The following is a 94,364-nucleotide window of genomic DNA, read 5'->3' on the forward strand; positions in this document are numbered from 1 at the left end:
CCCGGCAGCCAGGGCGTAACATCCGCCCGGTGCTCCAGCGGCGAACGCGGGTGGCGCCGCGGCCCAGTTCCCCGGACCGACCCGGGAACTGGGCGGCGGCGCCGTTTCGTTGTCCGCCCGGGCGGTCGCCGGCGCGCGGCCGGCGGTACGGATTCCGAATCCGTACCGACCCCACCGTTCCACTGCCCTGTGAGGTGTGGCACGATGCTGGCCACCCCCACGCCACGGCCGATGTCCCCGTTGTCCACGGCGTCGCCGCACCACAGGAACCACAGGAGACATCCCGCGTGCAGACCTCCGAACTCCCGGACCTCGCGCACACCGACACCAGGCCGATGCAGTGGCTCGTCACCGCCACCGCCATGGCCGCCGTCGTCGCGGGGGCCGGTCTGCTCCAGCCCGACGCGGCCACCGCCTCGGCCTCGACCGCCCACCGCGTCACCACGCAGCACGGCACCGCACCCGTGGCCGCCCCCGACCCGGCCGGTGTGAGCTTTCCGCTGGAGTGCGGGTCGGCGGGCAGCACCGTCGCCAAGCAGGTACCCGGCGACCTCGACGGCGACGGCCGGCCGGAGACCGTGGCCGTGGTCCACTGCGCGGCCGGATCCGGTACCCCGCCCAGCGGCGTCTACGTGCTCACACACGGAAGCGGGGCCGCACCCCGGATCGTCGCGACCCTGGTGGACCCCGCCCAGAAGATGAGCGTCGGCGCATTCACGGTGCGTGAGGGGACCATCTCCGCCACGCTCCTCGGCTACTCCTCGCCCGGCATCCCGCGCTGCTGCCCCGACCAGCAGGAAAGCGTGACCTGGCAGTGGCGGAACGGCGCCTTCGTCCGTGCCGCGCGGGGCGACGCGAACAGCGTCTGACCGGTCGCTCCCCGTGCCCGGCGGGCCGCCGGGCGGATCACCGCGTGGGTCAGGCGGCCTCGGGGCCGTAGACCTCGACCCTGTCCGAAACGCGCCGTACATGAATACAGTCGCCCGGGCACTCCTTCGCCGAGTCGACCACGTCCTGAAGCAGCGGCAGCGGCACGGGTGTCGTGGCGCCCTTGTCCTGGAGCAGTTCGTCCTCGCCGCTCTTCACATACGCCAGGCCGTCGATGTCCAGCTCGAAGACCTCGGGCGCGTACTGCACGCAGATGCCGTCCCCCGTGCAGAGGTCCTGGTCGATCCAGACCTCCAGATCCTGCGCGTCGCTGCCGGTCGGAGCGTCCTGCTGCACGGTCATTTCTCCTGCCGTTCCTGCGTATCAGTATCAAAAATAGCCAGCCCTGACGGGTGTTGACCGGTTCGACGATACAACCGGCCGCTTTCCGATGTTGAAGGGTGGGTATTCCCCTGGCGTGAGGGAGAGCGCAAGGGTGAAGATCGGACACACCCCACAGTCTTTGTGATCTAGGGGTTTCAATCATCACCCACCCAGGTAGGGTCAGGAAGCGTCCAGCTCCCCTTGGAGGAGGTGAGGACCGTGGCAGCCCACGACGACGACATCACCCGCGGCATCCGGCCCGGGCGGGGGTCCGATGACCCAGCCGGCCAGGTCGCCTATCTTGAGCAGGAAATCGCCGTCCTGCGACGTAAGCTCGCCGACTCTCCGCGCCATACGAGGATTCTCGAAGAGCGGATCGTCGAGTTGCAGACGAACCTCGCAGGCGTGTCCGCCCAGAACGAGCGGCTCGCCAACACCCTGCGCGAGGCCCGCGACCAGATCGTGGCCCTCAAGGAGGAGGTCGACCGGCTCGCACAGCCGCCGGCCGGCTTCGGAGTCTTCCTGCAGGGCAACGAGGACGGCACCTGCGACATCTTCACCGGGGGCCGCAAGCTCCGGGTGAACGTCAGCCCCAGTGTCGAGCTCGACGACCTCCGGCGCGGCCAGGAGGTCATGCTCAACGAAGCGCTCAACGTGGTCGACGCCATGGAATTCGAGCGGGCCGGGGACATCGTCACCCTCAAGGAGATCCTTGAGGACGGCGAGCGGGCCCTGGTCATCGGGCACACCGACGAGGAACGGGTGGTGCGGCTCGCCGAGCCGCTGTTCGACATCACCATCCGCCCCGGCGACGCCCTCCTGCTCGAACCCAGGTCCGGCTACGTCTACGAAGTGGTGCCCAAGAGCGAGGTCGAGGAACTCGTCCTCGAAGAGGTTCCTGACATCGACTACGACAAGATCGGCGGTCTGGGCGACCAGATCGAACTGATCCGGGACGCGGTCGAGCTCCCCTACCTCCACCCCGATCTCTTCAAGGAGCACGAGCTGCGGCCTCCGAAGGGCATCCTGCTCTACGGTCCGCCCGGCTGCGGCAAGACGCTCATCGCCAAGGCCGTCGCCAACTCCCTGGCGAAGAAGGTCGCGGAAGTCACCGGGCAGCCCACGGGGAAGAGCTACTTCCTCAACATCAAGGGCCCCGAACTCCTCAACAAGTACGTGGGTGAGACCGAGCGGCACATCCGCCTGGTCTTCCAGCGGGCCCGTGAGAAGGCCAGCGAGGGAACCCCCGTCATCGTCTTCTTCGACGAGATGGAATCCCTCTTCCGCACCCGTGGATCGGGCGTCAGCTCGGACGTGGAGAACACCATCGTCCCGCAGCTGCTCGCCGAGATCGACGGTGTGGAGGGCCTGGAGAACGTCATCGTCATCGGCGCCTCCAACCGCGAGGACATGATCGACCCCGCGATCCTGCGGCCCGGCCGTCTCGATGTGAAGATCAAGATCGAGCGTCCGGACGCGGAGGCCGCGAAGGACATCTTCGCGAAGTACCTCACGCCCTCCCTGCCGCTGCACTCGGACGATCTCGCCGAGCACACCGGCTCGAAGGAAGCCGCGGCCCACGCCATGATCCAGTCCGTCGTCGAGCGGATGTACACCGAGTCCGAGGAGAACCGCTTCCTCGAAGTCACGTACGCCAACGGCGACAAGGAAGTCCTGTACTTCAAGGACTTCAACTCCGGCGCGATGATTCAGAACATCGTCGACCGGGCCAAGAAGATGGCCATCAAGGCCTTCCTCGACCAGGGCCAGAAGGGCCTTCGCGTCTCCCATCTCCTCCAGGCGTGTGTGGACGAGTTCAAGGAGAACGAGGACCTTCCCAACACCACCAACCCGGACGACTGGGCCAGGATCTCCGGCAAGAAGGGCGAGCGGATCGTCTTCATCCGCACCCTCGTCACCGGAAAACAGGGCGCGGACACCGGCCGGTCCATCGACACGGTGGCGAACACCGGACAGTACCTGTAGAACTCGGACCGGCTGCGGATGCCCGGCCGGGCATCCGCAGCCGGTTGTTTTCCGGACAGCTCCCGCGACACCGGAGCAATGACGTAATTGATCTCCCCACCAGCGCAGAGGCGCTCTAGGCTCTTCCGTACCGCCCGGTCGCGCAGTGCGGGGGCGGGCACCGCACACGCACCGGACAAGCAGCGGTACTTGAGCGCCGATCCCGGAAGGGAACGCCGCCGGGCAAGGAGGGCCGCATGACCGTACGGCGAGTAATGGGCATCGAGACGGAGTACGGCATCTCCGTGCCCGGACATCCCAACGCCAATGCCATGCTCACCTCGTCCCAGATCGTCAACGCGTACGCGGCGGCGATGCACCGGGCGCGACGCGCCCGCTGGGACTTCGAGGAGGAGAACCCGCTGCGTGACGCGCGAGGCTTCGACCTCGCCCGCGAAACCGCCGACTCCAGCCAGCTCACGGATGAGGACATCGGCCTCGCCAATGTCATCCTCACCAACGGTGCCCGGCTGTACGTGGACCACGCGCACCCCGAGTACAGCTCGCCGGAGATCACCAACCCGCGGGACGCGGTCCTGTGGGACAAGGCCGGCGAACGCATCATGGCCGAGGCCGCCGAACGCGCGGCCCAGCTCCCCGGCGCCCAGCCGATCCACCTCTACAAGAACAACACCGACAACAAGGGCGCCTCCTACGGCACGCACGAGAACTACCTGATGAAGCGGGAGACCCCGTTCTCGGACATCGTGCGCCACCTGACCCCGTTCTTCGTCTCCCGCCAGGTCGTCACCGGCGCCGGCCGCGTCGGAATCGGCCAGGACGGCCACGAGCACGGCTTCCAGATCAGTCAGCGGGCGGACTACTTCGAGGTCGAGGTGGGCCTCGAGACGACCCTCAAGCGCCCCATCATCAACACCCGGGACGAACCCCACTCCGACGCCGAGAAGTACCGCCGCCTGCATGTGATCATCGGCGACGCGAACCTGTCGGAGATCTCCACCTACCTCAAGCTCGGCACCACCGCCCTCATCCTGTCCATGATCGAAGACGGCTTCATCAACGTCGACCTCGCCGTCGACCAGCCGGTGCGCACCCTGCACCAGGTCTCGCACGACCCGAGCCTGCAGCACCTCATCACGCTCCGCAGTGGCCGGACACTCACCGCGGTGCAGCTCCAGATGGAGTACTTCGAGCTCGGCCGCAAGTACGTCGAGGAGCGGTACGGGGCGGACGCCGACGAACAGACCAAGGACATCCTGATCCGCTGGGAGGACACGCTCAACCGGCTGGAGAACGATCCGATGAGCCTCTCCGGCGAGCTCGACTGGATCGCCAAGCGGGAGCTCATGGAGGGTTACCGCCGCCGCGACAACCTGGACTGGGACGCGGCCCGGCTGCACCTGGTGGACCTCCAGTACGCGGACGTGCGGGCCGAGAAGGGCCTGTACAACCGTCTCGCGGCCCGCGGGAAGATGAAGCGCCTCCTGGACGAGAGCGAGGTCGAGGAGGCCCGTGCCAAGCCTCCGGAGGACACCAGGGCGTATTTCCGTGGCCGTTGCCTGGAACAGTACGCGGACGACGTCGCCGCGGCCTCCTGGGACTCGGTCATCTTCGACCTGCCGGGTCACGACTCGTTGCAGCGCGTGCCCACACTGGAACCGCTCCGGGGGACCCGTAACCACGTCAAGGAGCTCCTGGACCGCTGTCGTACGGCGGAAGAGCTGGTCCGGGTGCTCTCGGGCGGCTGAAATGGCCGTGATCCGGGAATCATCGAGATGACCCCGGGCGTATGGACAAGTACCGGGCCGATGTCGGACCTCCTAGGTAGGGTCTGACCAAGTGCTTCGAACCGAGCGGGGTGAGCTATATGGCGACCAAGGACACCGGCGGCGGACAGCAGAAGGCGACACGTTCCACCGAGGAGGTCGAGGAGCAGGCGCAGGAGGCGCAGGCGTCCGAGGACCTCAAGGAGCGGCAGGAGAAGCTGAGCGACGACGTCGACTCGGTTCTGGACGAGATCGACGACGTCCTGGAGGAGAACGCCGAGGACTTCGTCCGTTCCTTCGTTCAAAAGGGTGGACAGTAGTTCACTGATGTGAACGACGGGGGAGAGGTGCGGCGTGCGCGGTACGGGAGAGGCAATCCCGTACCGCGCGCGGGCACAGGTATCACGGCACCGGGCACAGCTGCCCCCGTCATGCATGTGGATCAACGCCACGGGGCGGGTAGGGTCCGTGGCGTAACCGCATCAACTGCAATCCGGCCATCGGCAAGTTGGGGGATGATCCTGACACCTTGCGCAGGGCCATCGCATACCTGGAGGGAAACGCGTGGAAGCCAACACTCGTAGCACCGGGCGTCTACCAGCTGCCTTCCTGACGCCGGGATCCTCTTCGTTCATGGACTTCCTGTCCGACCAGTCGCCCGAGATGCTCCCGGGCAACCGGCACCTGCCGCCCCTGCAGGGGGCCGTCGAGGCGCCGCACGGGACGACGATCGTCGCCGTGACGTTCCCCGGTGGCGTGGTGCTCGCCGGTGACCGTCGGGCCACCATGGGCAACATGATCGCGCAGCGCGACATCGAGAAGGTCTTCCCGGCCGACGAGTACTCGGCGGTGGGCATCGCCGGTACGGCCGGCCTCGCCGTGGAGATGGTCAAGCTCTTCCAGCTGGAGCTCGAGCACTTCGAGAAGGTCGAGGGTGCCCAGCTCTCCCTGGAGGGCAAGGCGAACCGGCTCTCCACGATGATCCGCAGCAACCTGGCCATGGCCATGCAGGGTCTCGCCGTGGTCCCGCTCTTCGCCGGCTACGACGTCGACCGCGAGAAGGGCCGGATCTTCTCGTACGACGTCACCGGCGGCCGCTCCGAGGAGAAGGGCTACGCGGCCACCGGCTCCGGCTCGATCTTCGCCCGCGGGTCGATGAAGAAGCTCTACCGCGAGGACCTGACGGAGCAGCAGGCGCTCACCCTGGTCGTACAGGCGCTGTACGACGCCGCGGACGACGACTCGGCGACCGGCGGCCCGGATGTGGCCCGGCGGATCTACCCGATCGTCACCGTCATCACCGACGAGGGCTTCCGGAGGCTCGCGGAGGCGGAATCCTCCGAGATCGCTCGGGCCATTCTGGAACGCCGGCTGGAACAGCCCGACGGCCCGCGCGCCGCGCTGCTCTGACCCGGTTTCCGGGGCCTCCTCGATGCACTCGTCACTGACAGAAAGGGACGGATAGCCGGTGTCGACGCCGTTCTATGTCTCACCTCAGCAGGCCATGGCCGACCGGGCGGAATACGCCCGGAAGGGCATCGCCCGTGGTCGCAGCCTGGTTGTGCTGCAGTACGCCGACGGCATTGTGTTCGTCGGCGAGAACCCGTCCCGTGCGCTGCACAAGTTCAGCGAGATCTATGACCGGATCGGTTTTGCCGCTGCCGGCAAGTACAACGAGTACGAGAATCTGCGCATCGGCGGAGTCCGATACGCAGATCTCCGCGGATACACCTACGACCGTGACGATGTGACGGCCCGTGGGCTCGCCAACGTCTACGCGCAGACGCTGGGCACCATTTTCTCCAGTGCGGCGGAGAAGCCGTACGAGGTGGAACTGGTGGTCGCCGAGGTCGGCGCCCAGCCCGATGGCGATCAGATCTATCGGCTGCCGCACGACGGATCGATCGTGGACGAGCACGGCTCGGTCGCGGTGGGCGGCAACGCGGAGCAGATCAGCACGTTCCTCGATCAGCGCCACCGTGACGGGATGACGCTGGCGGAGGCGCTCAAGCTGGCCGTGCAGGCGCTGTCCCGCGATCCCAACGGGAGCGAGCGGGAGATCCCCGCGGAGCGGCTGGAGGTGGCGGTCCTGGACCGTACGCGGCCTCAGCAGCGGAAGTTCAAGCGGATCGTCGGCCGGCAGCTGGCTCGGCTGCTGGAGGCCGACGGCGGGTCCACGCCGACGGACGCCCCGTCGGACCTGGAGGACGGCGAGGGGGGCGACGCCCCCACCGATGTCCCGAAGCCGTCGGTGTCCGGCGACTCCCCGGATTCGTCCGAGGAGTAGCCCCACGCTCCGACCCGTGCCCCGGTCCGCCGCTCCCGGCGTGCCGGGGCACCGTCATGAGCGGGGCGGCGGCGGGGGCGCGGAGGAGCCGCGGACGACCAGGTGCACGGGCAGGCTGCCGGGCTCCGCCGGCCGGCCGTCGAGGACGGCCAGCAGAGCGTTCATACCTCGCTCGCCGACCTGTTCGGCGGGGAGCTGCACGGTGGTGAGTTCGGGTTCGACGGCGGTCGCCAGGGCCAGGTCGTCGAAACCGGTGACGGAGACGTCGTCGGGGACCCGCAGACCGAGCCGGCGAGCGGCCTTGCAGGCGCCCGCGGCGAGGATGTCGTCGTCGCAGACGACGGCGGTCGGGCGGGGGCCGGGGGCCGCCAGCGCGTGTTCCGCGGCTTCGCGGCCCGCGCGGACGTCGAGCGCCGCCGGAACGGTGCGCACCTCGGTGCCGGGCACGGCCCGCACGGCGTCCCGCAGGGCCCGGGCGCGGACGGCGAAGGTCCAGGAGTCGATGGCCGACGCCAGGTGCAGGAAGCGGCGGTGGCCGAGGCCGAGCAGATGCTCCGTCACCTGGCGCATGCCGTCGGCGATGTCGAGGTTGACCCGGGCCGCGGCGCCGGGGTCGGCGGGGTCGCTGTCCAGCATGACCAGCGGCAGCCCGGTGCCGCGCAGGGCGTCGAGGGCATCGGCCGCCATGGAGGAGGCGATGACTCCGTCCAGGGCGGCGCGGGCGGAGGCGAAGGGGTCCCTGGCCGGGCCCGTGCCGTCCGGGGAGGGGTAGAGGACCACCCCGAAACCGTGCTCGGCCGCGACGGCGGCGGCGCCGGTGTAGACGCGCGCGAAGAACTCGTTGGTGAGCGCAGGGACGACCAGCAGGGCGGTCCTTGTGCGCCCCAGGCGCAGGCTGCGGGCGGCGAGGTTGGGGCGGTAGCCGAGGTCCTCGGTGGCGGCGCGGACCCGCTCGGCGGTGGCCGCGGAGACCCTGCCGCGCCACTTGTCGCCGAGGACGAGGGAGACGGTGGCCTGCGAGACGCCTGCGGCCCGGGCGACGTCGCGGCTGGTGGGCCTGGCCGGGGCGGGCTGGGATGCGCTGGTCACGGTGCCTCCGGGCGGGGCGGGAGCGGTGCTGGCGGGTGCGACGAGGTGGACTGCGGACTGGCCACATGGTACGTATGAAGCTCGACGTTATACGTAAAACCTCGGGTGTCCGGAAGGCGCCCGGGGGAGAGGGGCGGGACATGGCCGCGGGATATCTGGACATCCTCCGGGCGCGGCACGCCGCCCGGCTGCTGGCCGGCACGCTGGTGGGCCGGCTGCCCAACGGCACGGCGCACATCGCGATCGTCCTGTTCACCCGGGCCGAGGGCGGCAGCTACACGCTCGCCGGGGCGCTCGCGGCGGTGTACGGCCTCGCCACGGCGGTCGGGCAGCCGCTGCTGGGCCGCGCGGTGGACCTGTACGGCCAGCCGCGCGTCCAGCTCCCCGCGTCCGTGCTGTCCGCGCTGGGCATGGCCCTGCTGGCCCTGGCGGGCCTCGGATCGCTACCGCTGGCGTACGGGGCCGTGATCGTGGCGGGGGTCTTCACGCCGCCGCTGGAGGGCGGTCTGCGAGCGCTGTGGCCGACGGTCCTGGGGAGCGAGGACCGGGTGCACCGGGCCTACGCCATGGACGCGGTGGCCCAGGAGGTCATGTTCACCGTGGGGCCGCTGCTGGTGACGGTGCTGGTCGCGCTCCGGTCGCCCGCAGCGGCGCTGCTCGTCATCAACGGGCTCGGGGTGCTGGGCGCCCTCTCCGTGGTGCTGTCGGAGCCCTCCCGCACCTGGCGTTCGGCGCCACGTGAGGCCCACTGGCTCGGCGCGCTGCGTTCGCCGGGGCTGCTGGCCCTGCTCGGTTCGTTCTTCTTCGTCGGGCTGGCGCTGGGGTCGATCACGGTGGCGGGCGTCGCGTACGCCGACGACCACGGCCGGCAGGCGGTGTACGGCTGGCTGATGGCCGCTCTGGGGCTCGGCGCGCTGATCGGCGGATCGGTCTACGGGGCACGGCAGTGGGCCGGGGCACCGGAGCGCCGGCTGCGGGTTCTGGTCGCGCTGCTCGCCGTCGGCTACCTGCCGCTGATGCTGACGCCCGGGGTGGCCGCGATGACCGCACTGGCCGCGCTCGCCGGGGTGTTCCTGGCGCCGGCGATCGCCTGCTCGTTCATCGTGGTGGACCGGCACGCGCCGCGGGGCACGGTGACCGAGGCGTTCTCCTGGCTGGTGACCACGTTCGGAGTGGGCGCGGCGGCGGGAACGGCCGTGGCGGGCCCGGCCGTCGAACGGGGCGGCACGGCGTGGAGCTTCGCCGTGGCGGGGGCCGGCGGGGTGGCCGCGCTGCTGGTTCTGCTGGCCACGGGAAGGGTCCTCGCAGTTCCCGGGCGTACGGCTGTTTCCGCACAGAGTTCGGAAAATGATCGAAACGGTGCTGTCCAACCCGGTTTCAGCTCGGGCCATCAGGCGTAATGTTCAGTCATGGACCGCCGCATTTTCGGGCTGGAGAACGAGTACGGCGTCACGTGCACGTTCAGGGGACAGCGCCGACTGTCTCCTGACGAAGTGGCGCGCTACCTCTTCCGCCGTGTCGTGTCATGGGGCCGCAGCAGCAATGTCTTTCTGCGGAACGGCGCCCGCCTCTACCTCGACGTGGGATCGCATCCGGAATATGCAACCCCCGAGTGCGACAATCTGACCGAGCTGGTCACCCACGACAAGGCCGGCGAGCGCATTCTCGAAGGTCTGCTTGTCGACGCCGAACGCCGCCTGCACGAGGAGGGAATCGCGGGCGACGTCTATCTGTTCAAGAACAACACCGATTCGGCGGGAAACTCCTACGGGTGCCACGAGAACTACCTCGTGGCGCGGCACGGAGAATTCTCCCGGCTCGCGGACATCCTCATTCCCTTCCTCGTCACCAGGCAGCTGCTCTGCGGCGCGGGCAAGGTGCTGCAGACCCCGCGCGGCGCGGTCTACTGCGTCAGCCAGCGTGCCGAGCACATCTGGGAGGGCGTCAGCTCCGCGACGACGCGCTCCCGTCCGATCATCAACACGCGTGACGAGCCGCACGCCGACGCGGAGCGGTACCGCCGCCTCCACGTCATCGTCGGCGACTCCAACATGTCCGAGACGACGATGCTGCTCAAGGTCGGCGCGACGGACCTGGTGCTCCGCATGATCGAGGCCGGCACGGTGATGCGGGACCTGACGCTGGAGAACCCGATCCGGGCGATCCGTGAGGTCAGTCACGACATCACCGGACAGCGCAAGGTCCGCCTCGCCAGCGGCCGCGAGGCCTCCGCCATCGAGGTGCAGCGCGAGTACTACGAGAAGGCCGTGGACTTCGTCGACCGCCGCGGCATCCGCACCGGCACCGTCGCGCAGGTCCTGGAGCTGTGGGGCCGTACGCTCGACGCGATCGAGGCCGAGGACCTCGACCGGATCGGTACCGAGATCGACTGGGTGATGAAGTACAAGCTCATCGAGCGGTACCGGGCCAAGCACAACATGACGATGTCGCATCCGCGGGTCGCCCAGATAGACCTCGCCTACCACGACATCCACCGTCGGCGCGGGCTGTACTACCTGCTGGAGCGGAAGGGGCAGGCCGCCCGTATCTGCAACGACCTGAAGATCTTCGAGGGCAAGTCGGTGCCCCCGCAGACCACCCGGGCGCGGCTGCGCGGTGACTTCATCCGACGGGCCCAGGAACAGCGTCGGGACTTCACCGTCGACTGGGTCCACCTCAAGCTCAACGACCAGGCGCAGCGCACGGTGTTGTGCAAGGACCCGTTCCGTTCGGTGGACGATCGGGTGGAGAAGCTCATCGCGGGTATGTGAGGCGGCGTAGGACGCGCCTCGGCTCCTGTGCGACGCGGGCCCCGTACGTTCCTCGTACGGGGCCCTGTGCACGCCCTAGAGTGTCGGGGACTCAACCAACTGTGCCGTCTGAGATCTGAGGAACCAGTGCGTCGACTTGCCGGCCTTCTCGTTGTCCCCCTGCTGCTGTTGACAGCGGCGTGCGGCGGCAACGACAAGGGATCCGACTCCGCTTCAGCCTCCGCCTCGACGAATGGATTCCCCGCGATCACCGCGGGTGAGAAGTTCGGCGAGAAGCCCACCATTTCCAAGGGAGTGGGCGATCCGCCCAAGGAACTGAAGACGAAGGTCATCAGTGAGGGGGATGGCGCCACGCTGAAGAACGGCGACGCGATCCAGGTCAACTACCTCGGGCAGGCGTGGGACTCCACAAAGCCGTTCGACAACAGTTTCGACCGTAAGCAGCCGTTCGATCTCACCCTCGGCGCCGGCATGGTCATCAAGGGCTGGGACCAGGGGCTCGTCGGGAAGAAGGTCGGCAGCCGTGTCGAGCTGATCATCCCGCCGGACCTCGGTTACGGCGCCCAGGGCCAGGGCGACATCAAGCCGAACGCCACTCTCGTCTTCGTCGTCGACGTCCTGAAGGCGACGCAGATCCCGGCGTCCGCCAAGGGCACCGTCGTCCCCCAGAACGACGCCGACCTGCCGAAGGTGGGCACCAACACCGACGGCAAGGCCCCGAGTGTGAAGATCCCGAAGACCGACCCGCCGACGAAGCTGGTCTCCAACTACGTCCTGGAGTCCAAGGGCGAGGTCATCAAGGCGACCGACAGCGTCGTCGTGAACTACGTGGGCCAGCTGTGGAAGGACGGAAAGACGTTCGACAGCACCTACACCCAGGGCAAGACCCAGACGTTCCCGCTGGCCCAGGTCACCCTCAAGGGCCTGAAGAACGGCCTGGTCGGCAAGAAGATCGGCAGCCGTGTCCTGCTGGTCATCCCGCCGGACCAGGCATTCGGCGACAAGGCGCAGCAGACCATCCCCGCCAAGTCCACGCTGGTCTTCGCGGTGGACCTGCTGGCAAAGATGTAAGACTGTCCCGGTTGCCCAGTTCATCATTTAGAGGAGCAGTTCAGTGAGCATCGAGAAGCCCGAGATCGACTTCCCGGGTGGCGAGCCGCCGGTCGACCTGGAGATCAAGGACATCTGGGAGGGCGACGGCGAGGTCGCCAAGGCCGGCGACATGGTCAAGGTCCACTACGTGGGCGTGGCCTTCTCCACCGGCGAGGAGTTCGACGCTTCCTGGAACCGCGGCACCCCGCTGCAGTTCCAGCTCGGTGTCGGTCAGGTCATCTCCGGCTGGGACCAGGGCGTGCAGGGCATGAAGGTCGGCGGCCGTCGCCAGCTGACCATCCCCGCGCACCTCGCTTACGGTGACCGCGGCGCCGGCGGCCGTATCGCCCCCGGTGAGACGCTGATCTTCGTCTGCGACCTGGTCGCCGTCTGATCCGTCCCCGGACGCATGACGAGGGCCCGTGCCGCAGCGCACGGGCCCTCGTCGCGTAGGTCCTGCGCCCGGGAGGGTGCTGACGACCGTGGCCCGGCTCGTGGCCGAGGTCATCAGCACCCTCCTCGCTTTTGCCCGGACACCCCGGAGCGGTACGGTCGAGGGTCGTAGAGCACGTAGAGAGAGGGCGTCGATGGCGATTGCCAAGGCCGAGCGGCTGATGAACCTGGCGCTGTGCCTGCTGGGGACCCGCCGCCCGCTCAGCAAGCGTGAGCTGCGCGGGTCGATCGAGGCCTATCTGGAGGCGGGCTCCGACGACGCCTTCAACAGGATGTTCGAGCGCGACAAGGACGATCTGCGCGAGCTCGGTCTGGTCATCGAGACCGTGGAGAACCTGGACGGCGACATCGGCTATCTGGCCCGCCGGGACAGCAACCGGCTGCCGCCGATCACGCTGGACGCCGAGGAGGCCGCGGCGCTCGGGCTGGCCGCGAAGGTCTGGCAGCAGGCGCGGCTCGCGGGCGCGGCCAGCGGCGCGCTGCAGAAGCTGAGGGCCGCGGGGATGCCGGAGGCCGAGGACGCGTACGAGGTGCACAGCGCCCTCGAACCCCGTATTCCGGTCCATGAGGCGGCCTTCGAGCCGCTGATGCTGGCCTGCCGCGACCGCCGCCCGGTGACTTTCGACTACCGCAAGGGCAACGCCGCCCGGCCCGAGCAGCGCCAGGTCGAGCCCTGGACGCTGGAGTGCTGGCGCGGGCACTGGTACCTGGCCGGCTGGGACCGGGGCCGCGGTGCCGAGCGGGTGTTCCGCCTCTCCCGGATCACCGGCCGGGTCCGGTCACGGGCCGGGGCGTTCACCGCCGAGGTGCCCGACGTGGTGACCGTCCGGGAGACCGTCGAGAGCTGGGCCGGCGAGACGGCGACCCGGACCGCGCGGATCAGACTGCGTTCGGGTTCCGGATACCCGCTGCGGTCGCGTGCGATACAGGTACGGGAACTCGGCGACGGCTGGGACGAGTTGGAGATCCCGTACGGACACGGCCTGGACGCCTGGCTCGTGGAGTTCGGTCCGGACGTCGTCGTGGAGGAACCCGCGGACCTGCGGGCCGATGTGGTCGACCGGCTGCGTGCCGTGGCCAAGGACTGAGGGGCCCGTACTCATGGCGACGAACGCGATCGACCAGACGCGCCGGATGCTCTCCCTCGTGACGTATCTGCGGGAACGCCCCGGCGCCCATGTGCAGGACGTGGCGCGAGCCTTCGGGATCACCGAGGACGAGCTGATCTCGGACCTCGACGTCCTGCCGATGTGCGGGACGAGCTTCCGCGGCGGCGACCTCCTGGACATCGACACCGACGGCGACCGGATCTGGTGGCACAACCCGGACGACGTGGCGGAGCCGCTGCGGCTCGCGGCGGACGAGGCGACGGCGCTGCTGGTCGCCGCGCGCGCGGTGGCCACGCTGCCGGGGCTGCGGGAGAGTGACCGGCAGGCGCTGCTGCGGGCCACCGCCAAGCTGGAGACGGCGGCCGGCGAGGTCGGCGCGGCCAGCTCCCGGCTCTCGGTCACGTTCGAGTCCGAGGGCGGTGTCTTCGCCGACGTCGACCGGGCCATCTCCGAGCGGCGCCGGCTCTGGCTGCGGTACTACTCACCCGCGCGCGACGAGCTCACCGAACGCGAGGTGGACCCGATCCGGCTGTTCGCCGTGGGGCACACGTACATGGAGGCATGGTGCCGGTCCTCCGAGGACCGGCGTACCTTCCGGCTGGACCGGGTCGCCGAGATCAGGCTGCTGGACGAGCCGTCCGCCCCGCCGGAGCTGGAACTGCGGGACCTGTCCGAAGGGCTGGTGCAGCCGGCGGCCGAGGACCCCGAGGTCGTGATCGAGGTGGGTCCCGGCGGCCGTTGGGTCGCCGAGTACTACCCGCACGACAGCGCGGAGGAACTCGCCGACGGCGGACTGCGGATCACCCTGCGCACCCCCGACCCGGCGTCGCTGCGCAGACTCGCGCTCCGGCTCGGCGGCGAAGGGCGCATCGTCGCCCCGCCGGAGCTGGCGCGGAGTGCGCAGCAGGCGGCGCGGGCAGCGCTTGTCGCCTATGACGGCCAGGCCTGAGTGGACACCCGAGGGGATATGGGCAATATGTCTGTGATGTCGGGTATCTCGACTGTGGTGGTTCCGGAGTCCGTACGCTTCAAGGCCGCCTGCCCGGACTGCCGCGGGCGCTTCGAACTCGCGGCGGGAGCGCTGCGCCTGGCCATCGGCGCCAGCCGCCGCACCACGTTCTACTCGTTCACCTGCCCCGACTGCGGCGCCGCCGTCCGAAAGCCCGCCGGGGAGCGGATAGTGGAGCTGCTCACCGGCGGCGGAGTGCGGACGCTGCGCCTCCACACCACCCTGCAGAACTCCTGACATCCGGCCGACCGGACCCCACGACTAGACACATCGAGGCTCTGCGCATGTTCTGGCCCATGCTCGCCATCGCCCTGGGATTCCTCGGGATCGCCGTCCTCGGGGTGCTGGCCGTCACGGTGTTCGTCGAGGCCCAGCGTCTGGGCCGGCAGGTGACTCGCACCACTCGGCGCATCAACCGCGCGGCCGAGGACCTCGAACGGGCCGCCACCGATCTCGCCGCCACAGGCGAGTCGTTGCGCTGACCGGATCCGCGCCGACCGCCCGCCGGACGGGCCGATCGGGGCGGGTGGGGCCTCCTGTTTCGTGGCTTCGGAGGGTACGCTGCTGGTGACGGCCCTGTGAGCGAGGCGTGGGCCGTAACCACAAGGATGCATGGGTATTGCCCTGCGTTTACTCCTGCGGGATACGATCGCTGACAGTACGAAGATCGGACGTCTGTCCGACGCTCGATCAGCCCCACCCCTGCTGCCTCGGTGAGAAGGTACACGCATATGTTCGGAAGGCTCGGCGCTCCCGAGATCATCCTGATCCTCGTCGTCATTGTTCTGCTGTTCGGCGCGAAGAAGCTTCCTGACATGGCTCGCTCGCTCGGCAAGTCGGCCCGGATCCTCAAGAGCGAGGCCAAGGCCATGAAGTCCGAGGGTGCCCCGACGGCCACCCCCACGGACCCGCCGAACGACGCGGCCAAGGACCAGGCCGCCCCGCGCACCATCCAGGCCGCGCCCGGCGATGTGACGAGTTCGCGCCCGGTCGCGGAGCCGACCGATTCGACCAACCGCTGACAACCGGGCCGACGCAGGCGCCGTGATCGGTGACGGCCTGCTGCACGAGATGAGGACGTGGGTTGCTCAAGTCTGCCCGCAAACAGGAGACGGACCCAGAGGGCCGCATGCCCTTGGTGGAGCACCTGCGTGAGCTGCGCAACCGGCTGGCGAAGGCTCTGCTGGCGATCGTCGTCGTCACGATCGTCGCAGCTTTCTACTACAAGGGGATCATCGAGTTCTTCACCGACCCGGTACTGAAGGCGGTCGGCTGCCAGTCCAGCTTCGCTGAACTCGCCCGCAAGGAGGACGGCACCTGCGCGCGCATCGTGATGAACGGTCTGCTGACGCCGTTCACCCTCGCGCTCAAGGTCTCCCTGATGGCAGGAGTCGTCCTCTCCTCGCCGATCTGGCTCTACCAGTTGTGGGGATTCGTCGCCCCCGGTCTGCACAGGCACGAGAAGAAGTACTCGCTCGGCTTCGTGGGAGCGGGCTTCCCGCTCTTCCTCGCCGGTGGCTTCTTCGCATACAAGACGCTGCCCACGATGGCCAGGGTCCTGCTGGACTTCTCGCCGGCCAACCTGGACAACCAGCTGCCACTTGACGACCTGCTGGATCTCATCACGCGCATGGTGGTGGTCTTCGGGCTCTCCTTCGAGCTGCCGCTGCTGCTCGTCATGCTGAACCTCGGCGGGGTCATCACCGGCAAGCGGATGCTCGGCTGGTGGCGCGGCATGATCATGGGCATCACGCTCTTCGCCGCACTGGCCACGCCCAGTACGGACCCGCTCACCATGCTGGCGCTCGCCGGACCGATCTGGGTCCTGTACTTCGCCGCCACGGCGCTCTCGCTCCTCAACGACCGCCGCAAGGCACTCCGTGCGGCCGAGGGACCGGCCGACGACGAGGCCTCGGAGCTGGATCTCACCCCCGAGGACATCGGTGAGGTCGAACCGGCGTCGGCCGCCAGGTCGCTGCCCGCGCAAGCGGGGCCGGACCGTGACCGGGTGAACGGTTACGACGACATCACCTGATCTTGTAGGGTCCCCGGGTGACCAGCGAGATCACCCTCTTCGTCAATCCCACCGCGGGACGCGGCCGGGGCGCGCACGCCGCGCAGCCGGCCGCTTCCGCGTTCCGGGACGCCGGATACTCCGTGCGTACGGTGCTGGGCGAGGACGCCGACGACGCGCTGCGGCGGGCCCGTGAGGCCGTCGACGGCGGGACCGGCGCGCTGATCGCCGTGGGCGGGGACGGGATGATGTCCCTCGCCCTCCAGGCTGTCGCCGGAACCACGACACCGCTCGGCGTGATCGCCGTCGGCACCGGCAACGACTTCGCCCGCGCCCTCGGCCTGCCCGTACGGGACCCGGCCGCCGCCGGACGGCTCGCAGCCGAGGCGCTCAAGGGCGCCGCGGTCCGCGAGATCGACCTCGGCAGGGTCGGCGACCGGTGGTTCGGTTCGGTGCTCGCCTCCGGTTTCGATTCCCGGGTCAACGACCGGGGCAACCGCATGAGGTGGGTCGGCGGGCGGTTCAAGTACGACCTCGCGCTCCTCGCCGAACTGGCCGCGTTCAGACCGGTCCCGTACCGCGTCAGGCTGGACGGCGGTCCGGTCCAGGAGATCGAGGCGACCCTCGTCGCGGTGGGCAACGGGTCCAGTTACGGCGGCGGCATGCGGATCTGCGCGGACGCCGTCATGGACGACGGGCTCTTCGACGTGACCGTCGTCGGGGACTGCAGCCGCACCACCCTGCTCAAGGTCTTCCCGCGGGTCTACCGGGGAACGCACCTCGGCCACCCCGTCGTCACCGTGCACCGGGTCGCGTCGATCGAGCTGGCCGCGGCCGGTGTCACCGCCTACGCGGACGGTGAACCGCTCGGGGCGCTGCCGCTGACCGCGACCTGCGTGCCGGGCGCGGTCAGGGTTCTCGCACAGTGATGTGGACCGGCCGGCAACGGGAAGGCGGCGTCACGGGGTCCTGCTCCCACCCTCCTGTTGCCGGTCGGTCATAAAGATCGGGCTGACTGTCAGGGGTGGCGGGTAGGCTCGTGAGCAAGATGACAGAGGACCTCTCACCAGCTGAGCGATACCAGGCCTTCCGGATCCGCGCCGCCGAGCAGGCCACTGCGCTCGCGCCCTTCCGCGAGTTGTACGAGTTCGGCCTGGACCCATTCCAGATCGAGGCATGCAAGGCCCTGGAGGCGGGTAAGGGGGTGCTGGTCGCGGCCCCGACCGGGTCGGGCAAGACGATCGTCGGCGAATTCGCCGTCCATCTCGCCCTGCGCCAGGGCCGCAAATGCTTCTACACCACGCCCATCAAGGCTCTCTCCAACCAGAAGTTCACCGATCTGGTCAAACGCTACGGCGCCGACAAGGTCGGCCTGCTGACCGGCGACAACAGTGTCAACGCGGACGCGCCGGTGGTCGTCATGACCACCGAAGTGCTGCGGAACATGCTCTACGCGGGCTCGCAGGCGCTGCGAGGCCTCGGCTACGTGGTGATGGACGAGGTGCACTACCTCTCCGACCGCTTCCGCGGCGCGGTGTGGGAAGAAGTGATCATTCACCTTCCCGATTCGGTGACGCTGGTGTCGCTGTCGGCGACCGTGTCCAACGCCGAGGAATTCGGCGACTGGCTGGACACCGTCCGCGGTGACACCGAAGTGATCGTCTCCGAGCACCGGCCCGTGCCGCTCTGGCAGCACGTGCTGGCCGGCCGCCGGATGTACGACCTCTTCGAGGAGGAGACCGACCACGGCGGCCGCGGCGTGGGCCGCCGTGAGGTCAGCCCCGACCTCGTCCGGCTCGCCCGGATGGAGAACCAGCGCGGGTACAACCCGCGTGACCGCCGCCGCGGAAAGATGGTGCGCGAGGCGGACCGGGAGCGGGAAAGGCGCCAGCGCAGCCGGATCTGGACCCCGTCCCGGCCCGAGGTCATCGACCGGCTGGACGCCGAGGGACTGCTGCCCGCGATCACGTTCATCTTCAGCCGGGCCGGCTGCGAGGCCGCCGTACAGCAGTGTCTGCAGGCCGGACTGCGGCTGAACGACGAGGACAAGCGCCGACTGGTGCGGGAGATCGTCGAGGAGCGGACCGCTTCCATCCCGGCCGAGGACCTGCATGTCCTGGGCTACTACGAATGGCTCGAAGGCCTGGAGCGCGGCATCGCCGCCCACCACGCGGGCATGCTGCCCACCTTCAAGGAGGTCGTCGAGGAGCTCTTCGTACGCGGGCTGGTCAAGGCGGTCTTCGCGACGGAGACCCTCGCCCTCGGGATCAACATGCCCGCGCGGTCGGTGGTGTTGGAGAAGCTCGTCAAGTGGAACGGCGAGCAGCACGCCGACATCACGCCCGGCGAGTACACCCAGCTGACCGGCCGTGCCGGACGGCGCGGGATCGACGTCGAGGGCCACGCGGTGGTGCTGTGGCAGCGCGGCATGGATCCCGGGGCGCTGGCCGGACTCGCCGGCACGCGTACGTATCCGCTGCGGTCCAGTTTCCGGCCCTCGTACAACATGGCCGTCAACCTGGTCCAGCAGTTCGGCCGGCACCGGTCGCGCGAGCTGCTGGAGACCTCGTTCGCCCAGTTCCAGGCGGACCGGTCGGTCGTCGGGATCTCCCGGCAGGTGCAGAAGAACGAGGAGGGCCTGGAGGGTTACCGCGAGGGCATGACCTGCCACCTCGGTGACTTCGAGGAGTACGCGCGGCTGCGCCGCGAGCTCAAGGACCGGGAGACGGAGCTCGCCAAGCACGGCGCCTCGCAGCGGCGGGCCGCCGCGGCGGCGTCCCTGGAGAAGCTGAAGCCCGGAGACGTCATCCACGTGCCGGCCGGCAAGTTCGCCGGGCTGGCCCTGGTGCTGGACCCGGGACTGCCCGCCGGGCGGGTCAACGGGCATCGCGGACTCGAATACAACGACGGGCCGCGGCCGTTGGTGCTGACCTCCGAGCGGCAGGTCAAGCGGCTGGCCGCGATAGATTTCCCCGTTCCGGTCGAGGCACTGGAACGGATGCGCGTGCCGAAGTCGTTCAACCCGCGGTCTCCGCAGTCGAGGCGGGATCTGGCGTCGGCGCTGCGGACCAAGGCCGGCCACATCGTGCCGGAGCGGCACCGCAGGGGGCGGGCGGCGGCCGCCGACGACCAGGAGATCGCCCGCTACCGGGCCGAGTTGCGGGCCCATCCGTGCCACGGATGCAACGAGCGCGAGGACCATGCGCGGTGGGCGGAGCGCTACCACCGGCTGCAGCGGGACACCAAGCAGCTGGAGCGCCGGATCGAGGGGCGGACGAACACGATCGCCCGCACCTTCGACCGGATCGTGGCGCTCCTCACCGAGCTCGACTATCTGCGGGGCAGCGAAGTCACCGAGCACGGACGGCGGTTGGCCCGTCTCTACGGCGAGCTGGACCTGCTGGCGAGCGAGTGCCTGCGGGCAAGGGTGTGGGAGGGGCTGAACCCGGCGGAGCTCGCCGCGTGCGTCTCGGCGCTGGTGTACGAGGCGCGGCAGGCGGACGACGCGGTGGCGCCGAAGCTGCCGTCCGGGCCGGCGAAGGCCGCCATGGGCGAGATGGTCCGCATCTGGGGGCGGCTCGACGCCCTGGAGGAGGACTTCAAGATCAACCAGGCCGAGGGGGTCGGGCAGCGGGAACCCGATCTCGGGTTCGCCTGGGCGGTCTACATGTGGGCATCGGGCCGGACGCTGGACGAGGTGCTGCGCGAGGCGGGGATGCCGGCGGGGGACTTCGTGCGCTGGTGCAAGCAGGTCATCGACGTGCTGGGCCAGATCGCGGCCGCGGCGCCCGGCGACGGGGGGAGTTCGGTGACGCGCAACGCGCGCAAGGCCGTGGACGCGGTGCTGCGCGGAGTCGTGGCCTACAGCTCGGTGGGCTGACGGCCGGACACGGGGGTGGGGGCGAACGCCCCCGCGGCAGGTCGTGCCCTGCCGTCCGCCGCGTTCCGCAGCCGGCTCCCGGCCCGCCCGGCATCGGTTTCTCCGTGCCGGGCGTGCCGGCCGGGCCGGGCGGGCCGGAAGTACGGCCTCCGGAGGGCCGGGTGGGCCGGTGACCGGATGCCGCTCAGCCGCCTGGGCGGCGTGGGCCCGGCCGGGAAAGATATCGGCGCCAGCCGCCGTACTCCGTGATGTCCTCCGCCTCGGCCAGTGCGTAAGGCTCGCAGAGGAAGCCGGGGGCCGTGGTGCCGTCGGCCAGTTCGACCCTTCCCAGAGTCATGGGGGACGGGAGCTCCGAAGCGAGACGGCCGAGCCCCTCCGGAGGCAGCTGCCACACCTCCACCTCGATCGCCGCGCCGCCCTTGTCCACCCGCTCCAGGCCCGGCTTCGGTGGCGCCGTGCGCAGGGCGTGCAGCCGGTAGACGGGCGCTGTGACGGTCGTGTCGACCAGCCGGGCGCCCAGCTCCAGGAGTTGGGGGTTGAGAGGCTGGCCGGTCAGATGGGCGCCGGCGACCGCGACGCGGGCGGGCGGGGTGAGCAGCGCCGAGATGCGGGCCAGGCGTGCGTCCGTGTGGGCCGGGCCGATCAGCATCACACCGAAGGGCAGTCCGCCCACCTCGCCGGCGGGGGCGGCCACCGCGCACAGGTCGAACAGGTTGGTGGAGTTGGTGAACCGGCCCAGCCGCGCATTGGCGCCCAGCGGATCCGCGGCCACCTCCGCGAGCGTGGGATGACCCGGTGCGGTGGGCAGGAGGAGGGCGTCCGCGTCGGCGAGCGCATCCATGGCGGCATCGCGCAGCACCGCCATCCGGTCCCGGTCGGCGAACAGCCGGTGCGCCGGGATGTCCCTGGCCGCCGTGATGATCCGGGCGACCGTCGGGTCCAGGTCCGGCGCGGTGGGGGCACTGTCGATGAACGCGCCGACCGCGGTGTAGCGCTCGGCGACGAATGCTCCTTCGTACAGCATGGCTGCGGCCTCGGTGAACGGGGTCAGGTCGACCGGCTGGAGGCACGCGCCCGCCGTGCGCAGGCGGGCGGCCGCCGCCTCGTACGCCTGCGCCCAGCCGGGGTCCAGCTCACCCAGCTGGTCGGCGGCGGGGACCGCGATCCGCCAGGGGCCCGGCGCCCGGGCGGGCAGGGACCGCGGCGCGGCCGTGGCCATCAGGGCAAGTGCCTGCTCGGCCTCGGGGAGCGTACGGGCGAAGACGGTGACGCAGTCCAGGCTTGCGCAGGCCGGGACCACACCATCGGTCGGAACCAGTCCGCGGGTCGGCTTCAGTCCCACGATCCCGTTGAACGCGGCCGGGATCCGGCCGGATCCCGCGGTGTCCGTGCCGAGCGACAGGTCGGCGATACCGAGGGCGACGGCGACGGCGGAACCGGAGCTGGAACCGCCGCTGACACGGGACGGGTCGTGGGCGTGGCGGACCGCTCCGTACGGCGAGCGGGTGCCGACCAGCCCGGTGGCGAACTGGTCGAGGTTGGTCGTGCCGATCACCAGGGCTCCGGCGGCGCGGAGCCGGGCCACGGCGGGTGCGTCGGCGGCCGGCCGGTAGGCGTACGAGGGGCAGCCCGCCGTGGTGGGCAGGCCGGCCACATCGATGTTGCCCTTGACGGCCAGCAGACGGCCGGCCAGCGGGAGGTGTTCACCCGCGGACACCCGCGCGTCGAGCGCCGCGGCCTCGCTCTCCAGCTCCGGGAGCGGACGCAGGCCGATCCAGATCTCGGGGCGGTCGACGGCTTCGATCCGGGCGTGGGCGGCGCGGACTCGGGTCAGGGCGGACAGGGGCATGCGCGCTCCTCAGTTCGTGATCGACGGGGCCAGGACCACCAGCGCCGTGCCCGGTTCCACCTGGGCACCCGGCCGGGTGAGGATCTCCACGACGACGCCGTCCGCCGGGGCGTGGACCCGGGACTCCATCTTCATCGCCTCCAGGGCGAGAAGAGGCTGACCCGCCGTCACCGTGTCGCCCACGGCGACGTTCAGCTGCCAGACCGACGCGGCGAACTCCGCCTCCACCAGCCGGCCGCCCGAGGGCACGCTCACCTCGATGGCCGGCGGCGCCGGTTCCGTGGCGGCTTCCGCCCGCGCGAACTCGCCCGCCGTCTCCCAGGCGTCGCGCTCGGCGGAGAAGGCCGCGGCCTGCCGGCTGCGGAACTCGGCGATCGATCCCGCGTTGCCGGCGAGGAACTCCTCGTACCGGGCCAGTGAGAACGTGCCCTCCTCGATCCGCGGCACGAACCGGCCGGACGTGATGTCCGCGCGGAGCTCCATGAGTTCGTCCGCCGCCACCGGATACCACTTGATCCGGTCGAAGAACCTCAGCAGCCACGGGGCACCCGGCTCGAAGGCGCCGCGCTGCTGCCACCCCGACCACACCTGGGTGGTGCGCCCGACGAACTGGTAGCCGCCGGGGCCCTCCATTCCGTAGACGCACAGGTAGGCGCCGCCGATGCCGACCGAGTTCTCCGCCGTCCAGGTGCGGGCCGGGTTGTACTTGGTGGTGACCAGTCGGTGCCGGGGGTCGAGAGGAGTGGCGACCGGCGCGCCCAGATAGACATCGCCCAGGCCCAGCACCAGGTACTCGGCGTCGAAGACCGTGCGGTACACCTCCTCGACGGAGTCGAGGCCGTTGACCCGGCGGATGAACTCGATGTTCCACGGGCACCAGGGGGCGTCGTCCCGTACCCCCGCCATGTAGCGCGCGATGGCCTCCCGGGTCGCCGGATCGTCCCAGGACAGCGGGAGATGCACGGTGCGGGACGGCACGGTGAGGGCATCCGTGGGCGGGAGCGCCGACTCGGTGCGGTGGAGGAGCTCCAGCAGCCGGTGCTGGGGGAGGAGCTGCGGGTCCGTCTGGATCTGGAGCGAGCGGATGCCGGGGGTGAGCCCGGTGATGCCCGGTACCGCCGCGTCGGTCAGCGCCTCCATCAGCGCGTGCACCCGCATCCGCAGCGCCAGGTCCAGCTGCATCGGGCCGTACTCGACCAGCACGTTGTCGTCGCCGCTGCGGCGGTACGTGACGTCGTCGTCCCGGTACAGGATGCCGCCGTCGACGATGTCGGGGCGCGGATCGCCCGTGGTCGTCACCGGGGTGAAGCGGACCGTGTCGCCCGGGCGCAGCTGGCCCAGCTTCCAGCGTTCGCCCGTCACGACCGTCGCCGGGCAGACGAAACCGCCGAGCGAGGGGCCGTCCGGCCCCAGCAGCACCGGCATGTCGCCCGTGTAGTCGACAGCGCCCACGGAGTACGGGGTGTCGTGGATGTTGGAGGGGTGGAGTCCTGCCTCGCCGCCGTCCTTACGGGCCCAGCGCGGTTTGGGGCCGACCAGCCTGACACCGGTGCGGGCCGAGTTGAAGTGGACCTTCCAGTCGGCGGCGTAGAAGTCGTGGATGTCCTCCTCGGTGAAGAACTCCGGTGCGGCGTGCGGGCCTTCGGCCGCTCCGATGTGCCAGCTGCCGCCGATGTCCGGACGCTCGGCGGCCGGCACGGGGGTGCTCTGCACACGCACCGTGCCGCCGTGCAGGACGTCGCCGGTGCGCAGGGCCCGGCCGCCGTGTCCGCCGAAGCCGCCGAGGGTGAACGTCGCCGCGCTGCCCAGGAACTCCGGCACGTCCAGGCCGCCGGCGAACAGGACGTACGTCCGCAGACCCTTCCCGTCCGGCGAGCCGACCGAGAGCGTGGCGCCCGCCGGGACGGTGACGGGTTCCCACTGGGCGACCGGTGCCCCGTCGACCGTGACGGGGGCGGGCGCGCCGGTGACGCAGACCGTGACGGGGCGGGTGAACCGCAGGGCCGGGCCCTGGAGCGTGCATTCGAGGCCGGGGGCGCCCGGGTCGTTGCCGAGAGCCGTGTTGCCGAGCCGGAAGGACAGGTCGTCCATCGGGCCCGACGGCGGGACGCCGACCTGCCAGTACCCGGTGCGGCCCGGCCAGTCCTGCACGGTGGTGAGGGTGCCGCCGGAGACCACCTTGATGTGCGGGGTCGGGTCGGTGACGGTGGCGAGGGTGGCGGTGGAGTGGGCGGCGGTGCGGACCCGGTCGTCGGCGAGCGCGGCCCGTACCAGCCCGAGGTTGGTCTCGATGCCGTCGATCCGGGTGGCGGCGAGCGCCGTGTCCAGCCGGGTGAGGGCCTCGGCGCGGTCGGCGCCGTACGCGACGACCTTCGCCAGCATCGGGTCGTACGAGGTCGTCACCTCCGTCCCCGTCTCGACCCAGGTGTCGACCCGGACCCCTTCGGGGAACGCGACCCGGGTCAGCAGACCGGCCCCGGGGCGGTGGTCGCGGGTCGGGTCCTCGGCGTAGACCCGGGCCTCGACGGCGTGCCCGCGCGGCGTCCCCGGGTCACGCACGACAGCGGTGTCGCCCTGGGCGAGGCGCAGCATCCATTCGACGAGGTCGACGCCGTAGATCTCCTCGGTCACCGGGTGTTCGACCTGGAGCCGGGTGTTGACCTCCAGGAAGTACGCCTCGGCGCGCGCGGCGTCGTAGACGAATTCCACCGTGCCCGCAGAGCGGTAGCCGACCGTCGCGCACAGATCCTGTGCCGAGGTGGCCAGTTGCTTGCGGACGTGCGGCGGAAGTCCGGGTGCGGGCGCCTCCTCCAGGACCTTCTGGTTGCGGCGCTGCAGGGAGCAGTCGCGGTCGCCGAAGGTCACCACGCGGCCGTGACCGTCGCCGAAGACCTGCACCTCCACATGGCGGGCGTCCTCGACGAGACGTTCGAGGAAGACGCCGGCGGAGGAGAAGGAGGCGGCGGCGACCCGCTGCACCCGCTCCCAGGCGTCGGTCAGTTCGTCGACGGACCGGCAGGCCGACATGCCGATGCCGCCGCCGCCGCCGGTGGCCTTGAGCATGACGGGATAGCCGATGCGGTCGGCCGCGGCCAGCGCCGACGGCAGATCGGGGAGCAGCCCGGTGCCGGGCGCGAGCGGTACGCCCGCCGCCTCCGCGGCGGCGCGGGCGGTGTGTTTCGCGCCGAACAGCTCCAGCTGCTCGGCGGTCGGGCCGACGAAGACGATGCCGGCCTCCTCGCAGCGCCGGGCGAACCCGGCGTCCTCCGAGAGGAAGCCGTAGCCGGGGTGGATGGCACCGGCTCCGGTGTCCTTCGCGGCCTTGAGGACCAGATCGGCGTCGAGGTAGGACTCCTTGGCGGGGGCGGGGCCCAGCCGTACCGCCGTGTCGGCGAGGCGCACGTGCGGGGCGGACCGGTCGGGGTCGGAGAAGACCGCGACGGTACGCAGACCGAGGCGGCGGGCGGTACGGATGATCCGTACGGCGATCTCGCCCCGGTTGGCGACCAGGAGTGTGCCGAAGTGCGTCATGCGGTGGCCTCACCGATGGTGGCCTCGACCGCCGTCGGGTCGAAGCCGTTGCAGGGGTTGTTGATCTGGGGGCAGTTGGAGACCAGGACCAGGACGTCCCGTTCCGCGCGGAGGGTGACCCGCAGGCCGGGAGCGGAGATCCCGTCGACGATGCCGAGCGTGCCGTCCTTCTCGACCGGGACGTTCATGTACCAGTTGATGTTCGAGACCAGGTCCCGCTTGCCGAGCCCGTGCCGGGCGCCCTCGGCGAGGAAGTTGTCCACGCAGGCGTGCTGGGACCAGGTGTGGTGCCCGTAGCGCAGGGTGTTGGACTCCTTGGAGCAGGCGCCGCCGACGGTGTCGTGTCGGCCGCAGGTGTCCTCGGTGACGGTCATCAGCGGGGTGTGTTCATCGGACAGCAGCACGCTGCCGGTGGTCAGGAAGATGCTGCCCTGCGCGTGGACGGTGTCGGGCGCGCTGTAGCGGACGGAGGTGTCCTCGGCGTCGTAGACCAGGAAGTCCACGGCCTGGTTGCCGTGCAGATCGGTCAGCGTGAGCTGTTCGCCCGCGCGGACGACGGCGGACCAGGCGCCCCGGGCGGGGATCACGTCGGAACGGCGGACGGTGCCGGTGACGGTCATGCGAGCCCCCTGGCGGTGAGGAAGTCGAGGGTGTTGAGGAAGGCCCGGTGGCCCTCCGGGGTGGCGTCCCAGGCCGCGTCCCCGGGTGCTGTCGGGCGGGCGCGCCAGGCCAGCACCTCCAGCGGGGAGCAGACGTAGTCGGGGCGCGGGTCCAGCGGATGCGGGACATTGGCGATCAGTACGGTCAGGTCCTGCTCGGCGCGGAGCGTCACCGCTCCACCCGGTCCGGCGGATCCGGTGAACTCCAGGGCGCCGTCCTCGCGTACCTCCACGCCCTGGAAGAAGGAGAGCGACGGCGGCAGATCGCGCGGCCCGAGGCCGTTCTTCGCGGCGGCCAGTTTCAGCAGCTCACGGCCGGCCGGGGACGCGGACTGCGGGGAGCCGTCCCCGTACCGTTCGGCGTTGCGCCGATACGTCGAGGTGCCGCACAGGGCGTCGTGCCGGCCCGCACTGTCGGCGGTCACCGAGGCGAGGACCCGCCCCTGGTCGGAGAGGAGCAGTCGGCCTTCGCCGAGGTAGGCGTTCCACTGGACCTTGACCGTGTCCGCGGTGTTGAGCCGTTCCCAGGGCCGCCCGTCGACGAACAGCAGCAGATGGGCGCAGGCGTCGCCCGTGAGGTCGGTGAGGCGGAGTTCGGTGCCGCGGGCGAGCACCCGGTGCGTGTAGTTGCCCCCTGCGACGGTCTCCGCCCAGACGGGTGCGGAGGGGGCGGCCGCGGGCCAGTCGCTCGCGGGCACCACCGGCATCGCCTCGGTACGGGTGCCGTGCTGGGCGCGGGCATGGTCCCGGGCTCCGTGTGTAGTCGCTGTCGCCATGACGGGACCTCCGGCTCGCAGTGGGCAGCTCACGCCCCTGGCTTCGGTGTATTTCTGTCGCCCGACAGAAATTAGGGCGCGGGCGAGTCGGGTCCATTGCCCGCCCGTTGCACGGGAGTTACCGACTGCTCACCAAGATCGGGGCGGGCGGGGATGTGCGACGATCGGCCCATGTCCACCACCGGGAGAAAGGTCGGCCGGCCGCGCGCCCAGCAGCGGCCGGACAGCGGGCTCTCCGCGCGCGACGAACTGCTGGACGCCGCCGCCGAGCTGTTCACCACCCGCGGCTACGCGGCGACCACCACCCGGGCCGTCGCCGAACGGGCGGGCATGCGGCAGGCGACGATGTACCACTACGTCGCGGGCAAGGAGGACCTCCTCGCGGAGCTGCTCGAATCGACGGTCACGCCGTCGCTGGCCCTGGCCCGGACGCTGCTCGCCGACGCGCTGGTGGCGGCCGAGGACCGGCTGTGGCAGCTCTGCCGTTCCGACGTGGCGCTGCTCTGCGGGGGGCCGCACAACCTGGGCGCCCTGTACGTACTGCCCGAGGCGCAGGCCGAGCGGTTCGCCGGGTTCCACCGGGTGCGGGGTGAGCTGAAGGAGGCGTACCGGGCGTTGCTGGCGGCCACCCGGGCGGGCGCGGCTCTGGACGAGGCGGAGCTGGCGCTCCGTACCGATCTGGTCTTCGGGCTGATCGAGGGCGTGATCCTGGTCCGGCGCTCCGGGCCGCGGCGGCCGGTCGCGGTCTTCGCGGCGGCGACGGCGGACGCGGCGCTGCGGATCGTGGGCGGGGGGCGGGACCGGAACTCCCCCTCCTGAGGGCGGGGGCCGGCGGGCTGCCGTGCGGGCAGGATCCGGACGTGCCTCGGCCGGCCCGCTCGTGCGGGCCGGCCGACGGCTCGCGCTCCTCCCGTCGCTGTTCGCCGCCGCGGACCGCTGACGCCTTCCGTCCGGACCGGGCCGGATCAGGGAGCGGGGCCCGGTGTCGCCGGGGCTAGCGGGCCCCCGCGTGATCCGGACGAGAGGCTAGGCGCGGCTGCGGCCGCTCTTCGCCGCCGCACCGGCGCAGACCGCGCCCAGCAGGACGGCCAGGCCGCCGATGATGATGTTGTTGAGGATGACGCCCATGTCGGGGCTGCTGCCGACGATCCAGGGCGACACGATCATCCAGATGCCGATGGCGCAGATGGCCCAGCTCAGGCCGTACATCCTGGCCGGCATCACGGTGAATCCGAGTCCCAGCACCGCGATCGCGATTCCCATGATCAGGTTGTGCTGTACGAGGGTGGGCTGACTTGCGGTGAAGTGAAGGACCCATGGCGAGACAGCGCAGTACAGACCGACGAGGAACACCGGTCCGTCCACGAGCGCCACATCGCGGCCACCGAGTACGCGGTCGTAGCGTTCGCGCATTTCGGAGACATCCGGGTGGCTGGTGATGTCGGCGCGGGTGTGTGAGACGTTGGACATGAGAGTCGTCTCCTTCGATCCTCCGGGCCCGACCGCGTGGTGAGGTGAGCGGTAGGCGCCCCTTACTGTCATTCTGCGCTTATTCCGCCTTTATCGGTACATTTCGGGCCCAACGGATTCTGTGGGCCACGGGCGTCCAGGCGGCGGGCCAGGGCCGACAGCTCGGCCGTCCGCAGCACCCGGGGCCCGAACCCCGGCAGCGGGACGTGCAGCGGCTCCGTCCAGCGCGACGGGATCGCGTGCATCCCGTACACGGCCCCCGCCAGGATCCCGGTCACCGCGGCCACCGTGTCGGTGTCCCCGCCCGCATCGATCGCCGCGGCCAGCGCGGTCTCGAAGGTGCGTGTCGTGCGCAGCGCCCAGACCGCCGTCCCCAGACACGGCCACACCGCACCGTTGAACTCCGTCGCCAGACCGGGATGCCAGTCGGGCGCCAGGACCGTCGCCCAGCGTGTGCGCTCGCCCTCCCGCACTTCGGCCAGTGCTGCCGGGACAGCTGCGAGCGGATCCTCACCGCCCAGCGCCACCCGGGTCAGCTCGTGGAGGACGGCGGTGCCCTCCCACGCGGCGGGGTCGCCGTGGGTCAGCGCGGCGATCCGCCGGGCGGCGGTCATCGTCTCCGCCCGGGCCCGGGACTCGGCGTGCGCCCGGGACCCCGTGGTGTGCGCGCCGGCGGGTGGCTCCGGGGTCCGCGGCCGCGCGAACCGGACCGCCGACGTGCTCGCCCGCATCAGCGAACCGTTGCCCGCCGCACGGCCGTTGACCTGGTAGTGGAGTGCGGCGGCCAGGTCCCAGGGGTCGCCGCTGGTCAGGACGGACTCGGTCTGGAGACCGATGTCCTTCGGCTCGCCCGCCGCCCAGGTGCGGAACCGTTCGAAGATGTCGGCGAGGTCGAGGCCGCCGCGCTCCAGCAGCGACTCCCCGACCAGAACGGCCATCTGGGTGTCGTCCGTCGCCTCACCCGGATCCCAGCCGCCGCCCCCGCACATGGCGCCCCTGTGGACGCCGCCCGGCGGGAAACGGGCCGAGTACACGCCCGCGGGGCCGAACTCGAACGGTGCCCCGAGCGCGTCGCCGACCGCCGAGCCGACGACGGCGCCCACCACTCGGTCCTGCCTGCTTCCCCGGTCCATGAAGGTCACACTAGTGCTGTGACCGACCTCCTCCGGTACACGCGATATGCCACGCCGGCCAGCACCGTCGCGGTCAGGAACAGGACCGTGAACCACTGCAAGTACCAGTGCCCGCCGGCGGGGTCGTACACCGCGGCGCGCGGCCAGGCCAGGTTGACGGTCATGAAAAGCCCGTACAGCAGTGCGAGCGCATTGACCGGAACGCCCCAGCGGCCCAGCGAGAAGAGCGGCCTCCCCGTCTCGTCGACGGCGTCCGTACGGGCGGCGAACCCACCGCGCAGCCGGCGGACCAGCAGCGGGCCCGTCACCATCGAGTACGCGAGGTACAGCATCACGATGCAGGTCGTGCCGATCGCCAGGAACGCATCGGGCGAGGCGAAGCTGAGCAGCAGCAGGGCCGCCGAGAGCGCCCCCACGACCAGCGCCGGGAGGGTCGGCATACCGGTGCGCGGGTTGACCTTCGACAGCGGTCCGGAGCAGGGCAGTTGTCCGTCGCGGGCCATCGAGAACAGCATCCGGCAGGCCGCGGTCTGCACCGCGAGCGTCGCCACGGCGATCGCGACCACCACGTCCGCCAGCAGCACGCGGCCGACTCCGTCGCCGAGGCTGCTGGTCAGGACGTAACTCATGCCGTCGACCGCGAGCCGGCCGTCGGACAGGCTGGGCGCCGCCAGCAGCCCGCCCAGCACGAGCAGCCCGCCGAGGAGCCCGGCGGCCCCCAGGGCGGAGAGGACCGTGCGCGGGGCGGTGCGGCGCGGATCGCGGGTCTCCTCGCTCATCTCGCCCGCACTGTCGAAACCGATCATGACGTACGCGGCTGTGAACGATCCGACGAGCAGTGCGCCGAACGCCCCCGTCCCGGCGCCGCCGGTGTGGAAGGTGACGGACGGGGTGCGTGCGGAGTGGGTGAGCAGCAGGACCACGATCAGGACGGCGCCGATGATCTCGGCGGTGACGCCGACCCGGTTGACCACCGACATCACACGGTTGTCGACGATGTTCACCAGCGTGGTGAGGACCAGCAGAATCGCGCCCAGCAGGGCCGCGTTCGCGGCGCCCGTCGGGGAGAGCGGCGCGGGGTCGCCGCCGACCAGCTGGAAACCGGACCAGATCGGAGGCATCACCATCTGCAGCGCCAGCGCGGCCGCCGCCACCACCACGATCTGGCCGATGACCATGATCCAGCCCGCGAACCAGCCGAAGGCGGGGGTGGACAGCCGTGAGGACCACTGGTAGATCGCGCCGGATATCGGGTAGCGGGCGGCGAGTTCGGCGAAGCAGGCGGCGACCAGCAGCTGGCCGATCAGTACCGCGGGCCAGGCCCAGAAGAAGAGCGGGCCGCCGAAGGAGTACCCGACGGCGAAGAACTGGAAGACCGTCGTCAGGACCGAGATGAAGGAGAAGCCGGCGGCGAACGAGGCGTACCTGCCGAGGCTGCGGTGGAGCTCCTGACGGTAGCCGAACTCCTCCAGGGAGGAGCCGGGGGTGGCCGGGCCGGGCGGACCGGGGAGTACGTCGGTGGGGGCGGTGACGGACATGGCAGCACCTGCTCTCAGGGGCGGGGCGGGGAGGGGGGCGTTGACGGGCGGGGTGATCAGGGGCGGGCGGAGTGGCGCGCTTCCTGGCCGAACGAGGACAGCGGCAAGGCCCCGTCGGGCAGCGTGATCGCGCCGTCGGCCAGCCGCCGCCCGAGGTAGCGGAAGGTCTGGACGGTCTGCGCGTAGAGGTGGTCGCCCGCGACGACACCGGGTCGCGCGGGCCTGCCGGGGCCGGTGAATGCGGGCAGCGGGTCGACGCGGGTGTCGTGGTCGACCGTGCAGAAGAGCGGGAAGGAGTAGCGCTCCTCGGTGACCCTCCGGACCCGGTGGGAGGTGGCGGTGAACTCGCCGTTGGTCCAGAGCTCCAGCAGATCACCGGTGTTGACGACGAAGCAGTCGTCGAGCGGTGGCGCGTCTATCCACCGGCCCGCGCCGTTCATGACCTCCAGGCCGGGGGCGGTGGGGCGCAGCAGTGTGAAGCACTCGTAGTCGGTGTGGGCGCCGATGCCCGGCCGGTCCTCCGCCGTCGGATCGTACGGGTAGTGGATCAGTCGCAACTGGCTTGTGGGCCGGGTGAGATGCGGAGTGAACGCGTCCCGGGGCAGGCCGAGCGCCTCGGCGAAACCGCCGAAGAGGGTGCGGCCGAGCGCGAGGACGGCGTCGTACCAGGCGGTGACGGGGCCGCGGAACCCGGACAGCGCGGGCCACTGATTGGGTCCGAGCAACGGGCCGGTGACGTCGGGCAGTTCGAGGGAGAGGTCGAATGCCTCCTTGCGGTCGGCGCCCGCGCCCGCGAACACCTCCTCGCCCTCGGGGACGTAACCGCGGTGGTTGGGCGAGTTCCCGATCCAGCACGCCATCTTCTCCTCGACGGGCCGGGCGAAGAACGCCTTCGTAGCGGTGAGCAGCCGATCGAACAGCGCGGGGTCGATTCCGTGGCCGGACAGGTAGAGGAAACCGGTCTCGCGCGCGGCCCGGCCCAACTCGGCCACCGCGCTGGAGCGTTCCGCGGGACGTCCGGGGTGCCGCAGGGCCGTGATGTCCACGACCGGCAGTTCGGTGAACGGTGTCGCCGACATCAGCGCACCCCTTCCGGTACGGAGGCCGGTGCGATCCGGGTGTCGGTCCCGGTGGAGTGGAGCGCCGCCAGGAGTCCCTCGGCGGCGGTGATCTCGAATTCCCGGGTGTACGGAGTGCCGTCCGGCCGCGCGTCGCTCATCAGCAGCCCGGCGCAGCCGTCGAGCGCCGGAGCGAGCACGGCGCCCACCCGGTGCGGAAGGGTGGAGCGCTCGACGGTCCAGCGGCCGCGGTCGATCCGTCCGAGGGAGAGCTCGAAGTCGAGGAGGGCGCGGGCCCGGCCGAGGTCGGCGGCGCCGCGTACCAGTTCCTCCAGCGGGGTGCCGGCCGGCACGGGCTCGGCCCGGTCGCGTACCTGGGCGAACCAGTCGCCGGCCCTGATCAGCAGCCCCGCGCAGCCGGTCTCCCGGTCGAGGAGCTCGCAGGCGGCGGACGGCCCGGTGGTGCGCCCGGGCCTCCAGTGTTCGAGGTACGGGACGTGCACACCCGTCTCGACGAGTACGGCACCCTCGCGGCGGAGCCGTCCGGCGTCCGGGAGCGTGACGGGTCCGAAGTCGAGGCTGCGGGCCCAGTGGAACACGTCGGAGCGCCGCCGCAGTCTCCCCGCGAACGCCTCCTGGCGGGTGAGCGCGAGGAGCTCCTCGAAGCGGAGGCCGGACAGGGCGCCGCCGCCCAGGTGCCGGCGGCACTCCGCCGGCTGGCGCAGATCCGCGTACCGGGCCGGGCCCTGCACCCAGGTCACGACGGTGGTGGTGTCACGGTGGCCGTCGGCGTCGACGAGCAGCGAGCGGTGCCAGACGCCGGTCAGTTCGGGGACGGACGGGGGGACGGCGGACGGCTTCGCGGACATGGCTGCCCTTCGCGGTCGCGGCGGCCGGAGCCGCATTCCTGTCGGATGACAGAAATTAGGGAGAGCCTGTTTCCGCTGCATGACACGGCCGTGTCCGGGCGGCGCCGAAGTGCTCACCGCGGGCGGAGGCGGCACGGACCGGCCGGGGCGGTGGTGCCGCCCCGGCCGGTCCCGTGAGGTGAACCGCCCGCGGGCCTACTTCGGGGGCATCAGGACGGAGTCGACGATGTACACCGTCGCGTTGGCGGTCGGGACGTTGCCGCAGACGACCTTCGAGCCGTTGTTCACGGTGTACGCCATGTCGGAGCCGGAGGTCTTCAGGTCGCTCTTCTCCAACGTGGCGTAGGAGCCGCTCTCCAACTGCTTCGGCGTCAGCTTCCGGCCGACCGCGTGGTACGTCAGCACCTTGGTGAGCTCCGCCTTGTCCGCCAGCAGCTTGTCCAGGTCCGGCTTCGGGATCTTGGCGAAGGCGTCATCGGTCGGCGCGAACACCGTGATGTTCTGCGCGTTGTTCAGGGTGTCGACCAGGCCGGCCTTCTTCACCGCGGTGACGAGGGTGGAGAGCGCGGGGTTGTTGGAGGCGGCGGTGGCGACCGGATCCTTCGCCATCCCCGAGAAGCTTCCCGCGCCGTCCTTCGCCACGGACGAACACGCCGGTCCGAAGGGGTCGTTCATGTTCGCCGGCATGCTCGACGCGGCCGACGGGGACGACTTGGCCGAACTCGCGGCGGATCCCGAGGCGGAGTCCTTCGAATCGCTGGAGCAGGCCGTCAGGGCCAGCGGCAGAACCACCGCGACGGAGACGGCGGCCGCGGCGCGGCGAAGGTGCGGAGTACTCATGTCGTTCTCCTGAAACGTAGCGCGCGAGGTGCGCGGAAGGTGGAGCGGAATGAACGTCGAGGTGAGGCGGCGGCCCCGGCCCGCACGGACGACGCCGGACGCCGTCCCGGGAACCCCGCGCCTCCGCGGTCAGGGCACCGCGCCGGACGGAGGTGCCTTCCCGCCGCCCGCCCCTCTCCCCAGCCGCGGGAGAGGGACGGCGCGCCGGGGCGAGCCGTCCGGTCAGGAGATACCGCACTCCTGAGGCCGGTACGGCACCCGCCACCGGGGCGGTGCCGTCGGCGGGGCCGCCCTCCGGCCACCCCACCGCCGCCGCCCCGGCCACGCCGAAGACCGGGACGGCCGGGGCACGGGCACGGAACCCGGCGGTCGGACCGCTGAGCCCGGCGCAACCGGCGCGTGCCCGGCGGGACCGCCGGGACCCGGAGGCCCCGTGCTCCTGCGTCTCGTTCCGGTCTTCGCTCACAGCTGGGGTTCGTCGCCGGATGCCCGGCGGATTGGTCCATCACCCGATCGGAGGACATTCGGCGCTCGACCAATCCTTTGCGGCTCCGGCGACGAACCCCATGTGAGGAGTCCTGCCAGAGGGCTCCGGCCGGCGCGCACCAGGCCCCTCGTGAGGTCTGCCGGTCCCGAGACACCCGGAGGAACCGGCATGGCACGGAATCGGCGGCGCACAGCCGTGGTGGGCAGCGGGGTGGCGGGACTGACGGCCGCCCACGTGCTCCGCCAGGCGCACGAGGTGACGCTGTACGAGTCGGACGATCGGATCGGGGGCCACGCGCACACCCATGAACTCGTCGCGCCGGACGGCCGGATGCACCGGGTCGACTCCGGGTTCATCGTGCACAACCGGCGGACGTACCCGTATCTGCTGCGGCTCTTCGCCGAACTCGGGGTCGCCACTCAGGAGTCCGAGATGAGCATGTCCATACGGTGCGAGGGGTGCGGCATCGAGTACGCGGGCGGCCGCGGCCCCACCGGGCTCGTCGCCCGGCCGGGCACCGCGGTGCGTGCTCCCTACCTCCGGATGCTCGCCGAGGTGCCGCGCTTCCACCGCGCGGCCCGGCGGCACCTCGCCGCCGATGACGAGGACGGCGGTCTCACGCTGGGCGAGTTCGCCGCCCGCGGTCGTTTCTCCCGGTACTTCACCGCTCATTTCCTGACCCCGCTGGTCTCCGCCGTCTGGTCCTGCGACCCGGTGACCGCCATGCGCTACCCGGCCCGTTACCTGTTCCGGTTCCTCGACCACCACGGGATGCTCGCCGTCGGCGGTTCTCCGGTGTGGCGCACCGTGACCGGCGGCTCGCGGGAGTACGTCGACCGGGCGGTGAAACAGCTCGCCGCCGTACGGACTGCCACCCCGGTGCGGGCGGTACGCCGCCACGCGGACGGCGTCGACATCGTCACCGAGGACGGCGCCACCGAGGAGTACGACGCGGTGGTCGTCGCCACCCACCCCGACCAGGCACTGCGGCTGCTGGCCGACCCCACCGACGGGGAACGGCGCACCCTCGGCGCGTTCCGCTACTCCCGCAACCCCACCCTGCTGCACACCGACGCCTCGCTGCTCCCGCGCAGCCGCGCCGCCCGCGCCTCCTGGAACTACCTGATGCCGTCCTGCGAGGCGAGCGCCGACCGGGTCACCGTCAGCTACGACATGAACCGGCTCCAACGCCTCCGGGCCCCGGACACCTATGTCGTCACGCTGAACGGCGCCGACCGGGTCGCCGAGGACCGGATCCTCGCCCGCATGGTGTACGAACACCCCGTCTACACCCCGGAGTCGGTCGCGGCCCAGGCCCGGCTGCCCGCCCTGTCCGGACCGGTCACCGCCTACGCGGGGGCCTACCACGGCTGGGGCTTCCACGAGGACGGCTGCCGCTCGGGCGTGCGGGCCGCCGAGGCTCTGGGGGTGACGTGGTGAACGCCCCCGGCCCCGCGCCGAACGCCCTCTACCCCTGCACCATCACCCATGTCCGGACCGCACCCGGCCGGTACGCGCTCCGGCACCGCACCTATCTGTGGCTGATCGACCCCGACCGCCCGCCGCGCCTGCCGTTCGGCCTGCGCCCGCTCGCCCGCTTCGACCCCCGCGATCACTTCGGCGGTACGGCCCCGACGATCCGGGCCGGCCTCGAACGCTTCCTCGCCGCCCGGTCCATCGACCTCGCCGGCGGCAGCGTGCGGATGCTCACCCAGGCGCGGATCCTCGGCCATGTCTTCAACCCGCTCACCGTCTACTGGTGCCACCGGAGCGACGGCACCCCGCTCTGCACGGTCGCCGAGGTCCACAACACGTACGGGGAGCGGCACTGCTACCTGCTGCACCCGGACGGCGCCGGGCGGGCGAGTACCGGCAAGGAGTTCTACGTGTCGCCGTTCTTCCCCGTCGACGGCGGCTACCGGATGCGGCTGCCCGAACCGGGCCCCCGACTCGATCTGACGATCCATCTGGAACGGGACGGGAAACGCCCGTTCACCGCCACGGTGCGCGGCGTCCGGCGCCCCGCCTCACCCGCGGCCCTGCTCCGGGCGGCGGTCCGTCACCCCTGGGTCACCGTCGTCGTCTCGGCGGCGATCCGGTTCCACGGCATCCGGCTGTACCTGCGCAGGCTGCCCGTGCAGCCCCGCCCCCACCATCGAACCCAGGAAGGCATGCAGTGAAGGTGTCCGTCTCCCCGTCACCTCGGCGCCACGCCCCCGGCATCGACCCGGGACGCTGGCCCGACGTCGCCACCCTGCCTCCGGCCTCCCGCCTGCGCACCGCCGTCGCCGAACGGATCGTCCGTCATGCGCTGGCCCGGCTGCCGCTGCGCGCCCGGATCACCGGCGGTGCGGACCTCGGCCTCGGCGGGCCGCTGATGGAGATCCACGACCCCGCCGCGTTCTTCCGCCGCGTCGGCGCGGGCGGACTGATCGGGTTCGGCGAGTCCTACATGGCCGGCGAATGGGACGCGCCCGACCTGGTCGGTGCGGTGTCCGTCCTGGCGCGCCACGCCGCGAGTCTCGTACCCGGGCCGCTGCAACGGCTGCGCGGCACATGGGCTCCGCGGCAGCCCGCCGGGCAGCTCGGCACCCCGGAGTCGGCCCGCTCCAACATCAGCCACCACTACGACCTGTCCAACGAGCTCTTCGCCCTCTTCCTCGACGAGACCCTGACCTACTCGGCGGCCGTCTTCCGCGGCTTCCCGGCCGCCCCCGCCCAGCTGCCCGCCGCCCAGCACCGCAAGATCGACCGGCTGCTCGACCTCGCGGCCGTCGGGGCCGGGACGGAGCTCCTGGAGATCGGCACCGGCTGGGGCGAACTGGCCATCCGCGCCGCGGCGCGCGGCGCCCGGGTCGTCACCGTGACGCTCTCCCGGGAACAGCGGGCACTGGCCCGCGCCCGGATCCGCGCGGCGGGCTTCGCGGACCGCGTCGACGTGCGGCTCTGCGACTACCGGCAGATCACCGGCGTGTACGACGCGGTGGTCAGCGTCGAGATGATCGAGGCGGTCGGCGCGTCGTTCTGGCCGGTCTACTTCCGGACCCTGGAGGAGCGGCTGGCCCCCGGCGGCCGGATCGCGCTCCAGGCCATCACCATGCCGGACGACCGGATGCGCGCCAGCCGTGACACCTACACGTGGATCCAGAAGTACATCTTCCCCGGTGGGCTGCTGCCCTCGACCGAGGCGATCGAGCGGACCGTCGACGAGCACACCGCGCTCCGCATCGAGCACCGGATCTGCTTCGGGATGCACTACGCGGAGACGCTGAGGCTGTGGCGCGAACGGTTCGAGGAGCGCATCGACGAGACCGGGGCCCTCGGATTCGACGCCACCTTCCGCCGCATGTGGCGCCTGTATCTCGCGTACTCCGAGGCGGGCTTCCGTGCCGGCTACCTCGATGTGCAGCAACTCGTGCTGACCCGGCCGCGTGAGGAGGCGGCGCGATGATGTGGCAGGCGTTCGCCGAGGGGCTCGGTGCCACCGCAGGCGCCGCGCTCGCCGTCATGCTCGTCACGTTCGCCGTCGCGCTGCACCGGGGCGTGCACCGCGTCGTCGACGTGGCCTGGGGCGCCGCCTTCGCAGCCGTCGCCCTGGTCTCGTACATCCTGTCGGCCGGCGAGGGGGACGACGGGGTGCGGCTGCTGGTCACCGTGCTGACCGTCGCATGGGGCCTGCGGCTGGCGCTGCACATCGCCCGGCGCGGCCGCGGTCACGGGGAGGACCCGCGGTACGCAGCGATGCTGGCCAGGGCGCACGGCAACCCGGACCTGTACGCCCTGCGGAAGGTCTATCTGCTGCAGGGCGCACTGGTCTGGCTGATCTCGCTGCCCGTGCAGGCGGCCCAGTACCTGGCCGGGCCCGTGGGTGGGTGGGCCTGGGCCGGTACCGCCGTGTGGGCGGTCGGGCTCGGCTTCGAGGCGGTCGGAGACCTCCAGCTGGCCCGGTTCAAGGCCGATCCGGCACACCGCGGCCGGATCATGGACCGTGGCCTGTGGTCGTGGACCAGGCACCCCAACTACTTCGGCGACTTCTGCGTCTGGTGGGGGCTGTTCCTGATCGTCTACGCCGAGCCGGCCGCCGCCGCGGCCACCGTCGTCTCGCCGCTGGTGATGAGCTTCCTGCTGATCCGGGGCAGCGGCAAGGCGCTGCTGGAACGGCACATGGCGGGCCGCCCGGGCTATGCCGAGTACACCGCCCGTACCAGCGGGTTCCTCCCGCGTCCGCCGCGGAGTCCGGGCAGCCGGTGAGGCGCCGGCCGTCAGCCGGTACCGCGGGCCCGTTCGAAGCGGGCCCGCGCCTCACCGAGGTCCACCACCGGCTCCGGGTAGTCGAACCGGGCCCGCGCCCGGCCGGTCAGCTTCCAGGGTTCGTGGACCGCGGCGCCGTCCAGACCGGCCAGTTCCGGAACCCAGCGCCTCACGTACGCGCCGTGCGGATCGAACCGCTTGCCCTGGATCACCGGGTTGAGCACCCGGTTGGGACGGGTGTCCGTACCGGTGCCCGCCACCCACTGCCAGTTCAGCTGGTTGTTCGCCATGTCCCCGTCGACCAGCAGGTCCAGGAAGTGCCGGGCTCCGACCCGCCAGTCCACGTACAGCGTCTTGGTGAGGAAGCTCGCGACCAGCATCCGGCCGCGGTTGTGCATCCAGCCCTCGTGCGTCAGCTGCCGCATCGCCGCGTCCACCAGCGGGTAGCCGGTGAGCCCGGCGCGCCACGCCTCGATCTCGCCGGCGTCGGACCGCCACCGGTCGCCGCGCGGACGGTAGTCCGCCCATGAGGCGTCCGGCCGGGCGGCGAGCACCTGGTGGTGGAAGTCCCGCCAGGCCAGCTGCCGTACGAAGGCGTCGGCGCCGGCCCCGCCCTTCTTCCGGGCCCGGTGCACCGCCTCGGCCGCGGAGAGGCAGCCGAAGTGGAGATACGGGGACAGCCGGGACGTCGCGTCCCCGGCGAGGTCGTCGTGCCCGGTCACGTATCCGTCCATCGGGCCGTGCAGCCAGGAGGTCAGCAGTGTGCGCCCTGCCGTCTCGCCGCCCTCGGCGAGCCCGGGGGAGACGCCGGCCGTCCCGGTCCGCTCCGGCAGCGGAGCGGACTCCACGCCGTCCGGTACCCGTACCGTCCGCGGGGCGGCCAGGGTGCCCCGTACCCCGGCCGCCTCCCAGCGGCGGAAGTACGGGGTGAACACGGCGAAGTGGTCACGGCCGGCCGGAACGACCCGGCCCGGCGCGAGTGCGGTGACCACCGCGTCATGGACGTGCAGGGTGCATCCGGCCTCCGCCAGAGCCGCACGGAGCCGTTCCTCGCGCCGCACCGCGTATCCGCTCACCCCGGCCGCGACGTGCACGCTCTCCGCCCCGGTCTCCGCCACCACGGCGCACACGCCGGCCACCACGTCCGCCTCGCGGACGACCAGCCGGCCGCCCCTGCGCCGCAGCCCCGCGTCGAGATCGGCGAGACAGCCGGCGAGGAAGGCCCGCCGGTTCGGCGCGTCGAAGCCGGTCCGGTGGATGCCGTCGTCCCTGACGAAGAGAGGGACGACGGCATCCGCCCCGCGCACCGCCGCGTGCAGGACGGGGTTGTCGTGCAGCCGCAGATCGGAGGTGAACAGGGCCACCGAGACAGTCATGGACAGATGCTCCTCACGCGGTCGGGAACGTAAGCAGGGCCAGCGGCGCGGAGGTCGGCTGCGCGGAGCCGCCGGCCGGCTCGACGGTGATCCCCATCCCCGACGCCCCGTCGACGGGCCCGTCCAGCAGGACGGTGCTGTCCGTCGCGGCCCGGTTCATCAGTCCCGCGGAGCGCATGGAACCGTCGTCGTCGAACCACAGCTGGTACACCTTGCCGCTGGGCGGCGGCTGCATCCCCGAAGCCACGAACACGGCCCGGTTGCGGCTCTGTGAGACTACGACCGTGCCCTTCGCCCCGCCCGTCAGCACGCTCGACCTCGCCTTCGCGTCGGGCGCCGAGAGGACCTGGGCCAGTTGCTCGCTCTGCCGCTCGGCCCGGTCGGCCTGCTGCCGGGCGTCCTGCGCGACCTGGTGCTGCCACACCGCGACACCGCCGAACCCGGCCGCGGCGGCCAGACACGCGGCGAGCGCCAGCTTCGACCACCGGCCGGTCCGTCCCGCGGCGGCTCCGGAGCGGGTCGGCCGGCCGTTCGACGGAGCCACCTGCCGTACGGTCGTGATCTCGCGGAGCACCCGGTCGCGCAGCTCGCGCGACGGGGACACGGACACCGCGAGCCCGAGCCGGGTGGCGGTCTCGGACAGCTCCCGTACCTCCAGCGCGCAGGCTTCGCAGTCGCCGAGATGGCGTTCGAACTCGGTGCGCTCCGTGTCCGGCAGCGCGTACAGGGCGTATGCCCCGGTCAGCGTATGCAGTTCGGCATTGCTCATGCGTTCACCCCGAGGCAGTCGCGCAGCCGGATGAGCCCGTCGCGCAGTCGTGTCTTGATCGTGCCGAGCGGTACGGAGAGCAGTTCCGCCACCTCGCGGTAGGTCAGCCCACGGTAGTAGGCGAGCGTGACGGACTGCCGTTGCAGCTCGGAGAGGGCGCGCATGCAGCGGCGCACCTGCTCGCGCTCCAGCCGGCTCTCGACCTGCTCGGTGACCTCGTCGAACTCGGGTGTCCGGTCCAGCAGCGCCGCCCGGTGCTCACGGGCCGACGTGGCCTCGGCGGAGCGGACCCGGTCGACCGCACGGTGATGGGCCAGCGTCAGTACCCAGTTCATGGCGCTCCCGCGGGACGACTGGAAACGCGGGGCGGTCCGCCACACCTCGACCAGTACCTCCTGCGCCACTTCCTCCGACTGCGCGGGGTCGCGCAGCACGCTCCGCACGAGGCCCAGGACAGGTCCGCAGACGGCGTCGTACACCTTGGCGAACGCGTCGTGGTCACCTCGGGCCACCAGCCCCAGGAGCTCCGGAAGATCGGGCCCCGCCGACGGCGCTCCGCTGATGTGCACGGCTTCTTTCACGCGGGCTTCCTCCCAGATGCTCATCGGTCTCGTGGGGTGATTCGGAGCCGAGTGCGGTGCGGATTGGTCACTGTCCGGAATCCTTCCACGCCCCCGCGAATTCGCGATACATCGTGGTTGACGCGTAAGAGTGCTCGCGATATGTTCGTACACGAGTATTCGATGACGAAGTGATGAACCCGAGGGCGGTGGGAGTGGTGGCCAAGCGACGCAAGCTCAGCAACCCGCTGGCACTGACGGTGATGGTGCTGCTCGCCGAGCGGTCCATGCACCCGTACGAGATCGCCCAGACACTTCGCCGGCGCGGCAAGGAACACAGCGTCAAGATCAATTTCGGTTCGCTCTACACCGTCGTCCAGAACCTGGAGAAGCACGGGTACGTCGAAGTGACCGGTGTGCAGCGTCAGGGCAACCGCCCCGAGCGCACGCTCTACGGCATCACCGGGGCCGGGCGTCACGAGATGGTCGACTGGCTCTCCGACCTGCTCGCCGTGCCGGTCGCCGAGTACCCCGTGTTCGAAACGGCCCTCTCGCTGCTGCCCGTGCTGCCGCCCGAGGAAGTGGCGGAGCTGATGGAGACCCGGGAGGCGGCGCTGGCGGTCCAGTCCGCGGCGCTCCGGGGTGTCCTCGGCCAGCTCGGCGAACAGCTGCCCCGGATCTTCGTGGTGGAGACCGAGTACCAGCTCCACATGCTCGACGCGCAACTGGAGTGGATCAGGAACTTCCGCGCCGAGATCGACAACGCCACCATCAGCGGCATCGAGGAGTGGAAGTCGTTCCACGAGACCGGTGAAGTCCCGCAGGACTGGCAGGACCTGGACGAACAGGAGATCGTTCTCGACCCCGAGCGCTGAGGCGCGGCGCGGCCGGTCCCCGCGGAAGCGGTCCCGGAGACGCGGTGCCCCAGAAGAGGAAAAGACCCCGGCGGGAGCTGTTGGAGCAGCGCCTGCCAGGGTCTCGAACCCCGGACCGGCCATGCCGTGAGGGCGAGCCAGGCGATCGAGGTGCGGCACACCCAGGATAGCCCGGCTCTTCTCACGCGGACCGGCTCGGCACACCCGAGCAACCCGCCGACCACAGGAGAGCTCCGTCATGAGCACCCGTGCGCCCGCAGTAGAGGCGCGACAACTGATCAAGACCTATCCCGGCGACGTGACCGCGCTGAACGGCATGGACCTCACTGTCGACGCCGGCACCGTCTTCGGGCTCCTCGGCCCCAACGGAGCCGGCAAGTCCACCACCGTCAAGATCCTCACCACCCTCGCCCGCCCCGACTCCGGCACCGCGAGCGTCGCAGGGCACGACGTCCTGCGCCACCCCGACCGGGTCCGCCGCGCGATCGGCGTGGTGGCCCAGAAGTCCGGCGCCGACCCCGTCGCCACCGGCCGCGAGAACCTGCTGCTGCAGGGCAGGCTGTACGGCATGCGGGGCGCCGAGGTCCAGCGCCGCGCCGACGAGCTGCTGGCCCGCTTCGACCTCACCGACGCCGGGAAGCGTCAGGTCAAGGGGTACTCCGGCGGTATGCAGCGCCGCCTGGACGTGGCGCTCGGCCTGGTCCACCGGCCCGAGGTGCTCTTCCTCGACGAGCCCACCACCGGACTCGATCCCGAGGCCCGCACGGCCATGTGGGACGAGATTGCCCGGCTCGCCGGTGAAGAGGGTCTGACGATCGTGCTGACCACGCACTATCTGGAGGAGGCCGACCGGCTCGCCGAACGCATCGCGATCGTCGACCGCGGCCGGATCGTCGTCGAGGGCACCCCCGACGAACTCAAGGGTGAACTGAGGGGCGACGCCGTCCACATGGAGCTGCGCGCCGACGGCGACCGCACGGCGGTCACCGCCGCGCTCACCGTGGTGCCCGGGGTGTACGAGGTCATGGCCGACGGCCGCCGGGTGAGCGTACGGGCCGAGGACGGCGCCGCCGCCGTCCCCGTACTTCTCGCCGCCCTGGAGCGAGCGGGTGCCACGGTCGCCGCCGCCACCGTCGCCCGCCCCTCGCTCGACGACGTCTATCTGCGCTACGCCGGACGCCGTTTCTCCGAGGCCGAGTCCGCCGACGCCCAGCAGTCACCCTCCACGACCGTCGCAGGAGCCACCCGATGAGCAGTCAGGCCTTCGCCGACACCTGGTACATGACGCAGCGTCAGCTGATGGCGATCATCAGGCAGCCGATCTTCCTGGTGATCTCCCTGGTCCAGCCGGTGATCTGGCTGTTCCTCTTCGGCAACCTCTTCAAGAAGGTCGTCGAGCTCGGTGGCTTCGGCACCACGTCCTATCTCGACTACCTGATCCCCGGCATCGTCGTGATGAGCGCCCTCGGCTCGAGCATGTGGGCCGGGATGGGGACCCTGGAGGAGATCGAGCGCGGCACGCTCAACCGCTTCCTGACCACCCCGGTCAGCAGGAACGCGCTGATGAACGCCAATGTGGTGCAGAACGGCATCAGTACCGCCGTGCAGTCGGTGATCATCGTGCTGCTCGGCTGGGCCGCCGGTGCCGCCTACCCGGGCGGCGCGAGCGGTCTGCTGGTCCTCGTCGTCGCCTCGATCCTGCTCGGCACGGTCTTCGGTGCGCTCTCCAACGCCCTGGGGATGCTGGTCCGCGAGCGTGAGTCGATCATCGGGATCAACACGTTCCTGCTGCTGCCGCTGACCTTCCTCTCGTCGTCGTTCATGGCGCCGAGTCAGATGCCGTCCTGGATGCGGCACATCGCCGACTTCAACCCGGTCAACTGGGCGATGGTGGCGGGCCGTTCGGCGCTGACCGCCGACCCCGACCGGTGGCTGGTGCTCAGCCGCGGGGGAGCGCTGCTCGTCCTCGCGGTGGCGGCGGTCTGGCTGTCCACCCGCACCTTCCACGCGTACCAGAAGTCCGTCTGACGGACGTGCGGCCGACGGCTCCGGCCGGCGGCGCAGCAGCGCGGGAGCGGCCGTGACACGGAACCGGTCCGGGACCCGTCCCGGGCCGGTTCCCCGGCTTTCGGGGGCACGAGGACGCCCCGGTCGCCGTCCGGGCGGACGGGTGGCCGGGGCGTGGGTGCCGGGAGGGAGGTTCCGGGCGCCGCGGTGTTACGCGGCGTTCTCCTGCTCCCGCTCCACCTGCTCGTTCCACGCGCGCTTCACCGAGCGCCACGCGTCGTCGTTCTGCCCGAGGCGCCAGTAGCCGGAGATCGACAGCTGCGCCGGCGGGATCTTCCGGTCGAGCCGCAGGTGGCGGCGGATCTCCTTCACGAAACCCGCCTCGCCGTGCACGAACGCCTGCACCTCTCCCGCCGGGAAGTCCAGCGACGTCACCGCCGCGGTCAGGGCCTCGCCGACCGGGCGGTCGCCGCGGTGCAGCCAGGTCAGTTCGACACCGTCGCAGGTCGCGATCTTCTGTTCCTCGGAGGCGTCGGCCACCTCGATGAACGCATGGGCCACCGCGCCCGCGGGCATCTGCTCCAGCGCCGCCGCGATCGCCGGCAGGGCGCTCTCGTCGCCGGCCAGCAGATGCCAGTCCGCCGACGCCTCCGGCCCGTAACCACCGCCGGGGCCCAGGAACGTCACCGGGTCACCGGCGGCCGCCCGCAGTGCCCACGGGCCCGCCAGGCCCTCGTCGCCGTGGACCACGAAGTCGATCGCCAGCTCGCGGGCGACCGGGTCCCAGGAGCGCACCGTGTAGGTGCGGGTGGTGGGCCACAGCTCGCGCGGGTACTCCTCGCGGATGCGGGCGATATCGAAGGGGTGCGTGTAGTCGGCGCCCTCGGGGGCGAAGCAGAGCTTGACGTAGTGATCGGTGAACCCGGACAGCTCGAAGCCGGCAAGGCCGTCACCGCCGAGGACCACGCGCACCATGTGCGGCGTGATGCGCTCGGTGCGCAGGACCTCTGCACCCTGCGCCCTGGGTGCCTGGCGTGCCGGTCGTTCTGCCACGGAGTTCTCCCTGCTATGAAGGCTTAGGCTTGCCTAACCTAGCACTTCAGCTGCGGAGTGTGGAGAGCAGCCGCTGCAGGGCGCCGCCCAGTCCCCACCGCGCGGCCAGTGCTTCGAGGGCGACGGGATCGCGCGGTTCGGTGGGCAGCGCCGGGTCGAACGGGGGCAGCGGTACGTCGCCGGCGACCCGGACCACCGTCGGCGCGACGGCCACGTAGTCCCGCGCCCCGTCGAGGCGCTTGCGCTGCGAAGGCGTCAGTCCAGCCGTCGGATCGTCCACCGCGGCCATGATCCCGGCGAGGTCGCCGAAGGCGTCCAGCAGTTTCGCCGCCGTCTTCTCGCCGATGCCCGGGACCCCCGGCAGTCCGTCGCTCGGGTCGCCGCGCAGCAGTGCCAGATCGGCGTACCCGGAGCCGTCGACCCCGTACTTCTCCCGCAGCCACGCCTCGTCCGTCAGCTGCAGCGAGCCGACGCCCTTCAGCGGGTAGAGGACCCGGACCCCGCGGACGTCGTCGACCAGCTGGTAGAGGTCCCGGTCGCCGGTGACGATGTCCACCGGGCCGGTGGCGAGGCCGGTGAGCGTGCCGATGACGTCGTCCGCCTCGTACTCCGGGACGCCGACCCGGGCGATGCCCAGCGCGTCGAGCACCTCCTCGATCACCGGGACCTGCGGGGCCAGCGTGTCGGGCGTCGCCTCCTCGTCGGGCAGCCCCTCGGCGGTCTCCACCGCCACCCGGTGCGCCTTGTACGAGGGGATCAGTTCGACCCGCCAGTGCGGCCGCCAGTCCGCGTCCATGCAGGCGACCAGGTCGTCCGGCCGGTGGTCCTGGACGAGCCGCCCGATGAAGTCGAGGAGACCGCGCACGGCGTTGACCGGGGTGCCGTCCGGCGCGCGCACCGAATCGGGGACTCCGAAGTAGGCGCGGTAGTAGAGGGAAGCGGTGTCGAGGAGCATCAGGCGTCGCGTCACACCCCGATGATGCCGCACCCCACCGACACCGGCCGCCGCGGCGCCTGCCGACGACGGCCCGTCGTCCGGGGTGAGCTGGCTCACTGTCGTGTTTGGTCCGTGTAAGCGAGGGCAGGCGCGCAGCCGGAGCGGATCACGTTGCTGTTTCAACCGATGCACGTGTCATGCGGACCGAATCCGCACTGCTCCACGGTCTGCCGGAGGGGGTGGCAGACCGTTCTCGGTTCAACGCGTGAGGTGTATGTGTCAAGGCTGCAAGCCGACCACCTGTACAAGGTGTTCGGCAGACGACCCGATCAAGCCGTGCAGAAGCTCGAAAGCGGCTCCGACCGCGACGAGCTGCGCGCCGACGGAACTACCGCAGCGGTGATCGATGCCTCGTTCACCGTCGAACCGGGCCAGATATTCGTCGTGATGGGTCTCTCCGGATCCGGTAAGTCCACGCTGCTGCGGATGCTCAACGGTCTGTCCGACCCCACCGCCGGACGCGTGCTGTTCGACGGGCAGGACCTGACCGCCCTGAGCCCCCGCGAACTCCGTGCCGTCCGCTCCTCGAAGATCAGCATGGTCTTCCAGCACTTCGCTCTCTTCCCGCACCGCAGCGTGCTGGAGAACGCCGCGTACGGCCTCGAGGTGCAGGGTGTGCCGCGTGCCGAGCGTGAGAAGCGCGCCGCCGAGGCACTGGAGCTGACCGGGCTGGCCGGCTGGGAGAAGTCCTGGCCCGACGAGCTGTCCGGCGGTATGCAGCAGCGGGTCGGCCTGGCCCGTGCCCTCGCCACCGACGCGGACCTGCTGCTGATGGACGAGTCGTTCAGCGCGCTCGACCCCCTGATCCGCCGCGACATGCAGGACCAGCTGCTGGAACTGCAGAAGCGGCTGAAGAAGACCATCGTCTTCATCACCCACGACCTCAACGAGGCCATGCGCCTCGGCGACCGGATCGCCGTGATGAGGGACGGCAGGATCGTCCAGCTCGGCACCGCCGAGGACATCCTCGTCACCCCCGCCAACGACTACGTCGCGTCCTTCACCCAGGACGTCGACCGCTCCCGGGTCCTGACCGCGGGCGCCATCATGGCCGAGCCGCACACCGTCATGGGCAACGAGGACGACGACGGCAGGGAGCTCCGCACCCCCGAGGACGTCCTCAGGTCCGCGCCGGCCACGGTCTCCGAGTCCACGCCGATCATCGAACTGTTCACCCCCTGCTCGCGCAGCGGCGTCGCGGTCGCCGTGACCGACGCCGCGGGCGAGCTCGTCGGGGTCGTGCCGCGGTCCCGGCTGCTCGCCGTCCTCGGCGAGCCGATGCCCCCCGCAGAGCTCCCGCAGACCACCACGACCGCGGTGAAGAAGGTGGCCGCCGATGTTTAGGCTCCCGCTCGGCACCTGGGTCGACAGCGCGGTCGACTGGCTCCAGACCCACCTGGTCTGGCTGTTCGACGCGATCAGCTCCGTCGTCAACGGCATGTTCGACGGCATCGCCGCCGTGCTCTCCGCCCCCGCCCCGCTGCTCTTCGCGGGCATCGTCGCCGTCATCGCCTGGTGGCTGCGCGGTCTCCTCGCGGGCGTCCTCGCCTTCGTGGGCTTCGCGCTCATCGACTCCATCGAGTTGTGGGACGAAGCGATGGACACGCTCACGCTGGTGCTCGTCGCCACCATCGTGACGCTGGTCCTCGCCGTACCGCTCGGCATCTGGGCAGCGCGTTCCAAGACCGTCTCCGCGGTGACCAGGCCGGTCCTCGACTTCATGCAGACCATGCCCGCCATGGTCTACCTGATCCCCGGCGTCATCTTCTTCGGCGTCGGTGTCGTGCCCGGCATCATCGCCACGATCATCTTCGCGCTGCCCCCCGGCGTCCGGATGACCGAGCTCGGCATCCGGCAGGTGGACGGCGAGCTCGTCGAGGCCGCCGAGGCCTTCGGCACCACCTCGCGCAACACCCTGCTGCGGGTACAGCTGCCGCTCGCCCTGCCCACGATCATGGCGGGCATCAACCAGGTGATCATGCTCGGCCTGTCGATGGTGGTCATCGCCGGCATGGTCGGCGGCGGCGGCCTCGGTGGCTCCGTCTACCGCGCCATCGGCAACGTCGACGTCGGCCTCGGTTTCGAGGCGGGCGTCTCCATCGTGATCCTCGCGATGTATCTGGACCGGATGACCGGCGCGCTCGGCCGCGAGGTCTCCCCGCTGGCCCGCCGCGCCCTCGCGAAGGCCCAGGCGGCGGCCGGCGGACTGAAGATGTGGAACTACCGTCCGCAGCCCGTCGTCGCGGTCGTCGGCGTCGTCGTCCTCGCGCTCGTCGCCGGGGGCATGGGCGTCTTCGGCTCCTCCAAGGCGGACACCGGTGCCGCCACCGGCGCCTCGGACGTCGGCAAGGGTCAGAAGATCAGCATGGGTTACATCCCGTGGGACGAGGGCATCGCCTCCACCTTCCTGTGGAAGGAGCTGCTGGAGCAGCGGGGCTTCGAGGTCGACGCCAAGCAGTACGAGGCCGGCGCGCTCTACACCGGCATGGCCAACGGCCAGATCGACTTCGAGACCGACTCCTGGCTCCCGGTCACGCACGCCACGTACTGGAAGAAGTACAAGGACCACCTGGACGACATGGGCTCCTGGTACGGCCCCACCTCCCTCGAGCTGGCCGTCCCCTCGTACGTGAAGGGCGTCGACTCGCTCGACGACCTCAAGGGCAAGGCGTCCGAATTCAACGGCCGCGTCGTCGGCATCGAGCCGAGCGCCGGCGAGATGGGCCTCCTCAAGGACAAGGTCCTGCCGGGGTACGGGCTCGACAAGGAGTACAAGGTCGTCGACGGTTCGACGCCCTCGATGCTCGCCGAGCTGAAGCGCGCGTACGCCAAGAAGGAACCGATCGTCGTCCCGCTCTGGTCGCCGCACTGGGCCTACAACCAGTACGACCTGACCAAGCTCAAGGACCCCAAGAACATCTGGGGCAAGGGTGACGGCATCCACACCCTGACCCGCAAGGGCTTCTCGGGCGACAACCCGCAGGTCGGCAGTTGGCTCAAGAACTTCAAGATGACCGAGGACCAGCTCACCGGCCTCGAGGCGAAGATCCAGACGACCGGCAAGGGCAAGGAGCAGGAGGCCGTCCGCGCCTGGCTGAAGGAGAACCCCGGCGTCGCGGCCAAGTGGACCCCGGTCGCCAAGGCGGCGAAGGGCGCTGGCGGCAAGGACGAGCGTGACCGCACCGTCCAGATGGCCTGGTTCCCGTGGGAGGAGGACATCGCCGCCACGTACCTGTGGAAGGCCGTCCTGGAGGACCGCGGCTACAAGATCGACCTGAAGCAGTTCGAGGTCGGTCCGATGTACACCGCGATGTCCCGCGGCCAGCTCGACGTGCAGTTCGACGGCTGGCTGCCGTACACCCAGAAGAACTACTGGAAGCAGTACGGCTCCCGCCTCACCGACCTCGGGTCGTGGTACGGCCCGACCTCGCTGGAGGTCGCCGTCCCCTCGTACGTCAAGGGCGTCAAGACCTACAAGGACCTCAAGGGGCGCGGGGACGAGTTCAAGAACCGCATCGTCGGCATCGAGCCCGGCACCGCCACCATGGCCAACCTGAAGAACAAGGTGCTGCCCACCTACGGGCTCGACAAGGAGTACAAGGTCGTCGACAGTTCGACGCCCTCGATGCTCGCCGAGCTGAAGCGCGCGTACGCCAAGAAGGAACCGATCGCGGTCCTGCTCTGGACGCCGCACTGGGCGTACAGCGAGTACAAGCTCACCAAGCTGACGGACCCCGAGAAGGCCTTCGGCAACGGTGACACCATTCGTACGATCGCGAACAAGGACTTCCCGAAGAACTACCCGCAGCTCACCAAGTGGTTCAAGGACTTCAAGCTCAGCGAGCAGCAGCTGGCGGGCCTGGAGAACGAGATCAAGAAGCGCGGCACGGGACACGAGGAAGAAGCCGTGAAGGCCTGGATGGACAAGAACCCGGGCATCGCGGACAAGATGGCCCCCCAGTAGGGTCTGAACCACTGCGAAGGGGTGGCACCGCCGACCGGCGGGGCCACCCCTTCCGGCTTTCCGGCATCCACTTACCGGCCGTCCTTGCCCAACCGTGTGCGTAAGGTGCTGGCAGCCGGAAGGATGACGAGTCGGGAGGGAGCCGGACATGGACGACAAGGACACGCCCCGCGTGGGTGCCGCGGTCCGCCGACGACGCAGATCCCTGGGGCTCACACTGGCCGCGGTCGCCGGCCGCAGCGGCCTGTCCGTGCCGTTCCTCAGCCAGATCGAGAACGAGCGGGCCCGCCCCAGCGCCCGGTCGCTCGACCGGGTGGCCGAAGCGCTGGAGACCACCACGGCGCGGCTGCGGGCCGCCGCGGACTCGGCGCGCAGCGTCGACGTGGTGCGTGCGGGTGAGGGGGGAGGCGACGGGGTACGCAGGGTCGTGCGCGGACGGCATCAACTCAGTGCGCTGGAGTTCACCGGCGAACCGGACCTGGGGCGGGAGTTCCAGCACCGCAACGACGAGGTGATGTACGTCGCGGACGGCGCGGCCGAGGTGGAGGCGGAGGGGCAGGCCTACCGGCTGGAGCGCGGCGACACGCTGTTCCTGTCGGGCGGCGTCCGGCACCGCTGGCGGGCCACCGTGCCCGGGACCCGGCTGCTGTTCGTCGCGGTCGCCGAGCACATCGACGCCACGAACGACCCGAGGCGCTGAGCCGCCGGTGGCCGTGGAACGTGTCGTCTCGCTCGTCCCGTCGCTCACCGAGGCCGTCGCCGCCACCGCGCCCGGCCTGCTCGTCGGCGTCACCGACTGGTGCTCCCATCCGGCAGGTCTGGCCGCCACCCGCATCGGCGGCACCAAGAATCCCGACACTGCCGCGGTCCTCGCGCTCCGCCCCGACCTCGTCCTCGCCAACGAGGAGGAGAACCGCGCACCCGACCTCGCCGTGCTCCACGAGGCCGGGATCGAGGTCCTGGTCACCGGGATCCGCACCCTCGACCAGGCCTTCGCCGAGCTGCACCGGGTGCTGGTGACCGGTTGCGGGCTGGCCCGGCCCCGCTGGCTCGACGAGGCCGAGGCCGCCTGGGCGGCGCTCCCGCCGCCCAGGCGGGAACCCCGCCGGGCGATCGTGCCGATCTGGCGCAGGCCGTGGATGGTGCTCGGGCGCGACACCTTCGCCGGTGATCTACTGGCCCGGCTCGGCATCCGGAACGTGTACGCGGACCACGCCGACCGCTACCCGCGCATCCCGCTCGACGAGCTGAACGCGGCGGGCGCAGACCTGGTCGTGCTGCCCGACGAGCCGTACCGCTTCACCGCGGCCGACGGGCCGGAGGCGTTCCCCGGGCTGCCGGCCGCGCTCGTCGACGGGCGGTATCTCACGTGGTACGGACCGTCCCTGGCCGCGGCGCCCGCGGCGCTGCGAGCAGCGCTCCGCTGAACACGCCGCGCAACGTCCGCAGCCCGGCCACCGCCCAGGCCGTCACCAGCAGCGCGTACAGCGCGACGGCCAGCCAGGTGAACGCGGTGAGCCCCGTGTGCCGGGCCAGTCCCGCGGCGCCTGTGACACAGGTGCCGACCGGGAAGGTGAACCCCCACCAGGTCATGCCGAACGTCATGCCGCCGCGTGCGGCCCGCACCACCATCAGGGCGGCCAGCACGAGCCACAGCAGCGCGAAGCCCATCACCGGCACCCCGTACAGCACGGCGAACGCTCCGAACGCGGAGGCGTAGGGCGCCCCGATCGCGCCCGGCGCCACATCGGCGAGCTGATTGACCGCCGTCGTCGACTGTCCCAGCGGACCGAGGACCAGGAACAGCGTCGGGGTCAGGGCGAGTGGCAGCGGGCCCCGGTGGACCAGCCGCGAGAAGATCAGCGGCAGCATCACCAGGGTCGCCAGCAGGCTCAGCCCGAACATCGCGTAGCAGGCGAGGAGCAGGGCCTCACGCCACTGACCGGCGGGCAGCTCCGGCACCAGCAGCGGCCCGAGCGCGGCGGAGACCATCGGCGCCACCACCGGCAGCAGCCAGACCGGCGACGCGGTTCCGGGCTCCGGGCGGTGGCGTACGACCATCAGGTAGGGGATCGCGACCGCGGCGGCCAGCCCGGTCAGGGTGCCCGCGGTGAACAGCACCACGTCCACCGAGAGCGCCGCCCGGTGCCCGAGGACATCACGTCCCACCACCATCGTGGAACCGCCGACGGCGAGCAGAGCCATCGGCAGGCACCCGTAGAACGGGGCGACGGCCGGGTCGAGGAGGTGCGCGCGGGCCTGGTCGCGGTGGGCGGCCCAGTGCCCGGCCCGCGCGGCGAGGACCACGACGAGCAGTACCGCCGCGAGCGCCCACACCGCCGTGCACGCGGCCCGCAGCCCGGGAAGGTGAACGGGCAGCGCGGCGCCCGCGGAGGCGACCACGGCGGTACCCATGACCGTCGCGTACCAGTTGGGTCCGATGAACCGCAGAGCGGGGAATCGCGGCCGGAGGAGTCGCGGCGCGGCGGGGCCCGGGGCGCCGGTCAGCGCGCGGGTCTGCGGAAGGATGGCCATGCCATGATTTTTGTCGTAGGGCGGTTGCCCCACCAGGGAGCCCGTCTCTATGAGGTCATAAGCTGACTTTATGTCCAGCGATGTGCCTGCCCTCCTGTCCCACCGGGTCCCCGACCTGGGAGCGCTGGAGCTGCTGCTCGCCGTAGCCCGGCACGGCAGCCTGGGACGGGCGGCACGGGACGTCGGCATCACCCAGCCCGCCGCCAGCAGCCGCATCCGGTCGATGGAGCGACTGCTGGGCGTCGCCCTCCTCGACCGGTCGCCGCGCGGCTCCCGGCTCACCGACGCGGGCGCGCTCGTCACCGACTGGGCACGCCGGATCGTCGAGGCCGCCGAGGCGTTCGACGCGGGCGCCCAGGCCCTGCGCGACCGGCGGGACTCCCGGCTGCGCGTCGCCGCCTCCATGACCATCGCCGAATACCTGCTGCCGGGCTGGCTGATCGCGCTGCGCGCCGGCCGGCCGGACACCGCGGTCACCCTGCTCGCGGGCAACTCGGCGGCGGTCGCGCAACGTCTGCTCTCCGGCGAGGCCGACCTCGGGTTCGTGGAGGGGCTGTCCATCCCGGAAGGCCTCGACGGCACGGTCATCGCGCACGACCGCCTCGTCGTCGTGGTCGCCCCGGCCCACGCGTGGGCCGGCCGCCGAACCCCGCTGACCCCGCAGGAACTGGCCGCGACACCGCTGATCCTGCGTGAGCGCGGCTCCGGCACCAGGCAGGTCCTGGACGCCGCGCTCGCCGTGCACGGCGGCCTGGCCCAGCCACTGCTCGAACTCTCCTCGACCACGGCCGTGAAGGGCGCGGCGGAGAGCGGCGCGGGGCCCTGCGTCCTGAGCGAACTGGCGCTGGGGGAGGAGCTGTCCTCGCGACGGCTGGTGAAGATCCCGGTGGCCGGGGTGCGGCTGCGGCGGCAGCTGCGGGCCGTGTGGCCCTCGGGACACCGGCCCACGGGCCCGGCGCGCGATCTGCTGGGGCTGACCGGGAGCGACGCGTAGGGCGGGTGCCGCCGGGCGGCGTCCGGCGGCCGTATCCGCAGGCGGGCCGGCGCGTCCCGCGCGCAGGACCGCACGACGCGGCGATATCCGGTTGGCTCGGCCCCGCCCCCGCGACCAGGATGCGCATATGAATGTGACCGCACCTCCCGCAACCGGCGTCCGGCACCACTGGGCCGACCTCCCGGCCTCCGTACGCGGCGCCGTCGAGGACATCCTCGGCGCGCGCGTCCTGCGCGCGCAGAGCCAGAGCGGGGGATTCTCACCGGGAGTCGCCGCCCGGCTCGGCCTCGCCGACGGCCGGCGTGCCTTCGTCAAGGTGGTCAGCGCCGAGGTGAACCCGGGCAGCCCCGACCTGCACCGCGCCGAGGCCCGCAACACCGCCGCTCTTCCACCCGGCGCCCCCGTGCCCCGGCTGCTGGGCTCGTACGACGACGGAACCAGGGTCGCGCTCGTGCTCCAGGACATCGACGGCCGCCACCCCCGCATCCCCTGGGTCCCCGCGGAACTGGACCGGGTTCTCGCGGCGGTGGGCGAGCTGAACCGGACCCTGACCCCGGCCCCGATCGAGGTGCCGGCGGTCGCCGACCACGAGGCCGAGGCGTTCAGCGGCTGGCGCACCCTGCTCGCCGACCGCGACACCGAAGGGCTGCTGCCGGAGCGGCTCGACCCGTGGGCGGCGCGCCGGCTCGACGTACTCGCGGAGCTGGAGTCCGGATGGGCCGGGCCCGCCACCGGCGACAGCCTCGCCCACGGGGACCTGCGGGCCGACAACATCCTGCTCACCGACGAGCGGGTGGTCTTCGTCGACTGGCCGCACGCGCTACGGGCCGCGCCCTGGTTCGATCTGCTGACGATGCTGCCGTGCGTGGCCGCCCAGGGCGGTCCCGATCCGGACACCGTGTTCACCACCCACCCGCTGGGGCGCGCCGCCGACCCGGACGGGGTGAACGCCGTACTCGCCGCGCTCACCGGCTACTTCGTCGCGCACTCACTGAGGCCGGACCCGCCGGGGCTGCCCACCGTCCGGGCGTTCCAGGCGGCGCAGGGGGCGGCGGCGCTCGCATGGCTGCGCGGCAGGCTCGGCGGGCGCGCGCGGTGACGTCCGCGGCCTGCGTCAGCCGTGCGCCGACGCCGCCACCAGGGCCCGCATCACTCGCGTGTCGTCCCCCATCTCCGGATGCCACTGCACCCCCAGCACCCATGATCCGCCCGGCAGTTCAACCGCTTCCACCGTGCCGTCCGCCGCGTGGGCGGACGCCACCAGCGGCGCGGCGAGCACGTCCACGGCCTGGTGGTGGTAGGAGGGCACGGAGGACTTCTCGGGCACGATCGACGCGTAGAGCGTCCCGGGTACCGGGGTCACCGGATGCTCACCGAAGACGCCGGGCGCGGAGAGCGCGTTGGTGTGCCCGTCCAGGTGCTGTGCGAGGGTGCCGCCGAGCGCCACGTTGAGCAGCTGCATGCCACGGCAGATGCCGAGCACCGGTGTGCCGGACTCCAGGGCGGCACGGAGCAGCCCCAGTTCCCACGCGTCGCGTTCCCGGGCCGGCGGACCGGTCCTGGCGTCGCGCTCCGCGCCGTACCGCACGGGCTCGACATCGGCGCCGCCCGCGATGACGAGACCGTCCAGACGGGCGACGGCGTCCGCCGCGCGCGCCGGATCGTCGGGTGACAGCAGGGCGGCCAGGCCGCCAGAGCGCTGGACCAGCCGGGGGTAGGCGGACGGGAGCAGGGCGGCGGGCAGTTCCCAGACACCCCAGCGGGCGGCGGGCTCCAGATAGGTGGTGACACCGATGAGCGGTACGGACATGGCGGGGCCCTCCGGTCGGCCGCCCGCGGGCGGACCCGGTCCAACGCTGCCGGGAAACGGTGCTGAGAAGCGGTGCGGGGAATCGTGTGGGGAAAGGGCGTGGAAAGCGGTGCGGGAATGGTGCCGTGACATACCTTTGCGTGCCGGTGGGCGGCCGCGCAAGCCGTCAGGCCAGGAACCCGCGCAGCAGTGCCGCCGTGCCCGCGCAGTGCTCGCGCATCGCCGCACGCGACGCTTCGGGATCCCCGTCGAGCACCGCCTCGACGAGCGCGGTGTGCTGGTGCTGCGAGTGCTCCAGGTTCCGTACGAGCAGCGGTATGCAGTCCAGCAGGTCGTTGACCGTGGCCCGGACGGCCGCGTACTGCGCGGCCAGTGAGGGGGATCCGGACAGTTCCGCCAGCGCCAGATGGAGAAGGGTGTCACGCCTGCGGTAGTCGGGCAGAGGTGCTTCGTGTGTCGCAGCCAGAGCCGTACGCAGCCGTTCCGCACCCTCGTCCGTCAGGCCGTGCGTGGCGCACAGTCCGGCCGCCCCGGTCTCCAGCACCTCACGGAGCCGCAGGACGTCCTCGAGGTCGACGGCTGCCAGCCGGCGGCGCAGCTCGGCCTCGCCGGGACTGTCGGTGCGGGTGAGCACGAACGTACCGCCGTACCGGCCGCGCCGGCTCTCGACCAGCCCCTGCTCCTGGAGCACCTTCAGGACGTCGCGCAGGGTCACGCGGCTGATTCCGAGCAGCTCGGCCAGTTCCCGCTCGGCGGGCAGTCGCCCGCCGTCCGGCACCAGGCCGAGCCTGACCACCTGGAGGATCTGTTCGAGCGCCTCCTCGAACCCGTTGCCCGCCCGCACGGGCCGCAGCGACGGCCGCAGCCGATCGACGGATCCGCTTTCCTTCGCCACGTCCCGTCTTCCCTTCCCAACAATGGTTCTCACCCATACCTTAAGACCGACCGGCTGACCGAAGGAGGATCTTCCCGTGGCAGACCGAACACCCCCGCTCGCGGTCGAGGAGCTGCGGCTCCTCGTCGGAAGCGGCGAGATCGACACCGTCGTCCTGGCCTTTCCGGACATGCAGGGACGACTGCAGGGCAAACGGTTCGCCGCCGCCTTCTTCCTCGACGAGGTCCTGGAGCACGGCACCGAGGGCTGTAACTACCTGCTCGCCGTCGACACCGAGATGAACACCGTCGACGGCTTCGCGATGTCCTCCTGGGAGGGCGGATACGGCGACTTCGCGATGCACGCCGATCCGGCGACCCTGCGCCGGGTGCCCTGGAACGAAGGCACCGCGATGGTCATCGCCGACCTCGCCTGGGACGACGGCTCGCCCGTCGCCGCCGCCCCCCGCCAGGTCCTCCGCCGCCAGCTGCAGCGGCTCGCCGGGCACGGCCTCACCGCCCACGTCGGCACCGAGCTCGAATTCATCGTGTTCCAGGACACCTACGAACAGGCCTGGGACCGCGACTACCGCGATCTGACCCCGGCCAACCGGTACAACGTCGACTACTCGGTCCTCGGCACCGGCCGCGTAGAGCCGCTGCTGCGCCGCATCCGTAACGAGATGGCGGCCGCGGGGCTGACCGTCGAGTCCGCCAAGGGCGAGTGCAACCCCGGGCAGCACGAGATCGTCTTCCGCTACGACGAGGCCCTGGTCACCTGCGACCAGCACGCCGTCTACAAGACCGGCGCCAAGGAGATCGCCGCCCAGGAAGGTGTCGCGCTCACCTTCATGGCCAAGTTCAACGAGCGCGAGGGCAACTCCTGCCACATCCACCTCTCGCTCCAGGACGCCGACGGGCGCAACGTCATGGCGGGCGAGGAAGGCGGCATGTCCCCGCTGATGCGGCACTTCCTCGCCGGACAGCTCGCCGCCCTGCGCGAGTTCTCCCTCCTCTACGCCCCCAACATCAACTCGTACAAACGCTTCCGGCCCGGCTCCTTCGCCCCGACCGCGGTCGCCTGGGGACACGACAACCGCACCTGCTCCCTCCGAGTCGTCGGCCACGGCCGCGCGATGCGGTTCGAGAACCGGCTGCCCGGCGGCGACGTCAACCCCCACCTCGCCGTCGCCGGGCTCGTCGCCGCCGGTCTCCACGGCATCGAGCAGAAGCTCGAACTCCCTGAACCGTGCACGGGAAACGCCTACACCGCCGGGTACGACCACGTCCCCACCACGCTCCGTGAAGCGGCCGGTCTCTGGGAGCACAGCGAGGTGGCGAAGGCGGCCTTCGGCGAGGAGGTCGTCGCGCACTACCTCAACATGGCGCGCGTCGAACTCGATGCCTTCGACACCGCGGTGACCGACTGGGAGATCCGCCGCTCCTTCGAACGGCTGTGAGGCAGGACATGACCGAGACCGACGAGCCCACCGAGCACCGGGTGCTCAACCCGGCGACCGAAGAAGTCGTGGCGACCGTCCCGTCCACCGGCGCCGCCGAGGTCGGCACGGCCGTCGCCCGGGGGGCCGCCGCGCAGCGCACCTGGGCCGCGGCGGCCCCCGCGGACCGCGCCCGGCTGCTGCGCCGCTTCGCCGTCGTGGTCGACGAACACCGCGACGAACTGGCCGGGCTGGAGGTCCGCGAGGCCGGCCACACGCTCGCCAACGCCCGCTGGGAGGCGGGCAACGTCCGCGACCTGCTCGACTTCTCCGCCGGGGGAGTCGAGCGGCTGAGCGGCCGGCAGATCCCGGTACCGGGCGGCATCGACCTCACCCTGCTCGAACCCCTCGGCGTCGTCGGTGTGATCGCCCCGTGGAACTTCCCCATGCCGATCGCCGCCTGGGGCGCCGCCCCGGCCCTCGCCGCGGGCAACGCCGTCATCCTCAAGCCTGCCGAGACCACCCCGCTCACCGCGCTGCGGCTCGCACAGCTGGCACGGGAAGCGGGCCTCCCTGAACATCTCTTCCAGGTGCTGCCCGGCGCGGGCGACGTGACGGGCAACGCCCTCGTCGAGCATCCCGGCGTCGCCAAGATCGTCTTTACCGGCTCCACCCGCGTCGGCAGACAGATCATGGCGACCTGCGCCGAGCGTGTGAAGCGGCTGACCCTCGAACTCGGCGGCAAGAGCCCCAACATCGTGTTCGCCGACGCCGACATCGAGGCGGCAGCGGCCGCCGCGCCCATGGCGTTCCTCGACAACGCCGGCCAGGACTGCTGCGCCCGTACCCGCATCCTCGTGCAGCGCTCCGTCCACGACCGCTTCCTCGAACTCCTCGCCCCGGCCGTCGAGTCGGTCGCCGTCGGCGACCCTTCCGACGAGAAGACCCTGATGGGCCCGCTGATCTCACGGGTCCAGCTGGAGCGCGTACGCGGATACGTCCCCGAGGGGGCGGTCGCGATCCGGGGCAGCGCCCCCGAGGGACCCGGCTTCTGGTTCCCGCCCACGGTGCTCACCGATGTCGACCCGCGCTCCCCGGTGGCGACCGAGGAGGTCTTCGGACCGGTCGCGGTCGTCCTGCCCTTCGAGGACGAGGAGGACGCCGTACGGCTCGCGAACGCCACCGACTACGGCCTCGCCGGCTCCGTATGGACCCGGGACGTCGGCCGGGCACTGCGCGTCTCCCGGGCGGTCCGGGCCGGGAACCTGTCCGTCAACTCCCACTCCAGCGTCCGCTACTGGACCCCCTTCGGCGGCTACAAGCAGTCCGGTCTGGGCCGGGAACTGGGGCCCGACGCCCTGACCGCCTTCACCGAAACCAAGAACGTCTTCATCAGTACGGAGGCCTGAACCGGCATGACCACGGACACCGGGAACATCTGCCGCCGCCTGGCCGGCCGCACCGCCGTCATCACCGGCGCCGGCAGCGGCATCGGCCTGGCCACCGCCCGCCGACTGGCGTCCGAGGGCGCCCACGTCGTCTGCGCGGACATCGACGAGAACGCGGGCAAGGCCGCGGCCGACGAGGTGGGCGGTCTCTTCGTACGCACCGACGTCACCGACCCCGAACAGGTCGAGGCGCTCTTCAAGGCCGCCCACGACACCTACGGCTCCGTCGACATCGCCTTCAACAACGCGGGCATCTCGCCCCCCGACGACGACTCCATCCTCACCACCGGGCTGGAGGCATGGAAGCGCGTCCAGGACGTCAACCTCACCTCCGTCTACCTCTGCTGCAAGGCCGCACTGCCGTACATGCGGCGGCAGGGCCGCGGCTCGATCATCAACACGGCGTCCTTCGTGGCCGTCATGGGGGCGGCCACCAGCCAGATCTCCTACACCGCCTCCAAGGGCGGTGTCCTCGCCATGTCGCGCGAGCTCGGTGTGCAGTTCGCCCGCGAGGGCATCCGGGTCAACGCGCTCTGCCCCGGACCGGTCAACACCCCGCTGCTCCAGGAGCTGTTCGCCAAGGACCCGGAGCGCGCGGCCCGCAGGCTGGTGCACATCCCGGTCGGCCGGTTCGCCGAGGCGACGGAAATCGCCGCCGCCGTCGCGTTCCTCGCCAGCGACGACTCGTCGTTCGTCAACGCCACCGACTTCCTCGTCGACGGCGGCATCTCCGGCGCGTACGTCACACCGGTCTGACCGCCGCCGTCGCCGGATCAGGGGGCCGGGCGAACACCCCGGCCCCGTAACCCCGTTGGAGGCCGCAGCCTAGAGTGGAGGGATGAGCGACGCGACACCGCCCGGCTGGTACCCGGACACCGCCGCACCGGGCGCCGACCGGTGGTGGGACGGCACGGCATGGACCGCTCACACCCGCCCGGCCGCGGCCGTGCCCCAGCCGTCGCCCCCGACCGCGCGGACGACCGGCGGCGCGAGCGGCGGCGGTGCCCGCGTCGCCGTGATCGCGCTGGCCGGGCTGCTCGTCGTCGGCGCGGCCGTCACCGGGGCCGTCCTGCTGGGCAGGGACGACAGCGGTACGGAGCCGGGGTCCGCACCCGGCGTGACGGCGACGGCCGTCACCACGACCCCCACCGCCCCCGGCGACAGCCCGTCCCCGGACCCCGGGCTGCTCGTCGATCAGCTCAACGGCATCACGCTGCCGATCCCCGACGGCTGGGAGAAGCCGCAGACCACCGTCGAGCGGGTGCTGACCATGCGCACCGCCGGGTCCTACCCCTGCCCGGGCGACTCCTCCGACTTCTGCTATCACGCCACGGTGACCAGCCGCACCGCGAGCGGGACGGAAAGCACCTCACCGGAGGCCCTCGCCAGGAAGGACATCACCACCGCCGCTCGCCTGGCGTACGGCGAGAACGTCGTGGGCGACCGGATCCACGGCGGCATCGTCGCCCACGAGCAGCTCCGCGCCGCATCGGTGAGCGTGGCGGGCCGCACGGGCTACGAGGTGCGCTGGCGGGTCACCACGGGCAAGGGGCCCGGCGGCTACGTGCAGTCGCTCGTCTTCCCCTCGTCGGCCGGCGGCGAGGCACCGGTCATCGTGCGCTACGCCTTCGACGCCGGCCCTGACGGACCGCAGCCCGCCCTGATGGACACCATCACCCGGGCCATCCGGCCGATCGGCGACAGCGCGACGAGCGGGGGCGTCGGCAGCTCCGTGGTCCCCTGACCCCGGCCGTGGTCCGGCGGCCGCCCCGGCCCGGCCGGAGGCATCAGGTCAGAGGAAGGTCCGCCCCTCGCCGCGGTACGTCGGCACCGTCGCCGTCACGCGGTCGCCCTCGATCAGCTGCAGCTCGTCGAACCGCTCGCACAGCTCCCCGGCCTTCGCGTGCCGGAACCACACCTTGTCGCCGATCAGCAGATCGTCGGCAGGGGCGCCGAGCAGGGGTGTCTGGACCTCGCCCGGACCCTCCTGCGGGTCGTAGCGCAGCCCCTCCGGGAGGTACGGGACGGGCAGCCGGTCCGCACCCGCGGCGCCCGACGCCGGATAGCCGCCGCCGAGCACCGTCACCACACCCACGCCCGGCCGCCGCACCACGGGCTGCGCGAACAGCGCCGCCGGACGGGCCGTGAACGAGGTGTAGTTGTCGAAGAGCCGCGGTACGTAGAGCCCCGATCCGGCCGCGATCTCGGTCACCGCCGACTCCGCCGCGGTGTGCTGCACGCTGCCGGTACCGCCGCCGTTCACGAACTCCAGGTCCGGCGCCACCGCGCGCACCGCCCGGACCACCTCGGCCCGCCGGACCGCCAGCTCCCTGCGCGCCACCGTCTGCATCAGCCGCACCGCCCGGGAGCGCAGCGGCCGGCCGTCGACCGCGTCCCCGACCCCGGCGACGTGCCCCTCGTACGCCATCAGCCCGACCAGCCGGAAACCCGGCCTGCGGACCACCGAGCGCGCCAGCTCGGCCAGCTGCGCGGGGGAGCGCAGCGGGGAGCGCAGCGCCCCGATCCTGACCCGGCCGCCGAGCAGTTGCAGTGAGGTGTCCAGCTCCAGGCAGACCCGGATCTCCTCCTGGCCCCCGGCCCGCGCCGCGTCGATCAACTGCAGCTGCGCAAGGTCGTCCACCATCACGGTCACGGCGGCGGCCAGCTTCGGATCGCCGGCCAGCTCGGCGTAGGCGGACCGGTCGGCCGACGGATAGGCCAGCAGCACGTCGCCGAACCCGGCCCGGGCCAGCCACAGCGACTCGGCCAGCGTGAACGACATGATCCCGGCGAAGCCGGGCCGCGCGAGCACCCGCTCCAGCAGGGCCCGGCACCGTACCGATTTGCTCGCCACCCGGATCGGCTTCCCGGCGGCACGGCGGACGAGGTCGTCGGCGTTGGCGTCGAAGGCGTCCAGATCGACGACGGCGATCGGCGCGTCGAGATGGGCGGTGGCCCGGTTGTAACGGGACCGGTCAGCGGCACGGGCAGTCATGGCCGCAGCTTGCCAGACGCCTCAATCACTGGGTAGAGGGGCGATCCGGGCAGATCCCCCGGGGTACGTCGCCCGGCTCCCACCCGGCCCCTCCGAGCCCGTAGAGTGACACCACGCGGCGACCAACGGGCCTGCCTGTGAAGGTGATCCGCGAGCGGTACGGAACGTGGACCAGGGGGGCGGATGAGTACCGAGGCGCAGCGCGCTCCCGTGCCGCCCCGCCCGACGGTGCCGCCCCGCCCCGCAGCGCCCCCGGGCGAACCGGGGCAGGCCGTCGACCCGAGGATCCCGGTTCAGGCCGCACCCCCCGCGCCCAGGACGGACCCGGAGCCGCAGACCGGCCCGAACCCGGGTCCGGCACCGAACCCGGCGCCGGAGCAGAAGCCCGTGGAGACGACCACGCGGCTCCGTCCCGTGCCTCCGGCCTCCGCCACGCCACCGCTCCCGCCGCGTCCCGCCGCGCCGCCGCACGCCGCGACCCGCCGGCGGCCGGTCGGAGCCGTGGAACTCACTCCGCCGCCCGGTGCCGCACCGCTCCCGCCGCACCCGCGCTTCCACGTCCCGCTGCCGCACGCCCACCGGCCGTACCCCGGACCCGAGACGCCTGCCGAGACCACCACCCGGCTGCGCCCCGTCCGCACCCGCCACCCCGCCAGAACCGCCGCCGCCGCGGTCTGCGTCGTGCTCGGGCTCGGGCTGATCGGCGGTGCGGTCACCGGCAGCTACCTCACCGGCGACTCCTCGGCCGACGCCGGCGCCCGCGACGCGTACGCCGCCGGCCGCGACGCCTGGCGCGACGTCCCCGTGGACACCCTCTTCCCGCGCACCCTCAAGGGGGAGGGCGCGGGACCCGGCGGCGCGGACCGGGTCTGGACCCGGGTCGCCGTCGCCCCGGACAGCGGCTGCGCCACCGCTCTCGATCCGCTGCTCCTCAAGACGCTCCGCCCGGTCGGCTGCGAGCGGCTGCTGCGCGCCACCTACACCGATGCCACGTCCAGCAGCGTCACCACGGTCGGGATGGTCTTCACCGAGGGCGGCATGGAGGAGATGCGGGCGTTGAGCACCAGATTCACCGACCAGCACCTCGACTCGCGCACCGACCTCATGCCCCGCGCGTACGCCGTCAAGGACACCGTCGCCGCCGGGTTCGGCGACAAGCAGCGCGCCAGCTGGACGGTCCACGTACTGACCGAGGTGCCGGTCGTCGTCTTCGCCGTCTCGGGGTTCGCCGACGGGCGCACCGTCGGCGACCCGCAGCCCGTCGCAGAGGCGGTGGCCGCGGACGCCGCCACGGCCGCCGCCCAGGCGGGCCTGGGCCACGAGGCCAAGGGCATCGCCGACCGGATCGAGCGCGGCCTGCGCCGGACCGTGACCGACCTCTCGGAGAAGCCGCGATGAGCACCCGTCACCGCCGACGCGCACTCGGCGCGCTCTGCGCCGCCACCGCGTTCGCCCTGCTCCCCGCGGTACCCGCGCGCGCCGACACGATCCGGCCGCAGCAGTGGGGCCTCCAGGCGCTCCACACCGACCGGGCCTGGCAGACCACCAGGGGCAAGGGGATCACCGTGGCCGTCGTCGACACCGGGGTCGACGGCAGCCTTCCGGACCTGGCGGGGCAGGTGCTGCCCGGCAAGGACATGATCGGCTTCGGTGCCCGGCGCGGCGACCGTTCGTGGGCCCGGCACGGCACCGCCATGGCCGGCATCATCGCCGGCCGCGGCCACGGCGTCGGCCGCGGCGACGGAGTGCTCGGCATCGCCCCCGACGCCAAGATCCTCCCGGTACGGGTGATCCTCGAAGCCTCCGACCCGTCCCGCGCCAAGGCCCGCGAGTCCCGCGGTACGGCGCTGGCCGACGGCATCCGCTGGGCCGCCGACCACGGCGCCGACGTCATCAACCTCTCGCTCGGTGACGACAGCGCGTCCGCGCACCCCGAGGGCGACGAGGACGCCGCCGTCCAGTACGCGCTGAAGAAGGGCGCGGTCGTCGTGGCGTCGGCGGGCAACGGGGGCGAGAAGGGCGACCACATCTCGTACCCCGCCGCCTACCCCGGGGTGATCGCGGTCGCCGCCGTCGACCGGTACGGCACCCACGCGTCGTTCTCGACCCGCCGCTGGTACGCCACCGTCAGCGCGCCGGGGGTCGACATAGTCGTCCCCGCCCCGGACCACCACTACTACGTCGAGTGGGGCACCTCGGCCGCCTCCGCGTTCGTCTCCGGTGCGGTGGCCCTCGTCCGGGCAGCCCACCCGGGCCTGTCGCCGGCCCAGATCAAGAAGCTCCTCACGGACACCGCCCGCAGCTCGCCCGAGGGCGGGCGCGACGACTCCCGGGGCTACGGGACCGTCGATCCGGCCGCGGCGATCGAGGAGGGCGGCAGGCTCCGGCCGGCCGGTCTGCGGGCCGATTCGGCCCGGGCCGACGGCTCCGCGGAGGCCGGCTACCACAAGCAGTACTTCGGGCCCGGCCCCGCCCCGCAGCACCGGGACGACGCCCCTGCGGGATGGCTGGCCCCCGTCGCGGGCGGCCTCGGAGCCGTACTGCTGGCGCTGGCCGTGCTGCTGTGGCGCGACAGGAAGCCCTTCGCGCGCCGCTGAGGCCGGGCCGTCACCCGGTGGCGGCCGGAGCGCGGCTCATCCGGCATCCGCCAGCACCCCGACGGCTGCCTTCGCGACCTTCTCCACGCGCCGGATGCCGGCCGCCATCGTCGGTTGCCCGGAGGAGAGCACCGCCACCAGGTAGGTGCGCCCGGCCGCCTTCACCCGTCCGATGCTGTTGATGTCCCACAGGCCGGTGGAGCTCCGTGGCATCCAGCCGTTCTTCAGCGCCCAGTCGCCGCCCGCGGCCGACACTCCCCAGTGCTGTCCGGCGGACACCTGCCCCATCAGCCCCTGCAGATAGGCGCGGGAGTCCGCGGTCAGCTCCGACTCCGTGCCGAACACCGTCCTCAGCAGCGTCAGCTGGTCCGCCGATGTGGTGCGCGTCAGCCCCCACGCGGTCGCGGCGGTCGTCCCGGTCAGTCCGAACCGCCGGTTGGCCGCGTCGAGCGCGGACGCCCCGCCGATCACCCGCATGAGTGCGGTCGCCGCGTCGTTGTCGCTGTTCTCGATCATGGTGACGGCCCGGCCGCGCTCGTAGGCGGTCAGCTTCCGTCCGTCGTCCTGCGCCTGGAGCAGCAGTGTCGCGAGGATGTCGACCTTCACGATGCTCGCGGTGGCGTACGTCTGCTTCCCGTACACCGCACCGGTCCCGCTGTCGCTGTCCAGCACCGCGACCGACACGTCGGAGTCGCCGGCCAGCGGCGCCACCGCCGCTGCCAGCTCCGCGTCCAGATCCACCTCGGGCTCCTCGCTCGTCACGGCCGGGTCCGGCGAGGCCGCGGCCGGCGACGTGGACGCCGCCGACGATACGGAGGCCACGGAACGGTGCGCCGGATCCGGGGACCGGCCCGCCAGACACATGCCTCCCGCGGCCGTACCGGCCAGGATCACCGCCGTCACTGATGCGGACAGCGCGGACGTACGTATCTTCGTCAGGGGCATGGGCCCGACGCTAGGAAGGGCGCCTGGCAGAGGGCTGTGGTCCACCTGAGGGCTTGATGGGAAACCGCACCGACTACGCTCGCCCTGTGGCGCAGAAGAACATTCCGGACCCCGGTTACTCCGACGACGACGGCGCGGCCGATCCCGCACTGACCGCGGCACTCGCCGCCTGGGCCGAGGACCGGACAGCCGTCGGCCCGGTCCTCGAAGCGCTCAGGGGCGCCCGGCTCCTGGTCCCCGTCGTCGCCGTCCTCGGCGAGGTGGAGGAGGACGAGAACGGCCTGCGGCGCGAGAAGACCAGCGACATGGCCGTGCCCACCCTCCAGGCGGGTGACCGCCGCGCACTGCCCGCCTTCACCTCGACCGCCTCGCTGGCCCGCTGGGACCCGCAGGCCCGTCCCGTCGCCGTACCGCTGCACCAGGCGCTGCAAGCGGCCGCGCACGAGAAGGCGGACACGGTGGTGATCGACCTGGCCGGCCCCGTCGCCTACGAACTGACCGGCTCCGCGCTGCTGGCTCTCGCCGAGGGGCGCACCAGCGCCGATCCGCTGGACGACCCGGCGGTCGTCTCCGCGGTACGGGACGCGGTCGCCGCCGAGCCCTCGGTCGTGCGGGCCCACCTCGTCCCCGGCCGGTCCGGCGGCACCCTCGCCCTGGTCATGGCACCCGGTGCGGCCCCCGCCGAGGCGGCCCGCCGGGTCGCGGAGTCACTGGCCGCCGACGAGGTGCTGCGGGGCCGCCTGGTACACGGCCTGGACCTGGCGCTGCTGCCGTCCGACGCCCCCCCCCCGGGTGCGCCGCTGTTCGACCGCGCCCCGTGTGAGCGTACGAACGCGACGAGCCCCCGCCCTTCCGGGCGGGGGCTCGTCGCGTTCGGCAGGGGGCGGGAGGCGGCGGCTCAGCCGAAGACCGGTCCGGTGTACTTCTCACCCGGGCCCTGGCCCGGCTCGTCCGGCACCATCGACGCCTCGCGGAACGCGAGCTGCAGCGACTTCAGCCCGTCCCGCAGCGGCGCCGCGTGGAAGGAGCTGATCTCCGTGGTGCTCGCGTCGAGCAGGCCGGCCAGCGCGTGGACCAGCTTGCGGGCCTCGTCGAGGTCCTTGTGCTTGTCGCCGTCCTCGGTCAGGCCGAGCTTCACGGCGGCCGCGCTCATCAGGTTGACGGCGACCGTCACGATCACCTCGACCGCGGGGACCTCCGCGATGTCGCGGGCCATGTCGTCGAAGCCGGGGGTTTCACTGCTGGGGGTCGCGTCACTCATGCGCCATACGATATGCCCACGCGGACGGCGTCCCGTCTGCGGGAGCGGCGTGCGGCAGCTGGTTAGCGCCCGCCCCGGTGAGCTGCTAACCTTGTGTAACGACCGGCTGGGCAGCTATGTGCCCGGCCCACAAGTGGAGGCTCCGATCTCCCACCTGACCGTCCTCCGGGACGGCAGGTCACCGGTCAGGTGGCGCCCATCGTTCCGTACGGACGATGGAGCCGCCCGATGCGCCCCGCGACAGACCGCGGCGGTGTTCCGGTTTTTCAGGAGCCCCGCCTGTGTCCCGTCCGGGGCATTTTTCATGCACTGGTGCGGTTGGTCTCACGAAACAGACGTTACGTGGCTGTCCGCCAGACGGCCGCGTGGTGCTACCGAGGAGGATCCATCAGCGCCGAGCCCCGCATCAACGACCGGATTCGCGTTCCCGAGGTGCGACTTGTCGGTCCCAGCGGCGAGCAGGTCGGGATTGTTCCGCTTGCCAAGGCCCTGGAACTCGCACAGGAGTACGACCTCGACCTGGTCGAGGTGGCGGCGACCGCCCGTCCGCCCGTGTGCAAGCTCATGGACTACGGGAAGTTCAAGTACGAGTCGGCCATGAAGGCCCGTGAGGCGCGCAAGAACCAGGCGCACACGGTCATCAAGGAGATGAAGCTCCGGCCGAAGATCGACCCGCACGACTATGACACCAAGAAGGGTCACGTCGTCCGGTTCCTCAAGCAGGGCGACAAGGTCAAGATCACGATCATGTTCCGTGGTCGTGAGCAGTCCCGCCCCGAACTGGGCTTCCGTCTGCTCCAGCGTCTCGCTTCGGACGTCGAGGAACTCGGCTTCATCGAGTCGAACCCGAAGCAGGACGGCCGGAACATGATCATGGTTCTGGGCCCGCACAAGAAGAAGACCGAAGCCATGGCCGAGGCCCGTGAGGCCCAGGCCGCCCGCAAGGCGGAGCGTCAGGGCTACACCCCCGACGCCGAGGCTGCGGAAGAGGCTGCCGAGGCTCCGGCCGAAGCGCAGCCCGAGGCTTCGGACGAGACACCTTCCGAGGCGTGACCTCAGGGTCGCCATCCAGGCGGCCCCGGGTCCCCCCGGAATCCCCACCAAGATCTGACGCCCCTGTTGTCCGGTGCTCGCACCGCGAGGGGCGCCACTTACGAGGAGAGAACGGCGCGATGCCGAAGAACAAGACGCACAGCGGTGCCAGCAAGCGCTTCAAGATCACCGGCTCCGGCAAGGTGCTCCGTGAGAAGGCCGGCAAGCGCCACCTGCTCGAGCACAAGTCGTCCAAGAAGACCCGCTCGCTGACCGGCACGGTCGTCGTGGCTCCGGCCGACGCCAAGAAGATCAAGAAGCTTCTCGGCAAGTGAGGTCCGGCCCCCGGTGAGCCCGGGGGCACGACCTCGATCACACCGGGACCAATTCGTTTCCGGGCCGTGTGAGTCCAACCACGGCCCCGCTACAAGGAGTTAACAAGTGGCACGCGTCAAGCGGGCAGTCAACGCCCACAAGAAGCGCCGGGCGATCCTCGAGGCCGCCAGCGGTTACCGCGGTCAGCGTTCGCGCCTGTACCGCAAGGCCAAGGAGCAGGTCACCCACTCCCTGGTCTACAACTACAACGACCGCAAGAAGCGCAAGGGCGACTTCCGTCAGCTGTGGATCCAGCGCATCAACGCCGCTGCCCGCCAGAACGGCATGACGTACAACCGCCTCATCCAGGGTCTGAAGGCCGCCAACATCGAGGTGGACCGCAAGATCCTGGCCGAGCTCGCGGTCAACGACACCAACGCGTTCGCCGCCCTCGTCGAGGTTGCCCAGAAGGCCCTCCCGAGCGACGTCAACGCCCCGAAGGCCGCCTGATCCAGGCCGCACTTCTTGGCTTTTGAGCCGGACCCGCAGGCGCTCGTCGTCTGCGGGTCCGGTGCGTTGCACGACCTGTTCCGTACCTCCGCACGCAGAGAGGCCCGCCGCCGACCATGGGCACCCCCGAACTGATCTCCCCGCGATCGCCGCGCGTCGCCGCAGCCCGGCGCCTGGCCAGGCGCAATTTCCGCGGCAAGGAGCGACGGTTCATCGCCGAGGGGCCGCAGGCCGTGCGTGAGGCGGCCGAGCACCGGGGCAGCGACGGCGAGCCGACCCTGCTGGAGCTCTTCGCCACCGTCGAGGCGGCCGAGCGGTACACCGGCATCATCGACGCCGCCCACGCGGCCGGTGCCCGGGTGCACCTCGCGGACGGCGACACGCTCGCCGACGTGTCGCAGACCGTCACCCCGCAGGGACTGATCGGCGTCTGCCGGTTCCTCGACTCGCCGTTCGAGACCATCCTCGCCGCGAAGCCCACCCTGGTCGCCGTCCTCGCGAACGTACGCGACCCCGGGAACGCCGGTACGGTGCTGCGCTGCGCCGACGCCGCGGGCGCCGACGCCGTCGTCCTCACCGACGCCTCCGTCGACCTGTACAACCCCAAGTCCGTGCGCGCGTCCGTCGGTTCGCTCTTCCATCTGCCGGTCGCCGTGGGCGTACCGGTCGAGCGGGCCGTGCAGGGGCTGCGGGACGCGGGCGTACGGATCCTCGCCGCCGACGGTGCGGGGGACGACGACCTCGACGACGAGCTGGACGCGGGCACCATGGGCGGCCCGACCGCCTGGGTGTTCGGCAACGAGGCGTGGGGGCTGCCCGAGGAGACCCGGGCGCTGGCCGACGCCGTCGTACGGGTCCCGATCCACGGCAAGGCGGAGAGCCTCAACCTCGCCACCGCGGCGGCCGTCTGCCTGTACGCCTCCGCGCGCGCCCAGCGCCCCCGCCGCACCACCGGCTGACCGCCCGCGCCCGGGCCCCGCGCCACGTCGACCGGCGCATCGCAGCAGTGCGCCCCCACGGGGTGTCGCTCCGTCACCGGCGACTAGTAGGGTGACGAACTCGGGGGCCCACTGCACCGGTTCGAGAGGTGGGGTACGGGAGTATGTCTGTCGGCATGAGCAGGCCGCGCGAGACACGAGCGGCCGTCACGCGCGCCGACCGGGGCCCGGACGGCACGGGCGTACAGGCCCACGACGGCGGTCCCGGCGCCGAGGGAACCGCCGCGGACCCTGTCATCGCCGTCGACCCGGACGATCTCCCCGACGGCCTCGTGATCGCCGACGAGCAGGGCACCGTCGTCTGCTTCAACTCCGCGGCCGCCCGGATCACCGCCGTGCCCAGGACCGCCGCGCTGGGCCGGCCGCTGGAACTCGCGCTGCCGCTGGAGGACCTCAAAGGCCGCCGCTGGTGGACCCTGACCGACCCGTACGGCGGCCTCGCCACCCGGATCGGCCAGCCGGAGCGGAACCTGCTGCTCCCCGGCGGTCGCGAGGTGCTCGTCTCCGCCCGGTACGTACGCGAGCACCCGACCGGTCCCGTACGCCGGCTGGTGGTCACGCTGCGCGGCACCGAGGCCCGCCGCCGCACCGAGCGCAGCCATGCCGAGCTGATCGCGACCGTCGCCCATGAACTGCGCTCCCCGCTGACCTCCGTGAAGGGGTTCACGGCGACCCTGCTGGCCAAGTGGGAACGGTTCACCGACGACCAGAAACGGCTGATGCTGGAGACGGTCGACGCCGATGCCGACCGGGTCACCCGGCTCATCGCCGAGCTGCTCGACATCTCCCGGATCGACTCGGGGCGGCTGGAGCTGCGCCGCCAGCCCGTCGACCTCTCCGCCGCCGTCGAACGTCACATCCAGGCCCTCACCGCGAACGGCCAGGCGCCCGACCGCTTCCTCGTCCGCACCCGGCAGCCGCTGCCCGCGGTGTGGGCCGATCCGGACAAGGTCGACCAGGTACTGGGCAATCTGCTGGAAAACGCGGTGCGTCACGGCGAGGGAACCGTCACCATCGAGGTCGCGCCCGCACCATCGAAGAGCGACGAGAAGGGAACAGCCGTCACCGTGAGCGACGAAGGGCCCGGCATTCCCGAGGAGTCGATGGGCCGTGTCTTCACCCGTTTCTGGCGGGGGAGCAAGCGCGGCGGCACCGGGCTGGGCCTCTACATCGTCAAGGGCATCGTCGAGGCGCACGGCGGCACGATCACGGTCGGCCGGGGCCCCGGCGGCGGCGCCGAATTCCGATTTATTCTGCCTGTGGGAGCTCCGGCCTACCTGGCTTGAGCAGCCCGCGGGCTTCCTCCGCCCCTCGTGGCCTTTAGACTCGACCTTTGGCACCTTTGCGTCCTCCAGTCGTCGAGCGGGGCCGCGCCATCAGCCAATCGGAAGCACGGGAAGAGATGTCGGCACCGAACAAGTCGTACGACCCAGTCGAGGTCGAGGCACTGAAACCGGAAGAGATCGAGCGCATGCGGGACGAGGCGTTCGCCGCCTTCGCTGCCGCGGGCGACCTCGACGCGCTCGCCCAGGCGAAGACCGCGCACACCGGTGGTACCTCGCCCCTGTCCCTCGCCAACCGGGAGATCGGCGCGCTGCCGCCCCAGGCCAAGGCCGAGGCGGGCAAGCGCGTGGGCCAGGCCCGCGGCGCCGTGAGCAAGGCCCTCGCCGCCCGTCAGGCGGAGCTGGAGGCCGAGCGGGACGCCCGGGTGCTGGTCGAGGAGGCGGTGGACGTCACGCTGCCGTACGACCGCGCCCAGGCCGGTGCCCGCCACCCGCTGACGACCATCATGGAGCGTGTCGCGGACGTCTTCGTGGCCATGGGCTACGAGATCGCGGAGGGCCCCGAGGCCGAGGCGGAGTGGTTCAACTTCGACGCCCTGAACTTCGTGCCCGACCATCCGGCCCGGCAGATGCAGGACACCTTCTTCGTCCAGGGCACCACCGCCGACGGGAAGCCGACCACGGGTGACGAGTCCGGCGTCGTGCTGCGCACGCACACCTCGCCGGTCCAGGCCCGCACCCTGCTCGACCGCGAGCCGCCCGTCTACGTGGTCTGCCCGGGGCGGGTCTACCGCACCGACGAGCTCGACGCGACGCACACCCCGGTCTTCCACCAGATCGAGCTGCTCGCCGTCGACGAGGGCCTCACCATGGCCGACCTCAAGGGCACCCTCGACCACATGGTCCAGGCGCTCTTCGGCCCGGACATGAAGACCCGGCTGCGGCCGAACTTCTTCCCGTTCACCGAGCCGTCCGCCGAGATGGACATGGTCTGCTACGTCTGCCGCGGCGCGTCCGTCGGCAACCCGGACCGCCCCTGCCGCACCTGCGGCAGCGAGGGCTGGATCGAACTCGGCGGCTGCGGCATGGTCAACCCCAAGGTGCTCATCGCCTGCGGCGTCGACCCCCAGAAGTACAGCGGATTCGCCTTCGGGTTCGGCATCGAACGGATGCTGATGTTCCGCCACAACGTCGAAGACATGCGAGACATGGTCGAGGGTGACATCCGGTTCACCCGGCCGTTCGGGATGGAGATCTGATGCGCGTCCCGCTTTCCTGGCTGCGGGAGTACGTCGACCTGCCGGCGACGGAGACCGGCCGAGACGTACAGGCCAAGCTCGTCGCCGTCGGACTCGAGGTCGAGACCGTCGAGCAGATCGGCGCCGGGCTCAAGGGCCCCCTGGTCGTCGGACAGGTACTGACCATCGAGGAGCTGGAGGGTTTCAAGAAGCCCATCCGCTTCTGCACCGTCGACGTCGGCTTCGCCAACGGCACCGGTGAGCCGCAGGAGATCGTCTGCGGAGCCCGTAACTTCGCCGTCGGCGACAAGGTCGTCGTGGTGCTCCCGGGCGCCGTCCTGCCCGGCGACTTCGCGATCGCCGCGCGCAAGACGTACGGCCGGACCTCGCACGGCATGATCTGCTCCACCGACGAGCTCGGCATGGGCGACGACGGCACGCACGGCATCATCGTGCTGCCGCCGGAGCACGAGGTCGGCACCGACGCGATCGAGCTGCTCCAGCTCGTCGACGAGGTCCTCGACATCGCCGTCACACCCGACCGCGGCTACTGCCTCTCCATGCGCGGTGTCGCCCGTGAGACCGCCATCGCGTACGGGCTGCCGCTGCGCGACCCGGCGCTCCTCGACGTCCCCGCGCCGAACGCGTTCGGTTACCCGGTGAAGGTCGCCGACCCGATCGGCTGCGACAGGTTCACCGCGCGCACCGTGGTCGGCCTGGACTCCGAGGCGCGCTCCCCGATCTGGATGCAGCGCAGGCTGCAGAAGGCCGGGATGCGCCCGATCTCGCTCGCCGTCGACATCACCAACTACGTGATGCTGGAGCTCGGCCAGCCGCTGCACGCCTACGACCGCACCCGTGTCGACGGGCCGATCGGGGTGCGCCGCGCCCAGCAGGGCGAGAAGCTCACCACGCTCGACGGCACGGTCCGGGTCCTGGACGCCGAGGACCTGGTCATCACCGACAACCGCGGCCCGATCGGCCTCGCGGGTGTCATGGGCGGTGCCAACACGGAGATCGCCGACGTCCAGAACGGTGAGATCAGCACCACCGAGGTCGTCATCGAGGCCGCGCACTTCGACGCGATCTCGATCGCCCGTACCGCGCGCCGCCACAAGCTGTCCTCCGAGGCGTCCAAGCGCTTCGAGCGCGGCGTGGACCCGCAGGCCGCGGCCGCGGCCGCGCAGCGCACCGTCGACCTGCTGGTGCTGCTCGCGGGCGGCACCGCCGAGGCCGGTGTCACCGAGGTCACCGCTCCGTCCGGACCCCGGACCATCACGATGCCCGCGGACCACCCGGACCGCGTCGCCGGTGTCGCGTACGGCCGCGAGACGGTCGTACGCCGGCTCCAGCAGGTCGGCTGCGACGTCTACGGCCAGGACGAGCTCCTGGTCACGGTGGCGTCCTGGCGGCCCGACCTGAGCGAGCCGAACGACCTCGCCGAAGAGGTCATCCGGCTGGAGGGTTACGAGAACCTCCCGTCGACCCTGCCGACGCCGCCGTCCGGGCGCGGACTCACCGACCGCCAGCGGCTGCACCGCCGGATCGGCCGGGCGCTCGCCGGAGCCGGCTACGTCGAGGCGTTGAACTACCCGTTCATCGGCGACGCGGTCCTCGACCAGCTGGGGCTGGACGCCGACGACGCACGCCGCCGTACGGTCAAGCTCGTCAACCCGCTCTCCGACGAGGAGCCGGCGCTGCGCACCACGCTGCTGCCGGGTCTGCTCGGCGCGCTGCGACGCAACGACGGCCGCGGCAGCCACGACCTCGCGCTCTTCGAGACGGGCCTGGTCTTCCGGCCCACCGGCGACGAGACCAAGGCCGTGCGGCTGCCCGTCGACCGTCGTCCCACCGACGACGAGATCGCCGGACTGAACGCCGCGCTGCCGCGTCAGCCGCGCCGCGCCGCGGTCGTCCTGGCGGGCGCCCGTGAGCAGGCCGGCTGGTGGGGCAAGGGCCGCCCGGCCGACTGGGCCGACTCCGTCGAGGCCGCTCGTGCCGTCGCGCGCGAGGCCGGCGTGGAGCTGACCGTCCGCAACGACCAGCACGCACCGTGGCACCCCGGCCGCTGCGCCGCGCTGTACGTCACGGTGAACGGCGAGGAGACCCTCTTCGGGCACGCCGGTGAGCTGCACCCGCGCGTGATCAAGGAGCTTCACCTCCCGGAGCGGACCTGCGCCATGGAGGTCGAGCTCGACGTCCTGGAGCAGGCCGTGGACGGGGCGCTCCAGGCGCCGCGGATCTCCACCTTCCCGGTGGCGACGCAGGACGTCGCGCTGATCGTCGAGCAGGACGTGCCCGCCGCCGAGGTGGAGCAGGCACTGCGCGCCGGCGCGGGTGAACTCCTCGAATCGCTGCGGCTGTTCGACGTCTTCACCGGCGAGCAGATCGGCGAGGGCAAGAAGTCCCTGGCGTACGCACTGCGGTTCCGGGCCCCGGACCGCACGCTGACCGTCGACGAGGCCACGGCGGCCCGCGACGCGGCGGTCGCACTGGCCGCGGAGCGTACCGGCGCGGTGCTGCGCGGAGCGTAGGGCGCCTACGGCTGCCGAAGGTGAGGAGGGGGCGTATCCGGACTACCGGATACGCCCCCTCCTCGTGTGCTCGCCGAACGGCGGGGGACCGCACACACGGGCCCCGGCCCGGCCCGGGGGAACCCGGGTCCGGTCCGGCCCCGCAGCCACCCTCCGATCAGTGGGCAGTGGGCCGTGCGGTCCGGCGTCGTCCGCGCTGCCACGGAGTGTCGGGCAGGTCGGCAGAGCGAACGACGCGGGTGCGGGTCGTCAACTGTACGAGGGGGAGCAGACGACCCGGCCGCCTCTTGCGAGGCGACTGATTCAACCGATTCACAACCCGGCGCAACAGCGTGCGCAGCGGGGTGGTTCGGGCATTCCGTTCACACCCCGTGTGAAACGTGCTCCACTGGGGCGACACGCCTTAGGAGGGGCAATGGAGCCCAATATCCTGCTCGAAGCCCTGATCGACGAGGCGGGCGTATCCCGGGCAGGTCTCGCCGCGCACGTCAACCAGGCCGGGCGCGCCCGCGGACTGTCGCTGCGCTACGAACACACCTCCGTGGCCCGCTGGTTGAAGGGGCAGCGGCCGCGCGGACAGGCGCCCGACCTGATCTGCGAGGTGCTCGGCGGCCGGCTGCGCCGGCCGGTCTCCCTCGACGACATCGGCATGGCGACCGGCGGCGGAGGTGTCGCGGCCGTGCAGGGATCCACGCTGACCGGGTTCGTCGAGCGGGCCACCGCGCTGTGGCGCTCCGACGAACAGCAGCGCCCGCACGTCCTCGCCGCAGCCGCCGTCACCGGCACGACGGCGGTGATGCCCGTGTGGGAGTGGGAGAACCCGCCGGAGGACGCGGATGTCTCGCGCACCGGCACGACGCGCGTCGGCATGGCCGACATAGCGATGCTGCGCGCCGCGCGCGCCCACTACGAACTGATGTACCGCAGGGCCGGCGGCATCGCCACCCGCTCCCGCATCGTCGGCTTCCTCAACGCCGAGACGGCGCCGCTGCTGCGCGGCGGCTACAGCGACGCGACGGGCCGCCAGCTGCACCGCGCGACGGGTGGTCTGGTGGCCGTCGCGGGCATCTGCGCCTACGACTCCGACGCGCACGGCCTCGCCCAGCGCTACTTCCACCAGGCGCTGCGGCTGGCCAAGGCGAGCGGGGACCGGGGGCTCGGCGGGTATGTGATCGCCCTGCTGGTCAACCAGTCGCTGTTCCTGTCCGAGTACCGGCAGTCCGTCGCCTTCGCGGAGGCGGCGCTGCGGGCCGCGGGACGGCACATCACGCCCGCGCTGGCCGCAGATCTGTACGCGATGCAGGCCAAGGCGTACGCGCACCTCGGCGACGGCCACAGCGCCCTGGAGTGCATCCGGCGCGCCGAGTCGGAGGCCGACCGCATCCGCCCCGGCCATGAACCCGACGAGACGGGGTACGTGGAGCCGGGTCTGGTCAATGTTCAGGTGGCGGAGGCCCTGCTGCGCCTCGGTGATCTGCCGGGAGCCAGGGAGCACGCCGCGGCGGCGGTCCGCACCCCGGCGCATGACCGCGGCCGGGTGCACCGGCTGGCCATGCTGACCCACATCGAGCTGCGGCAGGGGGAGGCGGACCGGGCGGCCGACACGGCGGCGGAGATGGCGGAACGGGCCCGGGGGATGGAGTCGCAGCGGCTGCGGGACCGGTTGCGGGCGGTGCGCGACGATCTGATCGGGAGCGGCTGCGCCGATGCGGGGAGGGCGGCCGAGCTCATCGACGGGGCGTTGCGCGTACCGCTGTGAACATTCCCCTCTGGGGCCGCTCCTGCTGCGATGTTGCCACCTACGTGTCGGAAGGTGGCAAGACTGTGCAATGGACGAATCTGAACGAACAAACTGTGTATGAGAACCGTTGGTTCCGGGTCAATCTGGCGGATGTCGCTCTCCCCGACGGGCGCCACCTCGACCACTACCTCGTCCGCCTCCGCCCGGTCGCCGCAGCGACCGTCGTCAACGAGGCCAACGAGGTGCTGCTGCTGTGGCGGCACCGGTTCATCACGGACAGCTGGGGCTGGGAGCTCGCCGCCGGTGTGGTCGAGGACGGCGAGGACATCGAGGCCGCGGCCGCGCGGGAGATGGAGGAGGAGACCGGCTGGCGCCCCGGACCGCTGCGGCCGCTGCTGACCGTGGAGCCGTCGAACGGCCTCACCGACGCCCGGCATCACCTCTACTGGGCGGAGGAGGCCAGCTGGACCGGCCATCCGCAGGACGACTTCGAGTCGTCGCGCCGCGAGTGGGTACCGCTGAAGCTGGTGCCCGACATGATCGCCCGTGGCGAGGTGCCGGCCGCCAACATGGTGGCGGGGCTGCTGATGCTCCACCACTTACGGCTGGGCTGAGGCGCCCGCGCACGCAGCACGGGGCCGCCCGGAACTTTCCCGGACGGCCCCGCCTGCGGCACGACGGCCGGCCGGTCACGAGTACGGGTAGAAGCCCGATCCCGTCTTCCGGCCGAGCCGGCCCGCGTCCACCATGCGCTGGAGCAGCGGGGGGAGCGGCGTACAGCGGCTCCTTGTACTCGGCGTACAACTGGGCGGCGCTGCGTATAGCCCTGTGACCTGCTCTTTCGTTGGCTGTGCGGCGGCGACCTGGCCGGCCACGGCCTCGCGACCCGGTACCACGACGCCGGTGACGTCGCCGAAGCACTCTCTGCCCTGCGTGACCCAGGCACGCCTGTCCCCCAAACGGCCCTGGACGCGGTGTGCCGGTGGCGCGGCGACAGCGCGGCCCAGGTCGCTCGCCTCATCACCCAGCGCGCCGAAGCCAGCGCCAGATCATCCGACCACGTCCACCACGATGCTCCGAGCGCGACCTCTGCGTCGCCCCAGGGCGAGGGAGTTCCTGCCCGATGACACATCTCACCGCCGACAGCATGGCTGAGCTGTTCTCCGGCGCCATCACGCTGGCCAAGTCCGGCGAGCGGGTCAGCCCTCGGGGCATGGCCACGGTGAGCCACCGCGGTGGTGCGGGCGAGCCGGTCGACCACGGGGCAGCCGAAGCCTCAGGTGTCGCCGTTCAGGTCGGGGGTACGCATGCGCGGGGCCCGCGGGTTGCTGTCGTGGACGGCCCCCGTAATGCTGTCCCGGCAGGCGGGTAGGCGAGCAGGTCCAAAGCGCAGGTGCCGTCGCCGTGGTGCAGGGTATTGGTGACGAGCTTCGAGACGACCAGGACCACCGTGTCGTCTGCCCCTGCTGCGATCGGTGGGACAAAGACCTTCGAGGTTCCGTGCGGTCTCCCGAGCGCTGGCGACGGTTGTCGCCGAAGGGCAGGTGAGACGTCGAGGCTCATCGTGTCCATCAGCCCAACCTGATCTCCGTCGTCCGTGCTGGAGTCCTGTCTGACCGGGGCTTGTGCCTTGGCCGGCCGTGCTCCGACCGGATGTGCCCCGGCCGCGGCGCGTGTCCATCCGGTCGGCGGCGCAGCCGACGAGGGTGGCTGCGGGTAACGGCCCGGGTCGGGTGCAAGGGTCTTGGCTGGGATGCCCCCCGGTGCTCCGCCCATGGCCCAGGCAGACAATCTTCCTGGCTAGCATCTGAAAATCTGTGCTGACTGGGGTAGACATTGAAGTGCAGGGCGGTTATGGTTTCTCCCGTATCCAAGAAGGACAGCGGGGCCTGGCAGAGATGAACTGCCAGGCAGCAGTAGTCAGTAGGTGCAGTGCGCAGGTCGGTGCGGTGGTGGAGTTCCGAAGCCAGGGTTCTTGCAGGATGGCGACGGGGCTGGCGACCGGACCGGGTGGCCCGCAGTTGTCAGGGGCTGCCGTGAGCAGAACCGCAGGAAGCAAGTGCAGTCCGCAGTACCAGTGGTCCCTCGGTAAATGGCGTCAGGCTGCGGCGCGCGTACCGGGAAGTTCGGCAGTGGGGTTCTAAGCCAGAGCAAATGCAGGACGGGCGACGGGGCTGGCTGCCGAAGTGGCGCTGTGAGAGGCCACCAGTAGTACGGAAGTAGTTTGGTCAGAGGGAAAGAACGGAGGAGTTGAGCGCCATCAGGATCGCCCGGGCGGAAGTGTTGGGCCCGGGTACCGCAGGACATCGTGAGTGAGGTGGTCTCCGGTCAAGCAACCGCGATCCCCGCAACCCCCGGACCTCTTCCCGGCAGGTATGCGGCAACACAGAGCCGGCGTAGCCGATCAAGGCCGGCTGATGGTGTAGCAGTTCCTTCGGGGCCCTGGTGCCAATGGCACCAGGGCCCCTCCAACGCGTGTTCCACAGGAAGGTACAGATGACAGCAGACGACTCGTTCGGCCGGCTCGACGACGACGACTACCCCGCCTACACCATGGGCCGGGCAGCCGAGATGCTCAACACCACACAAGGGTTCCTCCGCGCCATCGGCGAAGCCCGCCTCATCACCCCCCTGCGCTCTGCGGGCGGGCATCGCCGCTACTCCCGCTACCAGCTCCGCATCGCCGCCCGCGCCCGCGAACTTGTCGACGGCGGTACCCCGATCGAGGCCGCCTGCCGCATCGTCATCCTTGAGGACCAACTCGAGGAAGCCCAGCGCATCAACGCCGAACACCACCGAGACACCAAGCCGCCCAGCACGCCGACCTTGGCCTGAAGCCCTGCGCGTCCGGTGGGAAACCGGCAGGTGCCGAACCCGCCTGCCGGAAGTGCGCTCAAGGGCCGTTTCCCCCTGCGGTTGTCATGCTCGAAAGGATGCTCTCGTCTTCGGCGTGGGTGCTCTGTCGTGCCGCTGCTTCTTCGCGCAAGATGTCCATCGGCTGGTCGGGGCGGCGTCTGCGGGGCGGCTTCAACACGGTGAGGGCTTCGGCTGCAGAGCCAGGGGCAGCTTCCCGGACGCGTACCGCCCAGTTCGTGATGTGCCCGTCGGGCTACCGTGAGCTCCAGGCTGGTCAGGCCGTGATGTGTGACGACATCCCGGGCCGGATAGCCCCAGCCCACGAACATCGGCCGCGCTTCTGGGCTGTTGGGGAACAGGTGCGCCTTCTCTGACCCTTCGTTCTGACGGGCGACGCGCCGGTGGGCCGACCTGCATCCGAGCGGTCGGCATCCCCGCGCTGTGAAGGTGCGCCTCCTTCCTGCAACGCTGTGCTCGGGGCGGGCCGATATCTATGGCCACGGCGTGAGGGTTCAATGCGCCGCGCCGGGAGTGTTTTTACCGCAGCGAAGAGAGTGGAATTGTTCACCGTACGCGGACCATTACGGCATGCTACTGTCGATCTCGGTTGCAGTTGTGGTTCCCAAAACTTCAGGCTTCTGCGTGGGTATTTTCGACCAGTGGAAGCTTCATTGTATTTCCGGTTTCTCCGGGCGGGGCATCATCGCGGCGACGCGGCATCCGTGCATTACGGATTCCGACGACCTGCCCCCAAAGGAGATATGACATGGCGTCAGGCACTGTGAAGTGGTTCAACGCAGCCAAGGGTTTCGGCTTCATCGAGCAGGACGGTGGCGGCGCTGACGTGTTCGCCCACTTCTCGAACATCGCCGCCCAGGGTTTCCGTGAGCTGCTCGAAGGCCAGAAAGTCACCTTCGACATCGCACCGGGCCAGAAGGGCCCGACGGCCGAGAACATCGTTCCCGCCTGACGCTGACGCGCACTTCGTAGCTGGGGCCCGCATCCTTCGGGGTGCGGGCCCCAGCTCCGGGCATTCTCCGGGAGTGAGTGGTGCCACCTGCGGTGGAACCTCCGCCCGCAGGGCCTTCTCGCTGCCCACTCCTTCCGAGTCCCACCTATCGGTGGAATTGGATTCCTCGCCCATATGGCGTCACTCATTCCATGGCCTGCATCCCGCTCCGGGACCAATCGCAGGTCTCATTTGATTTCGCATTCCGCTCGGCCCGTTCTTGTGATTCCCCGCGCTGTTCTTCCGCTGCGAGAATTCCTTGATACGTGCCGTATCAAGGAAGGTTCTGAATGAACCCCACACGTACGAACAATCGCTCTTCCCGCAGCCGTGCCGCCGACTCCGGCCGGGGCGGTAGCCGCTTCAACTCGACCGCCTCGACCCGTTCCGCTGCCCCGGCCCGTTCCGGCGGTTCGGGCCGCTCGGCTGGCAATGGGCGGCGGCCAGCCGCGGTTCAGGGCGAGTTCGCTCTGCCGGTCACGGTCACTCCCGCGCTGCCTGCCGTCGAGGCGTTCGCCGACCTCGACATGCCGGGGCAGCTGCTGGCGGCGCTGACCGCCCAGGGGGTGAGCGTTCCGTTCCCGATTCAGGGGGCGACCCTGCCCAACACCCTCGCGGGTCGCGACGCCCTGGGACGTGGGCGCACCGGCTCCGGCAAGACCCTCGCCTTCGGCCTGGCTCTGCTGGCCCGCACCGCCGGTCAGCGTGCCGAGCCCCGACAGCCGCTGGCCCTGGTCCTCGTGCCGACGCGTGAGCTGGCCCAGCAGGTGACCGACGCCCTGGCCCCCTACGCCCGTTCGGTGAGGCTGCGCATGGCCACCGTCGTCGGCGGCATGTCGATCGGCCGGCAGGCCAACGCGCTGCGGGGTGGCGCCGAGGTCGTCGTGGCGACACCGGGCCGGCTCAAGGACCTCATCGATCGCGGTGACTGCCGACTCGACCAAGTCGCGATCACCGTCCTGGACGAGGCCGACCAGATGGCCGACATGGGCTTCATGCCCCAGGTCACCGCGCTCCTGGACCAGGTCAACCCTGACGGCCAGCGAATGCTGTTCTCCGCCACCCTGGACCGTAACGTCGACCGCTTGGTCCGCCGCTACCTCACCGACCCGGTCGTCCACTCCGTCGACCCATCCGCCGGCGCGGTCACCACGATGGAGCACCACGTGCTCCACGTGCACGGCGCGGACAAGAACCGTACGACCACCGAGATCGCAGCCCGCGACGGCCGGGTGATCATGTTCCTGGACACCAAGCGGGCCGTGGACAAGCTCACCGACCACCTGCTGGCCAGCGGGGTCCGGGCCGCCGCACTGCACGGCGGGAAGGCGCAGTCGCAGCGCACCCGGACCCTGACCCAGTTCAAGACCGGGCACGTCACCGTGCTCGTGGCCACGAACGTCGCCGCCCGCGGCATCCACGTCGACAACCTCGACCTCGTCGTCAACGTCGACCCGCCGACCGACCACAAGGACTACCTCCACCGCGGCGGCCGAACCGCACGGGCAGGGGAGTCCGGCAGCGTCGTCACCCTTGTCACCCCCAACCAGCGCCGAGACATGACCCGCCTCATGACCGCCGCCGGCATCGTGCCCCAGACCACCCAGGTCCGCTCCGGCGAAGAGGCACTCGGCCGCATCACCGGCGCCCAGGCCCCCTCCGGTATTCCCGTGACGATCACCGCGCCGGTGGTCGAGCGGCGCCGGCGCAGCGCGCCCTCACGCGGTCGGCGCAGCCCTGCCTCCGCGGCCCGGCGCGTGACCGCGCATCAGTCCTCCTTCGACGCGGCTGCCTGAGAACTTCGTGATCCGGAAGCTGACCCATCTATGCAGGAGGCACCTTTTGACGCTGGTCCAGACGCAGCCGGGCTCGACGGATGCCACAGCCGCAGGCAGGACGGTGGCCGACGTGATGGAGACCGCCGGGCCGCAGGTCTGTAACGACATGACCGTCGAGGTGGCCCTGTCCGTCATGGCCAGTGCCCGTACCGGGCATCTGCTCGTCTGCGACGACAGCGGCCTGTGTATCGGACTGGTCACCCAGTCTCAGCTCGCAGCAGTTCGTGACGGCTCCGCGTACTCGGACAGGGTCCAGCTGCGGGACATCCTCGGCGACCGAGGGCCGTTCACCTCGCCCGTGACCACCATGGTCGAAGCCGGGCACATGATGCGCTACAGCGACGTCGATGCCCTGCCTGTGGTCGACGAACACGGCAGTGCCTTGGGTGTCCTCGCCCTCGCCCGCTGAGCGGTCCCATCGGCGGCAGAACCACTCCCTCTTCGTTCCTCTCCCTGTGAGGCATCATGCGCTGTGTCATCGCCCGCTTCCCGTTCGACCTGACCAGGAGCGGCGTCCTGGAATCGATGAAGGGCATCAAGCCCGAGCAGGCATCCGGCGAGTCCGTGATCATCGGCCGACGCACCTACCCCGTCAAACAGGTCGGACAGGTCATCACACGCCAGGACCGCCGAGACTTCAGCGCAGGAGAAGTCCTGCGGGCCTGACCCAGCTCGGCTTCACCTGCCGCGACCTAGCCCCGGCCCCCGCACCCACTCGGGTTCTCAACCCGTTGCAGCAGGCTTCCGCGATGCTCGGCGCCCCTGTGGCTGCCTGACCGAGGGGCAGGCGCGAGCCGCCGGTAAGCAGTGGTGAGGGTCTGGCCGACGCACTCCGGCCGGGCCCTCACCGCGTATCGAGGTGTCCCGGCGAGACGTGGGTCAGTGGTCGGAGTAGCTGAAGTCGCCCATCGTCCAGGCACTGACGTCCTCGATCGCGACCCGGTACATCCCACCTGTCTCCGGGATCCCCACCGTGCCCTGAAGAATCCGCGCCACGTGGAAGTGCAGATGCGTGGGCGGCCCTTCCTCAGAGGCAGCGGTGGTGAACATGGAGGAAAAGTCGCTCAGGCGGGCCGAGTCCGCAAGGACCTCCGACACCCGCTGCCTCCAGACGGCTTCGGGAGCCAGCCGGCCCGTGATAACAGCACCACCGGCGACCACGGTCAGAGGCATCTGATTGCTGCGCCCGGACTCCACCAGGGCGGCAACGTCAACAAGCAGCGCGTCAGGCTTCGACATGAGGCCGATTATATTCGTCGGCCATCGGCCTGCTTTCCTGCGGTGCCGCTCCGGACACGGACGGCGCTGAGGCCCTGTCGTTGAAGGCGCGGAACCGGCTGTGAGTGGCACGGCAGTCAAGATTTTCTCCCGCCTATGGCCACCTGGTCCGAGGGAGAGCTTGATCGGGTCTGCGGAATTAGGAGACCGGCGCAGTATCAGGGCCGGTGGATTGTGTAGGAGTGCCTTCGGGGCCCTGGTGTCATTGGCACCAGGGCCCCTCCATGCGCTTCGCAGGGTGGGCCTTGCAGCAGTGCTGGGCGGCCGCTCGTTGTGGGAAAGGGACAAAGGGACAGTCGTCGTGCGAGGGAGTTTTCGCAGTACAAGCACGGAAGGCTGCGGCAGCGCTGAAAGGCCCAGGGCTTCGGCCCGCGCATCCGCGCCGTCGCTCCGTAGCGCTCCGGCATGGCGTCGGGTCGGCAGTAGGAGACGAGGCTCTTCGAGCCGCACACGGTCCTGACCTCGGGGTACGTGCCCCGGCGGGCCCGGCGGCGTGGGCGCCGGGCCCGCCGGTAGGACGGTCAGTAGGCGTAGAAACCCGAGCCCGTCTTCCGGCCGAGCCGGCCCGCGTCCACCATGCGCTGGAGCAGCGGGGGAGCGGCGTACAGCGGCTCCTTGTACTCGGCGTACATCGAGTCGGCGACCGAGGCCACGGTGTCCAGGCCGATCAGGTCGGCGAGCTTGAGCGGGCCCATCGGGTGGGCGCAGCCGAGCTCCATGCCGTTGTCGATGTCCTCGCGGCTGGCGATGCCCGACTCGAACATCCGGATCGCGGAGAGCAGGTACGGAATCAGCAGCGCGTTGACGACGAAGCCGGAGCGGTCCTGGGCGCGGATCGGATGCTTGTCGAGCACGTCCTGGACCAGCGCCTCCGCGCGCCGGACCGTCTCGTCGGACGTGGTCAGCGCGGGGATCAGCTCGACCAGCTTCTGCACCGGGGCCGGGTTGAAGAAGTGGATGCCGATGACCTGGTCCGGGCGGGAGGTCGCGACAGCCAGCTTCACCAGCGGGATGGAGGAGGTGTTGGAGGCGAGAATCGCGTCACGCCGCGTCACCACCTGGTCGAGAACCTGGAAGATCTCGGTCTTGACCTGCTCGTTCTCCACGACGGCCTCGATGACGAGATCGCGGTCGGCGAACTCGCCCAGGTCGGTGGTGAAGCTGAGACGGCCGAGCGTCTCGTCGCGCTCCTCCTCGGTGATCTTGCCGCGTTCGGCGGCCTTCGAGAGGGAGTTGTGGAGCCGGGTGCGGCCGATCTCCAGCGCCTCGCCGGTGGTCTCGGCCACCATGACGTCGAGTCCGCTGCGGGCGCAAACCTCCGCAATGCCTGCGCCCATCTGGCCGCAGCCGACCACTCCGACGCGTGCAATATCGGCCATAGAGTCCGTCACCTCGTGCCTTTCGCCTGATCTCGTTCGGCGGGTTCCGTCTGATTCCGGTTTCCGCATCGACCCCCCGACGTTACTCCGCAAACTGCTGGTCATGACGGGCCGGGGCAGGCATGCTCTGCGTGACGCCCGACACCAGGGCGATGGATGAGCACATAGAGACGGCAGGTGCTTTGAAAATGCGGCAATTGGCCCGAAGAGGCTTTGTGGCGGGGGCGGCCGGAGTGGTCGCCGGGGTAGTGGCCGGAGTCACTGCGGCGGGCGACGCCGTCGCGGCCCCGCGCCAGGGCCCGGCCCGGCACGGCGTTCCGTCCCGGCAGGACGCACACGGCCGTCATGTCGCGCGGCGCGAGCTGCGGGGCATGTGGGTCGCCACCGTCGCCAATGTCGACTGGCCCTCCGCTCCCGGCCTCTCGGCGGCGCAGCAGCAGGCGGAGCTGATCGCGTATCTCGACGAGGCGGTCGAGCGGCGGCTGAACGCCGTGATCTTCCAGGTGCGGCCGACCGCCGACGCGCTGTGGCCCTCACCGTACGAGCCATGGGCCCAGTACCTCACCGGTGTACAGGGCCAGGACCCCGGCTGGGACCCGCTGGGGACGGCCGTCCGCGAGGCGCACCGCCGCGGTCTGGAACTGCACGCGTGGTTCAACCCGTACCGGGTCGCCAACCACACCGACCTGTCCAAGCTGGTGGCCACCCACCCCGCGCGTCTGCACCCCGAGTGGGTCCTGCCGTACGGCGGGAAGCTCTACTACAACCCGGGGCTGCCCGAGGTCCGACGCTTCGTCCAGGACGCGATGCTCGACGCGGTCCGCCGCTATGACATCGATGCCGTCCACTGGGACGACTACTTCTACCCCTACCCGGTCGCCGGACAGGTCTTCGACGACGACGCCACGTACGCGAAGTACGGTGCGGGCTTCCCGGACAAGGCCGCCTGGCGCCGCGACAACACCGACCGGCTGGTCCGCGAGATGGCCACGCGGATCAAGGCCGTCAAGAAGAACGTCCAGTTCGGGATCAGCCCGTTCGGTGTCTGGCGCAATGTGGCGACCGACCCGCTCGGCTCGGACACCAAGGCCGGGGTCCAGACCTACGACGACCTGCACGCCGACACCCGCGGCTGGATCAAGAAGGGCTGGATCGACTACATCTGCCCGCAGATCTACTGGAACATCGGCTTCGCCGCCGCCGACTACGCCAAGCTGCTGCCCTGGTGGGACGAGGTGGTACGGGGCACCGGCGTGGACCTCTTCATCGGTGAGGCGCTCTACAAGGCCGGAGACCCGGCCCAGCCCGCCGCCTGGCAGGACCCGGCCGAACTCTCCCGGCACATCGACTTCGCCGCCGACTACGACCAGGTCCGCGGCCATGTCTACTTCTCGGGCAAGGACGTGGTGACGGACCGGGCCGGGACGATGGCGCGCGTGGTCGCGGACCACTACCGCAGCAGGGTGCGCCCTCCCCGCTGATCCGGTGACCGGACCGGCGGAAACGGCGCACCGGGGGGTGGCGCGGTCGGGACGGTGCCGTGCGCCCGGAGGCCCTACGGGGTCTCCGGGCCCAGGTTCCGGACCACGGTGTGCTGGACCACGGTGTCGGGGCCCGGCGAAACCAGGTGTTCGTGCCCGTCCTCGGAGCGGACACGGTACGGGGGGGTGCCCCCGTCCCCGAGCACTTCGACGATCTCTGCGACCCGGTCGTGCTGCCCCACGGTCCTGCCGTGCGTCAGCAGCCGGTCGCCCGTGTGTGCCTCCATCGGGAGTGACCTCCTCACGGGTGACGGTCCATGTCGACAAGTCTATGGCCGGAACCGCCCGGGCACCGGGCGGGCGGGCCCGGGCCTCGCGCCCCCCGCCCGCTGGGTGACCGCGATGCAGACCAGCACGGCCACCGCCGCCACCGGCGCGGCCGCCGAGACCTTCTCGCCGAGCAGCAGGAACGACCACACCAGCGTCAGCAGCGGCTGCGCGAGCTGGAGCTGGCTCGCCCGCGGAACCCCGATCTCGGCCATGCCGCGGTACCAGACGTACAGGCCCACGAAGGTCGACCCCGCCGCCACCCAGACCAGCCCGATGACCCCGTGCGCGCTCAGCCGCACCGGCTCGAACGGCAACGCGACCGCCGCGGCCGCCACCATCGGCGGAAGAGCGAGGATCAGCGCCCAGCCGATCACCTGCCAGCCCGGCATGACCCCGGCCAGCCGGCCGCCCTCCGTGTAGCCCGCCGCGCACACCAGCAGGGCGCCGAACAGGTACAGGTCGGCGGCGGAGAGCACGCCACCGCTCTGCTGCACCGTGAAGACGATCACCACCGTGGCCCCGGCCAGCGCCGCGAGCCAGAAGGCGCGGGGCGGGCGCGACCCGGTCCGCAGCGACGAGAACACCGCGGTGGTGAGCGGCAGCAGCCCCACCACCACGGCCGCGTGCGAGGAGGTCGAGGTCCGCAACGCCAGGGTGGTCAGCAGCGGGAACCCCACCACCACGCCGCCCGCGACGACCGCGAGTCCGCTCCAGTGACGGCGCTCGGGCACCGGGACCCGGCCCGCCAGCAGCACGCTGCCCGCGATCAGGGCGGCGAGCAGGCTGCGCAGTGTCACGAAGGACCACGGCCCGAAGCTCTCCAGTCCCCAGACCGTGGAAGGGAACGTCAGTGAGAAGGCCACGACACCGAGTCCGGCGAGCAGCATGCCGCTGCCGCCCTGCCGGGGAGCAACCGCTATCGCATCCGGGCGGGTAGCGCTATCCTGTGCTGTCATGCAAGAGCGTAGCAGTGTGGCCGACTTGGCGCGTTCTCTCCGTGGTGAGCTGAACCGCTACTCACCAGGTGGAAAGCTGCCGTCCAGTCGGGCTCTGGTGGAGCGCTTCCGGGTGAGTCCGGTGACCGTCTCCCGGGCCATCGCGCAGCTCGCCGCCGAAGGGCTGGTCGTCACCCGCCCGGGCGCCGGCGCCTTCCGGGCGCAGCCCCGCACCGACACGCCTCCGGCCGGCGACACCTCCTGGCAGGAGGTCTCCCTCAGCGGTGACGGCGGCCCCGAGGCCGTGCCCCGTACCGTCGACGCGTCGGGCGTCCTGGTCACGCTCGCCGCACCGCCGCCCGGCGTCATCGAACTGAACGGCGGCTACCTCCACTCCTCGCTCCAGCCCGAACGCGCGCTCGCCGCAGCCCTCGCCCGGGCCGGCCGCCGCCCCGGAGCCTGGGGCCGCCCGCCCACCGACGGCCTCACCGAACTGCGCGCCTGGTTCGCCCGGGAGATCGGACCGTCGTTCACCTCCGCCGACGTGCTGATCACCGCGGGTGGCCAGAGCGCCCTGGCCACGGCCCTGCGCGCGCTCGCCCCGCCCGGCGCCCCGGTCCTCGTCGAGTCGCCCACCTACCCGGGCATGCTGGCGGCCGCCCGCGCCACCGGGCTGCGTCCGGTCCCGGTCCCGGTCGATGCCGACGGGGTGCGTCCCGAACTGCTCGCCGCCGCGTTCCGGGCCACCGGTGCGCGGGTCTTCGTCTGCCAGCCGCTCTTCCAGAACCCGACCGGTGCGGTGCTCGCCCCGGACCGGCGGCGCGCGGTGGTCCGGATCGCCCGCGAGGCGGGTGCCTTCGTCGTCGAGGACGACTTCGCCCGCCGTCTCGTCCATGACGACGCGGGCCCGCTGCCCGAGCCGCTCGCCGCGGACGACCCCGACGGCGTCGTCGTCCACGTCTGCTCGCTCACCAAGGTCACCTCGCCGAGTCTGCGGGTGGGTGCCCTGGCCGCCCGCGGCCCGGTGCTGGAACGGCTGCGTGCCATCCAGGTCGTCGACAGCTTCTTCGTGCCCCGCCCGCTGCAGGAAGCCGCTCTTGAACTGGTCGGCTCCCCCGCCTGGGGTCACCATCTGAGGTCCCTGCCGACGGAGTTGAAGAACCGGCGGACCGCGATGGTGACGGCGCTGCGGCGGGAGCTGCCCGCCCTCACGCTCCCGCACATCCCCGCGGGCGGCGGCAGTCTCTGGCTGCGGCTGCCGGACACCGGAGCCGGCTCCGACGAGGCGGCGCTGGTCTCGGCCGCGCTGCGCGCAGGTGTCGCGATCGCGCCCGGCCGCCCGTACCACTGCGCCGAACCCCCGTCGGCCCAGGTGCGGCTGAGCTTCGCCGCGGTCGCCGGAGCGGGGGAGATCGCCGAGGGGGTACGGCGGTTGCGTCAGGCCCGCGACAAACTTCTCGCCGCCCCCGACGCGCACCGCCTATCCTCCGGGCATGACTGACACACCCCTGGAGCGTTACGAGATCACGCCCGATCCGGCCAGGCTGGACCTGGTCCGAATTCACCACTGGCTCTCCACCGACGCCTACTGGGCCCTCGGCCGCAGCCGTGAGAAGCAGGACCTGGCCATCGAGGGATCGCTCAACTTCGGTGCCTACGAAACCACTTCGGGAGAACAGGTCGGCTATGCCCGGGTGGTGACCGACCACGCCACCTTCGCCTGGCTGTGCGATGTGTACGTCGCCCCGTCGGCCCGCGGGCGCGGCCTCGGCACCCGGCTCGCCGCCGCGGTCCGCGACCACCTGGCGCCGACCGGTATCCGCAGGCTCATGCTCGCCACGGAGGACGCCCACGGCGTCTACGAGAAGGTCGGATTCAAGCCGCTGGGCGACCCCGAGAAGTGGATGCACCTCGGGCTCGACCGCCCGGATGCCGTCCAACAGCTGCCCTCTTGACCCGAGGGGCGTTCGGCTCCACGATCACGGCCATGAGTGTTCGAGTCACGCTCGTCGCCGCGGCGCGCGGCTCATCCTTGCTCGCCGAGCGTTTCGACGACGACCGGCCGCTCGACCAGGCCGGCTGGCACGAAGTGCAGCTCGCCGCGCACGTGCTGGTGCCGCTGGGCGCGGCCGAGCTGCGCTACTGCTCACCGACCCCGCGCAGCCGCGCCACCGGCGAAGCACTCGGCTACGCCCCGATGGCCCAGCCGGCACTGCGCGACTGCGACATGGGCCGCTGGCGCGGCTGGACCCTCGCCGACGTGGCGGCCCGTGAACCGGCGGCGGTGGACGCCTGGTTCGCCGATCCGCGCTCGGCGCCGCACGGCGGCGAACCGCTGCTCGCCTTCATCGCACGGATAGGCGGCTGGCTGGACACCCGCCCGGCCTGTGACGGCTCCATCGTCGCCGTCGCCGAACCGGCCGTCCTGCGGGCCGCCCTCGTCTACGCGCTGGGCGCGCCGCCCTCGACGTACTGGAACGTCGATGTCCGTCCGCTCTCCACGGTCACCCTCGACGGTCTGCCCGGCCGCTGGAGCCTGCGCCTCGAAGCAGGAGCCCGCTGATCCGGTGGACCCGTCCCGGCGCGAGGGCCCACACCCCTTCCTCCCGGTCCGACCAGTCGGTACGTTGGGCGTCGACGCCGATCCACCAGGCGTGTTCCGGACGAAGGAGGCCGACGTGCCGCAGATCCAGGGCCACTGCGACGACCGGTTCTCCGGCGTGCGCGACGCGTTCGCGGAGAACTTCCGGGAACGTGACGAACTGGGGGCGGCCGTCACCGTCCTGGTCGACGGGGAGCCCGTCGCCGACCTCTGGGGCGGCTGGGCCGACACGGCCCGTACCCGCCCGTGGGAACGGGAGACCCTGGTCAACGTCTGGTCCACGTCCAAGGGACCGACCGCGCTCTGCGCCCACATCCTCGCCGACCGTGGACTGCTCGACCTCGATGCCCCGGTGGCCGCGTACTGGCCGGAATTCGCCGCGGCAGGCAAGGAGGCCGTGCGCGTACGGCATCTCCTCTCGCACCGCTCGGGTGTGGCAGGACCGCGCGAGCCGCACACCCTGGAGGAGCTGTACGACTGGGACCTGACCACTGCCCGGCTGGCGGCGGCCGAACCCTGGTGGGAGCCCGGCACCCGGTCCGGGTACCACGCGTTCTCGTACGGTTTCCTGGTCGGCGAAGTCGTCCGCCGGATCACCGGTCTGCTGCCGGGGGAGTTCCTGCGGCGCGAGGTCACCGGACCGCTCGGCATCGACTTCACCATCGGCCTCCCGGAGAAGGAGGCGGGACGCGTCGCCGAACTGGTCGTCTCCCCGTCCTCCAGGGAGGCGCAGGCGGCTGCGTTCGCGCAGATGACGCCGGTGGCGGTCGCCTCACTGCTCAACCCGCCGACCGGCGCGGTCGCCGCCAACAGCCCGCAGTGGCGGGCCGCCGAGATCCCGGCTGCCAACGGCCACGGCACCGCGCGTGCGATTGCCGCGCTGTACGGGATCTTCGCCGGGCGCGGCCGCGCCGACGGCCGTCGGATCCTCTCCGAGGCGGCTGCCGAACGGGTCCGGGAGGGCCAGGGCAGTTGCCGGGACCTGGTCCTCGGTGACGGTCTGGGGCATGACACGGAGATCGCCCTCGGCCTGTGGCTGAGCGGACCGCACGGCTCGTACGGACCCAACCCGCGCGCCTTCGGACACGACGGCGCGGGCGGCTCCTGCGGCCTCGCGGACCCGGAGGCGGGCGTCGCCCTGGGCTATGTCATGAACCGGATGGGCGCGGGCATCGCCGACGACCCGCGCAAGATGGCGCTGGTCGAGGCGGTGTACGCGGCGCTGTGACTCGTCGGCGGGCCGGTCGCCCGGCCCGCCGCGAGGCTACTTCACGGTGACCGCGTCACCGGTGGAGACGACCTTCATGGTGGTCGTCGTACCGAGGAACGCCCAGCGCCAGCTTCCCGTGGCGGAGGCCTTCACGGTGGCCCGCAGGTGGCCCTTGCTGTCCGTGGTCGCCGTCTTCACGGTGCTGTACGCGCCGCCGGGCTTCTTGTACTGCAGCTTCACCACCTGCTTGGTGAACGCGTGGTACTCGAGGTTTGTCCAGTTGGCCCGCGACAGCTTTCCGGTCACGGTCAGCGTGCCGCCCTTCTTGACCGGCTCCGGCGCGGCGTCGGTCGTCAGGGTCGCGGCGCGCTTCACCTTGAAAGAGGCGATGTCGTCGGAGATCCAGTAGTCCCCGTCATTGGCCTTGACCGTGGCGTTGACCTGCCAGTACCCCGCGATCGCATTGGCGTCCCACCCCTCGTTGCCGCTTCCGTAGGGGTCGATCCACGCCGGATCGATCTGCATGGTCGCGGTGCAGACGGACGTGGTCGTGCCGGTCTTCTTGCACGACGAGCCGAGGTAGTCCACCGGTCCGTGCCCGTTGGCCCGGTTGAAGGCGGAGACGTGGGTGACCTGCTTCACCCCCGAGTTGTCCTTGACCGTCATGACGATCGTGAACTTCTTGACGTTCTTGACCCCGACGATCACGTTGGCGCCGCCGTTGACGACGGTCTTGGTGACGCGGATGTCGCCCTTGCCCTCAGCATGTGCGGCCGGTGCCACCACCAGCGCGGTGGCCACCGCACCCATCGCTGCGAGCGTGGCGATTTTTTTGCGCATATCCCACCCCTGTTCCGCCCGCCCCTGTGGCGGGGGGAACAGATTAGCGATCACGTCGACTTGGGAACGCCGCCGGATCCGTCACGCCGCACGGCCGCTCCGCGGCCGGCGGACCCCGTCCGCCCTCCGGGGCGGTGCTCAGGCGAGCCGGACGGGTTCGTCCCGCAGCCCGGCCCCGGTCTCCTCCCGCAGTTCCCGGTCATCCGCATGGCCGTGGACCGACAGCGCCAGCTCGGTGGTGGCACGGACCACTTCTTCCGGCTCACCGGCGAGGGCGAGGGTGCATTTCGTCTCGCTCGGGTACTCCCGGCAGTCGGCAACCTTCCGCATGAGGCACCTCCCTGCTCCCTTCCACTCTAGGGCGGCACCCCGCTCGAACGCCGCCGGCGAACCGTGTTCCCGCCGCGCCGTGCGCACGGCGCGCCGGGAACACCGGGACGGGGCGGTTCAGGCCTTGTTGTGTGCGGCGGCGAGCGTGACGGCCTCGGCGATGCCGGTCTCCGCGGCCTCCTTGTCGATACCGAGTCCGGTCAGTACGCCCGCGCCGTCCTCGTGCTCCAGCAGGGCGAGCAGGATGTGCTCCGTGCCGACGTAGTTGTGCCCCATCCGCAGGGCCTCCCGGAACGTCAGTTCCAGCACCTTGCGTGCCCCGGCGTCGTACGGGACGAGCTCCGGGGTCTCGTCGGCCGCGGGCGGCAGCGCCGCGGTCGCGGCCTGCCGGACGGACTCCAGCGAGACGCCCTGGGCCTTGATGAACGCGGCGGCGAGCCCGTCCGGCTCGCTGAGCAGCCCCAGGACCAGGTGCTGCGGACGTACTTCGTCGTTGTTCGCGGCACGAGCCTCGTTGTGGGCCGCCGCCACCGCGTTCCGCGCCCTCGGGGTGAACCGGCTGAACCCCTGACTGGGGTCGAGGTCCGACGGTTCGCCGGGGTCCTTGGCGACGAAGCGCTTCTGTGCGGCCTGCCGGGTGACGCCCATGCTCTTCCCGATATCGGTCCAGGAGGCACCCGAGCGGCGTGCCTGATCGACGAAGTGGCCGATCAGATGGTCGGCCACGTCGCCGAGGTGATCGGCGGCGATGACCGCGCCCGAGAGCTGTTCGAGGGCGTCGGAGTGGACTTTCTTGATGGCTTCGATCAGTTCGTCGAGCCGTACCGGATTCGTCATGCGCACTGGATCAACCATGTGTCAACCGTAGGTTGACAGTCGTGGACTGTCAACCTTTGGTTGACACGCCATGGATCCGGGCGCCGGTCCGCGCGGGGAACGGAACGGGCGCCCGGCCCCGC

At 71.3% G+C, this 94,364-nt stretch carries 87 protein-coding genes and 4 pseudogenes; 60 read left to right on the plus strand and 31 right to left on the minus strand.

Annotated features, from left to right (window positions below; all coding sequences use genetic code 11):
* Positions 1-287 precede the first annotated feature (287 nt).
* Positions 288-869 carry a hypothetical protein gene (locus ACFVXE_RS18995; RefSeq protein WP_389672356.1) on the plus strand — a complete coding sequence of 194 codons (582 nt, stop codon included), beginning with the start codon at positions 288-290 and terminating at the stop codon, positions 867-869.
* Between the two features lie 49 nt (positions 870-918).
* On the opposite strand, the gene ACFVXE_RS19000 is transcribed toward ACFVXE_RS18995, so the two are convergent.
* Positions 919-1,230: a ferredoxin gene (locus ACFVXE_RS19000; RefSeq protein WP_389672358.1), complete on the minus strand. Its 312-nt coding sequence runs from the start codon at positions 1,228-1,230 to the stop codon at positions 919-921.
* 240 nt (positions 1,231-1,470) lie between these two features.
* Between ACFVXE_RS19000 and arc the strand changes: the two genes are divergently transcribed.
* From arc to prcA, 6 genes and pseudogenes are all read left to right on the plus strand, one after another.
* The gene (gene arc, locus ACFVXE_RS19005) at positions 1,471-3,237 is read left to right on the plus strand and encodes a proteasome ATPase (RefSeq protein WP_389672359.1); all 1,767 of its coding nucleotides are present in this window, start codon (positions 1,471-1,473) and stop codon (positions 3,235-3,237) included.
* A gap of 236 nt (positions 3,238-3,473) precedes the next feature.
* Complete coding sequence (gene dop, locus ACFVXE_RS19010; protein ID WP_389672361.1) at positions 3,474-4,985, plus strand: depupylase/deamidase Dop; 1,512 nt, start codon at positions 3,474-3,476, stop codon at positions 4,983-4,985.
* A gap of 119 nt (positions 4,986-5,104) precedes the next feature.
* The gene (locus ACFVXE_RS19015) at positions 5,105-5,323 is read left to right on the plus strand and encodes a ubiquitin-like protein Pup (protein WP_030918434.1); all 219 of its coding nucleotides are present in this window, start codon (positions 5,105-5,107) and stop codon (positions 5,321-5,323) included.
* Positions 5,324-5,425: 102 nt separating this feature from the next.
* Positions 5,426-5,616 (plus strand): annotated as a pseudogene (locus tag ACFVXE_RS19020) (endonuclease domain-containing protein); the annotation flags it as partial.
* Positions 5,568-6,413: a proteasome subunit beta gene (prcB, locus tag ACFVXE_RS19025; RefSeq protein ID WP_389672362.1), complete on the plus strand. Its 846-nt coding sequence runs from the start codon at positions 5,568-5,570 to the stop codon at positions 6,411-6,413. The pseudogene ACFVXE_RS19020 and the gene prcB, both read left to right, overlap by 49 nt.
* 58 nt (positions 6,414-6,471) lie before the next feature.
* Positions 6,472-7,290, plus strand: coding sequence for a proteasome subunit alpha (gene prcA, locus ACFVXE_RS19030; protein WP_389672364.1), 819 nt, complete (start codon positions 6,472-6,474; stop codon positions 7,288-7,290).
* 54 nt (positions 7,291-7,344) lie between these two features.
* Here the strand turns inward: prcA and ACFVXE_RS19035 are convergent, their stop codons facing one another.
* The gene (locus ACFVXE_RS19035; protein WP_389672366.1) at positions 7,345-8,379 is read right to left on the minus strand and encodes a LacI family DNA-binding transcriptional regulator; all 1,035 of its coding nucleotides are present in this window, start codon (positions 8,377-8,379) and stop codon (positions 7,345-7,347) included.
* A gap of 140 nt (positions 8,380-8,519) precedes the next feature.
* On the opposite strand from ACFVXE_RS19035, the gene ACFVXE_RS19040 reads away from it, so the two are divergent.
* The 12 genes from ACFVXE_RS19040 (at position 8,520) to ACFVXE_RS19095 (ending at position 20,707) form a co-directional block, all read left to right on the plus strand.
* The gene (locus ACFVXE_RS19040) at positions 8,520-9,779 is read left to right on the plus strand and encodes an MFS transporter (protein WP_389672368.1); all 1,260 of its coding nucleotides are present in this window, start codon (positions 8,520-8,522) and stop codon (positions 9,777-9,779) included.
* A 9-nt stretch (positions 9,780-9,788) separates the two neighbouring features.
* Positions 9,789-11,150 carry a Pup--protein ligase gene (gene pafA / locus ACFVXE_RS19045; RefSeq protein ID WP_389672370.1) on the plus strand — a complete coding sequence of 454 codons (1,362 nt, stop codon included), beginning with the start codon at positions 9,789-9,791 and terminating at the stop codon, positions 11,148-11,150.
* A gap of 126 nt (positions 11,151-11,276) precedes the next feature.
* The gene (locus tag ACFVXE_RS19050) at positions 11,277-12,221 is read left to right on the plus strand and encodes an FKBP-type peptidyl-prolyl cis-trans isomerase (RefSeq protein WP_389672372.1); all 945 of its coding nucleotides are present in this window, start codon (positions 11,277-11,279) and stop codon (positions 12,219-12,221) included.
* Positions 12,222-12,264: 43 nt separating this feature from the next.
* A complete protein-coding gene (locus ACFVXE_RS19055) occupies positions 12,265-12,636 on the plus strand; it encodes an FKBP-type peptidyl-prolyl cis-trans isomerase (RefSeq protein ID WP_277325255.1) in 372 nt (123 codons plus the stop codon).
* Positions 12,637-12,829: 193 nt separating this feature from the next.
* Positions 12,830-13,783 carry a helix-turn-helix transcriptional regulator gene (locus ACFVXE_RS19060; RefSeq protein ID WP_389672374.1) on the plus strand — a complete coding sequence of 318 codons (954 nt, stop codon included), beginning with the start codon at positions 12,830-12,832 and terminating at the stop codon, positions 13,781-13,783.
* 13 nt (positions 13,784-13,796) lie between these two features.
* Complete coding sequence (locus ACFVXE_RS19065; protein WP_389672375.1) at positions 13,797-14,753, plus strand: helix-turn-helix transcriptional regulator; 957 nt, start codon at positions 13,797-13,799, stop codon at positions 14,751-14,753.
* An 18-nt stretch (positions 14,754-14,771) separates the two neighbouring features.
* Positions 14,772-15,050: a hypothetical protein gene (locus tag ACFVXE_RS19070; protein ID WP_389672376.1), complete on the plus strand. Its 279-nt coding sequence runs from the start codon at positions 14,772-14,774 to the stop codon at positions 15,048-15,050.
* A gap of 47 nt (positions 15,051-15,097) precedes the next feature.
* The gene (locus ACFVXE_RS19075; RefSeq protein WP_389672378.1) at positions 15,098-15,295 is read left to right on the plus strand and encodes a hypothetical protein; all 198 of its coding nucleotides are present in this window, start codon (positions 15,098-15,100) and stop codon (positions 15,293-15,295) included.
* A gap of 249 nt (positions 15,296-15,544) precedes the next feature.
* Positions 15,545-15,835 carry a Sec-independent protein translocase subunit TatA gene (gene tatA, locus ACFVXE_RS19080; RefSeq protein WP_389672379.1) on the plus strand — a complete coding sequence of 97 codons (291 nt, stop codon included), beginning with the start codon at positions 15,545-15,547 and terminating at the stop codon, positions 15,833-15,835.
* 62 nt (positions 15,836-15,897) lie between these two features.
* Positions 15,898-16,848: a twin-arginine translocase subunit TatC gene (tatC, locus tag ACFVXE_RS19085; RefSeq protein WP_389672381.1), complete on the plus strand. Its 951-nt coding sequence runs from the start codon at positions 15,898-15,900 to the stop codon at positions 16,846-16,848.
* 17 nt (positions 16,849-16,865) lie between these two features.
* Entirely contained in the window at positions 16,866-17,756 is an 891-nt protein-coding gene (locus tag ACFVXE_RS19090; RefSeq protein ID WP_389672382.1) for a diacylglycerol kinase, read from the plus strand.
* Between the two features lie 119 nt (positions 17,757-17,875).
* Positions 17,876-20,707, plus strand: coding sequence for a DEAD/DEAH box helicase (locus ACFVXE_RS19095; protein ID WP_389672484.1), 2,832 nt, complete (start codon positions 17,876-17,878; stop codon positions 20,705-20,707).
* A gap of 184 nt (positions 20,708-20,891) precedes the next feature.
* On the opposite strand, the gene atzF is transcribed toward ACFVXE_RS19095, so the two are convergent.
* From atzF to ACFVXE_RS19115, 4 genes are read right to left on the minus strand one after another with little or no spacing between them, the layout of a single operon-like run.
* The gene (gene atzF / locus ACFVXE_RS19100) at positions 20,892-22,556 is read right to left on the minus strand and encodes an allophanate hydrolase (RefSeq protein WP_389672384.1); all 1,665 of its coding nucleotides are present in this window, start codon (positions 22,554-22,556) and stop codon (positions 20,892-20,894) included.
* Between the two features lie 9 nt (positions 22,557-22,565).
* Positions 22,566-26,087 carry a 5-oxoprolinase/urea amidolyase family protein gene (locus ACFVXE_RS19105; protein ID WP_389672386.1) on the minus strand — a complete coding sequence of 1,174 codons (3,522 nt, stop codon included), beginning with the start codon at positions 26,085-26,087 and terminating at the stop codon, positions 22,566-22,568.
* The gene (locus ACFVXE_RS19110) at positions 26,084-26,707 is read right to left on the minus strand and encodes an urea amidolyase associated protein UAAP2 (RefSeq protein ID WP_389672387.1); all 624 of its coding nucleotides are present in this window, start codon (positions 26,705-26,707) and stop codon (positions 26,084-26,086) included. Before ACFVXE_RS19110 ends, ACFVXE_RS19105 begins: the two co-directional genes overlap by 4 nt.
* Complete coding sequence (locus ACFVXE_RS19115) at positions 26,704-27,522, minus strand: urea amidolyase associated protein UAAP1 (RefSeq protein ID WP_389672388.1); 819 nt, start codon at positions 27,520-27,522, stop codon at positions 26,704-26,706. The genes ACFVXE_RS19110 and ACFVXE_RS19115 overlap by 4 nt, the downstream gene beginning before the upstream one ends.
* A gap of 171 nt (positions 27,523-27,693) precedes the next feature.
* On the opposite strand from ACFVXE_RS19115, the gene ACFVXE_RS19120 reads away from it, so the two are divergent.
* Positions 27,694-28,341, plus strand: a complete 648-nt coding sequence (locus ACFVXE_RS19120) for a TetR/AcrR family transcriptional regulator (protein ID WP_389672390.1) — start codon at positions 27,694-27,696, stop codon at positions 28,339-28,341.
* A gap of 207 nt (positions 28,342-28,548) precedes the next feature.
* Here ACFVXE_RS19120 and ACFVXE_RS19125 read toward each other — a convergent pair whose 3' ends face one another.
* The 6 genes from ACFVXE_RS19125 to ACFVXE_RS19150 form a co-directional block, all read right to left on the minus strand.
* Positions 28,549-28,992, minus strand: a complete 444-nt coding sequence (locus ACFVXE_RS19125) for an SPW repeat protein (RefSeq protein WP_389672392.1) — start codon at positions 28,990-28,992, stop codon at positions 28,549-28,551.
* Between the two features lie 68 nt (positions 28,993-29,060).
* Positions 29,061-30,125 carry an ADP-ribosylglycohydrolase family protein gene (locus tag ACFVXE_RS19130; protein WP_389672394.1) on the minus strand — a complete coding sequence of 355 codons (1,065 nt, stop codon included), beginning with the start codon at positions 30,123-30,125 and terminating at the stop codon, positions 29,061-29,063.
* A 5-nt stretch (positions 30,126-30,130) separates the two neighbouring features.
* Positions 30,131-31,663, minus strand: a complete 1,533-nt coding sequence (locus tag ACFVXE_RS19135; RefSeq protein ID WP_389672395.1) for an amino acid permease — start codon at positions 31,661-31,663, stop codon at positions 30,131-30,133.
* Positions 31,664-31,719: 56 nt separating this feature from the next.
* Positions 31,720-32,742, minus strand: a complete 1,023-nt coding sequence (locus tag ACFVXE_RS19140) for an isopenicillin N synthase family dioxygenase (protein ID WP_389672397.1) — start codon at positions 32,740-32,742, stop codon at positions 31,720-31,722.
* Positions 32,742-33,590, minus strand: coding sequence for a hypothetical protein (locus ACFVXE_RS19145; protein WP_389672399.1), 849 nt, complete (start codon positions 33,588-33,590; stop codon positions 32,742-32,744). The genes ACFVXE_RS19140 and ACFVXE_RS19145 overlap by 1 nt, the downstream gene beginning before the upstream one ends.
* 195 nt (positions 33,591-33,785) lie before the next feature.
* Positions 33,786-34,430 carry a fasciclin domain-containing protein gene (locus tag ACFVXE_RS19150; RefSeq protein ID WP_389672400.1) on the minus strand — a complete coding sequence of 215 codons (645 nt, stop codon included), beginning with the start codon at positions 34,428-34,430 and terminating at the stop codon, positions 33,786-33,788.
* Between the two features lie 655 nt (positions 34,431-35,085).
* Here ACFVXE_RS19150 and ACFVXE_RS19155 point away from each other — a divergent pair.
* The 4 genes from ACFVXE_RS19155 to ACFVXE_RS19170 are packed head-to-tail and all read left to right on the plus strand — an operon-like array spanning position 35,086 to position 39,168.
* Positions 35,086-36,357, plus strand: coding sequence for an NAD(P)/FAD-dependent oxidoreductase (locus ACFVXE_RS19155; RefSeq protein ID WP_389672401.1), 1,272 nt, complete (start codon positions 35,086-35,088; stop codon positions 36,355-36,357).
* Positions 36,351-37,097 (plus strand): DUF1365 domain-containing protein, encoded by a 747-nt coding sequence (locus ACFVXE_RS19160; RefSeq protein ID WP_389672403.1) that lies wholly within the window; start codon positions 36,351-36,353, stop codon positions 37,095-37,097. Before ACFVXE_RS19155 ends, ACFVXE_RS19160 begins: the two co-directional genes overlap by 7 nt.
* Positions 37,094-38,368, plus strand: coding sequence for a class I SAM-dependent methyltransferase (locus tag ACFVXE_RS19165; RefSeq protein ID WP_389672405.1), 1,275 nt, complete (start codon positions 37,094-37,096; stop codon positions 38,366-38,368). Before ACFVXE_RS19160 ends, ACFVXE_RS19165 begins: the two co-directional genes overlap by 4 nt.
* Complete coding sequence (locus tag ACFVXE_RS19170; protein WP_389672407.1) at positions 38,365-39,168, plus strand: DUF1295 domain-containing protein; 804 nt, start codon at positions 38,365-38,367, stop codon at positions 39,166-39,168. The genes ACFVXE_RS19165 and ACFVXE_RS19170 overlap by 4 nt, the downstream gene beginning before the upstream one ends.
* 11 nt (positions 39,169-39,179) lie before the next feature.
* Here the strand turns inward: ACFVXE_RS19170 and ACFVXE_RS19175 are convergent, their stop codons facing one another.
* Genes ACFVXE_RS19175 through ACFVXE_RS19185 form a run of 3 tightly spaced genes read right to left on the minus strand, consistent with a single transcriptional unit; the run spans position 39,180 to position 41,894 of the window.
* A complete protein-coding gene (locus tag ACFVXE_RS19175) occupies positions 39,180-40,544 on the minus strand; it encodes a cryptochrome/photolyase family protein (protein ID WP_389672409.1) in 1,365 nt (454 codons plus the stop codon).
* Positions 40,545-40,557: 13 nt separating this feature from the next.
* Complete coding sequence (locus ACFVXE_RS19180; protein ID WP_389672411.1) at positions 40,558-41,313, minus strand: anti-sigma factor domain-containing protein; 756 nt, start codon at positions 41,311-41,313, stop codon at positions 40,558-40,560.
* Positions 41,310-41,894 carry a sigma-70 family RNA polymerase sigma factor gene (locus ACFVXE_RS19185; RefSeq protein WP_389672412.1) on the minus strand — a complete coding sequence of 195 codons (585 nt, stop codon included), beginning with the start codon at positions 41,892-41,894 and terminating at the stop codon, positions 41,310-41,312. Before ACFVXE_RS19185 ends, ACFVXE_RS19180 begins: the two co-directional genes overlap by 4 nt.
* Positions 41,895-42,067: 173 nt before the next feature.
* On the opposite strand from ACFVXE_RS19185, the gene ACFVXE_RS19190 reads away from it, so the two are divergent.
* The 3 genes from ACFVXE_RS19190 (at position 42,068) to ACFVXE_RS19200 (ending at position 44,776) form a co-directional block, all read left to right on the plus strand.
* Positions 42,068-42,748 carry a PadR family transcriptional regulator gene (locus tag ACFVXE_RS19190; protein WP_389672485.1) on the plus strand — a complete coding sequence of 227 codons (681 nt, stop codon included), beginning with the start codon at positions 42,068-42,070 and terminating at the stop codon, positions 42,746-42,748.
* Between the two features lie 238 nt (positions 42,749-42,986).
* The gene (locus tag ACFVXE_RS19195; RefSeq protein ID WP_389672414.1) at positions 42,987-44,000 is read left to right on the plus strand and encodes an ABC transporter ATP-binding protein; all 1,014 of its coding nucleotides are present in this window, start codon (positions 42,987-42,989) and stop codon (positions 43,998-44,000) included.
* Entirely contained in the window at positions 43,997-44,776 is a 780-nt protein-coding gene (locus ACFVXE_RS19200; RefSeq protein ID WP_389672416.1) for an ABC transporter permease, read from the plus strand. Before ACFVXE_RS19195 ends, ACFVXE_RS19200 begins: the two co-directional genes overlap by 4 nt.
* A gap of 189 nt (positions 44,777-44,965) precedes the next feature.
* Here the strand turns inward: ACFVXE_RS19200 and ACFVXE_RS19205 are convergent, their stop codons facing one another.
* On the minus strand, positions 44,966-45,808 hold the full coding sequence (locus tag ACFVXE_RS19205) for a siderophore-interacting protein (RefSeq protein WP_389672418.1): 843 nt from the start codon (positions 45,806-45,808) through the stop codon (positions 44,966-44,968).
* A 46-nt stretch (positions 45,809-45,854) separates the two neighbouring features.
* Positions 45,855-46,763: a 5'-3' exonuclease H3TH domain-containing protein gene (locus ACFVXE_RS19210; protein ID WP_389672486.1), complete on the minus strand. Its 909-nt coding sequence runs from the start codon at positions 46,761-46,763 to the stop codon at positions 45,855-45,857.
* A gap of 318 nt (positions 46,764-47,081) precedes the next feature.
* On the opposite strand from ACFVXE_RS19210, the gene ACFVXE_RS19215 reads away from it, so the two are divergent.
* The 4 genes from ACFVXE_RS19215 (at position 47,082) to ACFVXE_RS19230 (ending at position 52,196) form a co-directional block, all read left to right on the plus strand.
* Entirely contained in the window at positions 47,082-48,149 is a 1,068-nt protein-coding gene (locus tag ACFVXE_RS19215) for a glycine betaine/L-proline ABC transporter ATP-binding protein (RefSeq protein WP_389672419.1), read from the plus strand.
* Positions 48,142-50,769 (plus strand): ABC transporter permease/substrate binding protein, encoded by a 2,628-nt coding sequence (locus ACFVXE_RS19220; protein WP_389672420.1) that lies wholly within the window; start codon positions 48,142-48,144, stop codon positions 50,767-50,769. Before ACFVXE_RS19215 ends, ACFVXE_RS19220 begins: the two co-directional genes overlap by 8 nt.
* Positions 50,770-50,917: 148 nt before the next feature.
* Positions 50,918-51,469: a helix-turn-helix domain-containing protein gene (locus tag ACFVXE_RS19225; RefSeq protein WP_389672422.1), complete on the plus strand. Its 552-nt coding sequence runs from the start codon at positions 50,918-50,920 to the stop codon at positions 51,467-51,469.
* A gap of 13 nt (positions 51,470-51,482) precedes the next feature.
* Positions 51,483-52,196, plus strand: coding sequence for a helical backbone metal receptor (locus tag ACFVXE_RS19230; RefSeq protein WP_389672488.1), 714 nt, complete (start codon positions 51,483-51,485; stop codon positions 52,194-52,196).
* Here the strand turns inward: ACFVXE_RS19230 and ACFVXE_RS19235 are convergent.
* The gene (locus ACFVXE_RS19235) at positions 52,135-53,304 is read right to left on the minus strand and encodes a TDT family transporter (RefSeq protein ID WP_389672424.1); all 1,170 of its coding nucleotides are present in this window, start codon (positions 53,302-53,304) and stop codon (positions 52,135-52,137) included. The genes ACFVXE_RS19230 and ACFVXE_RS19235 overlap by 62 nt on opposite strands.
* A 70-nt stretch (positions 53,305-53,374) precedes the next feature.
* Between ACFVXE_RS19235 and ACFVXE_RS19240 the strand changes: the two genes are divergently transcribed.
* Together ACFVXE_RS19240 and ACFVXE_RS19245 are read left to right on the plus strand one after the other, a co-directional pair.
* Positions 53,375-54,298 carry a LysR family transcriptional regulator gene (locus tag ACFVXE_RS19240; RefSeq protein ID WP_389672426.1) on the plus strand — a complete coding sequence of 308 codons (924 nt, stop codon included), beginning with the start codon at positions 53,375-53,377 and terminating at the stop codon, positions 54,296-54,298.
* 127 nt (positions 54,299-54,425) lie between these two features.
* Positions 54,426-55,397, plus strand: coding sequence for an aminoglycoside phosphotransferase family protein (locus tag ACFVXE_RS19245; RefSeq protein ID WP_389672428.1), 972 nt, complete (start codon positions 54,426-54,428; stop codon positions 55,395-55,397).
* Between the two features lie 15 nt (positions 55,398-55,412).
* Here ACFVXE_RS19245 and ACFVXE_RS19250 read toward each other — a convergent pair whose 3' ends face one another.
* Both ACFVXE_RS19250 and ACFVXE_RS19255 read right to left on the minus strand, forming a co-directional pair.
* Positions 55,413-56,108 carry a gamma-glutamyl-gamma-aminobutyrate hydrolase family protein gene (locus ACFVXE_RS19250; protein ID WP_389672429.1) on the minus strand — a complete coding sequence of 232 codons (696 nt, stop codon included), beginning with the start codon at positions 56,106-56,108 and terminating at the stop codon, positions 55,413-55,415.
* A gap of 166 nt (positions 56,109-56,274) precedes the next feature.
* Entirely contained in the window at positions 56,275-57,003 is a 729-nt protein-coding gene (locus tag ACFVXE_RS19255; protein ID WP_389672431.1) for a FadR/GntR family transcriptional regulator, read from the minus strand.
* Between the two features lie 76 nt (positions 57,004-57,079).
* On the opposite strand from ACFVXE_RS19255, the gene ACFVXE_RS19260 reads away from it, so the two are divergent.
* The 4 genes from ACFVXE_RS19260 (at position 57,080) to ACFVXE_RS19275 (ending at position 61,612) form a co-directional block, all read left to right on the plus strand.
* Positions 57,080-58,441 (plus strand): glutamine synthetase family protein, encoded by a 1,362-nt coding sequence (locus ACFVXE_RS19260; protein ID WP_389672433.1) that lies wholly within the window; start codon positions 57,080-57,082, stop codon positions 58,439-58,441.
* A gap of 8 nt (positions 58,442-58,449) precedes the next feature.
* A complete protein-coding gene (locus ACFVXE_RS19265) occupies positions 58,450-59,829 on the plus strand; it encodes an aldehyde dehydrogenase family protein (protein ID WP_389672435.1) in 1,380 nt (459 codons plus the stop codon).
* A 6-nt stretch (positions 59,830-59,835) separates the two neighbouring features.
* Positions 59,836-60,624: a 3-oxoacyl-ACP reductase gene (locus tag ACFVXE_RS19270; protein ID WP_389672437.1), complete on the plus strand. Its 789-nt coding sequence runs from the start codon at positions 59,836-59,838 to the stop codon at positions 60,622-60,624.
* 82 nt (positions 60,625-60,706) lie between these two features.
* A complete protein-coding gene (locus tag ACFVXE_RS19275; protein WP_389672438.1) occupies positions 60,707-61,612 on the plus strand; it encodes a DUF2510 domain-containing protein in 906 nt (301 codons plus the stop codon).
* A gap of 48 nt (positions 61,613-61,660) precedes the next feature.
* On the opposite strand, the gene ACFVXE_RS19280 is transcribed toward ACFVXE_RS19275, so the two are convergent.
* The gene (locus ACFVXE_RS19280) at positions 61,661-62,863 is read right to left on the minus strand and encodes an amino acid deaminase/aldolase (RefSeq protein WP_389672440.1); all 1,203 of its coding nucleotides are present in this window, start codon (positions 62,861-62,863) and stop codon (positions 61,661-61,663) included.
* Between the two features lie 501 nt (positions 62,864-63,364).
* On the opposite strand from ACFVXE_RS19280, the gene ACFVXE_RS19285 reads away from it, so the two are divergent.
* The gene (locus tag ACFVXE_RS19285) at positions 63,365-64,261 is read left to right on the plus strand and encodes a hypothetical protein (protein ID WP_389672490.1); all 897 of its coding nucleotides are present in this window, start codon (positions 63,365-63,367) and stop codon (positions 64,259-64,261) included.
* The gene (gene mycP, locus ACFVXE_RS19290) at positions 64,258-65,460 is read left to right on the plus strand and encodes a type VII secretion-associated serine protease mycosin (RefSeq protein ID WP_389672442.1); all 1,203 of its coding nucleotides are present in this window, start codon (positions 64,258-64,260) and stop codon (positions 65,458-65,460) included. The genes ACFVXE_RS19285 and mycP overlap by 4 nt, the downstream gene beginning before the upstream one ends.
* Positions 65,461-65,496: 36 nt before the next feature.
* On the opposite strand, the gene ACFVXE_RS19295 is transcribed toward mycP, so the two are convergent.
* A complete protein-coding gene (locus ACFVXE_RS19295; RefSeq protein WP_389672444.1) occupies positions 65,497-66,405 on the minus strand; it encodes a serine hydrolase in 909 nt (302 codons plus the stop codon).
* Between the two features lie 86 nt (positions 66,406-66,491).
* Here ACFVXE_RS19295 and ACFVXE_RS19300 point away from each other — a divergent pair.
* A pseudogene (locus tag ACFVXE_RS19300) lies at positions 66,492-67,217 on the plus strand (SseB family protein); the annotation flags it as partial.
* An 86-nt stretch (positions 67,218-67,303) separates the two neighbouring features.
* Here the strand turns inward: ACFVXE_RS19300 and ACFVXE_RS19305 are convergent.
* Complete coding sequence (locus tag ACFVXE_RS19305) at positions 67,304-67,666, minus strand: DUF1844 domain-containing protein (protein ID WP_389672445.1); 363 nt, start codon at positions 67,664-67,666, stop codon at positions 67,304-67,306.
* 342 nt (positions 67,667-68,008) lie between these two features.
* Between ACFVXE_RS19305 and infC the strand changes: the two genes are divergently transcribed.
* The 9 genes from infC to ACFVXE_RS19350 all read left to right on the plus strand — a co-directional run bounded on the left by infC (position 68,009) and on the right by ACFVXE_RS19350 (position 77,931).
* Positions 68,009-68,719 (plus strand): translation initiation factor IF-3, encoded by a 711-nt coding sequence (gene infC / locus ACFVXE_RS19310; RefSeq protein ID WP_389672447.1) that lies wholly within the window; start codon positions 68,009-68,011, stop codon positions 68,717-68,719.
* A 119-nt stretch (positions 68,720-68,838) separates the two neighbouring features.
* Complete coding sequence (gene rpmI / locus ACFVXE_RS19315) at positions 68,839-69,033, plus strand: 50S ribosomal protein L35 (protein WP_030918579.1); 195 nt, start codon at positions 68,839-68,841, stop codon at positions 69,031-69,033.
* A gap of 106 nt (positions 69,034-69,139) precedes the next feature.
* Positions 69,140-69,523, plus strand: a complete 384-nt coding sequence (gene rplT, locus ACFVXE_RS19320) for a 50S ribosomal protein L20 (protein ID WP_389672449.1) — start codon at positions 69,140-69,142, stop codon at positions 69,521-69,523.
* A gap of 116 nt (positions 69,524-69,639) precedes the next feature.
* On the plus strand, positions 69,640-70,482 hold the full coding sequence (locus ACFVXE_RS19325) for a TrmH family RNA methyltransferase (RefSeq protein ID WP_389672450.1): 843 nt from the start codon (positions 69,640-69,642) through the stop codon (positions 70,480-70,482).
* A 143-nt stretch (positions 70,483-70,625) separates the two neighbouring features.
* Positions 70,626-71,807, plus strand: a complete 1,182-nt coding sequence (locus tag ACFVXE_RS19330) for an ATP-binding protein (protein WP_389672452.1) — start codon at positions 70,626-70,628, stop codon at positions 71,805-71,807.
* Positions 71,808-71,923: 116 nt separating this feature from the next.
* The gene (pheS, locus tag ACFVXE_RS19335) at positions 71,924-73,063 is read left to right on the plus strand and encodes a phenylalanine--tRNA ligase subunit alpha (RefSeq protein ID WP_389672453.1); all 1,140 of its coding nucleotides are present in this window, start codon (positions 71,924-71,926) and stop codon (positions 73,061-73,063) included.
* Positions 73,063-75,576: a phenylalanine--tRNA ligase subunit beta gene (gene pheT, locus ACFVXE_RS19340; protein WP_389672455.1), complete on the plus strand. Its 2,514-nt coding sequence runs from the start codon at positions 73,063-73,065 to the stop codon at positions 75,574-75,576. Before pheS ends, pheT begins: the two co-directional genes overlap by 1 nt.
* A gap of 415 nt (positions 75,577-75,991) precedes the next feature.
* The gene (locus ACFVXE_RS19345) at positions 75,992-77,335 is read left to right on the plus strand and encodes a transcriptional regulator (protein WP_389672456.1); all 1,344 of its coding nucleotides are present in this window, start codon (positions 75,992-75,994) and stop codon (positions 77,333-77,335) included.
* 65 nt (positions 77,336-77,400) lie between these two features.
* Positions 77,401-77,931, plus strand: coding sequence for an NUDIX hydrolase (locus ACFVXE_RS19350; protein ID WP_389672457.1), 531 nt, complete (start codon positions 77,401-77,403; stop codon positions 77,929-77,931).
* Between the two features lie 75 nt (positions 77,932-78,006).
* Here the strand turns inward: ACFVXE_RS19350 and ACFVXE_RS19355 are convergent.
* Positions 78,007-78,130: pseudogene (locus tag ACFVXE_RS19355) on the minus strand (3-hydroxyacyl-CoA dehydrogenase family protein); the annotation flags it as partial.
* 310 nt (positions 78,131-78,440) lie between these two features.
* Between ACFVXE_RS19355 and ACFVXE_RS19360 the strand changes: the two are divergent.
* From ACFVXE_RS19360 to ACFVXE_RS19385, 6 genes and pseudogenes are all read left to right on the plus strand, one after another.
* Positions 78,441-78,689: a hypothetical protein gene (locus tag ACFVXE_RS19360; protein ID WP_389672459.1), complete on the plus strand. Its 249-nt coding sequence runs from the start codon at positions 78,441-78,443 to the stop codon at positions 78,687-78,689.
* A 1,124-nt stretch (positions 78,690-79,813) separates the two neighbouring features.
* A complete protein-coding gene (locus ACFVXE_RS19365; RefSeq protein ID WP_389672460.1) occupies positions 79,814-80,152 on the plus strand; it encodes a MerR family transcriptional regulator in 339 nt (112 codons plus the stop codon).
* Positions 80,153-80,939: 787 nt separating this feature from the next.
* Positions 80,940-81,143, plus strand: a complete 204-nt coding sequence (locus tag ACFVXE_RS19370) for a cold-shock protein (protein WP_076967088.1) — start codon at positions 80,940-80,942, stop codon at positions 81,141-81,143.
* 329 nt (positions 81,144-81,472) lie between these two features.
* A complete protein-coding gene (locus ACFVXE_RS19375; RefSeq protein ID WP_389672462.1) occupies positions 81,473-82,978 on the plus strand; it encodes a DEAD/DEAH box helicase in 1,506 nt (501 codons plus the stop codon).
* Positions 82,979-83,024: 46 nt separating this feature from the next.
* On the plus strand, positions 83,025-83,429 hold the full coding sequence (locus ACFVXE_RS19380; protein ID WP_389672463.1) for a CBS domain-containing protein: 405 nt from the start codon (positions 83,025-83,027) through the stop codon (positions 83,427-83,429).
* Between the two features lie 56 nt (positions 83,430-83,485).
* Positions 83,486-83,796, plus strand: a pseudogene (locus ACFVXE_RS19385) (SCO5918 family protein).
* A gap of 103 nt (positions 83,797-83,899) precedes the next feature.
* On the opposite strand, the gene ACFVXE_RS19390 reads toward ACFVXE_RS19385, so the two are convergent.
* Both ACFVXE_RS19390 and ACFVXE_RS19395 read right to left on the minus strand, forming a co-directional pair.
* Positions 83,900-84,259 (minus strand): hypothetical protein, encoded by a 360-nt coding sequence (locus tag ACFVXE_RS19390; protein ID WP_031097528.1) that lies wholly within the window; start codon positions 84,257-84,259, stop codon positions 83,900-83,902.
* A gap of 560 nt (positions 84,260-84,819) precedes the next feature.
* Positions 84,820-85,677 (minus strand): 3-hydroxybutyryl-CoA dehydrogenase, encoded by an 858-nt coding sequence (locus ACFVXE_RS19395; protein WP_389672464.1) that lies wholly within the window; start codon positions 85,675-85,677, stop codon positions 84,820-84,822.
* A 188-nt stretch (positions 85,678-85,865) separates the two neighbouring features.
* On the opposite strand from ACFVXE_RS19395, the gene ACFVXE_RS19400 reads away from it, so the two are divergent.
* Entirely contained in the window at positions 85,866-87,158 is a 1,293-nt protein-coding gene (locus tag ACFVXE_RS19400; RefSeq protein ID WP_389672466.1) for a glycoside hydrolase family 10 protein, read from the plus strand.
* A gap of 74 nt (positions 87,159-87,232) precedes the next feature.
* On the opposite strand, the gene ACFVXE_RS19405 is transcribed toward ACFVXE_RS19400, so the two are convergent.
* Both ACFVXE_RS19405 and ACFVXE_RS19410 read right to left on the minus strand, forming a co-directional pair.
* Positions 87,233-87,445 (minus strand): DUF1918 domain-containing protein, encoded by a 213-nt coding sequence (locus tag ACFVXE_RS19405; RefSeq protein ID WP_389672467.1) that lies wholly within the window; start codon positions 87,443-87,445, stop codon positions 87,233-87,235.
* 42 nt (positions 87,446-87,487) lie between these two features.
* A complete protein-coding gene (locus tag ACFVXE_RS19410; RefSeq protein WP_389672469.1) occupies positions 87,488-88,444 on the minus strand; it encodes a DMT family transporter in 957 nt (318 codons plus the stop codon).
* Here ACFVXE_RS19410 and ACFVXE_RS19415 point away from each other — a divergent pair.
* The 4 genes from ACFVXE_RS19415 to ACFVXE_RS19430 all read left to right on the plus strand — a co-directional run bounded on the left by ACFVXE_RS19415 (position 88,443) and on the right by ACFVXE_RS19430 (position 92,253).
* A complete protein-coding gene (locus ACFVXE_RS19415; RefSeq protein ID WP_389672471.1) occupies positions 88,443-89,924 on the plus strand; it encodes a PLP-dependent aminotransferase family protein in 1,482 nt (493 codons plus the stop codon). The genes ACFVXE_RS19410 and ACFVXE_RS19415 overlap by 2 nt on opposite strands.
* On the plus strand, positions 89,917-90,378 hold the full coding sequence (locus tag ACFVXE_RS19420; protein ID WP_389672472.1) for a GNAT family N-acetyltransferase: 462 nt from the start codon (positions 89,917-89,919) through the stop codon (positions 90,376-90,378). Before ACFVXE_RS19415 ends, ACFVXE_RS19420 begins: the two co-directional genes overlap by 8 nt.
* A gap of 32 nt (positions 90,379-90,410) precedes the next feature.
* On the plus strand, positions 90,411-90,986 hold the full coding sequence (locus ACFVXE_RS19425) for a histidine phosphatase family protein (RefSeq protein WP_389672474.1): 576 nt from the start codon (positions 90,411-90,413) through the stop codon (positions 90,984-90,986).
* A 115-nt stretch (positions 90,987-91,101) separates the two neighbouring features.
* The gene (locus tag ACFVXE_RS19430; protein WP_389672476.1) at positions 91,102-92,253 is read left to right on the plus strand and encodes a serine hydrolase domain-containing protein; all 1,152 of its coding nucleotides are present in this window, start codon (positions 91,102-91,104) and stop codon (positions 92,251-92,253) included.
* Between the two features lie 36 nt (positions 92,254-92,289).
* Here the strand turns inward: ACFVXE_RS19430 and ACFVXE_RS19435 are convergent, their stop codons facing one another.
* The 3 genes from ACFVXE_RS19435 to ACFVXE_RS19445 all read right to left on the minus strand — a co-directional run bounded on the left by ACFVXE_RS19435 (position 92,290) and on the right by ACFVXE_RS19445 (position 94,260).
* Positions 92,290-93,075 (minus strand): hypothetical protein, encoded by a 786-nt coding sequence (locus ACFVXE_RS19435; protein WP_389672478.1) that lies wholly within the window; start codon positions 93,073-93,075, stop codon positions 92,290-92,292.
* Between the two features lie 138 nt (positions 93,076-93,213).
* Entirely contained in the window at positions 93,214-93,405 is a 192-nt protein-coding gene (locus tag ACFVXE_RS19440; RefSeq protein WP_389672480.1) for a DUF1059 domain-containing protein, read from the minus strand.
* Between the two features lie 117 nt (positions 93,406-93,522).
* Complete coding sequence (locus tag ACFVXE_RS19445; RefSeq protein WP_389672482.1) at positions 93,523-94,260, minus strand: Clp protease N-terminal domain-containing protein; 738 nt, start codon at positions 94,258-94,260, stop codon at positions 93,523-93,525.
* Positions 94,261-94,364 lie beyond the last annotated feature (104 nt).

Source organism: Streptomyces sp. NPDC058231 (assembly GCF_042882275.1).
Classification (GTDB): domain Bacteria; phylum Actinomycetota; class Actinomycetes; order Streptomycetales; family Streptomycetaceae; genus Streptomyces.

Coding starts and splice junctions, on each gene's coding strand:
- ACFVXE_RS19210 (WP_389672486.1), bottom strand. CDS start 46,763: ATGCTCCTCGACACCGCTTCCCTCTACTACCGCGCCTACTTCGGAGTC.
- ACFVXE_RS19200 (WP_389672416.1), top strand. CDS start 43,997: ATGAGCAGTCAGGCCTTCGCCGACACCTGGTACATGACGCAGCGTCAG.
- ACFVXE_RS19195 (WP_389672414.1), top strand. CDS start 42,987: ATGAGCACCCGTGCGCCCGCAGTAGAGGCGCGACAACTGATCAAGACC.
- ACFVXE_RS19170 (WP_389672407.1), top strand. CDS start 38,365: ATGATGTGGCAGGCGTTCGCCGAGGGGCTCGGTGCCACCGCAGGCGCC.
- ACFVXE_RS19155 (WP_389672401.1), top strand. CDS start 35,086: ATGGCACGGAATCGGCGGCGCACAGCCGTGGTGGGCAGCGGGGTGGCG.
- ACFVXE_RS19175 (WP_389672409.1), bottom strand. CDS start 40,544: ATGACTGTCTCGGTGGCCCTGTTCACCTCCGATCTGCGGCTGCACGAC.
- ACFVXE_RS19000 (WP_389672358.1), bottom strand. CDS start 1,230: ATGACCGTGCAGCAGGACGCTCCGACCGGCAGCGACGCGCAGGATCTG.
- ACFVXE_RS19305 (WP_389672445.1), bottom strand. CDS start 67,666: ATGAGTGACGCGACCCCCAGCAGTGAAACCCCCGGCTTCGACGACATG.
- ACFVXE_RS19245 (WP_389672428.1), top strand. CDS start 54,426: ATGAATGTGACCGCACCTCCCGCAACCGGCGTCCGGCACCACTGGGCC.
- dop (WP_389672361.1), top strand. CDS start 3,474: ATGACCGTACGGCGAGTAATGGGCATCGAGACGGAGTACGGCATCTCC.
- ACFVXE_RS19415 (WP_389672471.1), top strand. CDS start 88,443: ATGCAAGAGCGTAGCAGTGTGGCCGACTTGGCGCGTTCTCTCCGTGGT.
- ACFVXE_RS19180 (WP_389672411.1), bottom strand. CDS start 41,313: ATGAGCAATGCCGAACTGCATACGCTGACCGGGGCATACGCCCTGTAC.
- ACFVXE_RS19115 (WP_389672388.1), bottom strand. CDS start 27,522: ATGGCGACAGCGACTACACACGGAGCCCGGGACCATGCCCGCGCCCAG.
- ACFVXE_RS19345 (WP_389672456.1), top strand. CDS start 75,992: ATGGAGCCCAATATCCTGCTCGAAGCCCTGATCGACGAGGCGGGCGTA.
- ACFVXE_RS19235 (WP_389672424.1), bottom strand. CDS start 53,304: ATGGCCATCCTTCCGCAGACCCGCGCGCTGACCGGCGCCCCGGGCCCC.
- ACFVXE_RS19070 (WP_389672376.1), top strand. CDS start 14,772: ATGGGCAATATGTCTGTGATGTCGGGTATCTCGACTGTGGTGGTTCCG.
- pafA (WP_389672370.1), top strand. CDS start 9,789: ATGGACCGCCGCATTTTCGGGCTGGAGAACGAGTACGGCGTCACGTGC.
- ACFVXE_RS19275 (WP_389672438.1), top strand. CDS start 60,707: ATGAGCGACGCGACACCGCCCGGCTGGTACCCGGACACCGCCGCACCG.
- ACFVXE_RS19075 (WP_389672378.1), top strand. CDS start 15,098: ATGTTCTGGCCCATGCTCGCCATCGCCCTGGGATTCCTCGGGATCGCC.
- ACFVXE_RS19410 (WP_389672469.1), bottom strand. CDS start 88,444: ATGACAGCACAGGATAGCGCTACCCGCCCGGATGCGATAGCGGTTGCT.
- ACFVXE_RS19145 (WP_389672399.1), bottom strand. CDS start 33,590: ATGTCCGCGAAGCCGTCCGCCGTCCCCCCGTCCGTCCCCGAACTGACC.
- pheT (WP_389672455.1), top strand. CDS start 73,063: ATGCGCGTCCCGCTTTCCTGGCTGCGGGAGTACGTCGACCTGCCGGCG.
- ACFVXE_RS19150 (WP_389672400.1), bottom strand. CDS start 34,430: ATGAGTACTCCGCACCTTCGCCGCGCCGCGGCCGCCGTCTCCGTCGCG.
- ACFVXE_RS19280 (WP_389672440.1), bottom strand. CDS start 62,863: ATGACTGCCCGTGCCGCTGACCGGTCCCGTTACAACCGGGCCACCGCC.
- ACFVXE_RS19395 (WP_389672464.1), bottom strand. CDS start 85,677: ATGGCCGATATTGCACGCGTCGGAGTGGTCGGCTGCGGCCAGATGGGC.
- ACFVXE_RS19370 (WP_076967088.1), top strand. CDS start 80,940: ATGGCGTCAGGCACTGTGAAGTGGTTCAACGCAGCCAAGGGTTTCGGC.
- ACFVXE_RS19190 (WP_389672485.1), top strand. CDS start 42,068: ATGAACCCGAGGGCGGTGGGAGTGGTGGCCAAGCGACGCAAGCTCAGC.
- mycP (WP_389672442.1), top strand. CDS start 64,258: ATGAGCACCCGTCACCGCCGACGCGCACTCGGCGCGCTCTGCGCCGCC.
- pheS (WP_389672453.1), top strand. CDS start 71,924: ATGTCGGCACCGAACAAGTCGTACGACCCAGTCGAGGTCGAGGCACTG.
- ACFVXE_RS19250 (WP_389672429.1), bottom strand. CDS start 56,108: ATGTCCGTACCGCTCATCGGTGTCACCACCTATCTGGAGCCCGCCGCC.
- ACFVXE_RS19135 (WP_389672395.1), bottom strand. CDS start 31,663: ATGTCCGTCACCGCCCCCACCGACGTACTCCCCGGTCCGCCCGGCCCG.
- ACFVXE_RS19405 (WP_389672467.1), bottom strand. CDS start 87,445: ATGGAGGCACACACGGGCGACCGGCTGCTGACGCACGGCAGGACCGTG.
- ACFVXE_RS19110 (WP_389672387.1), bottom strand. CDS start 26,707: ATGACCGTCACCGGCACCGTCCGCCGTTCCGACGTGATCCCCGCCCGG.
- ACFVXE_RS19425 (WP_389672474.1), top strand. CDS start 90,411: ATGAGTGTTCGAGTCACGCTCGTCGCCGCGGCGCGCGGCTCATCCTTG.
- ACFVXE_RS19140 (WP_389672397.1), bottom strand. CDS start 32,742: ATGTCGGCGACACCGTTCACCGAACTGCCGGTCGTGGACATCACGGCC.
- ACFVXE_RS19265 (WP_389672435.1), top strand. CDS start 58,450: ATGACCGAGACCGACGAGCCCACCGAGCACCGGGTGCTCAACCCGGCG.
- ACFVXE_RS19015 (WP_030918434.1), top strand. CDS start 5,105: ATGGCGACCAAGGACACCGGCGGCGGACAGCAGAAGGCGACACGTTCC.
- ACFVXE_RS19420 (WP_389672472.1), top strand. CDS start 89,917: ATGACTGACACACCCCTGGAGCGTTACGAGATCACGCCCGATCCGGCC.
- ACFVXE_RS19400 (WP_389672466.1), top strand. CDS start 85,866: ATGCGGCAATTGGCCCGAAGAGGCTTTGTGGCGGGGGCGGCCGGAGTG.
- ACFVXE_RS19240 (WP_389672426.1), top strand. CDS start 53,375: ATGTCCAGCGATGTGCCTGCCCTCCTGTCCCACCGGGTCCCCGACCTG.
- atzF (WP_389672384.1), bottom strand. CDS start 22,556: ATGCCCCTGTCCGCCCTGACCCGAGTCCGCGCCGCCCACGCCCGGATC.
- ACFVXE_RS19125 (WP_389672392.1), bottom strand. CDS start 28,992: ATGTCCAACGTCTCACACACCCGCGCCGACATCACCAGCCACCCGGAT.
- ACFVXE_RS19270 (WP_389672437.1), top strand. CDS start 59,836: ATGACCACGGACACCGGGAACATCTGCCGCCGCCTGGCCGGCCGCACC.
- ACFVXE_RS19295 (WP_389672444.1), bottom strand. CDS start 66,405: ATGCCCCTGACGAAGATACGTACGTCCGCGCTGTCCGCATCAGTGACG.
- ACFVXE_RS19040 (WP_389672368.1), top strand. CDS start 8,520: ATGGCCGCGGGATATCTGGACATCCTCCGGGCGCGGCACGCCGCCCGG.
- ACFVXE_RS19065 (WP_389672375.1), top strand. CDS start 13,797: ATGGCGACGAACGCGATCGACCAGACGCGCCGGATGCTCTCCCTCGTG.
- ACFVXE_RS19360 (WP_389672459.1), top strand. CDS start 78,441: ATGACACATCTCACCGCCGACAGCATGGCTGAGCTGTTCTCCGGCGCC.
- ACFVXE_RS19095 (WP_389672484.1), top strand. CDS start 17,876: ATGACAGAGGACCTCTCACCAGCTGAGCGATACCAGGCCTTCCGGATC.
- tatA (WP_389672379.1), top strand. CDS start 15,545: ATGTTCGGAAGGCTCGGCGCTCCCGAGATCATCCTGATCCTCGTCGTC.
- ACFVXE_RS19325 (WP_389672450.1), top strand. CDS start 69,640: ATGGGCACCCCCGAACTGATCTCCCCGCGATCGCCGCGCGTCGCCGCA.
- ACFVXE_RS19330 (WP_389672452.1), top strand. CDS start 70,626: ATGTCTGTCGGCATGAGCAGGCCGCGCGAGACACGAGCGGCCGTCACG.
- ACFVXE_RS19130 (WP_389672394.1), bottom strand. CDS start 30,125: ATGGACCGGGGAAGCAGGCAGGACCGAGTGGTGGGCGCCGTCGTCGGC.
- ACFVXE_RS19440 (WP_389672480.1), bottom strand. CDS start 93,405: ATGCGGAAGGTTGCCGACTGCCGGGAGTACCCGAGCGAGACGAAATGC.
- ACFVXE_RS19225 (WP_389672422.1), top strand. CDS start 50,918: ATGGACGACAAGGACACGCCCCGCGTGGGTGCCGCGGTCCGCCGACGA.
- ACFVXE_RS19105 (WP_389672386.1), bottom strand. CDS start 26,087: ATGACGCACTTCGGCACACTCCTGGTCGCCAACCGGGGCGAGATCGCC.
- ACFVXE_RS19445 (WP_389672482.1), bottom strand. CDS start 94,260: ATGGTTGATCCAGTGCGCATGACGAATCCGGTACGGCTCGACGAACTG.
- ACFVXE_RS19365 (WP_389672460.1), top strand. CDS start 79,814: ATGACAGCAGACGACTCGTTCGGCCGGCTCGACGACGACGACTACCCC.
- ACFVXE_RS19220 (WP_389672420.1), top strand. CDS start 48,142: ATGTTTAGGCTCCCGCTCGGCACCTGGGTCGACAGCGCGGTCGACTGG.
- ACFVXE_RS19375 (WP_389672462.1), top strand. CDS start 81,473: ATGAACCCCACACGTACGAACAATCGCTCTTCCCGCAGCCGTGCCGCC.
- ACFVXE_RS19390 (WP_031097528.1), bottom strand. CDS start 84,259: ATGTCGAAGCCTGACGCGCTGCTTGTTGACGTTGCCGCCCTGGTGGAG.
- rpmI (WP_030918579.1), top strand. CDS start 68,839: ATGCCGAAGAACAAGACGCACAGCGGTGCCAGCAAGCGCTTCAAGATC.
- ACFVXE_RS19435 (WP_389672478.1), bottom strand. CDS start 93,075: ATGCGCAAAAAAATCGCCACGCTCGCAGCGATGGGTGCGGTGGCCACC.
- ACFVXE_RS19060 (WP_389672374.1), top strand. CDS start 12,830: ATGGCGATTGCCAAGGCCGAGCGGCTGATGAACCTGGCGCTGTGCCTG.
- ACFVXE_RS19120 (WP_389672390.1), top strand. CDS start 27,694: ATGTCCACCACCGGGAGAAAGGTCGGCCGGCCGCGCGCCCAGCAGCGG.